Genomic DNA, 115,343 nt, shown 5'->3' on the forward strand with positions numbered 1-115,343 from the left:
CACGAAACCGCGCACTCCCGTCAGGGAAAAAAGCACGGTTTTGCGCGAATCAGCCGGAAATCTTGCGCAACAGGCCCGCCGTCGAGCCGTCAAGGCCGGACAGGTCACCGCTTTGCAGGCGCGGCTCTATGTCCCTGGCCAGCACCTTGCCGAGCTCGACGCCCCACTGGTCGAAGCTGTTGATGCCCCAGATCGCGCCGCTGACAAACACGCGGTGCTCCTGCAGCGCGACCAGCGCCCCCAGGCTGGCGGGCGTGAGCCGCTCCAGCAGCAAGAAGGTGCTGGGCCGGTTGCCGGGAAAATGTTTGTGGCCACCCACATCGTCCTTTCCCTGCATCAAGGCCTGCGCCTGGGCCAGCACATTGGCCAGCAAAGTGGCGTGATGGCCGGGCAGGCTATGGCCGGCCTGTTTGACGGCGACGAATTCCACCGGCACCACCGAGCTGCCCTGGTGCAGCATCTGGAAATAAGCGTGCTGGCCGTTGGTGCCGGGCTCGCCCCACAGCACGGGCGAGGTGGCAAAAGGCAAGGCCTGGCCGTCGGCATCGACACGCTTGCCGTTGCTTTCCATTTCAAGCTGCTGCAAATAGGCCGGCAGGCGCCGCAAGGCGCTGCTGTAGGGCGCGATGCTGCGGCTGCTGAAGCCGTAAAAATTGCGATACCAGACGTCGAGCAAGCCCAGGCGCACCGGCAGGTTGCGCGCCAGCGGCGCCGTGCGGAAGTGTTCGTCCATGGCATGCGCGCCGGCCAGCAGCTCGCGAAAGCCGGCCGCGCCTATGGCGATGGCAATCGGCAAACCTATGGCCGACCAGAGCGAATAGCGCCCGCCCACCCAGTCCCAGAAGCCGAAGCTCGTCTTGATGCCGAAAGCATGGGCCGCCGCGACATTGGTCGTGAGGGCCGCGAAATGCCGGCCAACATCCGTGCCGCCCTGCGACTCAAACCAGCGCCTGGCCGAATGCGCATTGGTCATGGTCTCGGTGGTGGTGAAGGTCTTGGACGCCACCAGGAACAGCGTGTTTTGCGGCTTGAGCCCCTGCAGCACGCCGGCCAGCTCGCCGCCGTCGACGTTGGAGACAAAGTGCAACCGCTTGCCGGGGATGGCGAATTCAGCCAGCGCCAGCACCGCCATCTGCGGGCCGAGGTCGGAGCCGCCTATGCCGATGTTGACGATGTCGGTGATGGCCGCGTCGGCGCGCAGTTGCTCGGCATAGGCCAGCATGGCGTCCAGGGTTTCATGCACCCGCGCGAGGTCGCCGTCCATGCCGGCGGCGGCCGGGCTCCGCAATAAAAAATGCTTGACGGCGCGCTGCTCGGTGCCATTGATCAGCTCGCCGGCAAACATGGCATCGCGGTGCTGCTCGAGCCGGCATTGCGCGGCCAGATCCAGAAGCAGAGTCTCGCTGGTCGTGTCGATCAGGTTTTTGGAGAGATCGGCAAAAACATGCGGCGCTTCCTGGCTGAAATGCGCAAAGCGCCCCGCGTCGGCCGCGAAGGCCCGGCGCAGGTCAAAGGATTTTCCCTGGGTGTCGAAGCAGCCCTGCAGCGCGGCCCAGGCCGGCGTGCGGTCGCAGCGGGGTCTTGGCTGCACGGCCATGCCTCAGGCCGCCAGCATCAGCTGTTCGAGCTTCACGGCGTCGACCGCGAAGGCGCGTATGCCCTCGGCCAGCTTTTCGGTGGCCATGGCGTCTTCATTGAGCGCGTAGCGAAAACCCGCTTCGTCGTAGTTGACGGCGGGCAGGTCCAGCGCGGCGGCCGCCTTGGCGTCCAGCGCGCAGGGCAGCGGCGCGTCGGAAGCCGCCAATTGGCCCAGCAGCTCGGGGCTGATGGTCAGCAGGTCGCAGCCGGCCAGCGCGGTGATCTGGCCCACGTTGCGAAAACTCGCGCCCATCACCTCGGTGGCGATGCCGAAGTGTTTGTAATGGTTGTAGATCTCGCGCACCGACTTGACGCCGGGGTCATTGGCGCCGGCCATCGCAGCCTCGTCCCAGGCCGCGCCGGCGGATTTTTTGTACCAGTCGTAGATGCGGCCGACGAAGGGCGAGATCAGCTGCACCTTGGCCTGGCCGCAGGCCACCGCCTGGGCGAATGAGAACAGCAGGGTGAGGTTGGTGTGGATGCCGCGCTGTTCGAGCTTTTCGGCCGCCTGTATACCCTCCCAGGTGGCGGCGACCTTGATCAGCACGCGGTCTATGTGTACGCCCTCGGCCTGGTAGAGCTCGACGATGCGCTCGCCTCGCGTGTAGGTGGCATTGGCGTCAAAGCTCAGGCGCGCATCGACTTCGGTCGAGACGCGGCCCGGAATGATGGAGAGGATTTCGCAGCCGAAGCGCACCAGCAGGCGGTCCATGGTTTCGTCGAGCGCGCGCCCCTTGAAGCGGGCCACGGTGTCCTTGAGCAAGGGCTGGTAGTCGGCCTTTTGCACCGCCTTGAGGATCAGCGAGGGGTTGGTGGTGGCGTCCTGCGGCTTGAACTGCCCCAGTTGCTTGAAATCACCGGTGTCGGCAACCACGGTGGTGAACTGTTTGAGGGCGTCAAGTTGGGTCATGGCAGGGATGCTGGGCAAAAACGCGAAAGTGGTCCGGATGAAACACCGCGGGAGCACCTGGAGGCGTGCATCGCGCGGGTTCAGGGTCGAGTTACCATTATGCCCATAGAATATGAAACTTAATTACCAAGACACTTTTTTACCATGAGTTTTGACCTCATCCTTTTCGGCGGCACCGGCGACCTGGTGTGGCGCAAGATCATGCCGGCCCTGTTCCAGGCCTTTCGCCATGGCTCACTGCCGGCCGGCGGGCGCATTGTGGGTGTGGCGCGCGACGATCTGTCCGACGACCAGTACCGGGCGCTGATCAAGTCCCGCTTTGACAACGTCGAGCTGGCCAAGCGCCCCAGCGAGGAGGAGTTCTCGCGCTTTGCCGCGCTGCTGGGCTACCTGCGCATGGATTTGTCCAACCCGGCGGATTACGCGGGGCTGGCCGCCAGGCTGCAGCAGCGGCCGGCCGATGTGGTGGTGATGTATGTGGCGACGGCGCCCAGCCTGTTCACCACGGTGTGCGAGCAGATCGCCGCCGCCGGCCTGAACGGCCCGCAGACCCGCGTGGTGCTGGAAAAACCGCTGGGCCATGACCTGGCCTCGAACCGCGCCATCAACAAGACGGTACGCGGCGTGCTCAGCGAGCAACAGATCTTTCGCATTGACCACTACCTGGGCAAGCCCTCGGTGCAAAACCTGTTCGCGCTGCGCTTCGGCAATTCGCTGTTCGAGCCGCTGTGGCGCCGCGAGACCATCGCCAACATCCAGATCACGATCGCCGAGGACCTGGGCGTGGAAAAACGCGGGGCCTTCTACGACAGCACGGGCGCGCTGCGCGACATGGTGCAAAACCACGCGCTGCAGCTGCTGTGCGCCATCGGCATGGAGCCACCCATCAACTCGCACGCCGACGCCATCCGCGACGAAAAGCTCAAGGTGCTGCGCTCGCTCAAGCCCTGGACGCCGGAAACACTGGGCCAGCACGTGGTGCGCGGCCAGTACGCGGCCGGCAACATCGACGGCGAGGCCGTGCCGGGCTACCGCGACGAAAAAGGCGTGCCCCCCGACAGCCGGACCGAAACCTTTGTCGCCCTGCGCACCGAGATCGCCAACTGGCGCTGGGCCGGCGTGCCCTTTTACATCCGCACCGGCAAGCGCCTGGCCGGCCGCGATGCGCACATCGAGGTCAACTTCCGGCCGGCACCGCACGCGATTTTCAAGGCCTCCACCTCCGGCTCCAACGTGGCCAACCGGCTGGTCATCAACCTGCAGCCCAAGGACGGCCTGGAGCTGCACCTGCTGGCCCAGGGTGCCGACCAGCGCCGCGGCACGCCCTCGCTGGCGCCTGTGCAGTTGGACCTGGATTTCGACAAACGTTTCGGCTCCGAACGCGTGGGCGCCTATGAGCGGCTGTTGCTGGATGTGATCGACGGGCGGCTCAACCTTTTTGTGCGCAGCGACGAACAGGAAGAAGCCTGGCGCTGGGTGGAGCCCATCCTGGACAGCTGGAGCAACGATTCCGGCGTGCCAAGGCCCTATGCCGCCGGCAGCTGGGGGCCTAGCGCGGCGAGCGCGATGATCGCCAGAGACGGATATTGCTGGTCTGAGGAGTGCTGAGCATGCTCGACCGAATCAAGGCGTCTCTTTCCTCCTTAGCCCCCGCCGAACAACGCGTGGGCCGCCTTGTGCTGTCCGACCCGCGGGCCTTTGCCAACCTGCCGATCACCGAGCTGGCCGGCCGCTCGCATGTGAGCAAGCCCACCGTGGTGCGCTTTTGCCGCAGCATGGGTTATGACGGCCTGTCGGACTTCAAGCTCAAGCTGGCTGGCAGTGTGAGTGAGGGCGTACCCTTCATCCACCGCAGCGTGGACGCGGACGACAAAACCGCCGACGTGATGGTCAAGGTGATAGACAACACCGTGGCGGCGTTTTTGAAATACCGCAACGATGCGAGTTCGGTGGCCGTGGAAAGAGCGGCGGACGCGTTGCTGGCGACCTATAACACCGGCAAACGCATCGAGTTTTTCGGCGTGGGCAACTCGGGCATCGTGGCGCAGGACGCGCAGCACAAGTTCTTTCGCCTGGGCATCACCAGCATCGCCTACAGCGACGGCCACATGCAGGTCATGAGCGCCTCGCTGCTGGGCCCGGGCGACTGCGTGGTGGTGATTTCCAACTCGGGACGCACACGCGACCTGATGGACGCCTGCGACATCGCGCGCAAAAACGGCGCCACCACCATCGTCATCACCGTCACCGGCTCACCGCTGGCCGCAGCCGGCAACATCCACCTGGCGGCCGACCACCCCGAGGGTTATGACCGCTACAGCCCCATGGTGTCGCGCCTCATGCACCTGATGATCGTCGACATCCTGGCGACCTGCGTGGCACTGCGCATAGGCAGCAAGCTGCAACCGCTGCTCAAGGAAATGAAGAACAACCTGCGCAACAAGCGCTACGCCTGAGCTCAGGCCAGCGGCAGCGAACGCTCCACAATGCCCGCGAACAGCGCCGAACCCAGCGGCAGCACGCTGTCGTTGAAGTCATAGCAGCTGTTGTGCAGGAAGCGGCTGCCCACGCCGCCGGTGGTGCCGCCTTTGCCGTCGGGCAGTTGCTCGCCCTGGCCCAGGCGCAGGTAGGCACCCGGCTTGACGCGCAGCATGAAGGAAAAATCTTCCGAGCCCATGCTGGGTTCAAGGTTGCTCACCACGTTTTCCGCACCCACAAGCTGGTCCGCCACCGCGGTGGCCAGCGCGTATTCGGCCGGCGAATTGATGGTGGCCGGGTAGATGCGTTCATACTTCACCGTGGCGGTAGCGCCGAAGCCCTGGGCCACGGCCGCGCACAGCTCCTTGAGGCGGCGCTCGACCAGGTTCTGCACCTCGGGCTTGAAGGTGCGCACCGTGCCCACCAGCATGGCCGTTTCGGGCACCACGCTCATGGCGCCCAGGTCGCCCGCCTGCACGGCGCAAATACTGATCACGGCGTTGTCCATGGCCTTGACGTTGCGCGACACAATGCTTTGCACCGCGGTGATGATGTGAGCGGCCACCAGCACCGGATCCACCGTCAGGTAAGCGTGTGCACCGTGGCCGCCTTTGCCGGTCACCTCGATGGTGATGCGGTCGGCCGCGGCCATCATGGGACCGGGGTTGATGCCTATGGTGCCGGGCCGCATCGCGGGCCAGTTGTGCATGGCGTAGATCGCCTGCACCGGAAAACGCTCGAACAGGCCGTCCTTGATCATCGCGTCGGCCCCGCCGCGCCCCTCTTCCGCGGGCTGGAACACCAGCACGGCGTCGCCGGCGAAGTTGCGCGTCTCAGCCAGGTAGCGGGCGGCACCCACCAGCATGGTGGTGTGGCCGTCGTGGCCGCAGCCGTGCATCAGGCCGGCCTTGGAAGACTTCCAGCCGAATTCGTTGTGCTCGGTCATGGGTAGCGCATCCATGTCGGCGCGCAGGCCCACCATAGGCCTTGCACCCGCCTTGGCGGGCTGTTGGCCCTTGATGACGGCCACTACGCCGGTTTTGCCGATACCGGTGTGCACCTCGTCCACCCCGCACAGCTTGAGCGCATGCACGACGCGGCTGGAGGTATAGACCTCTTCGAAACCAAGTTCGGGATGGGCGTGAAGGTCACGCCGGAATGCCGTCAGTTCGGGGTGGTACTGCACGATCTGCGCGAAGGCACGGCCGCTGGCGCGCAGTTGGGGCGGCCGGTCAGAACTATCAGCGTTATCGGGGCTGTCTGCCGCGGTGGATGGGAGGGAGGAGGCAGCTGGAAGGCTTGGAAGGGTGGCCGGAGCGCGCATGTCAGTGAGGTTCCGAGTTCAGCAGTTTGAATACTAGTCTTGAAGGGATGGCGGTGCAAACACAGGGCTTTGGGAAATCCTGGCCGATGCGGCGGTCATACCGGGGGCGGCTGTGGCGTTCAAGGACTTGCTCATCAATCTGACAGGGCCGTACCATGCCGAGGCTTTTTGCCGTGTGTTGTCGCTGTCCGTCATGATGGCAATGCCGACCAGTGCGCCCGGTGCTTCGCCGAAGGCTTTCTCATAATCGGCGCGGATGTCGCGCTCATAGTCAAGCCATCGGCCCAGCCGCGCGGGCCCGGACTCAAGCACCAGCTTGCGGATGCGGTCGGTGCGGGGATTGATGAGCACGCTTTCCGGCGCGCTATGGGTGCCCCACACATACATGAGGGTCGCATAGGGCATAGGCTCACCCGTCAGGGCCAATGCCAGTTCGGACAGCATGGCATTTTTGGCGGAAAACTTGGAACGGTCGCCCTCGAAGGCCAGCAGCACACGCACCGGAGAGTCATCGCTGTCGCGCTGCGTCATGTCGGCGCCGGAAATCATCGTGGGCACCTTCCAGGAGAAGCCCAGTTTGCCCAGCTCCGAAGGCTCGACCCGCAGATGTTGCCGCAGCATGCTGGCGGCGCTGTCGGACTCACTGAGGACGGCATCGCGTCCGTCCAGGCGAACCGCCCGGTAACGCGTGGATTTTTTACCCGGGAATGCGCAGTGCTGCCATTTCACCGTCTCGGGGTTTGAAAGAGGACTTGCATTGGAATTCAAGGGCGACGCCGAAGTCCAGTGCACATCCTGGCTGGCTGCGGGCGCGCTTGTTTCGACTCCCGCACAGGCGGTCAACAGCAACAGGCAACTGATGACCACAAGGGTGCGCAGCACGCCCAAGGAGCAAAAAAACGATGTGGTCATGAAAAAGATAGCGGGTATTCGGGGAGGTTGCCAGGCTTGCAGGCTTGATGTACCCGGAAAAACAGGGAACCAGATAACTCAACGCGGCGGGCGCGGAAAAGTTTCAAAAAACCGCACGGCTTTTGCCATAAAAAAAGCCGCCTCGGGTTTCCCCGAAGCGGCTTTTGGATTCTCATAAGAAACTGGCTTAAGCCAGCTTCAAATTAGAACGTGTGGCGAATGCCAGCTGCGTACGTGGTGGTACGGGTGATGTTGCTGGTAGGAGCCAGCGTCATGGTGCTGTTAGCCACGTTGTCGTAGTTCTTCGTGCTGACGGCACCCGTGTACAGGGTGGTGCGCTTGCTCAAAGAGTACAGAGCCTGGATACCCCAGCCAGTGCTGGAACCCAGATCGTCACCCTTGGAACGTGCATAGCCAGCGCTCAGGGTCGTTGCGCCCAGAGGCACTGCAACGCTCAGGCTGTACTCTTTTTGAGCTGCCAGTTCGTGGGAAACGCCGGTACGGAAGGTCGTCAGGACGTCCTTGAACTTGGCGCGGTTGGCACCGAAGCCGACTTTGGCAACGCCGAAGTCATAAGAAACGTTCAGCAGCGTGTTGACCAGGGCTGGCTTGGTCGTGGCGGTGCGAGCAGCGCCTTCGGACTGGTAGCCGCCGGAGATCAGCAGAGGACCGTTTGCGTACTTCAGGTTGGCAGAGATCGAGTTGCTTGCGCTGACAGCGGTCGTCTTGTCTTCGCCGAAAGCGTACATGAACGAGCCGGTGAAGCCGCCGAAATTAGGCGAAACGTACTTGACGCTGTTGTTGAAGCGGGTGTTGAAACCAACCCAGGTCACGTGAGCGCCGGAACCTTTGCCCGAGCTCAGGACGCCTGCGCTGGTAACACTACCGTGCGTCAACAGTGCGACATTGCCATTCAGCGTGCCGATTTGGCCAACGGTAGTCGTGCTGAAGCCGTTGTTGGTGTTCGAAGGATCGAACGGGCTCTGGGCCATCATGGCGTGGTCACCAGCGACGTCGTCGTAGGAGCTGGAGTTGCGACCGATGGTCACGGTACCGAAGCCGCTGGAGATACCCACGTTGGCGCGACGGCCGAACAGCAGGCCGCCTTGGCCGGAAGAACCATCGTCAAGGTTGATACCGCTTTCGAGGTTACCGATGACAGCCATGCCGCCGCCGATGTCTTCGCTGAAGCGAATGCCCCAACGCGAACCGTTCAGGCCGCCGGAGTCAATTTTGGCTTGGCTCAGGCCGGAGACTGCAGTACCAGCAGCGTTGAGCTGATTGGTCTTGTAGCTGCCGATGTTGGCGTCGAGCAGACCATAGATGGTCACGGTCGACTGAGCTTGTGCTGCACCAGCCATCGCGCCGAGTGCGGCCAAAGCGATAAGGGTCTTTTTCATTGAGAGTTTCTCCAAGGTTAAACATAGGGCTCCGGCACGGGGACCATTTCTGACTTGCGTCTTCATGGCTCCACCAGAGACCCGGGCCAACCCCCTTTCGGGAAGTTGGCTCTATTGCACCAGACTGGGCTTCAATTCGCAAAGGAATGCCCGAAAAAACAGGCAAGCCGTTGTGCTCAAACCACAAACAAAGGGCTGACAGTGGAAAAGAAACAACGCCCGAGCAAACCGGGGATTCCGGCTCGCCAAAACCCGCTTTTTGGCTGGTTTCGGCCAACCCAACAAAAAAAGCCGCTTCAAGGAAGCGGCTTTCCACGCAACCCCGCGCCAGGGCGGGGTTGAGCTTAAGACTCAGGCCAAGCCTGGATCAGAACGTGTGGCGGATGCCGACGCCGTAGGTGGTGGTCTTGCGATCAGCCACGCCGGTGTTGGTTTCCTTGCCGGTCTGCACGCCAGCGTACAGGTTCGAACGCTTGGACAGTGCATACAGGCCAGCCAGACCGTAGCCGGTGCGCTTCAGGTCAGGAGCGCCAGCCAGGCGGGTGCTCTTGGAGCGGGCATAGCCGCCGGACAGCGTGAAGGTGCTGGAGACAGGGAAGTCCAGGCCGATCTGGTATTCCTTGGTCTTGTCCGTTGCCAGGGCGGTCACGGGGCTGACGCCGTTCTTCACGTTGCCGTAAGCGCCGAGCAGCTTGACCACGCCGAAGTCATAGGAGCCGTTCAGCTGCGTGTACTTGACGGCGGTGGCAGCGGCAGTGGCCTTTTCGCTCTGGTAAGCCAGCGAAGCGCCGATGGGGCCGTTCGCGTAAGCAACGTTAAAGCTGATGATTTTGCCGGCGCCGACAGCGGCGGTCTTGTTTTCACCGAAGCTGTACATACCGGCAGCGGAGAAACCGCTGATGTCCGGGGTCTGGTAGTAGATCGAGTTGCCGGGACGGTCCGAGTAGTTGTTGCTGGCCCACACGCTGGTGGAAGGCGCAAACAGCAGCGAGTCAAAGCCGGCAGCGCCAGAACCCTTGACCATATCGTAAGGGGTCCACATCTTGCCGAGCTTCAGTTCACCGAAACCACCGGAAACGCCAACCCATGCCTGACGGCCGAAGACCGCGGTGGAAACTGCGTTGGTGTAGGGGTTGGTGTAGTTGTTGGCGGCGCCGGTGCTGGGGTCAAAGCCGGCTTCCAGCAGGAAGTTGGCTTTCAGGCCGCCACCGAGGTCTTCAGAGCCCTTCAGGCCGAAACGGCTGGTCTGCAGACCACCGCCGCTGCCGGAGAAAGGATGCGGGACGTTCACGCCGGACTGGCTGAGGTTGTTGTCCTTCACGGTACCGATCCATGCATCCACCAGACCGTAGATGGTCACGGTGGACTGGGCGGATGCCACGCCGGAAACGGCCAGCACTGCCAGGGCGACTAGGCTTTTCTTCATCATTAAAAATCTCCAAAAAGGTGGGGAACACATGAACACATAAAAATTGCGAACATTTAAAGGGCTTTCTGACTACCCCAGGTCGATTTGAATCGATCTGTCACAAATCACACAAAGCCCTTGCCGCTCTATTAGCAACTTTCACGCCCGATTGTTGGTGTCTCGCGACACATCGCTCGTTGCGCCTTTCAGCAGGGCATCACTTTGGCTCGATATGCCTTTTGATGCCGCGCGAACACACCAAAATGGCGCTTTTTTCGCGGCATGCATCGTTTTGGTGAAAAACTCGGTAGCAACCAGCAACCTGCGTTCGGTTGCGTTCGGTTTTCCGGTCTTCCATAGCAATCCCGAGGACACTGCGGCAAGCGGTTCTCGCCGAACCGCCGCGGTGATTCGCCGGAATGTGGCTCACTTACCACGGGCCGGCCAAAATAGAGCCCACCCCCTAAGCCGCATTCAGGCATCCGCCGACAGGGCGCCTAACCAGCCCCCGGCTGGACGCGGAAGCCGCCGCCACAGAGGGAATGAACCTGAAATGACGGAGTTGCCCGGCATTTTTTCGGGCTTTGCCGGGCCGGCAAAAACCCCGGGTTTTCCCCTGTCGCGAAAGTGATACCCCCCGTAGTGGCACTCTTTACGGTTCACCCCATCGCCATTAATCTTTCCCTCACAAAGACGGCCTGCAGGGTAAGGACGGGCGTCAAAGTTTTCCCGCCATTCACCGCTTTTTTATCAATTACAAACTCCTGGAGACTCCATGAAAAAACTGACCCTCGTTGCAACTGCGATCATGGGACTTTTGTCCACCTCGGCCGCCATGGCGCAAAGCACCGTGACCGTCTACGGCATTCTTGACGCAGGCTATAACCACGTCAGCGGCCTGCGCCAAGGCTCCGTGAGCACGATCGCCAGCGGCATCATGGAAGGTTCGCGTTTCGGCCTTCGCGGCTCGGAAGACATAGGCAGCGGCTACAAAGCCATCTTCACCCTCGAAAACCGCCTGGAACTGGACACCGGTTCCGTGACCAACCGCCCGAACTCCGGCACCCAGATGCCTGACCGCGTCGCCACCTCGGTGGCCGCCGGTGTCGCGGGCCTTCCGATTCCTGTCGCAACCCGGGATACGATCATCGCCGGCGTGAACAACACGCTCGCGACCGGCGCATTCGGCGTGAACCTGGCCGGCAACCTGTTTGACCGCCAGGCCTATGTCGGCCTGGTGACCCCCGTCGGTGCCTTCACATTCGGCCGCCAGTACACGCCCGGCTACCTGGTCGCCGCGCAGTTTGATGCTTCGCAGACCCAGTCCAGCCTGGCCGCCGGCCAGGTCGCCAGCCTGCCCGCCGCATTTGACATCCGCCTGAGCAACACGCTGCAATACGCGATCCAGACCGGCGGCGTCACCGCATTGCTGATGTACGGCGCGGGTGAAGTTGCCGGCAGCAACTCCGCAAGCAGGTTCTGGGGTGGCATGGTCACTTACAAGGGCGACGGTTTCTCGGTGGGCTATGGCCACAACGGCAAGAACAACGAGCTGGGCCAGAAATCCCTGACCAACGACCTCATCGGCGCCACGGTCGACGTCGGCCCCGGCACGCTGTACGGCCAGTACGCCACCATCAAGGACGACAACCCAAGCGGCATCTCCTCGATCGCCTCCTCGGTCACCACCCTGTCGGGTAGCGCGGTTGTCGGCGCGGCGTTCCAGAACGCCTACAACGCCGCCTTCCGCCAGGATGCCCGTCTGATGCACATCGGCTACCGCCTCACCACCGGCCCACACACCTGGGTGGTGGCCTTCAACCGCCTGGATGACAAGCGCACGGTCAATGCCGATACCGATTCCTACGGTTTCACCTACACCTACGCACTGTCCAAGCGCACCAACCTGAATGCCGTGCTCACCCGCTTCAACAACAAGGGCCAGGGCCAGGTTGCACCCGGCGGCAACGGTTTCCTCGGCGGCGTGACCTCGTCTGCCGGCGTGGGCTCCACCAACATCGCCCTGGGCATCCGCCACACGTTCTAAACCGAACCCCGCTGCCCGATTCAAACCGGGCCGGTTACGCAAAAAAGCCTCCTCACGGGGGCTTTTTTCATGGGCGTTCCCATGGCGCGTGCCCGGCGCTAACATGGCACCATGACCACCGCACTCGACACCGCGCTGAATGCCGCTGACGGCGCATTGCGCACCCTTTTCGCCGCCCCCCGCGCCAGCCGCGCCTGCCCCACCGTGCCCGGTGAAAAAACCGAGCTGGCGCTGCAGGACAAAGCCTTGTCGGGCGCGCTGATGCGGGTCAACCATGTGGGAGAGGTCTGCGCGCAGGCCCTGTATGCGGCGCAGGCGCTGGGCACGCGCGATCCGGCGCTGCGCGAGCACTTTTTGCAGGCCAGCCGCGAGGAAGGTGACCACCTGGCCTGGACCAAGGCTCGCTTGGACGAACTGGGCGCGCGTCCCTCCCTGCTCAACCCCCTCTGGTATGCCGGCGCCTTCGGCCTCGGGCTGGTCGCCAGCCGGCTGGGCGACCGCCTGAGCCTGGGTTTTGTCGTCGAGACCGAACGCCAGGTCGAAGCCCACCTGGCCGGCCACCTGGAACGCCTGCCGCAAGGCGACCATGAGTCTCGCGCCATCGTGGCGCAGATGAAGGACGACGAGGCCCTGCATGCGCTTGAGGCCGAACAGGCCGGCGCCCTGCAGCTGCCCGAGCCGGTCAAGGCGCTGATGCGCTCGGCCGCGCGCGTCATGACCACGACGGCGCACTACCTCTGAAACGGCAGCGCCCCGTCCGGCTTGCTTAAACCTCCAGCACTTCGAAGCTGGTGGTGATCTCCGCGGTTTTCGCCAGCATGATGGTGGCCGAGCAGTATTTGTCGTGGCTCATGGCCACGGCGCGCTCCACGGCGCTGGCGGACAGGCCTTTACCCGTCACCACGAAGTGCATGTGGATCTTGGTGAACACCTTGGGGTCCACCGGCGCCCTGTCAGCGCTGAGCTTGACCGAGCAGCCGCGCACGTCCTGGCGGCCGCGCTTGAGGATCAGCACCACGTCATAGGCCGTGCAGCCGCCGGTGCCGGCCAGCACCGTTTCCATGGGCCGGGGCGCCAGGTTGGCGCCGCCGTTTTCGGGCTTGTCCGCGTCGGGCGCGCCGTCCATCACCAGGGTGTGGCCGCTGCCGGTTTCGGCGAGAAAGCTCATGTTGGAGCGAGACCCCGTGATAGTGCTGTTGCCCGTCCAGCTCACCGTGCATTCCATAAACCCCGCTCCTTATGCATAAAATTTATAACTGAAACCGTGAAAAATGTGGAGTTTGTGCCACAAGAGATTGTGCAGCGCAACATTGCTCCGCTATACTGAAATCATCGCACCAATACCGATGCCCCGGGCATCACAAGGTATTTTGTGCACTGGTTGTCTCCTCCACCTCCTCTAAGGGTGGATTTACAGGCCCAGACCGCAAGGTCTGGGCCTTTTTTCTTGCCGGCACGGCTTCTTGCGGCGCTTCTTCGCTGGTTTCTCGCCCCACTATGATGTCAGGCTGCGAGAAAAACATGCCCACCCCGACCAAACCCGCCTCATCCCGCTCCAAAACCGCCCCGTCTGCCAAGCCCGGCAAGCCGCTCAGCCCCGCCGACTACCTGAAAAAGATTCTCACGGCGCGCGTCTACGACGTGGCCGTGGAGTCCAGCCTCGAGCCCGCCAGGAACCTGGGCCTGCGCCTGAAAAACACCGTGCTGCTCAAGCGCGAGGACCAGCAGCCGGTGTTCAGCTTCAAGCTGCGCGGCGCCTACAACAAGATGGCCCACCTGAGCCCGGCGCAGCTCAAGAAAGGCGTGATCTGCGCCTCGGCCGGCAACCACGCGCAGGGCGTGGCCCTCAGCGCGCAAAAGCTGGGCACGCGCGCGGTCATTGTCATGCCCACCACCACGCCGCAGCTCAAGGTCGACGCGGTCAGGGCCTGGGGCGGCGAGGTCGTGCTGCACGGCGACAGCTATTCGGACGCCTACGGCCACGCCGTGGTGCTGGAGAAAAAGCAGGGCCTGACCTTTGTCCATCCTTTCGACGACCCCGACGTCATCGCCGGCCAGGGCACGATCGCGATGGAAATCCTCATGCAGCTGCAAAGCCTGGGCTCCAGCCGGCTGGATGCCGTGTTCGTGGCCATAGGCGGCGGCGGGCTGATCTCCGGCGTGGCCAATTACATCAAGGCCGTGCGCCCCGAGATCAAGGTCATAGGCGTGCAGACCAACGACTCCGATGCCATGCGGCAGTCCGTCGACGCGAAAAAACGCGTCACCCTCAGCGATGTCGGCCTGTTCGCCGACGGCACGGCCGTCAAGCTGGTGGGCGAAGAAACCTTCCGCATCAGCCGCGAGCTGGTCGATGAATTCATCACCGTCGACACCGACGCGGTCTGCGCCGCCATCAAGGACGTGTTTGTCGACACGCGCAGCATCGTCGAGCCCTCGGGGGCGATGGCCGTGGCCGCCGTCAAGCAGTACGTGGCCACCCACAAGACCAAGGGCGAGACCTACGCGGCGATCCTGTGCGGCGCCAACATGAACTTCGACCGCCTGCGCTTTGTCGCCGAGCGCGCCGAGGTCGGCGAAGAGCGCGAAGCCCTGTTCGCCGTGACGATTCCCGAAGAGCGCGGCAGCTTCCGGCGCTTTTGCGAAGTCATCGGCGAGTTGCCCGGCGGCCCGCGCAGCGTGACCGAGTTCAACTACCGCATCAGCGACGACGCCAAGGCCCATGTCTTCGTGGGCCTGACCACCTCGGCCAAGGGCGAGAGCGCCAGGATCGCCGCCAATTTCTCGCGCCACGGCTTCAAAACCCTGGACCTCACGCACGACGATCTCGCCAAGGAGCACATACGCCACATGGTGGGCGGGCACAGCGCCCTCTCCAAGGACGAACGCCTGCTGCGCTTCATCTTTCCCGAGCGCCCCGGCGCGCTGATGAAGTTTCTCTCCAGCATGCGGCCGGGCTGGAACATCAGCCTGTTCCACTACCGCAACCAGGGCGCCGACTACGGCCGCATCCTGGTGGGCCTGCAAGTGCCCAAGGCCGACAACAAGGCCTTCAAGGAATTCCTCGACACCCTGGGCTACCCCCATGTCGAGGAAACCGCCAACCCGGTTTACCGGCTCTTCCTGCAAAGCTAGAGCACGCCGCCATGAACCTGCAGGGCGCACCCTCGGCAAGGCCCGCATCGGCCAACACCTCGGTGTGCCCGCGCTGCGGCGCCGGCCTGCGCTGCGGCATGGTGGCCGGAGACGCCGAATGCTGGTGCGTCAAGCTGCCCCATGTCATGCCGGTTCCCGGCGAACGCGCCCCGTCACCCGAAGGCAGCGCGCCATCCTGCTACTGCCCCGCCTGCCTCAAGCTGATCACCGATGAACGCACCCGACTCTCCAATCCTGCCCCTGCCCGCGATTGAGCCCGTCACCGACGCCTCGCTCGAGGCCAGGCTGCGGCACAAGATCGACCACAAGACCAAGCCGCTGGGCGCCCTTGGCCGGCTTGAAGACCTGGCGCTGCAGTTGGGGCTGATCCAGCAAAGTGAAAACATCACACTGCGCGAACCGCAAATGGTGGTGTTCGCGGCCGACCACGGCATCGCCGCCGAAGGCGTTTCGGCCTACCCGCAGGCCGTCACCGTGCAGATGGTCGGCAACATGCTGGCCGGCGGCGCCGCCATCAATGTCTTCGCCCGCCAGCATGGTTTTGCCCTGCGGGTGGTGGACGCCGGCGTCGCGGCCGAACTCGCACCGCACCCGCAGCTGCTGCCGCGCAAGATCGCGCACGGCACGCGCAACAGCCGCCAGGAACCCGCCATGACGGCCGCGCAGGTGCGCGCCGCCCTGCAGGCCGGCATGGACATCGTGGGCCAGCTGCCCGGCAATGTCGTCGCCTTCGGTGAGATGGGCATTGCCAACACCTCTGCCGCTGCCCTGCTGTTCGCACGCCTGGCGGGCGTCGGCATTGAAGACGCCACGGGCCGCGGCACCGGGCTTGACGACGCCCAGCTCGCGCACAAACGCCAGGTACTGGCGGATGTCCTGGCCTGCCACGCCGGCGCCACCGATCCTCTGGCCGCGCTGGCCGCCCTGGGCGGCTTTGAAATCGCCATGATGGCCGGCGCCATGCTGAAGGCCGCGAGCGAGCGCCGCGTGGTGCTGGTTGACGGTTTTATCGCCGGCGCCGCCGCGCTGGCGGCCCGAACCCTGGCGCCCGCCGCGCAGGACTACATGGTGTTTTGCCACCGCGGGGACGAACACGGCCACCGGCTGCTGCTGGCCCACCTGAAGGCCAGCCCGCTGCTGGACCTGGGCCTGCGCCTGGGCGAAGGCACGGGCGCGCTGCTGGCCTGGCCGCTGCTGCAGTCGGCGGGCAACTTCCTGGGCGAGATGGCCAGCTTTGAGTCCGCCGGCGTGAGCGGCAAGGAAGGCGCGTAAACCGCCATGGGCGCCGTATGACCGCCATTGCCCAGTTCGTGCGCGAGTACTTGCTCGCCGTGCAGTTCTTCACCCGCATCCCCATCACCGGGCGGCTGGCCGAATGGGTGGGCTACAGCCCTGAGATGCTGCGCGCCAGCGCGGGGCACTTCCCGGGCATAGGCATACTCGCCGGCGCCGTGGCCGCGGCCGTGTACGCCCTGGTGCAGGCCCTGTTGCCCGACACCACCTTCACGCCGCTGGTGGCCGCCGTGCTGTCCACCGCCGCCACCGTGCTGCTGACCGGGGGCTTTCATGAGGACGGCCTGGCCGACACGGCCGACGGCCTGGGTGGCGGCCACGACCGGGAGCACGCGCTGCAGATCATGAAAGACTCGCGCGTGGGCGCTTTCGGCGCCATGGCGCTGGTGCTGGCCGTGTTCGCCAAGGTGTCCCTGCTGGCCATACTCGGCTCGGTCGAAGGCGCGCCCACCGGCTGGGAGGAAGCGCCCTTTGCCGGCTGGTACATCTGCGCCGCGCTGTGGACGGGCCACGTCGTCTCGCGCGGCCTGCCGCTGCTGCTGATTTACCTGCTGCCGCATGTGGGCGATACCGCCGCCTCCAAATCCAAGCCGCTGGCCGACCAGATTGCGCCGGGCGCCTTGCTGATCGGCTTTGCCTGGTGTTTCGTCGCGCTGGCCCTGGCCGCCCTGGCATTGGACGCCCTGAACCTCATCGTCGCCTGCAGCTTTGCCCTCCTGGCCTTGCTGTGGATGGGGCGGATGTTCAAGCACCGGCTGCAGGGTTTTACCGGCGACTGCCTGGGCGCGACCCAGCAGGTCTGCGAGATCGCTTTTTATTTCGGCCTGGCCATCAGCCTATGACCCTGACTGGCGCTGCTGCCACAGCACGTCCAGCACGTGCTGCGTCGCGCGTTCCACCGGGCCGGCCCGGTGCGCAATGCCCAGCGACCGCCACAGCGCGGGGCGCAAGGGCAGCATGCGCACGCGCGGGTCCAGCGGCGTGGTGGAAGATGCCTCGTGCGGCAGCAGCGTGGCGCCGTAGCCGGCAGCCACCAGGCTCTTGATCGCGTCGTTGTAGTTGAGCTGGATGCGCGCCTTGGGGTGCTCCCCCGCCAGCGCGAACCACTCAGCGCCCAGCCGCGACAGGCTGGTGCCCATATCGTTGAGGATCAGCGGCTGGGCCGCCAGCCACTTCGGCGTGGCGCGCTGGGGTGCCGCCCAGGACGACGGCACGAAGGCCATCACCGGATCCCGCCGCCAGGGCTCTACCTTCACCCCTTGCACCGTCGCCTGCGGCAACGCCACCAGGCCCACGTCTAGCGATCCGTTCGCCAGCCGCGCCATGGTGTCCTGCGAAGTAAGCACGGCCACCTGCACGTCGATACCGGGATGGTTCCGTCCCAGCACCTCCAGGGCCTGCGGCAGCAAGTGGGCAATCGCCCCCGTGGAGGCGCCCAGCCGCACCCGGCCCGCCAGCCCCTGCACCTGCCGCTGCACCACCTCCATGGCCTCGTCCGCATCGGCCAGCAGGCGCCGCGCCCGCTCGACCAGCGCCTCGCCCACACCTGAGGGACGCACTTCGCCGCGCTTGCGCACCAGCAGGGGCGCGCCGCACAGCGCTTCCAGGTCGGCGATGTGCAGGCTCACCGTGGGCGCGGCCAGGTGCAGCACCCGCGCGGCTTCGGCGAACGAGCCCAGTTCTGCGATGGTGACCAGCGTGCGCAGCCGGTCCAGGTTGAGTTCGCGCATGATGTTCAGTAAATCTGATGTTGGTGTTTATGAAATTCAACTTTTCAAATTCTACGGGGTCGCGGAAGATTCGCGTTCTTTCTTTGGCTTGAGCCATCCACCCCACCAGGAGCAACACATGGGCGCACCCCTTGTTTTCATCGACGGCGACCAAGGCACCACCGGCCTGCAGATCCATGAACGCCTGCAGGGCCGAAACGACCTGAGCCTGCTCACGCTGCCCGAGCAGGACCGCAAGAACCCCGCGCGCCGTGCGCAGGCCATCAATGCCTGCGACATCGCGCTGCTGTGCCTGCCCGACGGGCCCGCGCGCGAAGCGGCGGCCTCCATCGTGAACCCGGCCGTGCGTGTGATCGATGCCAGCTCCGCGCACCGCACCGATCCGCAGTGGGTCTATGGGTTCCCGGAAATGAGCACGGAGCAGTCCCGGCTCATCGCCGGCGCGCGGCGCGTCAGCAACCCCGGCTGCTACCCCACGGGCGCCATCGCCCTGCTGCTGCCGCTGGTGAAGGCCGGCCTGGTGCCCGCCGACCATCCGCTGGCGATCCACGCGGTGTCGGGCTACTCCGGCGGCGGCCGCGCGCGGGTGGACGCGCGTGAAGGCACGGGTGCGTCGCATGCGGCCATGTTCCAGGTCTACGGCCTGGAGCTGGCCCACAAGCACGTCCCCGAGATCCAGGAGCACGCAGGCCTGGCACAGCGGCCTTTCTTCCTGCCGGCCTACGGCTCGTTTCGCCAGGGCATCGTGCTCACCATCCCCTTGCTGCTGCGGCAGTTGTCGGCGGGCGTTACCGCCGACCAGCTGCAAGCCTGCCTGCGGCAGCACTACGAAGGCGCCGTGCACGTGGAGGTGATGGCGCAAAAAGATGCTGAAGCCACGCAGCACCTGGACCCGCAGGCGCTCAACGGCACCAACCAGCTACGGCTGGCCGTTTTCGCCAACCCGCAGCATGGCCAGGTACTGCTGGCCGCCGTGTTCGACAACCTGGGCAAAGGCGCCTCGGGTGCGGCCGTGCAAAACCTTGACCTGATGCTGCAGCACGCGGCTTAGCGCTTGAACAGCACGGCCGGTTCTGCGAGGGATGGCAGTCCACGGCTGGCCTCGCAGCGGCGCGGGGGGCTTGCCGTGCCAGTGCCGCTCTAGAATAGGCCATGGGGCATGGCGGGCCCCATCGCACGGCACGCACTGCCTCACGCCCCAGCCATAGCAGCAGCCCCTTTCCATGACCACCGCATCACTTCCCTCCATGACCAAGGCAGCCAGCAAGCCATGAAGCTCTGGCTGGCCCGCCACGCAACGCCGCTGGTTGACGCCGGCATCTGCTACGGCAGGCGGGACGTGGCGGCCGACACCGCGGCGACCGCCGAATGCGCGCAGGCGCTGGCACAGTTGCTTCCAGCCGGCATCCGCGTCGTCCATTCCCCTTTGCAGCGCTGCGCGCAACTGGCGCAAGCCTTGTCTGGACTGCGGCCCGACCTGGCCTGCACCAGCGACCCGCGGCTGCAGGAGATGGACTTCGGCGCCTGGGAAGGCCGCGCCTGGAATGACATTGCCCCCGCCGAACTGCAGGCCTGGACCGACGGCTTTGCCAACTACGCCGCGGGCGGCAGCGGCGAAAGCACCAGCCAGTTCATGGCGCGTGTCGCCTCCGCCTTTGACGAATTGCAGGGCCGGCCCGACACGCTATGGATCACCCACGCCGGTGTCATACGCGCTGCGGAACTGATTGCGCGTGGTGTGCGTCAGATCAAGCAAGCCAGCGATTGGCCAGTAGAAGCACCGGCCTACGGCCAATGGTGCACACTCGAACTAACACCCCCTTCCTAAAACCCAGACAAGGCACAAAAAATGGCAGCAACCCTGGATGGTCAGCTCGTGGTGGCGATCTCGTCACGCGCGCTGTTTGATTTTGAGGAAGAAAACCAGGTCTTTGAAAGCGGCATGGCGGCCGCGCCGCCCCCCGGCGTCAAAAAAGACGCGGCCTATATGAAGCTGCAGCTCGAGCGCCTGGACGTGCCGGCCAAGCCCGGCGTGGCCTTCTCGCTGGTCAAGAAGCTGCTGGCCTTCAACGACGCGCCCGAAAGCGCCGGGGAGGCCGCCAGCCCGGCGGCGCCCGCGCAGCGTGTGGAAGTCGTGATCCTCTCGCGCAACGACCCGGTATCCGGCATGCGCGTGTTCCGCTCGGCCCAGCACTACGGCCTCAAGATTGAGCGCGGTACCTTCAACCGCGGCGAGGCGCCCTGGCGCTACCTCAAGCCGCTGCACGCCAACCTGTTTTTGTCGGCCCACCTGAGCGACGTGCGCGACGCGCTGGCCGCGGGCGTGCCGGCCGCGCAGGTCTACCCGCATTCGGTGCGCGCCAGCGATGCCCATCCCAACGAAGTGCGCATTGCCTTCGACGGCGACGCGGTGCTGTTCTCGGACGAAGCCGAGCGCGTGTTCCAGGCCCAGGGCCTGTCCGCCTTCCAGCAGCACGAGCGCGACAAGGCTTCCCAGCCGCTGCTGGCTGGCCCCTTCAAGCCCCTGCTCGAAGCGCTGCATCGGCTGCAGCAGGCCGGCACCTCGCGCATGCGCATACGCACCGCGCTGGTCACCGCGCGCAGCGCCCCGGCGCACGAGCGCGCCATCCGCACGCTGATGGAATGGAACATCGAGGTCGACGAGGCCATGTTCCTGGGCGGCCTGGCCAAGGGCGAATTCCTTCGCGAATTCGAGCCCGACTTCTTCTTTGACGACCAGACCGGCCACGTGAATTCCGCCGCCCAGCATGTGCCCTCGGGCCATGTGGCCAGCGGTGTGTCCAACCAGATTTCCTGAGCCGCGAAAGAGCCTTCATGAATCCATCCAGCCTTTTTGCCAAATTCAACAATTTCTGGCGTTTTGCAGGCCGCATAGGTGCACTCGCCGCGCCCTATTTCCGGTCCGAAGAAAAATGGAAGGCTCGCCTGCTGCTGGTGGCCATCGTGCTGCTCAATTTGGGCACGGTCTATATGGCAGTGCAGTTCAATGACTGGTACCGCGTGTTTTACGACGCACTTGAAAAGCGCGACCAGCTTGTCTTCTGGCAGCAGATGGGCCGGTTCACCTATCTCGCTTTCGGAGCGATCATCATCGCCGTCTACAAGTTCTACCTGACCCAGTTGCTGCAAATGCGCTGGCGCGCCTGGATGACACGCGACTACCTGCGCCGCTGGCTGTCTCACCATGCCTTCTACAAGATGGAACTGGCGCGCTATTCCGCGGCCACCGACATCAACGCCAGTCCCGACAACCCGGACCAGCGTATCCAGGAAGACGTGCACTCGTTCACCACCTCCACGATCACACTGAGCATGGGCCTGCTCAATGCGGTCGTGACGCTGGTCAGTTTTGTCGGCCTCCTCTGGGTTCAGTCGGGCCCGCTGGCCTTCAGCCTGGGCGGTAGCAGCTACTCCATCCCGGGTTACATGGTCTGGGCCGCAGTGGCCTACTGCCTGGTCGGCAGCGTGCTGGCGCATTACGTCGGGCGGCCACTGATCAAACTCAACTTCATGCAGCAGCGCTACGAGGCCAACCTTCGCCACCACCTGGTGCGGGTGCGCGAGTACAGCGAATCCATCGCGCTCGACCACGGCGAGGCGGTGGAGCGCGGCCAGCTCGACGGGCGCTTCACGACAGTCCTTGCGAACTACCTGAACCTGATACGCGCCAACAAAAAACTCATCTGGTTCCAGAGCTTCTTCGGCCAGGCGGCTCTGATCTTTCCCTTCCTGGTCGCGGCACCCCGCTTCTTCAGCGGCGCGATCCAGCTCGGCCAGCTGATTCAGATTTCCTCGACATTCGGCAAGGTTCAGGACTCGCTCAGCTGGTTTGTGGACAACTACGACAACCTCGCCAGCTGGCGTGCGACAACAGATCGCCTGACCAGTTTCGAAGACAGCATGATCGCGCAGACACAGGACAATGAGGCGCTGGTCACCACCCCATCCACCGAGCTTGAGTCCACAGGCCTCAAACTGGCGCTGCCCACAGGCGCCGTGCTGCTGGCGCAGACCTCGTTGAAGGCGCACACCGGCGACCACATCCTTCTGAAAGGCCCCTCGGGCAGCGGCAAGTCCACCTTGTTCCGCGCCTTCGCCGGCATCTGGCCTTTTGCCAGCGGCAACATCGCCAAACCCGGCAACGCCATGTTCATCCCGCAGCGCCCCTATTTCCCCAATGGCTCGCTGCGCGATGCGCTGGCTTATCCGGAACCCGCCACAGCCTACAGCGATGACGCCCTCAGGCAGGCGCTTGAGGAGGCCCTGCTGCCCGACCTGGCGGCGCGGCTTGACCAGGAAGACGCCTGGAGCCAGAAGCTTTCCGGCGGCGAGCAGCAGCGCCTGGCGATCGCGCGCGTGCTGCTGAAAAAGCCCAAATGGATCTTCGCCGATGAAGCCACCAGCGCACTCGACGAAGCCGCCGAAAAGACGCTGTATGAACGTTTGCTCGCGCTCGTCAAATCGTCGGGCGGCGCCATCATCTCCATTGCCCACCGGCCCAACGTGGCGGCCTTCCACGACAGGCAGTGGACGCTGGAGAAACAGCCGCCGGGTTCAAATGCCCTGTACACCCTGACGGCCAGCCAGCTCCCCCGAGGAAGCGCCGCGCATGCCTGAGGAAATGTCCAGGCCGCCCGCGCCGGAGCCCGCCGACCTCTCCGCCTGGGCGCCCATCAAGCGCCCGGTGTTCCGCATGCTGTGGAGCACCTGGCTGGTCGCCAACATCTGCATGTGGATGAACGACGTTGCGGCCGCCTGGATGATGACCTCCATGACCACCTCGCCGATCTGGGTGGCGCTGGTGCAGTCGGCCTCCACCTTGCCGGTGTTCCTGCTGGGCCTGCCCAGCGGCGCGCTGGCCGACATCCTGGACAGGCGGCGCTACTTCATCATGACGCAGTTCTGGGTGGCCGTGGTGGCCACGCTGCTGTCCATCACCGTGATCTCGGGCGTGATGACACCGCCGCTGCTGCTGGCGCTGACTTTTGCCAACGGCGTGGGCCTGGCGATGCGCTGGCCGGTGTTCGCCGCCATCGTGCCCGAACTCGTGCCGCGCGGGCAGCTGCCCGCCGCGCTGGCGCTCAACGGCGTGTCCATGAACGCCTCGCGCATCGTCGGCCCGCTGGTGGCCGGCGCGCTGATCGCCGGCGCCGGCACCGAATACGTTTTTGTGCTCAACGCCGTGCTGTCGGTGATCTCGGGTTTTGTCATCATGCGCTGGCGGCGCGACCACGCGCCCAGCCCGCTGGGGCGCGAGCGCCTGGTCAGCGCGATGCGCGTGGGCCTGCAGTTCGTCGGCCAGTCGGCGCGCCTGCGTTCGGTGCTGCTGCGCATCGCCATTTTCTTTTTCCATTCCACCGCCCTGCTGGCGCTGCTGCCGCTGGTGGCGCGCGGCCTGCACGGCGGCGACGCCGGCACCTTCACCTTGCTGCTGGCCTCCATGGGCGCGGGTGCCATCGTGGCCGCGCTCAACCTGCCGCGGCTGCGCCAGATGATGCCGCGCGACGTGCTGGTGATGCGCGCCACGCTGCTGCAGTCGGCCTCCATGGCCGCCATGGCGTTTGCGCCCAATGCCTGGGTGGCGGTACCGGCCATGGTACTCAACGGCATGGCCTGGATCACTTGCGCGAATTCGCTCAGCGTGTCGGCCCAGCTCGCCCTGCCTGACTGGGTGCGCGCTCGCGGCATGTCCATGTACCAGATGGCCATCATGGGTGCCAGCGCCGCCGGCGCCGCGCTGTGGGGCCATGTGTCCACCCTGAGCAGCGTCTCCACCGGCCTGCTGATCGCCGCCGCCAGCGGCACGGTGGTGATGCTGGTGGCGCAGCGCCTGGTGTCCGACCTCAGCATCGAGGAGGACATGACGCCCTCGCGCCAGTTCAAGGCGCCCGTGGCCGAGGAGCCGCCCGGCGTGGGCAATGTGGTGGTGACGATTGAATACCTGATAGACCCGGCGCGCGCCGACGACTTCCGCGCGCTGATGCAGGAAAGCCGGCGCAGCCGTTTGCGCCAGGGTGCGCTCGAATGGGAACTGCTGCGCGACGTGAACAAGCCCGGGCGTTTTGTCGAGCAGATCGTCGACGAATCATGGACCGAGCACCTGCGCCGCTTCGACCGCGTTACCGCCAGCGACGTGGTGCTGCGGGAGCGCAAGCTGGCTTTTCATATCGGCGAGGAGCCGCCCCTCGTAACGCGCTGCGTCATAGACAGCCTGTGAGGATTTGACTCCTTTCCCCAAGAGGGAAGGAGCAAAAGGTTCAGACTCCCGCAGCGTAGCGCTCGAACCCTCTGGCTCGTAGCTCGCAAGCCGGGCAAGTCCCACAGCCATAACCCCAGGCATGCCGGTGCACCCGGTCGCCCAGGTAGCAGGTGTGGGTGTGCTCCACGATCAGCTTCACCAGCGCCTCGCCGCCTTGCGGCTGGCCTGACTTTTCTCCGATGTCGTGCGCCAGCCGCCAGGTGTCGGCCTTGTCTATCCACATCAGCGGGGTTTCGATCAGGAAGCGCTTGTCCATGCCCAGCGACAGCGCCAGCTGCATGGCCTTGATGGTGTCGTCGCGGCAATCGGGGTAGCCCGAAAAATCGGTTTCGCAGACGCCGGTGACCAGCACCTGCAGGTCGCGCCGGTAGGCCAGCGCCGCCGCCAGCGTAAGGAACAGCAGGTTGCGCCCCGGCACAAAGGTGTTGGGCAGGCCCGAGCTTTCCATCTTGAAGGCCACGTCGCGGGTCAGCGAGGTGTCGCTGACCTGGCCCAGCACCGCCAGGTCCAGCAAATGGTCTTCGCCAAGCTTGTGGGCCCACTGCGGAAACTGCGCCTTGATTTCACGCAGCACATTCAGGCGCGCCTCCAGCTCCACCTTGTGGCGCTGGCCGTAGTCAAAGGCCACGGTTTCGACACGTTCGTATTTGGACAGCGCCAGGGCCAGGCAGGTGGTGGAATCCTGCCCGCCGGAAAACAGCACGAGTGCGGATGTATGCATGCTGGTTACCTCCTTGCCGCGCTTAGATCAGTTTTCGCTTCGCCAGGCTTTGCATCAGCGCCGAGATGCCGAAGGTCCAGGGCGCGGCCTTGTCGGAGGTGGTCACGCGGTTGACCAGGCAGCCCAGCTGCGGCGTGGCCACCGTCACCACGTCGCCCACCACATGGGTAAAACCCTGGCCGGGGCCGTGGCGGTCCTGCGTGGGCGCGAACATGGTGCCCAAAAAGAGCATGAAGCCGTCGGGGTACTGGTGGTTGGCGCCTATGGCCTGGGCCACCAGGTCCAGCGGGTCGCGGCTGATCTTGCTCAGCGAGCTGCCGCCTTTCATCTCAAAGCCCTCGGTGCCGGTGACCGTCATGTTCAGGTCGCTGCGGCGCACGTGGTCAATGTTGAATTTGTCGTCGAACAGGCGGATGAAAGGGCCTATGGCGCAGGAGGCGTTGTTGTCCTTGGCCTTGCCCAGCAGCAAGGCGCTGCGGCCCTCGAAGTCGCGCAGGTTGACGTCGTTGCCCAGCGCCGCGCCCACTGTCTCGCCGCGCGAATTGACGGCCAGCACGATCTCGGGTTCGGGGTTGTTCCAGTGGCTGTGCGGGTGTATGCCCACTTCGGCGCCCGTGCCCACCGCGCTCAGCGGCTGGCTCTTGGTGAAGATTTCGGCGTCGGGGCCTATGCCTACTTCCAGGTACTGCGACCACACGCCCTGGGCGATCAGCACCTCCTTGAGCTTGTCGGCTTCGGGCGAGCCCGGCTTGATGCTGCTGAGGTTGTCGCCGATCACGCCGACCACGGCCTTGCGCACCGCCTCGGCCTTGCTGGCGTCGCCGCGCGCCTGCTCCTCGATCACACGTTCCAGCATCGACGCCACAAAGGTCACGCCGGCCGCCTTGAGCGCCTGCAGGTCGCAGGGCGCCAGCAACCAGGGCAGCGCGGGCTTGCGCGCATCGGCCGCCGAATTGGCCAGGACCTCGGCCGTGCCTGCCAGGCGCGGGAGCGAGGGCGCTGCCGTGCGTACGGCCTTGGCCACGCCGGGCAGTTCCAGCAACTGGCTGGCCGTGGCGGCCACGCTGGACAGGTCGAACACGGACTCGGGGGTGACCAGTGCGAGCACCGGCCCCGTGCCCTCCACCCATACGCGCCCCACCAGCAAGGCGTCGGCGGCATCAACAGGCAAGGCGGAAGCAAGGCTCAGGGAGTTTTTCATGGTGGTAATGAGAAGGAATGCGCCCAAAAACCGGGCTGAAGCCGCCAATACTACAGGGACTGCAAAGAGATGGGCAGCCGCCGGCGCCGCTACACTGAAATGCCCGTGCCCCGCAGGCCGCCCACTCCCTCCTCTACCCGACAGCCATGCCCCTCACCCCTGAACAGATCACGCAAGCCGCCATGGAACTGGCCGCCCGGCGCAACAGCGGCAAGCCCGGCGCCCGCCTGCCCGAAAGCTGCCGCCCGCTGGAACCCGAAGACGCCTGGCAGGTGCAGCTTGCCGTCACCCGCAGCCTGGGCCAGGCCGTGGGCGGCTGGAAGGCCTCGCCGCCCAGCCCCGGCAAGCTGGTGGTGGCGCCGATTTACCAGCCCGCCATCAGCCGCGCCGCGCTGTGCAGCGTGGTTTTTCCGGCGGACCGAGACCTGGGCAGCGTGAAGGTCGAACCCGAGCTGGCCTTTGTGCTGGCGAAAGATCTGCCCGCACGTGAGCAGCGTTACACCGAGGCCGACATCGACGCGGCTGTGGGCAGCGTGCATGCCGCGCTCGAGATCTGCGCGAGCCGCTATGCCGATTCGGCAGGCTTGCCCTTTCCTGAAATGCTGGCCGACGGCTTGGTCAACAACGGCCTGTGGCTAGGGCCTGAGCTGGTGGCACCCGAGGCCGCGGCCTTTGAACTGGGCTGGCAGGCCGGCGATGAGCCTCGGCAAACCGCCCAGGCCCAACACCCCAACGGCGACCCGCGCGCGCCGCTTTACTGGCTGGCGAATTTTCTGCGCGAACGCGGCCTGGGCTTGCAGGCCGGCCAGGCCGTCATCACCGGTTCCTATGCCGGTGTGCTCACGGTGCCGGTCGGCCAGCCCCTGAAGTTCGACTACGCGGGCCTGGCCCGTTTTGAGCTGGAATTCCGCAGGGGCTAAGCGCTTTCCCCAAGGTGCTGGGTATATAGGGCAGGAAATGGCCGGCCTGGACGCTGCGCCTTGCTAAGCTGGCGGTTTACTCTTTTCCAGCGGAGACCGCCCATGCAAGCCCAACATCACCAGCAATTCCTCCAACTCCACCAGGCCGGCAGCTTGCTGCTGTTGCCCAATGCCTGGGATGCCGCCAGCGCGAAGATTTTTGAGGCATCCGGCGCCAGCGCCGTCGCGACCAGCAGCGCCTCGCTGGCCTGGGCCAGCGGTTATGCCGACGGCGGCGCGCTGCCGCCTGAAGAATTGCTGCACGCCGTCGGCAACATCACACGCGTGCTGAAAGTGCCGCTGACCGTGGACATGGAAGACGGCTACAGCGCCGACCCGGCTGAAGTGGGCCGGCTGGCCGCCGAACTTGCGGGCAAAGGTGCCGTGGGCATCAACATCGAGGACGGCAGCGATGCACCCGCGCTGCTGGCGGGCAAGATAGGCGCCATACGCGCCGCACTCAAAGGCAAACCGCTGTTCATCAACGCGCGCACCGACGTCTACCTGCGCCGGCTCAAGGTCGAAGGCAGCCCGGCCCAGGCCAGTATTGAGCGCCTCAAGCTTTACCAGGCTGCCGGCGCCGACGGCGCTTTTGTGCCCGGCCTCACGGCCCTGCCCGAAGCGCAGGAGATCAGCGCGGCCGTCAATATGCCGCTGAATGTGATGGCCATGCCCGGCCTGCCTACGATTGCCGCGCTGCAGGCGGCCGGCGTGCGGCGCCTCAGCGTGGGCCCGAGCCCCTTCCAGGTGGCGTATGAACATGCCAAAACCAGCGTCGAGGCCTTGCTTAAACAAGACCTGTCGCCGCTGCTGGGCCCCAAGCTCGACTATTCGGCGATGAACGCCCTGCTGGCGACCGACCGCTGATTCCAGGCGCCATCCCCGCCGCCATCGCCTGAATCCCCCGGGGTTCAGGCGATTTTTCATTGAGGGGGCTTTTTTTTGAGGGCCAGGCGTCACAAACGGCAAGGCAGGATCGTCAATACGGTGTGACACCCAACTTTTAAGTTTTTTAAAGGAAACCACCATGACTGCCACCACCGCTACCACCGCCAACACCGCCCCCGTCCGTATCGACCTCGCCATTCCCGAGGTTTTCCCCGCCCTGCTCAAGGCCAGTGAAACCATAGGCAGCCTGGGCCTGGACAAAAAGCTGCACCACCTGATCCACCTGCGCGCCTCGCAGATCAACGGCTGCGCCTTCTGCGTGAAGATGCACCTGCGCGAAGCCCGTGAAGACGGCGAAACCCAGGACAGGCTGGACCGCCTCGTCGTCTGGGCCCATGTGAGCGACTTCAGCGAAGCCGAAAAAGCCGCGCTGGCCTGGACCGAAGCGCTGACCGAGCTCGACCACAAGACCGACTACGCCAGCCTGCGCGGCCGCCTGCGCGCCTTCTTCAGCGACAGGGAAATCGGCGCGCTGACCGCTACCATTGGCATGATCAACCTCTGGAACCGCATCCAGGTTTCGGCTCACTAAGGTTCATCATGGCTTCTCACATCGACCCGACCGCCGTGTTTGAAGAAAGGCGCAGGCATTTGTTCGGCCTGGCCTACCGCATCCTCGGTTCGCGGGCCGATGCCGAAGACGCCGTGCAAGACGTGTTCATCAAATGGCTGGCGGCCGACCATGCCAGCATCGCAACGCCGGCCGCCTGGCTCACCACCCTCTGCACGCGGCACTGCATAGACATGCTGCGCGACGCCCAGCGCAGCCGGGTCGACTATGTCGGCACCTGGCTGCCCGAACCGATCCAGACCCGCACCGACGAAACGCCGGAAACGCATGCGCTGCTGGCTTCATCCCTGAGCATGGCTTTTTTGCTGCTGCTGGAGCGGCTCACGCCCAAGGAGCGCGCCGCCTACCTGCTCTACGAGATTTTTGACACGCCCTACCCGCAGATCGCGGAGATGCTGGACATGGAAGAGGCCGCCTGCCGCAAGCTGGTCTCGCGCGCCAGCGTCAACATCGCCCAGGGCAAGGTGCGGCACGTGACGCCGCCCCAGGTGCAGGACGGCCTGCTCAACGCCTTTCGCGAGGCCATCACCGCGGGCAGCACCGAGGCGCTCGCCAGCCTGCTCTCGGACGACATCGCCGTCTGCGCCGACAGCGGCGGCAAGGTCAGCTCCATCGAAGGCGTTTTTCAGGGCAAGGGCAGTGTGCTCACGCTCATCAGCACCCAGCTGGCGCGCTACTGGGCCGCCTACGAATGGCTGCCCTGCGAGATCAACGGCGGCCACGCCATCCTGCTGCGCGCGAACAACGGCGAGATCGCCGCGGCCATCACCTTCGCCTACAACGAGGAAGGCAAGGCCACCAACATCTACATCATGCGCAACCCCGACAAGCTCGACGGCCTGGCCTTCGGGCCCGAGGCCGTGGCCTAGGGTGCCCACGGCCGGGCGCGTCAAACCAGCCCCAGGTCCCTGGGCTTGATGCCGGAAAAGATCTGCTCGGCCTGCGCCGGACCCAGCCCGTACAGGCGCGCCATCAGCCCTCCCAGCACCGCCCGGTAGTCGTTCAGCACCTGGAAGTCGCGGTTCTGAAACAGCGAAGGCGCATCGACCTTGAGCTGTTCGCCGGCGATCTTGCCGCCGCGCAGGCCGCCGCCCAGAACCCAGTACACCGTGCCATGGCCGTGGTCGGTGCCGCGGTTGCCGTTCTGGCGGAAGGTGCGGCCGAACTCGCTGAGCACCACCACCGTCGTGTCTTTCCACATCGCACCCATTTCACTGGCATAGGCCGCCAGGCCGCGGCCGAGTTCGTCAAAACGCCCGGCCAGGTAACCGGTGCCCGCGCCCTGGTTTACATGCGTGTCCCAGCCGCCCACGTCGACAAAGCCGATGCTGTAGCGCTCTTTCATCAGCCGCGCGATGCGCCGGGACTCCAGCTCAAACCCCTTGGCGGAGATCGCGTTGCGGTTGGCCGCCTCCATTTCAACGGACATCTCGCGCATCACCTCGTCGCGCACCGTGAATCCTTCGTTCACCGCCGACGCCAGCGCGGTGTTCTGGTACATGGCGGAAATGATCTGGCTTTGGCGCACATCGAGTGAGGGCCTGGCGATGGCCTTGAGCGCCGTGTTGGGCACGCGCGCCGTGCCCTGGAACACCAGCGGCAACTGGTCGGTAAAAGCCATGGGTTCGGCGCCGCGCAAGGTGGCGGCCAGCCGGTTCAGGAAACCCGAGCGGTAGTTCCTGCTCTGGTCCAGCGGCTGGCCCAGCTCTATGCTGTCCTGTGTTTCAAAGTGGCTGCGCGAGGTGTCGGGCGTGCCGGCAAACGGGATGAACGCCGCCTCGCCTTTCTGGAACATCGGGTAAATGCTCTCACGCAAGGCCGGATGCAGGCCCCAGTCGCCGTCAAGGGGCAACGCGGTGTTCTGCTCGGCCGACGGCTTGGGGATCGCGATGTCACGCCGCGCCTCGTAATAAAAGCTGCTGCTTACCGGCACCAGCAGGCTGGCCGCGTCATAGCCGCCGCGCAAAAACACCAGCAGAAAGCGCGGCTGGCCGCTGCCCGCGGCAAACAGGCGGCCGCCCGCCAGCGACATGGCGCCGGCGCCCGCGGCTTTGACAAGATCGCGTCTGTTCATGGGGCAATTCCTTTCAGCGGTTCATCATCTCGGGAGACGACAGCAAAAAAGTGTTCCATTCCTGCGGCGAAGCGGCCTGCTCCAGCGCCTTGCGTGTGGCCGGGCTCAGGGTTTTGGCCACCGACTGGTAATACAACGCATTGGCAAGCTGCGGAAAGGCCGCGCGCTCCACCGGCTGCGGCCCCTCGGTCTTGAAGAGCCCGGCGTTGCCCGAGCCGATCGCCTTGGCAATCTCAAAGCGCGTGGCCATCTGGCCCGGGCTGGCCCAGGCCGATTCAGCCAGGGAGTAGCCGTCGGGGGTCTGGCGGCCATACAGCGGCTCGCCCATGCGATTGAGCCAGTTCATGATGGGCCCGGCATTGAGGATGGGCTTGTCGTCATAGGCCATGCGCACGGCGGAAATCACGTAATGCATGGGGTCTTTGAACTTGCGGCCGGCGCCCTGCGCGAACTCGCTGGAGCCCAGCAGCGTTTTGAGCGTGGCGGCGATGTCCCCGTCGCTGCGCTGGAAGGTCTGGCTCATGCGATCCACGAGGGCCGGCGGCGGCGCATCCGCCAGCCAGTACTGCGCCAGCTTGCGGCTGATGTAGCGGGCCGTGGCCGGGTTGCGGGCGAGACGGTCTATGGCTTCATCCACCTCTGGCAGGCCTTTGGCGGTGATGGGCTTTCCCAGCAGTTGCTTGGCGCCAAAATCATGCCGCGCCGGGTTGAACTCGAACAGCCCGCGGCGCACATAAAACGCCTGCAGTTCGGGTTTCAGTGTTGGGTTGTTTGCCTGCAGGTTGATGCCCACACCCGTCAGCACACGGGCCAGCTCCTGCACGTCGTGCTGGCTGTACCCCCCGTCCACACCCAGTGTGTGCAGCTCCATCAGCTCGCGCGCGAAGTTTTCGTTGATGCGGCCGGCGGCGTTCTGCTCATTGTCCAGGTAGCGCAGCATCACCGGGTGGTACACCACCGCGCGCAGCAGTTCGCTGAACTTGCCCAGCGCCCTGGGCCGCACCGCCGTCTCCTCGTAGTCGCCCAGCATGGGACGGATGTTGCTCTTGTAAAGGTGAACGCTGAAGTGGTTCATCCAGAACCAGGTCATCTGCTCCTGCACCTGGTTGCTGGAATACAAGGCCCGCAGCACATGCCGCGTGGCGGCCTCACGCCCCAGGCGGTTCATCTCGACCTGGAAGCCCTGCTGGGCCGCTTTTTTTTCCTCATCATTGGCCAGCGCATTGGCCTCCTTGTTGCGCTGCTCCAGCTCCTGCACCAGCGCGACCACGGGCCGCTGGCTGATCGTCATGGCGCCGATCTGCGCCGCCACCGCCTCGGGCAGCTTCGCCGCGCCGGGATGAAGCTGCTCAGCCAGGTAGGCGTCAAACCCTTTGGGGGCGATCTGCTCCACCGACGAAGGAGAGGCCCCCCAGGTCACGCGGTTGACCCACAGGTAGCCGTCAGCCGCGGCAACTTGCCGGCCTCTGTCCGATGTACCCGCGCCGGGCGCCGCGCAACCGGCCAGCGTCAGGGCCAGAGCCAGGCAGGCCAGGCTGCGGGGGGAAAATCGGTAGAGGGGGTGCTGGGTCATAGGTCACGGGTCTTGTCATAGCGGCCAACAACGGCAGCCCATCCCTGCACAACGCCTCAGCAGGCCGCGGCGACTACGCCGGCTCCGGCCCGGCGCTGTAACAACACGTGCCGCGGCTGCGCCCCAGGCAGCCCACCCGCTGGCATCAAAAAGGCCGCCTATTTTTTGCCGCGCAGCGCGTCAAGGCCCCATGCGCCGCCGCCCGCGGCGGCCATGAACAGGAAGACAAAGCAGAACAGCACGGCCGACTCGCCGCCGTTGAGCATGGGCGAGAGCACAAAACCCTTGGATGCATGGCCGATGAAATAGGCAAAGGCCAGCAGGCCCGACAAGACAAAGGCCACGGGCCGCGTGAACAGGCCGACCAACAGCAGCGCGCCGCCAAAGAGTTCCAGGATGCCGGCAAAGCCGATCAGCGACAGCACCTGCAGCCCGTCGAAATAGGCCACGTGGGGAAAGCCCAGCAGCTTGGCCGTGCCATGCTGAATAAGCAAATAAGCCGAAACAATGCGAAGCACCGACAGCGCGCGCGACGTGAGTTGTGGGTTGTTGTTGGCAAACGCCATGGGAATCCTCCGTTAAAAGGATGTGTGACGGGGGCGCGGTGAAAAAGTTCAGCGGGCGAGTCAGAAAGTTCCCAGCCGCCTCAGCGTGCGGCGGGCACCGCGCTTTTTTCGGCCAGCAGCTGCACCAGGTGCTGGCGTATCACCGAAGTGATGTGCTCGCGCTTGCCCTGCTCCAGCATGCCGATCAGCCGCGTCGGGGGCCGGCCCGGCAGCGGCAGCACACGCAGCAGCGCGTCATTGGCCCAGTCGGCGTTCTTGACATGCGGCACGATGGTGACGCCCACGTTCTGGCGCACCAGCTCGATGATGGCCGACAGCGAGCTGAGTTCCAGGAAATCCTGCGGGGCCAGGCCCAGCTTGCGCAAGGTCTGCTCTATGCGTATGCCGCTAGGCGTGCGCCTGTCAAAGCGCAAAAAGGGTTGCTCGCGCAGCAGTTTTTTGAAGTCGCTGCCCGGCGGTGCCACCTGCGAACTCGCGACCACCGTCAGCGGCTCGGTGTACAGCGGCGTCCAGCGCATGCCCTTGCGCTCCAGCGGCGAGTCGTCGACAAAGATGGCGGCGTCGAGCTCGCCGCTTTGCACGCTGCGCGCCAGGCCGCTGGACTCCTGCATGACCAGGCGCACATTGAGGCGCGGATACAGCGGTTTCATGCGCACCACGGTGTTGGACAGCAGCCCCATGGCCGTGACGATGGAGCCCACCGTCACCGTGCCGGCGATCTCGCCCTCGCCCTCCAGGCCCTCGCGCATCTGGTCGTAGTAGCCGATGATTTTTTCGGCATGCGCGACCAGCGCGCGGCCGGCGTCCGAGAGCACCACGCCGCGCCCGGAACGCTCGAACAGCACGGTCTTGAGCTCGGTCTCCAGCGCGCGCATCTGCACCCCGACCGCCGCCTGCGTCAGCGCGACCCGGTCGGCCGCCGCGGCGAAAGAGCCGCCGTGCGCCACGACCAGAAAGGTCCTCAGGAAACGTATGGTGCTCACGCGGAATGGGCTTCAATACAAAAGAATAACTTTAGCATCTCAAAACATAATATAGATATATTTTTTAAACTGGATGGAGAACAATCCGCCTTAACAGGCTTGTGTGACGGACCGATGTCTTACCCACCCACGCTTGCTGCGCGGCCCCGAACCGGCCGCTTTCGAGTCCTATTTGTGGGTGATGATGCGTATGCCTGAAGTGCTCCCAGCGAATGCCGCAACGGCTTCAACCCTGTCCTTCGGTGAAAAACGGGCGGCGGCGATCTACGACCTGGGCCACAGCACGATTTTTGCGTCGCGCACCGACCCGCGCTTTTCCTATTGCACCTATGCGCCGCCACATCTGCACGAGGCCAAGCAGCCCATGCAGCTGGTGGTGGTGGTGCACGGCACGGGCCGCGCCTTCACCGAGTACCGCGACGCCTTTGCCGCTTTTGCCAAGTGGAACGACTGCATCGTGCTGTGCCCGCTGTTCCCGGCCGGCCCGCAGGGCGACGGCAACCGCGACGGCTTCAAGCACCTGCGCGAGGCCGACATCCGCTACGACCAGATCCTGCTGAGCATGGTCGACGAGGTGGCGGTGAAGTTCGGCTGTGATTTCTCGAAATTCGCGCTCTTCGGTTATTCCGGCGGCGGCCAGTTCGTCAACCGCTTCGGCCTGCTGCACCCCGAACGCCTCTGGGCCCTGTCCATAGGCGCGCCGGGTTCCGTCACGCTGATCGACCCTGACCAGGACTGGTGGGTCGGCGTGCGCGACTTTGAAAAACGCTTCGGCAAAGCCCTGAACCTGGCCGCGCTCAAGGCATTGCCGGTGCACATGGTGGTCGGCAAGGCCGACATGGAGACCTGGGAGATCACCCACCGCGAAGGCGGCAAATTCTTCATGGCCGGCGCCAACGCCGCGGGGCGTACACGCCCCGAACGGCTGGAGACTTTGCGCCAGTCCTTCGCGAAGGCCGGTGTGAACGTCACCCTGGACCTGGTCGACAACGTTCCCCACAATGGCCTTGCCTGCGTAGACACGGTGCAGGACTTCTTCGCAGGCGTGCTCAGCAACATGCGCAGCAAGGCGCCCAAGGCCTGACCATGCTACGTTTTGCGCTGGCCCGCCTGGTGATGGCGATACCGACCCTGCTGATCGTGGCGGTCGCGGTCTTTGTGCTGATACGGCTGATTCCCGGCGACCCGGCCCAGTTGCTGCTGGGCGACCTCGCCGACCCCATACGCCTGGCAGACCTGCGCGCCCAGCTCGGCCTGGACAAAAGCTGGCCGGTGCAGTTCGGCATCTGGGGCCGCCATGTGCTGGGCGGCGACCTGGGCGTGTCCATCACCACCGGCGAGCCGGTGCTGCAGCTGGTGCTGAGCCGCTTTGTGGTCAGTGCGCAAATCGTGCTGGTGGCGGTGTTCTTCGCCACCCTGGTCGCGGTGCCGGCCGGCATGATCGCCGCCTGGAAACAAAACCGCCTGCCCGACCTGGTGCTGGTCGGCGCGGCGACGCTGCTGGTGTCCATCCCCACCTTCTGGCTGGGCCTGTTGCTGCTGCTGTTTTTCGGCCTCAAGCTCGAATGGCTGCCGGTGGTCGGTTATGTCTCGGTCATGAACGACTGGAAGTCCGGCCTGCTTTACCTCTTGATGCCCATCCTCACGCTGTTCCTGCATGAAATCGGCGTGCTGATCCGCATGGCGAGAGCCAGCACGCTGGAAGTGCTGCGGCTGGACTACATCACCCATGCGCGCGCCAAGGGCCTGTCCGAGCGCGCCGTACTGGTGCACCACGCCTTTCGCAACTCCTTCGGCCCGACCTGGACGCTGATAGGCCTGGTGCTGGGCAACCTGCTGGGCGGCGTGGCCGTGGTCGAGACCGTCTTCACGATTCCCGGCCTGGGCCGCCTGCTGGTCGACGCGATCTTCGCGCGCGACTACCCGGTGATCCAGGGCTGCCTGCTGCTGGTGGCCGTGATCTATGTGGTCACCAACCTGGTGATTGACCTCTGCTATCCGATCTTCGACCCCAGGGTGCTCGCGGAATGAAAAAGTTTCTCACCCCGCAGGCCCTGATCGGTTTGCTCATCATCGGGCTGATCCTCGCGGCGGCCGTGCTGGCCTTCTTCTGGACGCCGCATGAGCCGCTCAAGATCAATTTCATGGCGCGCCTGAAGCCGCCCAGCGGCACTTACTGGCTGGGCACCGACGAGTTCGGCCGCGACGAGCTCTCGCGCCTGATGGCAGGCGCCTCCAACAGCATGTGGATCAGCTTTCTCACGGTGCTGTTTTCCATCACCGTGGGCACGGCCATCGGCGTTCTGACCGGCTTTGTGCGCGGCTGGACCGACCGCATCATCATGGCCTTCATCAACGCCCTGCTGGCCTTCCCCGGCCTGCTGCTGGCGCTGGCGCTGCTGGCGGTGTTCGGCGCCAACAAGTACGGCATCATCCTGGCGCTGGGCCTGGCCTACACGCCCTCCGTCACGCGCATCGTGCGCGGCACGGTGATGTCGCTGCGCGAAAAAGAGTTCATCGAATCCTCGCGCGTGCTCGGCAACTCGGAGCTCTACACCATGTTCCGCCACGTGCTGCCCAACTGCGTGGCGCCGCTCACGGTGCTGGCCACCTCGATGTTCGGCTGGGTCATCCTCGCGGAAAGCGCGCTGTCCTTCCTGGGCCTGGGCGTGCCGCCGCCAGCGCCGACCTGGGGCAATATGCTGGCCGCGGCCCGGCCCTTCATGGCGCAGGCGACTTACCTTTCCATCTTCCCGGGCCTGTGCATCGCGCTCACGCTGCTGGGCATCAATTTCCTGGGCGACGCGGTGCGCGACCTGCTGGACCCGCGCATGAGGGGCATCGAATGACGCAGCTGGTGGATGTCTCCGGCCTGAGCTTGTCCGTGGGCAAGGGCGGCCGCGAAATCGTGCGCAATGTGTCGTTCACCGTCGCGCCCGGCGAAATCGTCGGCATCGTCGGTGAATCAGGCAGCGGCAAAACCCAGGCGGCGCGCGCCATCATGGGCCTGACGCCACCACCCCTGGTGCGCAGTGCGGGCCGCATTCTTTTTGAAGGCGAAGACATGGCAGCTGTGGGCGACGCGCGTTTGCGCAAGCTGCGCGGCGCGCGCATAGGCATGGTGTTCCAGGAACCCATGACCTCGCTCAACCCCTCGATGACGATTGGCCGCCAGCTCGACGAAGGCCTGGCCCTGCACCGGCCCGAGCTGTCGCCGGCCGCGCGACGCGAAAAAGCCCTGGCCATGCTCGCGCGCGTCGGCATCAGCGACCCGCAGGCCGCACTCAGCGCCTGGCCGCATGAATTTTCGGGCGGCATGCGCCAGCGCATGATGCTGGCCTCGGTCATGCTGCTGGAGCCCGCGCTGCTGATCGCCGACGAACCGACCACGGCCCTGGACGCGCTGGTGCAGCGCGACGTGCTGGAGCTCATGGTCGGGCTCACGCGCGAACACAACACCGCCGTGCTGCTGATCAGCCACGACCTGCCCATGGTGGCGCGCTACACCCAGCGCATGATCGTCATGCAGCAGGGTGAAGTCGTTGAAGCCGGCGACACGGCCGCCATGCTGGCCGGCCCGCAACAGGACTACACGCGCAAGCTGCTCGAAGCCATTCCGCGCCGGCAGGCCGCGCGCACGATTGCCGATGAACAGCCCGTCATCGAGGTACGCAGTCTTGTCATCGACTATCCCGGCAAGCGCAGCTTGTTCGCCAGGTCGGCCGCCAAGCGGGTGCTGCACGGCATAGACCTGGTGGTGCGCCCGCGCGAGATCGTCGCGGTGGTGGGCGGCTCGGGCTCGGGCAAGACCACCTTGGGCCGCGCCATTGCCGGCCTCATCAAGCCCACCGAGGGCGACATCCGTTTCCGCGGCCATGCCATCACCCGCCGCGACGCGGGCTGGCTGGACTACCGGCTCAATTGCCAGATGGTGTTCCAGGACCCGTACTCGTCCCTCAACCCGCGCATGAACATAGGCCAGCTGGTCGGCGAAGGCCTGCGCCTGGTGCCCGGCCTGTCTTCAGCCGAGAAGCAGGCACGCGTCGCCAAGATGCTCGATGAAGTCGGGCTGCAGCCGCAGCATGCGGCGCGCTATGCGCATGAACTCTCGGGCGGCCAGCGCCAGCGCGTGGCGATTGCCCGAGCGCTGATACGCGAGCCGGCTTTTGTGATCGCCGACGAGCCGGTGTCGGCCCTGGACGTCACGGTGCGCGCCCAGGTGCTGGCGCTGCTGGCCGAGCTGCAGGAGCGCCACGGCTTTGCCTGCCTGTTTATCAGCCACGACCTGGGCGTGGTCGAGCAGGTGGCCGACCGCGTGGTCGTGATGCAGGCCGGCCGCATCATCGAGCAAGGCAGCCGCGACGAGGTCTTCGACCATCCGCAGCATGCCTACACCCGCAAGCTGCTTTCCGCGATTCCCGCGCTGACACCCACCGGCCAGGGCGGCATGCAGCTCAGGTGGCGTTTTGATGACGCCGATGCGACTGCCCCCCTGCACCCCCATCCCCTTCCGGCCTGATTTTTAAGGAGCTTTTGATGCTTTCCCTGCGATTGAATTTTCTGGGCGCCGCCGTGCTGGCGGCCTGCGCCGCGGCCCAGGCCCAGGCGCCCGCGCAAATCGTGGTCGCGCAGCCGGCCGATATACGCTCGACCAACCCCGGCGTGAACCGCGACAACACCACCGACGGCGTGGTGCTCAACATCGTTGAAGGCCTGGTCGCCCACCACGAGAACGGCACCATAGGCCCGCTGCTGGCGCGCTCCATCGTCACCAGCCCCGACGGCCTGACCTATATCTTCAAGCTGCGCACCAACGTGAAGTTTCACAATGGCGAGCCCATGAGCTCGGCCGACGTGCTGTGGAGCTGGAAGCGCTACATGGATCCGAAAACCGACTGGCGCTGCCTCAGCGAGTTCGACGGCCGCTCCGGTGTCAAAGTCACCTCGGTCACGGCGCCCGACGCGCAGACCGTGGTCATGCAGCTGGACAAACCCTCGGCCGTCTTCCTGGACAACCTGGCGCGCACCGACTGCGGCATGACGGCCGTGCTGAACAAAAAATCCGTCAAGGAAGACGGCAGCTGGGACAAACCCATAGGCACCGGCCCCTTCAAATTCGAGGAATGGAAGCGCGGCGAATACGTGACCCTGAGCGCCTTTGCCGACTACCAGTCGCCGCCCGGAACCAAACCCGACGGCTACCTGGGCCTGAAGAAGCCGCTGGTCGAGCAGGTCAAGTTCCTGACCGTGCCCGATATGTCGACCTCCAAGGCCGGCCTGCAGTCCGGCGCCATAGACGCCGGCCAGATCACCTCTTCCGACGTGCAGGAACTCAAGGCGAATAAAAACCTCACGGTGGTCGGCGCCGTCGATGCCGGCAAGAACACGCTGCTGATGCAGACCAACGACCCGCTGCTCAAGGACGAACGCATACGCCAGGCGATTGCGCTGTCGCTGGACATGAACCAGCTGGTCGCGGCCTCGTCCGAAGGCCTGGCCAAGGTCAACAACTCGGCCATCCAGGGAACTTCGGCCTTCTACAGCGCGGCCCAGAAAAAAGGCTACCGCTACGACCCGGCCAGGGCCAAACAGCTGCTGAAGGAGGCCGGCTACAAGGGCCAGCCCATCGTGATCCAGGCCAACAAGCGCGCCCATGTGCCCAGCTTCTCGGTGGCGGTGATGAGCCAGGCCATGATGCAGGCCGTGGGCATCAATGCGCAGATCGAGGTGCTCGAATGGGCGACCCAGCTGGACCGCTACAACAGCGGCAACTACCAGCTGAGCTCCTTCACCTATTCCTCGCGCCTGGACCCGGCCCTGAGCTATGAGCAGTTCTCGGGCAACAAGGCCAAGCAGCCGCGCAAGGTCTGGGACGACCCGGCCGCGCAAAAACTCATAGACCAGAGCTTTGCCGAAGCCAACCCGAAAAAGCGCCAGGTTTTGTTCGACCAGCTGCACACCATGATGCTCGCCAAGACGCCGCTGGTCATCCTCTACAACGTGACCGACTCCTGGGCCGTGCGCAAGCGCGTGTCCGGCTTCACGGTGTGGGAAGGCAAGCCGCTGCTCTGGAACACCAAGCTGGCCGCCAAGTAAGCGTTCCAGTATTCCCCATTTCTCCATCGCCTTGATGCGCGGGCAGCGCACAAGGCAGGGACAGGCACGCCTTGCGGCGGCCGTCATTCCCCTGTCAGGTCCTTTTTTCGGCAGCACAACATGGCAAACATCGAACAATTTCCCTTTATCTCGGTTTCCGGCAGCCCGCGCGAACGCGGCCTGCAATACGGCCGCCAGGCCGCCAGCCGGGTGCGCGGCAGCGCCCGCCTCTACGGCCAGACCCTGGTCAACCTGGGCTATAGCGAGCAGGCACGCACGCGGCTGATCGACTTCTTCGCCAAGGAGATCGGCGATTTCGCGCCGCACTACATCGACGAGATGCGCGGCATCGCCGAGGGCGCGGGCGTGGACTTCCAGGACATCGTGATGATCAATGCCCGCACCGAGGTGCTGGCCAAGGCGCGCGCCGAGAAAGTCCAGCAGGCCGACAAGGAGCCCGGCGACGGCTGCACCGGCGCGCTGATACTGCCCGAGCGTTCGGCCAACGGCAACCTGCTGCACGGCCAGAACTGGGACTGGCGCGCCGAATGCGTCGAAACCGCCGTCGTGCTGCGCGTGCGCAACGACAACGGCCCCGACTTCCTGACCTTTGTCGAGGCCGGCGGGCTGGCCCGCAGCGGCTTTAACAGCGCGGGTGTGTCCATCACCGCCAACTACCTGGAATCGGACCGCGACTTCAAGCAGCTGGGCGTGCCGCTGTCGCTGATACGCCGCAAGGTACTGGAGCAGGAGATTTTTTCGCTGGCCATGAAGGCCGTGGCGGCCACGCCCAAGTCCTGCTCCAACAACCTCATGCTGGGCATGGCGCAGGGTTTCGGCATCGACTTCGAATGCACGACCAACGAATCGTTTCCGATTTACCCCGGCGCCGACAACCTGATCGTGCACGCCAACCACTGGATGAGCCCGGTCGCGCTCAGCAAACTCGTGGACTTGGGCATTTCCCAGTCGCCCGACAGCCATTACCGTGACTGGCGCGTGCGCAAGCTGCTGAACACCAAGGACAAGCTGAGCCGCCAGGATTTGAAGAACGCCTTTTTTGACGACTTCGGCCTGCCCTATTCCGTCTGCCGTCCGCCGCGCCTGGGCAGCCATGACAACCTCTCGGCCTCGGTGGCCATGGTCATCATGGAGCCGGCCGCCGGCGAGATGGAAGTCGCGCCCCTGCCGGCGCTGAACCGGGTGTTCACCTGCTACAGCCTGACGCAGGAGCCGCGGCTTTCGGCTATCTGACTGTTAAAGGACCGCGGCCAGCTGGTCCAGGTCCAGCGAAGGGACGAACTTGGGATTGATATAGCGCTTGCGGATCTCGGCCTCGGAGAACTCCACCATGTCCGCGCTTTTGGCGCTGTCGCCGCCGCCGGCGATCCAGGCACTTTCCCAGATATGGGCCAGGTTGCGTATGCCCAGGGCCATGACCTTGGCGGTGTTGCCGCCGAACTGCTCCCACAGCCCGTCTATCACCGCGCGCGAGGCGCCTTCGCCGAGCTCGATGTAGGCATCGCAGATTTCCGTGGGCGGGATCAGCCGGGCGACGTCGTCCATGAGCTTGACGGTGGCGACCGCGGCCTTGCGGCCTTCGTCAATTTTGGCCAGCGCGGCGGCCGGCTTGGCCAGCAGCTTGTCGATGGCCTCGAACAGCTCTTCGGCCTTGGCGTCAATCATCTTGGTTTCGTAGATGGAATGCACGCCCTTGGCCGGCCAGTCTTTCTTGGGCTTGCCGGTGCTGGTGACGCCTTCGGTGGCCTGGTCCTGGTAGCCGTCGGCCAGGAAGGAGCCGTGCAGCGGCTGGCAGGCGTCGCCCACATAGTGCGCCAGCAGCCCCGCCGCGGCCACATAACTCGCATAGTCCTTCTTTTCGACGTAGCCGACCATGGCCTCGTAGAACTGCCAGACCCGAAAAGGCAGGCAGCCGCGCGACTTGGAGGCCGTGGAGCCCACGCTGTCGTAAAAACCCTGCCAGTATTCCACCGCTACCCTGTCCGTGTCCTGCATGCACAGCTCGCGCAGGCTGGGCCCGTCGTTGGGGCCGGGCACGTCGATGTCGGCATAGTGCGTGGGGTGTTCCGGCCCGCTGTTAAAGCCGGTGTCGCGCCCTCCCTTGACCTTGCCGGGCTGCTTTTTCCAGATCACGTCGGGCACGTCGGCCAGGGCGATAAAACCCGTCGTGTCCTTGAGCGCCTCGTTGATCTTGCCGGGCGCGATGTCGGCGCGGTCAAAGCTGATGCGCAGCGCATTGGCCGCTAGCAGCTTGGCGAGTTTTTTGTCCTTGACCTGGCCGACCGCGACATTGCCTATGCTGTAGTGGCCGGTCGCGCCCCAATAGGGCTGGGCCGCCGTGTTGTGGGCCGAGACCAGTTCCACGTCCAGCAGCTTGCAGACGTTGCTGAGGTTGGTCGCCAGCGCGAAGTTGTAGGCGCCGCCGGCTACGCTGAAGGTCTGCGCGCCCCATTCCACCGCGAGCGGGCGGTAGCTGGGCTTGCCGCTCGGCTCCTTGCTGTCTTTACTCTCTTCGACCTTGAGGTGCCAGACCGTGCCGGAGTCGCCGGGCTGGGTCTGGTGGGCCGGGTCCTGCGGCGCGATCAGCAGATCGGCCACGTAGTCATAGCCACCCACCGATTTGTAGCGGTAAAACAGCGCCTTGATGCGCCCCTCCAGGTGGCCGGAGGCCGCGCCGAAGGCCGACACCGGGTGGTCTATCAGCTGCAGCCCCAGGTTCTGCTCGTTAAGGTCGGCCAGCGCGCCGACCTCGCCTATGCCGTAGACGCTGCTGGTCCAGTCCCGGGCGTCGTCGACCTCGACCAGGCCGACGTCCAGGTTCAGATAGGTCTGCTTGCCGGCAAAAGAGGGATAGACCTCCGTAAAGGGTAGACGCGTGAGCTGGCGCTCTGAGGCATGGCCGATTTCGACCTCCTCGCCGCGCAGCCGCGCATGGACGGGCTCGCCGGGTTCGCCGCAGACATGGCGGTTGGTCAGCGCATAAATCGTGTGGCCGTCGCTGACCAGGCAGCCGGCGCTGGCACTGCGCAGCAGGCCCTGGTTGCGGATCAGCAGCGGAAAGCCACCGCCTATGGCCGCCTCGGGCCAGATCCAGGAGGGCAGCGGCTTGCGGGCCGGGGCCTGCGGCTCGACCTTGACGACACAGACCGGCACCACGCGGCCGTCGGGCAGATAAAGCATCTTGGGCACCATGTCCTGCGGGTGCAGCTTGCTGCTGGCAAAGGATTTTTCCTCCACCCATTCATCGACCATCACCAGCATGCAGGGCCAGGAATAGGGCCGCACCTCGGAATTGGCGAAAGTGCGTTCCACCTTTTTTTTGCCTGTGGATTTTTTGACCGGGTTTTTTGCGTCGGGCCAGGGATCGCTGCGCCGTATCAGGTACAAACCCACCGCCGTGCCCACCACGTTGCGCTTGTTGAGCATGTGCACGTGGAACTGGTTGCGCGCGTCCAGCAGGTCGCGCACGGAAAGGCTGCTGTAGCTGTTCTGGCTGCTCAGGATGTCCATGGAATTCCTCCGTGTGGTGAGGCTCAGGCCAGCAGGCATTGTGCGCAGCCGGATTGACCTGATCAATCCTCCAATAGGAGGAGAAAAACAGCTTCACCGGGCTTTGTGACGCGGCGATGTCCGGGCCGCCCTGACGGGGAAATGCAAGCAACAAAACAAGCAATGCAAAAAAAGCATGGCTAAAACAATGTCTTTCTGGCGACATTGCGAGATCATTCAAGTTACAGCAAGCCAAAGCCGTGCGTGCGAATTTGAGGGCAAAACCCGTGGCGCATGGGCCTCTTGCGGCGTCCCAAACCATGTGGACCCCATGTGTATCGCCGCTACCCGCTTCGATGCACAAACCAGGCGAAAGTCAACCCCCGCCGCCGGCAGTCACGGCGCCGGGGAAACCACAACAGGGTGAATGACATGGAAGCCATCAATGCAAGCCATGCAATGTCAATTTATCTGCCTCTCGCGCTGTATGTCGTTGTCGCCGTCATCGGCTGGCGGCTGATGAAATGGCAGCGCAAATGCAAGGCCCAGAGAGCCGTTTACTGGCAAGCCTGCTATATCAAGCTGGACAGCCTCGCCAGGTCCCACCGCCTGCGGGCCGCCGAGTTCGAGATCCAGGCCGAGAAAATCCGCCTGCGCTGGAAGCGGGAGCAACGGGCCCTGCACAAAAAAAGGTTTGACGAGATGTTCCTCAAACGGTAAGCCCGGGCTCAAGCCCATGCCGGCCATCGCGGCCGGCCGCGCCCTGGGCCTCAGTTGCGGCCAAACATCTTCTTGCCCAGGTAGCCGAGGGCGGCAATGCCCAGCAGAACGCCCCATTTGGTGTACCAGGCGGCCCACCAGGGCGGCATGCCCTCGCCAAGCGGGGATGGCGGCAGGTCCTCGGCGGCCCAGAAGTCCAGGGCCGGCCACCAGCACAGCCACAGCAGCGACAGCAGGACGGGCCAGACCGCCCGCGGAGCCAGCCGGGGAAAATCATCCCTCATCTTCCATGAAAGCCCCGTGAGCACGACCAGCACGGCCAGGCGCGCCAGCACAGAACCTCCCGCAGCCATGTCCAGGCCCAGGTAGGCTGAAAATTTCCAGGCGACAAAAGCGGCCAGCGCCACCACGGCCACAAAAAGAAGCCAGCTGTCCTCGCTGTCGACCTTGCCCATGACTACCCCCTTTTTGATGGCTGGTTTTTGTTGGCCGAAGGCCGCGAAGCGCGCGCCTTGCGGGGCGGCTGCTTTGCAGGCGGGCGTGTCCAGGCGGCCAGCGCGGCCGCCACCTCGTCGATCACGCGGCCCCAGTCTTCCCCTTCGGCCTGCCTGAACAGCCGCAGGCTGGGGTACCAGGGTGAGTCCGTCCGCTCAAGCAGCCAGCGCCAGTCCGTGTCTATGGCGGGCAGCAGCACCCAGCAGGGTTTGCCCAGGGCGCCAGCGAGGTGGGCGATGGCGGTGTCCACGCAAATGACGAGGTCCAGCTGGTTCACGATGGCGGCCGTGTCCGCGAAGTCCTCCATCTGAGTCCCCAGGGCCAGCAGCGGCTGGCCGGCCGGCGGCGCCTCGGCTTCTTCCTCACCCTGGCCTTTTTGCAGGCTCACAAAGGCCACGCCAGGCACTGCCCAGAGCGGCGCCAGGCTGGCCAGCCCGGGCAGCGAGCGGTTGCCGTCGTTGCCGTGCCCCGGGCTGCCCCGCCAGACCAGGCCGACCTTGCGCCCCGCGGCGGGCAGGCGCTCACGCCAGCGCGCCACGCGCGCCGGCAATGCGCGCACATAGGGCAGGGCCGCCTCGCCTAGGGTTTCTGCCGTCACCGAAAAATGCAGCGGCAGGCTCAGCACAAAACACCAGCAGTCATGCGCGGCCAGGGCATCCTCGTCGGTGACCACCGAATCCACCCCTTCCACGGTTTCCAGCAGCGGAACCAGCGGCGCGCGGCACAACAGGGTCAGGCGGGCGACGCCACGCGCCTTGAGCAGGGGGGCATAACGCACAAACTGGATGTAGTCGCCAAAACCCTGCTCGGGCCAGAGCAGCAAGGACTTGCCCGCCAGCGATTCGCCCTGCCACTGCGGCCAGGGCAGCGAAGGCAGGGGAACCGCGATGGTCTTGCGCTCAGGTGAATAACGCGACTCGTACAGGGGCCAGGCTTCGGCGTAGCGCCCCTGCGTCAGCAGCAGCAGGCACAGGCTGAGGCGGGCCTCCACGTAATCGGGCATGAGTTCCAGCGCACGCCTGTGCGCCGCCTCGGCCTCCCCCAGCCGCTGGTTGGCCTTCAGCATGATGCCCAGGTTGTTCTGAATCTCCGCGCGCTCAGGCTGGAGCGCCAGCGCCCGCCGGTAAGTTGCTTCCGCCTCGGCCAGGCGGCCGTCGCGCTTGAGCAATATGCCGAGGTTGTTGTGCGCCTCGGCATGGTCGGGCTTGAGCGCCAGCGCGCGGCGGTACGCCGCTTCCGCCTCGACGGGGCGCTCGCTTTCCTTGAGCAGGTTGCCCAGGTTGTGGTGGGCGTCGGCGTAATCCGGCCGGAGGTCCGTGGCGCGCCGGTAAGCGGCCTCCGCCTCGCCCGGACGCTGGCCGGCCCGCAGCAGCATGCCCAGGTTGTTCCAGGCCTCGGCGTGCTCCGGCCTGAGCGCAAGGGCTTGCCGGTAAGACGCCTCCGCCTCCGGCAGGCGCCGGGCCAGCTGCAGCAGGTTGCCCAGGTTGTTATGGGCGTCCACATAACCGGGCCGCAGCGACAGTGCGCGGCGATAGGACGCCTCCGCGTCGGCCAGGCGCCCCTCGCTCTTGAGCAGCACCCCCAGGTTGTTGTGCGCCTCGGCGTAGTCCGGGCACAGCGCCAGCGCGCGCCGGTAGGCCGCTTCGGCCTCGGCGCTGCGCCGCTGGTGCTGGTGCCGGTTGCCCAGCTCATTGAGGACCCTGGCATCGGCGGGTGCGGAACTTGGCGCGCCGCGCTGCGCCGCCATTGCTTCACGCGGGTGCCGGCTGCTTTTCAGCAGCGCGCCGAGGTTGTTCAGCGCCTCGGCATAACCGGGCCTGAGTTCCAGCGCGCGGCGGAAGGCCGCCTCCGCCTCGTCAAGCCGCCCGCGTTTTTTCAGCAGGTTGCCGATGTTGTTGAGCGCTTGCGGATAGTCCGGCCTGATCTCCAGCGCGCGCCGGTAGGCCGCTTCGGCCTCCTCCGGCCGGCCGCGCTCCTTCAGGAAAATGCCGAAGTTGTTATGGCTTGCCGCATCGGCCGGGTCCAGCGCCAGCGCGCGGCGAAACGCCGCCTCCGCCTCGCCCGGGCGCCGCTTGCCCTTCAGCACATTGCCCAGGTTGGCGAAAAAAGCGGCTCTTTCCTCCAGCGCCAACGCCTGGCGGATCCGCTCCTCCGCCTCGGCAAGCTCTCTTTTCTGCAGGTGCGCCACACCCAGCATATGCAAGGCATCCACATGGCCGCCGTCCGCCTGCAGCACCCGCAGGTAGCCGGCTTTGGCATCGTCGAGCCGCCCTTGGGTGTGGGCGGCAAGGGCGGACTGGAAAACGTCGACATGAAAAGGCAAGGCTTGCGCGCGCGTCATAAGTCCTCAGGTCCGGGTCTCAAAAAATCGATGCCCTGAACCGGCGGGCCTGGTTCAGCGGCCATCGGCGGACAAACCCGTCAGCAGGGTGAAGCCCTGGGCCGTCAGTTGCTTTTGCGGGTCCGGCAGGCGGCCGCCCTTGCCCAGTTCCGCCTCCGTGCGCTTGCGAAGCACAAACTCGATCGCCGATTCGCCGACCGGCGTCAGGGTCTGGTCGAAACGCGGCAAGCCGTAGCGAAAGCTGGCGTCCAGCAGCTCCACCTTGAGCGGCTGGGCGGCCCCGCCCAGGGTGCGCAAAAGATCCATGACATTGAGGGAGCGCCCGCTCCAGGACTTGTCCTTCCACAAGGTAAAGGTCCATTTGTGGTCGCTGTTGAAGGTGGACGGGAAACAGCCCTGTTCATACAGGTCCTCGTCCGGCACCACGCACACCAGGTGCCCGCCCGGCTTCAACACACGGAACCAGTGGCGCAGCGCCTCTTGCGGGTCCTGCATGTGTTCCAGGCAATGGGAAGAATGCACAAAGCCGAAACTGGCATCGGGCACCCCGTGCAGGTACTGCGCGTCGCCGTCGGGCAGGTCCCACTGCCTGACCTGCTCCATGCGCGGGAACAGCTCGGCGTACAGGGACACAGGGTCGGGGCCGCAACCGATGTCTATGCCATTGCCCACAAAATAACGGGTGGCGAACCTGGCGTCACCCAGGCGCCGCATCAAGGCCTTGCTCGCCTCCCTCACACAGCCTCCTTCAGCCTGCCGCGCTCAAATCGGCGCCCAGGGCCCGCACCACCGGCGACCACTCGCCCGGGGTCTTCTGGCTGAAGATTTTCAGGCCCGGGTACCAGGGGCTGTCCTCGCGCGGCGCCATCCAGCGCCAGCAGGCATCGAAGCGCGACAGCATCCAGGTCGGGCGGCCCAGGCTGGCCGCCAGGTGAACACAGGCCGTGTCCACGCTGACCACGCCGTCCAGGCAGCTCATCAAGGCGGCCGTGTCGCCGAAATCGGCGAGGTGGTGGCTCCAGTCCACGATGCTGCCCTGCCAGGCTGAGGTGGCGATGTCGGCTGCGGCCGGCCCCAGCTGCAGGCTGTGCCATTGCACGCCGCGCACCGACAGCAGGGGCTCAAGCTCGGCCAGGCACATATTGCGGCGCTGCGCCATGGTTTGCGCGCCGGAGCCGCTCCAGACCAGGCCCAGCTGCCGCATCGCGCGGCCCCGGACAACGCCCTTGGCGGAGCGCGGCATGGCCGCATAACAAAAGCGCCTCATGCGTTCATGCCAGAGCGCGACGCTCTGCGGGCTGGCCGACAGCGGGGCCGGCGGCGGCAGCTGCGCCAGCGTGCAGCCCAGGTGCAGCGGCAGGCTCAGCAAGGGCACATGCACATCGTGGCCCTGCACGCGGCCCGGCAGGGCGTCTTCCGCCGGCATCAGCGTGATGCGATCAAGCGCGGCCATGCCGGCCAGCACCGGGTGCAAGGCGCGGCGGCACACCAGCAGCAAGCCCGCTTGCGGGTGCGCGGCCCGCAGCCGCGGCAGAAAACGCGCGAACTGCATGGCGTCGCCCAGGCCCTGCTCGGCCCAGACCAGCAAAATGCGCTCGCCCAATGCATCACCCGTCCAGGCCGGGCCGTAGTCGCGCCAGCTGCCCTGGGCCTGCGACACTTTCCAGCGCCATTCGTGCGCGGGCCAGCCGGCTTCAAAATCGCCTTCGGCCAGCAAGCCCAGCGCGCGGTTGAACTGCGCCTCGGCATAGCCCGGCTCCACCTCGCAGGCCGCCTCCACCAAAGGTTTGGCGGCGGGCCAGCGCGACTGCTCCAGTGCCACCGCCCCCAGCGCGGTGTAGGCCCGCGCCTGCGCCGCGCGATCGCCGGTGGCCAGGGCGATGTCGAGTTCGGGCTGCCACAGCATGCGCGCCTCGGCAAAGCGGTATTGCGCACGCAGCAAGGCCGCCAGCTGGCGCAGCACGGCTTCCTTGTCCGTAGGCCCCAGCGCCAGCGCCTTGCGGTAAGCCGCTTCTGTCCGACCGGCCAGCTCGGGCCGCCGCGGCTGGTCCAGCGCGGAACCCAGGTTGAACCAGTCGTCCGCGCCGCCTTCACCGCCGGACGCCTGCACCAGTGCCAGCACTTTTTCAAACGCCGCCTGGGCCTCTGCCAGCCGGCCGGCCTGGAAGGCCAGCGCCCCCATCAGCCGCCAGGCCTGCACCGACTCGGGCTGCGCCGCCAGCACCTGCCGCAGCAGGCGCTCGCAATCGTCCCAGCGCTTGTCGGCATAAGCACGGTTGGCCGCGCGCAGCGGCGTGTCCGGCACCGGGGAAACAAGCTGCCGCGCTTCACCCATCTCACACCACCGTGGTCGTCAGCAAGGTATTGATCAGCAGGTTGATGCTGTGCCCGCCGTGCTGGTACTGGTAGACGTCATAGGTCTGCCCGCCTATGCTCACGTCATTGGCCGAGGCGTTGCCGGCGGCGGACGCGACCACGTTGTAGGTGGCGCCGTCCACGTCGGTCAGGTTGCCCGTGCCGGGCGACAGGGTGCTCAGCGTCTTGCCCAGGGCTTGCAAGTTCAGGATGTCACCGGCGGCGCCGGTGATGCGCAGCGTATCGGCCACCGCATTGCCGCTGGTGAACTCCAGCACATCCTGCAGGCTCAGGTTCAGTGTCTGGTTGCCCGAGGCGGCCATGCTGACGATCTCAAAGCCGGTGACGAAGTTGCCCACACTGGCCGTGGTGCTGAAGTTGAACGCCGTCGTGGTGGCCAGCGCCAGCGTGTCCACCCCCGCGCCGCCTATGTATTGCGCGCCGTTGACGAAGAAGTTGGCCTGCGTGCTGCCCGTGTTCAGGGTGTCGTCACCGGAGCCGAGGTCGATCACACTGTTGAAATTGGCGCCCGTGCCTATCGTGACCGTATCGGCCATGTCGCCGGTGCTCAGCTGAGTGCCACCCAGGTAGGCGCCGCTGGCGGTGCCGGTCGTCAGTGTGTCGGCCACACCGGCGGTGGCGGTGTAGACGTCGTCATCCGTGATGTTACCGGTGGCCGTCGAGGTACCGGTGGTGAACCCGCTGTCCGTGGCAATTTGGCCGATCACGGTTTCCAGGCCCTCGGCCGCCGAGTCATTGGTCAAGGCCACGGTGACCACCTTCTGGGTCTCCCCCACGCCCCAGCTCAAGGTTTGGCCCGTGATGGCGGTGTAGTCGGAGCCCGCCGTGGCCGTGCCGCCGTTGGTGCGGAAGTAGCTGGTGCTGGCAATCGTCAAGTCGCCGGCGCGGACAATGCTGAAGCCCACCACACCCGCGGACTCGAAAGCGGGGAGTTGCGTTATGGTGTAGGTATTGCTACCGCTGGGGGCCGTGTCGTTGTCCAGCAAGGTGGCAGTGGCCTGGCTCGTGCCGGTGGTGAAGCCGCTGTCGGTGGCTATCTGGCCGATCACGGTTTCCGAGGATTCCGCGCTCGCATCATCGCTCAGGCTGACAAAAACCACCTTCAGGGTTTCGCCGGCCCCCCAGTTCAAGGTCTGGCCCGCGATGGCGGTGTAGTCGGAGCCCGCCGTGGCCGTGCCGCCGTTGGTGCGGAAGTAGCTGGTGGATGCCCCGCTGGTATCACCGGCGCGCGTGATGGTGTAAGCCGCCACGCCCGCGCCTTCTTCAAGGCTGGCACTGGCCGCGGCAACGCTGTAGCTGGTGGACACAACCGTCTCGCTGTCCGTCAGCGTGGCGGTGGCGCTGCTCGTCGTAATGGCGCCGCCCGAGGCGTTGCGCAGGCCCACGATCAGTGTCTCATTGCCTTCCACCGAGGCATCGGCCAGCAGCTGGACGCTGATGCTCTTGGAGGTTTCACCGGCCACAAAACTCACGGTCGTCGGGCTGATGCTGGTGTAGTCGGCGCCGGCCGTCGCAGTACCCCCCGTGACGTAATACTCGATGCTCTGCGCGCCGCTGGTGTCGCCGCCGCGTGTGATCGTGAACAACGCCTGCCCGCCGTCCTCCGCGACGGGGGAATTCGCGGCCGCGATGGCAAACGTGGTGCGCGTCTGGTCACTGGCGTTGATGGTCGAGCTGTCCGACCGAATCACAATATCGCCGCTGCTGGCGTTGGAAATGACGCCGACAACGGTCTGGGCGACTTCCGGTATGGCGTCATCGAACACCTGCACCAAAACAACCTTGCCCGCCTCACCGGGAGCGAAGGTCAGCGTCTGGTGCACGGCGGCGTAGTCCACCCCCGCCATGGCAGACCCACTGAACGCGTCAAACTCAATCGTGGCCGTCTGGTCCAAAAACCCCCTTCGCGTCACGAGAAAGTCCTCCCGGTGAGTAATTTCGTTGACGGGACTGCTCACGGTAATGACCCAATCCGTCTTGTCGTCATCCCGGATGGTTCCGGCCGCCGCCGCGGAGACGCCCGTGGTGATGGCGCCCATGCTGGCATTGCTGATGGCCGCAAGCACGGTTTCATCACTCTCGGCCACCGCGTCATTCACAACAGCCACCTTGACCGTCTTGCTCATCTCGCCGACGGCGAAACTCAGGGTGGTCGGGCCAACAGGGGTGTAGTCGCTGCCGGCGTTCGCGCTGCCGCCCACGGTGGCGAATTCGATCGTCGCGGCGGCGCCGCTGCCAGAGCGGCTCACCGTGAAGTTCATGAAGCCCGCACCTTCAGAGGTGCTCGCGCTCGCAGGGCCGCTGATGGCCCAGAACGACTGGTCATCGTCACTGATGGTGACGCTGGCGATGTCGGTAGAGATCGTGCCGGCGCTGGCATTGCTGATGGCCGCGATCACCGTCTCATTGCGCTCGGCAACGGCGTCGTCGCTGACCGTGACGGTGACCATCTTGGTGAATTCACCCGCGGCGAAGCTCAGGGTCTGGCTGGTGGCGGTGTAATCAACACCCGCCGTGGCTGTGCCGCCGAACGTGGCGAACTGGATGGTTTCGGCCGTGTTGATGCCCCCCGTGCGGCTGACGGTGTAAGTCAATGCGCCCGCGCCTTCGCCAATGGTGCCGCCGCTGGCAACGCTCCAGAACGACTGGTCGTCGTCCTGGATGGTGGCGCTGGCCGAGCCGGTGGAGATCGTGCCGGCGCTGGCGTTGCTGAGGGCGGCGATCACCGTCTCATTGCTTTCGGCGACGGCGTCGTTATTGACCGCGATGGTGACCGTCTTGCTGGTTTCACCCGCGGCGAAGCTCAGGGTCTGGCTTGCGGCGGTGTAGTCGGTGCCCGCCGTGGCCGTACCGCCGCCCGTTGCGAATTGAATCGTCGCCGCCGCATTGACGGCACCCGTGCGCGTGACGGTGTAGGTCAGCGATTGCGCGGCTTCGCTGGCGCTGCCGCCGGCCACGCGCCAGGATGACTGGTCGTCGTCCAGGATGTCGGCGCTTGTCGGAATCGTGCCCCAGGCGATCTGGCCCACGCTGTTGTTGCTGATGACCGCGGACACACTTTCATCACCCTCAGCCAGGCCGTCGTCGAGCACCGTGACGGCAATCGTCTTGCTGGCCTCACCCGCCGCAAAGCTCAAGGTCTGGTTGACCGCGGTGTAGTCGACCCCGTCAGTGGCCGTGCCACCTCCGGTGGTAAACACGATCGTGGCGGCCATATTGAGCGCGCCCGTGCGCGTGACGGTGTAGTAGATCAGCGCTCCACCGGCCTCGGTGGCGTTGCCGGCGCTGGCCAGGCTCCAGAAGGACTGGTCGTCGTCTTTGATCAGGGCGCTGGCCGACCCCGTGCTGATCGTGCCCGCGCTGGCATTGCCGATGGCCGCGATCACGTTCTCGTCTTGCTCGGCCAGGCTGTTGCCAAGGACCGCCACGGCAACCGTCTTGCTGATTTCACCCGCCGCGAAGCTCAGGGTCTGGTTGACCGCCGTGTAGTCACTGCCTGCCGCGGCCGAGCCACCCGCGGTGGCGAACTGGATGGTGGCCTGCGCGGTCGCGCCAGTCCGTGAAACGACATAGGTCAAGAAGCCCGCGCTTTCACCGACGTCACCCGCGCTGGCGACGCTCCAAAACGACAAGTCGTTGTCCAGGATGGCGGCGCTGGCTGAGCCCGTTCCGGTGCCGATCGTGCCCACGCCCACGCCGATCGTGCCCGAGCTGGCGTTCTTGATGGTTACACCCACGGTTTCGCTGCTACCCTCGGCCAGCGCGTCGTCCAGAACGGCCACGGAGATGGTCTTGCGGGTCTCGCCCTCGGAGAAGCTCAGGGTCTGGTTGACCGCCGTATAGTCAATGCCCGCCGTGGCCGTGCCGCCCGAGGTCGTGAATTCGATGGTCGCCGCGCCGGTGGCGCCAGAGCGGTTGACCGTGTAAAACAGGGCTCCTCCGCTTTCGTCGGTGTTGCCCACGCTGGCCACGCTCCAGATCGACTGGTCATTGTCCAGGATGGTGCTGCTGGCCGTGGAGGTGGTGATCGAGCCCGTGCTGGCATTGCTCAGGGCCGCCACCACGGTTTCGTTATCTTCCGCCGCCGCGTCATCATTGAGGATCACCGTGACTGTCTTCACGGTTTCCCCCACAGCGAAGCTCAGGGTCTGGTGAAGCGCCGTGTAGTCACTGCCCACCGTGGCCGTGCCACCCGCCGTGGAAATCTCAATCGTGGCAGCCACATTGCTCGCCCCTGTCCTCTGGACGGTATAGGTCAAAGAGCCCGCGCCTTCGCTCACGTTGCCTGAGCCTGTGACGCTCCACACCGATTGGTCGTTGTCTTGGATGATGGCGTTGATCGTGGCGGTCGCTATGGTGCCCGCACTTGCGTTGCTGATGGTGGCGTTCACGGTTTCGTTGCCTTCGGCGATGGCGTCGTCCGTGACGGCGACCGTGATGGTCTTGCTCATCTCACCTGCGGCAAAGCTCAGGGTCTGGTTGACCGTGGTGTAGTCGACGCCCGCCGTGGCCGTGCTGTCAGCGGTCGCAAACTGGATGGTCGCCGCGCCTGCGGCACCCGTCCTGGTGACGGTGTAGGTCAGGCTGCCCGCGCCTTCGCTGATGCTGCCCGCACTTGCCACGCTCCAGACCGACTGGTCATTGTCCAGGATGGTGCCACTGATCGTGGCCGCATTGCTGCTGACTATGGCGGTGTTGATCAAGCCCGTGCTGGCATTGCTCAGGGCCACCAGCACGGTTTCGTTATCTTCCGCCGCCGCGTCATCATTGAGAGCGACCGTGACTGTCTTCACGGTTTCCCCCACAGCGAAGCTCAGGGTCTGGTGAAGCGCGGTGTAGTCACTGCCCGCCGTGGCCGTGCCACCCGCCGTGGAAATCTCAATCGTGGCGGCCACATTGCTCGCCCCTGACCTCTGGACGGTATAGGTCAAAAAGCCCGCGCCTTCGCTTGCGTTGCCTGCGCTGCTGACACCCCACACCGATTGCTCGTCGTCTTCGATGGTGCCGCTGGTCGTAGCGGTCGCTATGGTGCCCGCACTTGCGTTGCTGATGGTGACGAACACGCTTTCGTTGCCTTCGACGATGGCGTCGTCCGTGACGGCGACCGTGATGGTCTTGCTCGTCTCACCTGCGGCAAAGCTCAGGGTTTGGTCGACCATGGTGTAGTCCACGCCCGCCGTGGCCCGGCCGCCAGCGGTCACGAACTGGATGGTCGCCGCACCTGTGGCACCCGTCCTGGTGACGGTGTAGATCAGGCTGCCCGCGCCTTCGCTGATGCTGCCCGCACTTGCCACGCTCCAAACCGACTGATCTTCGTCCAGAACGGTGGCGCTGGCGCTCGCCGTGGCAATGGTGCCGCTGCTCGCGTTGCTGATGGCGACGTTCACCGTTTCATTGCCTTCGGCGATGGCGTCGTCCGTGACGGCGACCGTGATGGTCTTGCTCGTCTCACCTGCGGCAAAGCTCAGGGTCTGGTTGACCATGGCGTAGTCGCTGCCCGCCGTGGCCGTGCCGCCAGCGGTCGCGAACTGGATGGTCGCCGCACCCGTGGCCCCCGTCCTGGTGACGGTGTAGGTCAGGCTGCCCGCGCCTTCGCTGATATCGCCCGCACTTGCCACGCTCCAGATCGACTGGTCGTCGTCCAGAACGGTGGTGCTGGCGGTCGTCGTGGCAATGGTGCCGCTGCTCGCGTTGCTGATGGCGACGTTCACCGTTTCATTGCCTTCGGCGATGGCGTCGTCCGTGACGGCGACCGTGACGGTTTTGCTCGTCTCACCTGCAGCAAAGCTCAGGGTCTGGTTGACCGTGGCGTAGTCGCTGCCCGCCGTGGCCGTGCCGCCAGCGGTCGCGAACTGGATGGTTGCCGCGCCTGTGGCACCCGTCCTGGTGACGGTGTAGGTCAGGTTGCCTGCGCCTTCGCTGATGTTGCCCGCACCCGCCACGCTCCAAACCGACTGGTCGTCGTCCAGAACGGTGGCGCTGGCGGTCGCCGTGGCAATGGTGCCGCTGCTCGCATTGCTGATGGCCACGCTCACCGTTTCATTGCCTTCGGCGATGGCGTCGTCCGTGACGGCGACCGTGATGGTCTTGCTTGTCTCACCTGCGGCAAAGCTCAGTGTCTGGTTGACCGTGGCGTAGTCGCTGCCCGCCGTGGCCGTGCCGCCAGCGGTCGCAAACTGGATGGTCGCCGCGCCTGTGGCACCCGTCCTGGTGACGGTGTAGGTCAGGCTGCCCGCGCCTTCGCTGATGTTGCCCGCACTTGCCACGCTCCAGGTCGCCTGGTCATCGTCCAGAATGGTGGCCGTGATGGCGGCCGAGCCGGAAGCGATGACGGCGCCCGCCGAGGGACTGCTGAGTTGGAGGTTGAAACTCTCGTTACCCTCCGTCAGCGCATCATTGTTGATGGTGACCGTGACGGTTTTGGCGGTCTCGCCGGCGGCGAAAGTGAGGGTCTGGTTGAGGCTGTTGTAGTCGTTCGTGCCGCCGCTGCCCGGCGTGGCCGTACCGCCGCTGCTTTGCACCACCACGGTGACCGCACTGGTGGTCAGGCCGCTGCGCGTCAGGCTGAAGGTGGCAGTGCCCGCGCTTTCGCTGAAGGCCAGGCCGTTGGCCGCGTTGTCAATGCTGATGACGGCGACTTCGTTGTCCTGGATGGTGGCGGTGACGCTGGCGTTGGCCGCGTCGATCAGGCTACCCGCCGAGGCGTTGCTTAACTGCAGGTTGAAGGTTTCATTGCCTTCGACCAGCACATCTTCGGTGATCGTGACAGTGACGGTCTTGCTGGTCTCGCCGGCCGCGAAGCTCAGGGTCTGATTGACCGCGGTGTAGTCGGTGCCCGGCGTGGCCGTCCCGCCGCCGGAGGCCACCACCACCGTCGCCGCCCCGGTGGTCAGGCCGCTGCGATTGACGGTGAAGCTGTAAGTGCCCACGCCTTCGGAAAAGCTCACACCCGTGGCCGTGCCGGCAATACTGAACAGGCCGACCTCGTTGTCGACGAGGGTGGCCGTGGCGCTGGCCGTTCCCAGGGTTCCGCCGACCGGAGTGCTGAGCACCAGGCTCAGGGTTTCATTGCCTTCAACATTGGCATCGTCAACCGTGGTGACGGTGACGGTCTTGGTGGTCTGGCCGGCCGCAAAACTCAGGGTGCCGCTGGCGCTGGTGTAGTCGCCGGGGGCTGTGGCCGTGCCGTTTTGTGTGGTGTAGACCACGGTGCCGGCGCCGCTGGTGTCGCCCGAGCGGGTAACGGTAAACACCGCATTGCCGCCTTCGGCGACCTGGTCGCTGGCGATGCTGGCGCTGTAACTGGTGGTGGTGCTGACCGGCAGGGTGATCACGGTGGCCGGGCTGGTGCCGCCGGAGACGGCCTGCGTCACGCTGACGCTGGCGGTACCGGCCACAAAGCTGGCTGTGCCGCTGGCGGGCGTGGCGGTGGCCAGGTTCAGGCTGTAGTCGCCGTTGGCGTCGGCCGTGGTGGTGTAGGTGAAGCTGTTGCTGGTGGCGGCGTTGTTGTCGGGGTCGATGGCGACGGTGACCGTGGCATTGGCCAAGGCCTTGCCGCTGATGACGGACTGGCCGCTGAGGTTGGGGGCGGTGCTGACGTTGATGGTGGTGACAGCACTTGCAATCCCGGGCGTGGTGGTGCCCGCGTCATAGCCACTCACCGCGGTGATGGCACCATTGGGATCAGCGGTGATCGCGCCTTTGGCATTGAAGGTAGTGACTGAGCCGTCGGCGAACACCAGCTTGTCGGCGGTCACCGCCGAGCCCGCCGTGACCGTGACAGTTTCCGTATTCCCTTCCACCGTGCGGATAAACCGGATCTGGGAATTGCCGCTGATCAGGGTCTTGGTGTAGTCGGCCCAATTGCCGCGCAGGTAGATGAAGTCGGCATTGCCGCCCGTCAGGGTGGCATCGACCGTGGCCCCGGTACTGACGTAAATCTTGTCTATCCCGCTGCTGCCATTGACGATGAAGCTGATGCCGGGCCGGCTCAGCGCGAAGGTCTCGCCCGCCGCGTCCACCGCGAAGGCCTTGACGGTGGCATTCAGGCTGGAGCCGGCTGCTGCTGCACCCACTGGGGCCGTGGAATTCTCCCCTGAGGGCGTTGGAATCGCAGTGCTGTTCTTGACCGCGTTGTACAGCGAGTTGGCATTGACCGTGCCGTTGGCAAACACGAGGTTGTCAAACTGCACGGCGGTACCGCCCGCAACCTTCACCGTCTCGTTCTTGCCGTTCACGGTGCGCTGCAAGGTCAACTCCGTGCCACTGGTGCTGGCCGTGTAATCGGCCAGGTTGCCCGTGAGGTAAACCTTATCGGCGCCGGCCCCCAGGAGAGTCAGGTCGTAGATTAAACCTGGACGCACATAGAGGGAGTCCACACGCGTCGATCCCGTGAACCGGATTTCCTGGCCTTCCAGGCTCAAGCTCCCGTAACTCAGTTCAAAGTCGAGGAAGTTCAGATTGTCGGCGGTCGGTGTCAGGAAGAAATATTTACTGGTTATGGCCATGGTGATGCCTCTGGATGAAAGTCATTGCTTGGGTTTCTCTGGCTGCCGGGGTCTTAGCCCTGGATAACGGGATCGGCCGTCCAGCTAAGCCCGCTCCGCATACCTGGGAGGTCGGCATAGATCGTGTTGGAGGCATTGCCTTCGATGGTCATCATGACGATGTTGGCCGCGCTGCCGGCCTGGCCTGTCTGCGTTCCGAAATACACCAGGTTTTGGCCAACACCGGTCACACCGCTTGTCGACTGGCCATCGGCCACGCTGGTGTAGTTGATGTCGTAAACCGCGGTGGCGGTATTGAACTGGCTGTCGATATAAATCAGGTCATCGCCGCCAAAGTTGTTGACGCCTATATTGGTGTCATGGGTCAGCACGCCATCGAAGCCTATGCCGGCACCGCCGTGGAGGTCCTCATAGTTTTTAAGCACAAGTGCGTACTGGCCGCTGCTGAGTGAACCTGTCAGGAGCGTCATGGAGCCGGTGTTGTTGCCAATGCCTTCCACGTCGAGGTACTGGTAGCTGTTGGCCAGTGCGCCAGCGGCATCCATCTTCTGCGACAGCACGGCCGGGGTGATGCTGTTGACGGCGACGCCAGGGGTGACGGTGCTGAAGTCCATGGCCGTCGTGCTGCTGACCGCGATGCTGCCCTGCCCGCTGGTCAAGCCATGGAAGGCACCGGCGTCTACGGTGATGTAATAGTTGTTGGACAGGTCCAGGTCATAGGTCGGATTCAGGGTGATCTTGTTGCCCGAAATCGTGACCTGGCTGGCATCCTTGACGTCAATGTCAAAGGTGTGAACGGTGCTTTCACCGCGGTGGCCGGTGCCGCCGGTGTTCACGATATGGATGAACTTGGTGCCTACCGCAATACCCGCGAGGTCCACGTTCTCGCTGGCTGTCAGCACGATATTGGAGCGCACGTCGAAGTTGCCGACCGCCGTGCTCTCGAATGCACTGGTGATGGCGGGTGCCTCAGCCACATCGGTCAGGTTCACGACAATGGCCTGGGTGGTCGCATTGCCGGCCGCGTCGGTGACCTGCACATTGATGTTGTAGACGCGGTTGGCACCGGCATCGTCGGGTGCCTCGAAGTCCTTGGGGGCGTTAAAGGTCAGCACACCGCCGCTGGTCAGCGAGAACTTGCTGGCGTCCGCGCCGGTCAGCGTGGTGCTCCAGGTGACGGCGCTGGCGTCCGTGGCGGCCAGGGTAGCCACGGCCGTTCCGTTCTCGGCCGCGTTGAAGGTGGTGGTGTTGACCGTGGGCGCCGTGGTATCGACCATATAGAGGGCGTTGTCGGCGACCAGCGTGTGGGTCAGCGTGGCATTGTTGCCGGCGGCGTCCCGGATGGTTCCGCTGTTAAGCGCCAGGCTGTTGGCCGCCACTGCGATACCGTTGGCATCCGTCTGCGCGGCCAGTATGGTGTAGGTGAAAGTCAGTGCCGTGCTGCCGCTACCGCTCGCATAGTTGGCTTGCACCGTGGTGCCGCCTATGTTGAGCGCCAGCTGCGGCGTGCCGGTCACGGTTACCGCCTCATTGAAGGTGACCGTGGCCGTCACGACGTCGCCCGCATTGAGCGTGTTGTTCTGGGCACCCGTGGCGCTGGTCAGCGCCACGCTGGCTACCGTGGGCACCGCAGTGTCGACCATATAGAGGGCGTTGTCGGCGACCAGCGTGTGGGTCAGCGTGGCATTGTTGCCGGCGGCGTCCCGGATGGTTCCGCTGTTAAGCGCCAGGCTGTTGGCCGCCACTGCGATACCGTTGGCATCCGTCTGCGCGGCCAGTATGGTGTAGGTGAAAGTCAGCGCCGTGCTGCCGCTACCGCTCGCATAGTTGGCCTGCACCGTGGTGCCGCCTATGTTGAGTGCCAGCTGCGGTGTGCCGGTCACGGTTACCGCCTCATTGAAGGTGACCGTGGCCGTCACGGTGTCGCCCGCATTGAGCGTGTTGTTCTGGGCACCCGTGGCGCTGGTCAGCGCCACGCTGGCTACCGTGGGCACCGTGGTGTCGACCATATAGAGGGCGTTGTCGGCGACCAGCGTGTGGGTCAGCGTGGCATTGTTGCCGGCGGCGTCCCGGATGGTTCCGCTGTTAAGCGCCAGGCTGTTGGCCGCCACTGCGATGCCGTTGGCATCCGTCTGCGCGGCCAGGATGGTGTAGGTGAAGGTCAGCGCCGTAGTGCCTGAACCCGCCGCATAGTTGGCCTGCACCGTGGTGCCGCCTATGTTGAGCGCCAGTTGCGGTGTGCCGGTCACGGTTACCGCCTCATTGAAGGTGACCGTGGCCGTCACGGTATCACCGGCGTTCAGGGTGTTGTTCTGGGCGCCCGTGGCGCTGGTCAGCGCCACGCTGGCTACTGTGGGCACCGCGGTGTCGACCATAAAGAGGGCGTTGTCGGCGACCAGCGTGTGGGTCAGCGTGGCGTTGTTGCCTGCCGCGTCACTGATGGTTCCGCTGTTAAGCGCCAGGCTGTTGGCCGCGATGGCGATACCGTTGGCGTCGGTCTGCGCGGCCAGGATGGTGTAGGTGAAGGTCAATGCCGTGGTGCCTGAGCCTGCCGCATAGTTGGCTTGCACCGTGGTGCCGCCTATGTTGAGCGCCAGCTGCGGCGTGCCGGTCACGGTTACCGCCTCATTGAAGGTGACCGTGGCCGTCACGACGTCGCCCGCATTGAGCGTGTTGTTCTGGGCACCCGTGGCGCTGGTCAGCGCCACGCTGGCTACTGTGGGCACCGCGGTGTCGACCATAAAGAGGGCGTTGTCGGCGACCAACGCATGCGTAAGGGTGGCGTTGTTGCCTGCCGCATCACTGATGGTTCCGCTGTTAAGCGCCAGGCTGTTGGCCGCGATGGCGATACCATTGGCGTCGGTCTGCGCGGCCAGGATGGTGTAGGTGAAGGTCAATGCCGTGCTGCCTGAGCCTGCCGCATAGTTGGCTTGCACCGTGGTGCCGCCTATGTTGAGCGCCAGCTGCGGCGTGCCGGTCACGGTTACCGCCTCATTGAAGGTGACCGTGGCCGTCACGGTGTCGCCCGCATTGAGCGTGTTGTTCTGGGCGCCCGTGGCGCTGGTCAGCGCCACGCTGGCCACCGTGGGCACCGCGGTGTCGACCATATAGAGGGCGTTGTCGGCGACCAGCGTGTGGGTCAGCGTGGCATTGTTGCCGGCGGCGTCCCGGATGGTTCCGCTGTTAAGCGCCAGGCTGTTGGCCGCCACTGCGATACCGTTGGCATCCGTCTGCGCGGCCAGGATGGTGTAGGTGAAGGTCAATGCCGTGCTGCCTGAGCCTGCCGCATAGTTGGCTTGCACCGTGGTGCCGCCTATGTTGAGCGCCAGCTGCGGCGTGCCGGTCACGGTTACCGCCTCATTGAAGGTGACCGTGGCCGTCACGGTATCACCGGCGTTCAAGGTGTTGTTCTGGGCGCCCGTGGCGCTGGTCAGCGCCACGCTGGCCACCGTGGGCACCGCGGTGTCGACCATATAGAGGGCGTTGTCGGCGACCAGCGTGTGGGTCAGCGTGGCATTGTTGCCGGCGGCGTCCCGGATGGTTCCGCTGTTAAGCGCCAGGCTGTTGGCCGCCACTGCGATACCGTTGGCATCCGTCTGCGCGGCCAGGATGGTGTAGGTGAAAGTCAGCGCCGTGCTGCCGCTACCGCTCGCATAGTTGGCTTGCACCGTGGTGCCGCCTATGTTGAGCGCCAGCTGCGGCGTGCCGGTCACGGTTACCGCCTCATTGAAGGTGACCGTGGCCGTCACGACGTCGCCCGCATTGAGCGTGTTGTTCTGGGCGCCCGTGGCGCTGGTCAGCGCCACGCTGGCCACCGTGGGCACCGTGGTGTCAACCATAAGGCCGGCGTTGTCAGTGACGGCGGCATGTGTCAGCACGGCATCGTTGCCGGTCGCATCCTTGATGGTGCCGCTGTTGAGCCCCAGGCTGTTGACCGCCACGGCAACGCCGTTGGCGTCGGTCTGCCCTGCCTGGATGATGTAGCTGAAGGTCAGCGCCGTGCTGCCTGAGCCTGCCGCATAGTTGGCTTGCACCGTGGTGCCGCCTATGTTAAGCGCCAGCTGTGGCGTGCCGGTCACCGTCACCGCTTCGCTGAAGGTGACCGTGGCCGTCACGGTGTCGCCGGCATTCAGGGTGCTGTTCTGCGCGCCGGAGGCGGTCAGCACCACGCTGGCCACCGAGGGCACCGTGGTGTCCACAGTAATGTTGCGCGAGGCCGTCGCGCTCACGTTGCCGGCCGCATCGGTTGCCGTCGCGTTGAGCGTCTCGGGTCCATCGCCCATGGCGGTGATGTCCGCGCCCACCAGGGTGTAGGTCCAGTTGCCCGAGCCATCCGCTGTCACCGTGCGCACATTGCCGCCCAGGGTGAGCGCCACGCTCGCGTTGGCTTCGGCCGTGCCGGTGATGGCACTGGCGGTTTCCGCACCGTCTATCGTGTCGTTACCTGCCACGATATTGATTACCGGCAATGCAGGGGCCGTGGTATCGACCATATAGATGGCGTTGTCGGCGACCAGCGCGTGCGTGAGGGTGGCGTCGTTGCCGGCCGCATCACTGATGGTGCCGCTGTTAAGCGCCAGGCTGTTGACCGCCACGCTGATACCGTTGGTGTCGGTCTGCCCTGCCTGGATGGTGTAGGTGAAGGTCAGCGCCGTGGTGCCTGAGCCCGCCGCATAGCTGGCCTGCACCGTGGTGCCGCCAATGTTAAGCGCCAGCTGTGGCGTGCCGGTCACGGTCACCGCCTCGCTGAAGTTGACGGTAGCCGTCACGACGTCGCCGGCGTTCAAGGTGTTGTTCTGGGCGCCGGAGGCGCCGGTCAGCGCCACGCTGGCGACCGCGGGCATCGTGGCATCGACCATAAAGCTGGCGTTGTCGGCGACGGCGGTGTGTGTGAGCGTGGCGTTGTTGCCGGCCGCATCACGGATGGTGCCGCTGTTCAGCGCCAGGCTGTTGGCCGCCACGCTGATGCCGTTGGCGTCGGTCTGCGCGGCCAGGATGGTGTAGGTGAAGGTCAGCGCCGCTGTGCCCGAGCCTGCCGCATAGTTGGCCTGCACCGTGGTGCCGCCTATGTTGAGCGCCAGCTGCGGCGTTCCGGTCACGGTCACGGCCTCGCTGAAGTTGACGGTAGCCGTCACGATGTCACCGGCGTTCAAGGTGTTGTTCTGCGCGCCGGAGGCGGTCAACACCACGCCGGCCACCGCGGGCACTGTGGTGTCCACATGAATGTCGCGTGTCGCCGCCGTGCTCACATTGCCGGCTGCGTCGGTCTGGGTGACCAGGAGGGTCTCTGCGCCCTCGCCCATGCCGGTGATGTCGGCGGCCGTCAGCGTATAGCTCCAGGTCGTGCCGGTCACGGTGGCCGCGCGCGTGTTGCCGCCCAGGCTCAGCGCCACCGTAGCACCGGATTCATTGGAGCCGGTGATGATGGCCGCCTGCTCGCTGGCGTTGATGATGTCGTCCGTGGCAACCGCATTGATGGAGGCCGCGGCCGGCGCAGTGGCGTCAATGGTCACGCCCAGGCCGCCGGAGGCCGTGCTGACATTGCCGGCCGCGTCGGTGGCTTTGGCGGTGATGGTGTGCCCGCTCTCGCTGAGCGTGCTGCTGGTGATGGAGTAGGTGCCGCCCGCCGTGGCAATAGCGGTGCCCAGTACCGTGCTGCCGTCGGTGTCATACAGCGTCACCGTGGCACCGGCCTCGGCGGTGCCGGTGAAGGTCGGCGTGGTGCTGCTGGTTTTGTCGTCGCTGCTGGAACTGCCGCTGTCGTCGCCTGTCGCCATATCCGGCGTGCTGGGCGCGGCCGGCGCCGTGGTGTCGACCATGTAGCTGGCGTTGTCGGCGACCAGCGCGTGTGTGAGGATGGCATTGTTGCCGGCCACATCCCGGATGCTGCCGCCGTTCAGCGCCAGGCCGTTGGCCGCCAGGGCGATTCCGTTGGCGTCCGTCTGCCCTGCCTGGATGGTGTAGCTGAAGGTCAGCGCCGTGGTGCCCGAGCCTGCCGCATAGTTGGCCTGCACCGTGGTGCCGCCAATGTTGAGGGCCAGCTGCGGCGTACCGATCACCGTCACCGCCTCGCTGAAGGTGATGGTGGCCGTCACGGTGTCACCCGCGTTCAGGGTGCTGTTCTGGATCAAGGTGGCGCTGGTCAGCGCCACGCTGGCCACCGTGGGCACCGTGGTGTCCAGCACATAGGCCTGGGAAAACACAGTCCCATGGTTGCCCGCGAGGTCGCTGACGCGCACTTTCAGGGTGTCGCTGGCGGCGAGTGTGGCGGCCAAAGTCCAGGCATTGCCTCCCACCGGGGCGCTGGCCGTGGCCCAGGTTGCGCCGTTGTCCAGGGAAACTTCCACGAGTTCACCGGCCACCATGTTGGCGCTCAGCGTGCCGGAGATGTTCTGCGCGGCTGTGGCGGTGACGAAGTCGCTGTTGGAGCTGCCGATGTCGTTCGAGAAGCTGGCCGAAGCGATGGTGGCCGTGGGGGCCGCTGTGTCATAGGCCTGGGCAGCCGCGGACTTGACGATGGTGGTCGTCAAGGTGGACTGGTAGGTAATGCCTCCCGTCCCTGAATTGACGCTCACGCCTATGTCCGCGCCCTGGGCATTGCTGGTGGGGGTCACTTCCAGGGTGTACTGGGTTGCGCTGGTCGCGGTGAAGGTGCCCTTGGTGCCATTGGTCACCGTGATGTCGGCCGCGTCGAATCCGCTGACGGCCTCGCTGAAAGTGAAGGTGTAGGTGACCGGCCCTGCGGCGATGCCTGAAACCGCGGCAATGCTGTCGGTGATGGTCAGCGTGGGCGTCAGGGCCAGGGTCGCGTTCGCGGCGTTGGGGCCGGCCTCGAAACTGGCCGCGCCTTCGTTAAGCAGGGTGAGCAGGGTGGAAGCCTTGAGCGTGGAATTGCTGACGTTCAAGGCGTTCAGCAGGGCGGTGAAGGTGGCGCTCATGCTGCCGTTGGCCTGGTCCAGGCCGGAAAGCTTGGCCAGCACCCGCGCGTAGACTTCGGCGGCGCTGAGGCCGTTGGCCTCGTTGTAGTCGGCGCTCAGCACGGTGGTGACGGGGCCCAGGATGTCGCTCACGCCGACATCGGTACCGACGGAGGCATTGGTCGCGGCCACGGTTGCGGCGGAGGCGGTGGCGGCATTGGTGGTGATACCCATTTTTTGCACGGCCACTTCGGTAACGGGCGTGACGGAGATACTTTGGCTGCCACCCGTGGCGACAAAGGCGGCACGCAACACGGTGCTGCCCAGGTTTGCCGCCCCATTGCTGGCTTCGTCGCGGAAGTCGGCGGCGCTGCCGTTGGCATCGGCGATGGTGATCAGCAAAGCCTGGCCGGCGTAGGTACTGGCCAGATTGACGGTGACCTTGCCGGTGGCGTCGGTAACGCCCGAGGCCACCAGGTTGCCTTGTGCGTCGTAGATTTTGTAGTTGAGGGACGCCGTCACCGGGCCGGCCACCGCGCCAATACTGACGGCAAAGGTGCTTGGGGCAGCCACTGCGGCAGCGGCGGCAGCGGCGGTGCCGCCGCCGCCACCAACGGCCGCCAGGCCCAGCCCCGCGCCGGCGACGGGAAGCCAGGACAGGCCGCTGCCTGAAGCGGCGGTCGTGGAGCCGCCGGCCGTTTCGGCTGCAGGCTGCGCAGGCGCAGCAGGCTCGCTGGTGTTGGCGGCGGCAACTTCATATGCGCTATCAAGCGCAGACTCGGCGCTGGGCTCACCCTCGGATTCGCCCAGGTGCTTCTTGCGCAAGAGCTTGTCGGCAGCCTGGCGGGCCTGGCTGGAGGCCGCCTCCTGTTCCATCTGGATCGCGGCGGCGGCCATGGGCGGCTTGGCGGCTATCGCGGGCTTGGAGGCAATGGGTGCTTTGTCGGCGGCAGCCTGGACAGGAATCGGCTGCGCTGCGGCGACGACCACCGGTAATTCTGCATGCGCCGGAACTGCACGGATGACGTTGGAGGTATCGGCTTGGTGGGGCAGCTGGTTCATTGCAAATCTCCTGGATTAAAAAGAAAAGAAAATCGGAAAACTCAACGCTCGGAAAAGGCTTCGGAAAAAGTTTTGGTGATGGGCTTGGTGAGGTAACGGAAAATGGAGTGGCTCACACCGCGGATGTCTATGCTGGCCGTCATACCGGGCTGGATCTCGATCGGCTTGTGTCCGGCGGCGTGACGCTGCTGCACCGGGTCAAGCTGCACCTGCACGCGGTAATAGATGTTTTCACCCGCGCGCGTGTCTTCCGTGAGGGCGTCGGCGCTGACGTACTTCACGGTGCCCGACAGCACGCCGTAGATGGAATAATCGTAGGCGTCGAGCTTGACGGCCGCGGGCTGGCCCACACGGATGCTGGCGATGTCGGCGGGTTTGAATTTGCCTTCGACCACAAGGTCGCTGCCGGCGGGCGTGAGCTCCATGACCACATCACCGGCCTTGACGCGGGAGCCCAGGGTGGTGAAGCGGATGTTGCGCACGGTGGCGTCGGCGGGCGCGCGGATTTCGGTACGCTCAAAGGTCGTGATCCGGTCGGCCAGCACCTGCTCCTGCGTGGCCAGGTCTTCCTCGGCCTTGGTCATCTCGGCCTGCGCGTCCTGGAAATATTTGTTGCGCCGGTTGGTGATCTGGCCTTCGAGCTCAGCGACCTGCTTTTGCAGGCGGATGATTTCGACGCGGGAGATGTCGCCGCTCTTGAGAAGCGGCTCGCTGATGGAAAGCTCATCGCGTGTGGACGCCAGCATGGACTGCAGCGCGGCGGCCTCCTGGTTGACGGCACGCTGGCGGCGTTGAAACAGCTCCGTCTGGTTGCTGACGAAAGCCGGGAACTGCTGAACCTCGGGAGGAAACACCAATGGCCGGCCCAGGACTTCGGCATGCAGGCGTACCAGCGCGGCCTTGAGCGCGGCGACCTTGGCACGGCTGTCGCTGAGCGAAGCCTGTCCCTGCTCGCGTTCAAGCATGACAAGAACTTCGCCTTTCTTGACACGGCTGCCTTCACGCACCAGGAATTTTTCAATGACACCGTCGTTGGCGGCCTGTACCAGCTGGGTGCGCGAACTGGCAATCACCTGGCCGGTGCTGCGCGCGATCTGCTCGACGTCGAACCACAGGCTCCACCCTACAAAACACCCGATGATGAGGATGAGCAAGGCGATGATGCGTTGTGCCGAGCGCAAGGCCGGCGGTGTGGAGGACAGGGATTTCTTCATGCGACGGCCTCCAGGGGGGCGCCGGGACGCGCGGCGGATGCCGGGCGGGACCGGGCGGCAAGCTGCTGCAGCACTTGCGCCTTGGGTCCGTCCAGCACGACACCGGTGGGCGACAGGATGACCAGCCGGTCCACCAGCTGCAGCAAAGCGGGTTTGTGCGTGACCAGGATCAGCGTCTGGTCGACCTGCACGCTGGCGCGCAACGCGGCGATGGTGCGATTTTCGAGAGGCTCGTCCATGGACGCCGTGGGTTCGTCGAGCAGCCACACGTCGGGCGCGGCCAGCACCATCCGCGTCAGGGCGATCAGCTGCTTTTGGCCGCCCGATACGCCAGTGCCGCCCTCGGCGATGGGCATGTCCAGGCCCTTGGGGTGCGCGGCAATAACCTGCCTCAGGCCGGTGAGCTCACAGGCGGCGAGCAGGTTCTGCTCGGTTTTTCCGACGACGCCGGTCGTGAGGTTGTCGCGCAAGGTGCCGGCGAACAGGCGCACGTCCTGGGGAAGATAGCCCAGGCGGTCGCTCAGGTGGGCGCGCGAGATGTGTTGCATGTCGATGCCGTCCAGCGAAACACGGCCTTTGGAGGGCATGTACATCCCGGACAGCAGCTTGAGCAGGGTGCTTTTTCCGCTGCCGACCGGGCCAAGCAGGCCGACTTTTTCGCCGGCGGTGATGTGCAGGTTTTCCACCTGCAGTACCGTGGCGTGGCCGCGGTAACCGAACTCGAGTTTCTGCACCGCCACCTCGCCGCGCAGGCGGTCGATGACCAGCGGGCGCTCGACGGCATGGTTGTCCTGCTCAAGCGTGAAGATATGCGAGAGGCTGCGCATCGCCGATTTGGCGTTGGCCCACTGGACCATGAGGCCGGGCAGCATGCCGGCCGGCGTGAGGACGCGGCCGGAGATGATGGAGCAGGCGATGATGCCGCCAGCCGTGAGCGAGGTGGAGGTGGAGGCGACGTAAGCGCCTGTGGCAACCAGCAGCACGTAGCTGATCTGCTGCAGGAAACCGGCGTAATAGCTGGCCGATTCGCCCAGGTGCCGCAGGCGCATGTCTTCGTCGACGTTGGTGCGGGTCAGGCCGTTCCAGCGCGCCAGGAATTGCCAGCCGGCGCCGCTGGCCTTGATGGATTCGGCGCCCTCCACCGCCTCGACCAGCAGGCCCAGCTTGCGGTTGGCGGCGGCCTGGCCGGAGAGCGCGTGGCGCTCCATGCCGCTGCGAAAGAGGAAACCGACCCCCAGCGCAACGATGAAGAACGCGACCGGAACCGCCGCGACCAAGGGTCCTCCCAAGAGGTAGATGACCGCCAGGAAGATCAGCGCGAACGGCGTGTCGACCAGCAGGTAGAGCGTGACCGACGAGGCGAAGGAACGGATCATTTCGTAGCTGCGCAACTGGGCCGACAAGGTGCCGACGCTGGCGGGGAACTGGTCCATGCGCACACGCAGCAGGCGCTCGAAGATGTTGTGCGAGAGGTCAAGGTCCATGGACCGGATCGAATGCTCGGTGATGGCGGCGCGCGCGAACTTGGCGATCAGCTCGAGCAGGATGCCGACGGCGATACCGGCCGTCAGTGCGTAGAGGGTGGACAGGCCTTGCGTGGGGATCACGCGGTCGTAGACCTGCATGCTGTAGAGGGAGGTCAGCAAGCCGAACAGGTTGATCACGATCGAAGCAATGGCCGCATGGACAAAGTAGCGCCGGTTGTCGCGCAGCGCGCCGCGGAACAGCTCGCCCGCCGTCCGGTAGAAGCTGAGGCTTTCGGCCTGGGTTGCGTGGATCTCGGTATAAAGCGCGCCCTGGGGCAGCACGGTGACGTGCCTGCGGCCGGAGGCGTCTTCCAGCAGCCAGCCTCCGGCCGGTGTGTGCTGGTGCAGGATGAAGGCGCCGGCCTCGGGGTGAATGGCCGCGGCGGGCAGCTTGGCCGCCGCGTGGCCTTCAACCCAGGATTGCGAGCGCACGCCCATGAAGCGGAATGCGTGGTCGACACAGTCCCGCAGGCCATCCCGGGTGACACTCTTTTCCGGTAAGGCCGCCAGCCGGCCTTCGAGTTCGGCCATCATGTGGGACTGCATGGGCCGCAAGTCCTTGACGATGTCGGGCAGGCGGCGGGCCAGCCACAGCACGCTGAGCGTGACGGAGGACGGCGCGTTCTGGGCGGGGGGATTGTTCACGGAAGCTCGCTTTCTGGAGACCACATGGGTATGCCAAGGAGCAGGCCCAGGCGGTAATAGGCGCCGACACTGCCGGCGCGGGCCTCGGCCTCGGCCTGCTCGGCCTGGGAGATCTCGCGCACGGAATTGAGCAGGTCAATCCAGCTGCGGCGGCCGCTGACAAAAAGGCGCCGGTTGGAGGCCAGCACCTCGGCGGCGCCTTCGCTGCTGCGCTGCAATTCGGGCAGGCGCCGCAGTGCGGACTCCAGGTCGCGCCATTCGGACTCGACACGCTCGCCGACATCGCGGCGGCCGGCCTCCGCCGTGCGTTGGGTCGCCGACAGGTGCCGCTCAGCGGCTTCGATCTGGGAGGCCAGCGACAGGCCCGAACCCGGTGCGTACTGCATGGACACATAGACCCGGTTGCCGGCCGCGGCGGAACCCAGGAATTCGCCGACCTGGCGCTCCAGCCGCAAGGAGACGGTGGGCCACATGGCGGCACGCGTGCGGTCGATTTCGACGGCGGCCAGCCGTGCGTCGATTTCGGCAAGGCGCAGGTGGGGGTTGTCCTCCATCGCGCGCTCGAGCAGGCGCGCGAGCATGGGAGGACGCGGCGGGGAGGCGGGCAGCTCGAGCTCGCCGGGCTGCAGGGGCCGGCCAATCGCACTGCCCAGCTGTGCCAGGGCGGAGTGCTCGAGCGCGCGGAAGGCCTCGAGGTCGGCCTGGGCCTGCGCGAGCCGTGTCCGCACCATATTGACGTCAGCCGTGGCGGACACCTCCGCCTGGCTGCGCCGTTCGATCATGCGCAGCAATTCGCGCAACGTCGCGACGTTGCGCTCCTGGGCGATGCGGCGGCCGGCGTTCAGCAGGTAGGACTGGGCGGTGGTGGCCACGCGCGTCGCCAACGTGATCTGCGTGTCTGAAATGGCCTCGCGGGCGCGCAACTCGCGCAGTTCGGACAGGCGCAGGTCGGCGGTCAGCCTGCCGCCTGTCCAGAGCGGCTGGGTCAGGCGAAAAACGGTGGCGCTGCGCCCGTGCAGCGAATCGGTCTGCACGCCGGGAGCGGGCCAGAACTGCATGCGCGCGGCTTCGATCATGCTTTGCGCGGACTGCTGGTCGAACCGCGCGCTGGCGATGGTGGGGTGGGTCTCGACGGCCATCTGCAGCAGCTGCCGCAGGCCCAGGCTCGTACTGGCTTGGGGACCAGGGGCCGCCTGGCCGGCCTGGGCGTGCAGCGCACTGCAGGTCACGCATTGCGCTGTCAGGGCAAGCCGCACGCCGGCAAACTCACCCGAGGCGGATGCCGAGGCCCCGTTTTCGCTTTGTGCCTGTGCAGCGCCGCAGGGGCCTAAAAACAGCAGCGCGAGAACGATCAATGCTTTCATGGGGACGCGGTGCCGCTGGTTAACGGCTTGGCACGGGACGCGCACGGCGTGAACCCTGCCCGGCGCGGCCGTGTTGGCGAGGGACGTTGAAGGCCTTGGCGGGCGCGGCACGCACCAGTTCACGAGCCGCAATCTCTTTGCTTCCGTGCGCGGTTGCAAGACAGGAATGAATGAGTCTGGCCATGAAAAAACGTGTAGTGTTGAAGACCGCTGGAGCGAAGGAAAGAGCTGGTTTCAGCTTATCGATATCTGTTACGCGGTTTTTTAGAGATAGTCTTTCTGCGGACAATGTTTGTCGGGTTCCACTTTTCATTTGAAACAGAAGCCCGCGGGCGAGGTAGGGCCGGGGCAGCGCATCCTGGCGCGCAACGGTCATTGCCGGCCCCCTGACTGGCGGGCCGTCGACCGGCTACCTGATACATCAACAGGGCCGGGCGGCCCGGCTAGCGCTCGCGCAAGCCTTCCTGCGCGGCCTGCACCAACGGGCTGAGGAAGAATGAGATCACCCGGCGCTGCCCGGTCTTGATCTCGACATGGGCCACCATGCCAAAGCCCAGCGGCACGTCGGCGCCGTCGACGGCGATGCGGGTGCGCGCCAGCTGCACGCGCACGGCATAGAGCAGGCCGCGCTTCTCGTCGGCAATGGCATCGCGCGAGACGTCAAGCACCACGCCGGGTATGGCGCCGTAGGTGGTGTAGGGAAAGGTTTCGAGCTTGACGGCGACTTCCTGGCCGGCGCGCACAAAACCGATGTCCTTGTTTTCCAGCATGGCCTCCACTTCGAGCGGATGTTCCCCGGGCACGATGACCATCAACTGCTGTGCCGGTGTGACGACGCCACCCACGGTATGCAACGCCAGTTGCTGCACGCTGCCGGCCACCGGCGCAACCAGCCGGGTCAGGCTGCCGCGCCCCTGGGCCTTGCTCAGTTCCTGCTCCAGCGCGGCCGCACGCTGCTGGCCTTCCTTGAGGCTGTCGAGGGTTGCGCGGCGGATCTCCGCCTTGAAAGCCTCGCTTTGGCGGCGGCTCTCGGCGACGGAGGCCTGCAGCTGCTGAACGCGCTCGCGCTGCACCGACAACTCGCCTGACTGCTCAAGATAGGCCTGCTGGCGCTCCAGAAAAGTGTGCTGTGCCACATAGCCGTCCCCGGCCAGCTTGTCCAGGTCGGAGGCACGCTGCCGCATCATGGGCAAAGTGGCTTGCAGTTTGGCCACCTGTTCCCGGCTGGCGCGCAGCTCGGCCTGGCGGGTGGTGATTTCCGCCTCGCTGCGCGCGAGCTTGGCAAGGTACTCGCCGTACTGCCCGTCGAGCATGCGCGCCGCTTCGCGGTGCTGCTCAGCCGAGACCTGGGACAGCTGCGGCAGAACCGGGGCCTTTGCGCGGGCCATTGCATCCAGCAGGGCGCCCGCGCGCGCGGCCTGCAGCAGGGCGGCTTCAAGTTCGGCGCGTGAGCGCTCGATGTCGGCAGCCTCGGTGGTGGCGTCGAGTTCCACCAGCAGGTCGCCGGCCTTGACGGCTTGCCCGTCTCTCACATGGATGGCCTTGACCACCGCCGCGCCCAGCGGCTGCACCACCTTGGTATAGCCGCTGGGAACAATTTTGCCGCTGGCAACCGCGACGATATCGATCTTTCCAAACACGCTCCAGGTGACGGCGATGAGGGCGAACACGATAAGCAGCCACATGAAGACGCGGGGCGCGGCAGGCACGGGCGTCTCCTGCACCGCGAGCACGGCGGGCAAAAATTGTGCCTCGGCGGCCTTGTAGCCGCGCGTGTCGGTGTGCCGGCGGCTGTCCCAGGCCAGGGTGAAGACGGCCTTGTAGCGCTCCAGCAGTTCGCGCATCGCGCCCAGGCGTTGTTTGAAGCTGTCCATCGTCATGCTCCCTGCATCGCATACAGGTGCGCGTACTGCCCGCCCGGCAGGCCCAGCAGTTCCTCGTGTGTGCCCTGCTCGACAATCTGGCCCTTGTCGACAACCACGATGCGGTTCGCATCCCTGACCGTGGAGAGCCGGTGCGCGATGATGAGGACCGTGCGCCCGGCGCAGATGGACTTCATGTTGTCCTTGAGGATGCGCTCGGACTCGTAGTCCAGCGCGCTCGTGGCCTCATCGAATATCAGGATGCGCGGATTGCCGATCAGCGCGCGCGCGATGGCGATGCGCTGGCGCTGGCCGCCCGACAGGGTGGCGCCGTGTTCACCCACCAGGGTGTCATAGGCCTCGGGAAGTTCGATGATGAATTCATGGGCGCCGGCCAGCTTGGCGGCGGCGATGACCGCCTCCAGCGGCATTGCGGTATTGACCAGCGCGATGTTGTCGCGGATGCTGCGGTTGAACAGCATGTTCTCCTGCAGCACCACGCCGAGCTGGCGCCGCACCGTGGTGGCGTCGGTGGTGGCAAGGTCGACGCCGTCTATCAGCACGCGTCCCTGGTCGGGGATGTACATGCGCTGCACCAGCTTGGTCAGCGTGCTCTTGCCGGAGCCGGACCGGCCCACGATGCCGATGACCTCACCCGCGGCGACCTCAAAACTGATGCCGCGCAAGACCTGCGGTGCGTCGGGCCGGTAGCGGAAGTTCACCGCGTCAAACTCGATGCGGCCCTCGATCTGGGGCATGGCGCTCTTGTTGCCGGCGATCTCGGGCCGGGTGTTCAGGATGTCGCCCAGGCGCTGCATGGAAATGCCGACCTGCTGGAACTCCGTCCACAGCTGCGCCAGGCGGATCACGGGGGCCGCGACGTAGCCGGCGAGCATATTGAAGGCGATCAGCTGCCCCACGGACAACTTGCCTTCGACCACCAATTGAGCGCCCAGCCAGATGGTGGCCACGGTGACCAGCTTGCTGACCAGCGAGACGCCGTTGTTGGCCAGGGTGCCCAGCGTGGTGGTGCGAAAGCCGGCGGCGACATAGGCGGCAAGCTGGTTGTCCCACTTCTGCGCCCATTGCGGTTGCACCGCCATCGACTTGACGGTGTCTATGCCGCCTATGGTTTCGACCAGGAAAGCCTGGTTTTCGGCGCCGCGGTTGAATTTTTCGTTGAGCCGCGCGCGCAGGACCGGCGTGAACAGCACCGAGAGCAGCGCATAGCAGGGCAGCGACACCACCACGATCAGCGTCAGCCAGACGCTGTAATAAAGCATCACCGCGAGGAAGACCACGGAAAACAGCAGGTCAAGCACCACGGTGATGGCGTTGCCGGTCAGGAAGGAACGTATGGTCTCCAGTTCGCGGATGCGGGCCACCGAATCGCCCACGCGCCGCGCCGTGAAGTAGGCCATGGGAAGGCCCAGCAGGTGGCGAAACAGCCGCGCGCCCAGTTCCACGTCGATACGGCTGGAGGTGTGGGCAAAGACGTAGCTGCGCAGGCCGGTGAGCACCACGTCGAACACCGAGATGACCAGCAGGCCTATGCAGACGACGTGCAGCGTGGTGAGGCCGTTGTGCACCAGCACCTTGTCCATCACGACCTGGAAGAACAGCGGCGTGACCAGCATGAAGAACTGGAGCACGAGGGATACCAGCAATACCTCGACCAGGGGCCGGCGGTACTTGACGACTGCGGGGATGAACCAGCTGAAGTCGAACCTGGCCATGTCGCCCGCCAGCGACGCGCGCGAGGTGATCTGGATCAGCTCACCCGACCAGCGCTCATGAAACGCCGCCAGCTCCAGCACCTGCGGGCCCGATACACCCGGCTCCTGGACCAGGGCCTTGTCCTGGTCAACCCGCGCGAGGATAAAAAACCCGCCGTCCGTGCCGAGGGCAATGGCCGGCAGCGCCGCCAGCGCCAGCCGCGCGCGCGACGGCCGTCTGCGCGCGGCCACCAGTCCCAGGCTTTTGGCGGCATTGAGGATGTCGATGACATCCATGGCCTGGCCGTCACGGCTGAATTCGTGCCGCAGCTTTTCAGGGTCCGCGGCAACCGCGTGGAACTGCGAGAGCATCACAAGGCAGGCGAGCCCGCTGTCCGGCACCGCGTCGGGCGCCGGCTGTGCTGCCGAGGATTGGGCGCGCGAATTGCCCCGCGGCAAGACCGGCACCACTGTATTCATGACCATCCGCTACTCCCTCCCCCTTACGCCGCCTCTTCCATGCAGGTCCGCGGCGGCAAACGCCCCGGTGTACCCGCATGCAGCACTTCTGCCTTACGAGCGTGCCGTGTGTTGTCTACGGCAAGCCGATAAGGCGCTTTTATGCGGCACCACTTTGGCAGTACACGACATGGGGATCGAGCATAGGTTTGCGGACGGGGCGCAGCGAAGGACTTTGTCTTTGTGCAGACAATGTGTGGGCGATTTATCTGGACACCGCCCCGGCCGGCGTCAAGGCAGCGCGGCGTCCTGCATCAGCACGATGAGTTCTTCCAGCGTGGGCTTGGTGATATTCATGCGGGCTTGCCGGTGTTTGCGGGAAAAGCGCAGCCAGGTTTCCAGCGAGCGCAATTCCAGCATGCCGTAGTTCACGCGCAACCAGCCGGCCGCAACGAGGTGATGCACGGCCTCCGAGAAAACACTGCGCGACACCCCGCAGACGGACGCGATGACGGTTTGTTTGACGGGAATCTCCACGGACGTGCCTTCGAGCCCGTGCGTGGGCGGCCGCGATGAGTTGTAGTAGAGCGCCTCGGCGAACAGCGCCAGGCCCATGACCACCCGCAGCGGCGGGCTGCCCTGCTTCATGAGCACGATCATTTCCGAATGCTGCCGGCTGCGCCAGGCCATCAGCAGGGCGATGTAGCGGGAAAATTCCGGCTCATCCTGGAATGCCGCCAGCGCGTCGGTGGCCGGCACACACACCGCGCGGACGGGGGCCAGGCACACATAGTCCAGGCATGAGGGATAACGATTGAGCAAGGGCTCTTCGCCAAACCAGGTGCGCGGGCCGTAGATGTTGACCTGGATGCAGCCGCCCTCTTGCAGGGGCACGCTGGCGCCCACCAGGCCGGAGACGATGTAGGTCCAGGCGGCCACCTGGCCGCCCTTGGGCCAGATGACGTCGCCGGCATCGAAGGCCGTCATCTTCACGCGGGACAGCATTTGCAGCGCCGAGCGCTCGCCGATTCCCAAACCCGTCAGCAACTGATAAATGTATGCGCCAGACATCCCTATCCCCTTAACATCGGAAAGCACTGGCAAGCACTTCCGTTTTTTTTGATTTCACACGGAACGCGGATCAGGACAAAGCCTTGACCGGCATGAAAGGCATGGGCGTCGTGTCGACCCACACACCTGGCCGGTACGGGGAGTTGCGGTCTTTTTGCGGCAGTGCCGTCGGCCGGCCGGGCATGAAGCGCAGCAGATCATTCAACGCGGCTGCATCAGGCAGCACCGGCAAGGAAAGCACGGAATCCCGCCGCCCCGTGAGCACAATGGTCTCGGCGCCGCATCCGTCGACCAGGGACTTCAGTTGCCTCCAGTCCAGGCGTGCCGCGTTGATGAGCGTCACGTCGGGGCAGGACCGGCCGTTGGAGCCATCGGCCCGCCACTCGGCCCAATGCACGGCTTTGCCTTTGTCGCGCCCCATCTGCGCCCTGAATGACTGCAGCACCGCGTCATCCTCCGCCAGGAACTGGCTGAGTTCGATAAAGTACATCATGATGGTTGTCCCCTTGAATGGCTGAGCAGGTTCATGTCCTGCCATCGATGGGCATCGATGGCGGTCGCCGGGAAGCGATGAACCAAGCATAGGCCGCTCAAGAGCAATTGGGCGCAACATTGTCCGCACGAAGGCAATCTCGGTGCTTTTTTGAAAATTGGCATGCGGCCCAAGGCATCGCCGGTGCCGCGGAGCAGACACGCGACGGCGCGATCCAGGGGCTGGTGTCGCGGAACTGGCCGTCGACATGCCGGGTCGAGGCTCTGGCGAATGTGCGGCCATCACGACGATACGCGGCAGCTTGCGGGCCGGCTCGATGCCGCCATCATGCGGCCGCCGGAAAGCGCTGCATGCCGTAGGGCGCAGCCTCGAAGGGCAGCGCCCCGCCGGTGAGCTGCGCCGCCAGCAAGCGCGCCGTGGCCGGGGCCGTGGTCACGCCCAGGCCTTCATGGCCCACGGCCAGCCACAGGCCAGGCTGGCGCGGATGGCGGCCGATGATGGGCAGGCCATCCGGCGTGGCGGCGCGAAATCCCGTCCAGGTGCGCACGGTGTTGAGGCCAGCCAGCGCCGGCAGGTAGTCCAGCGCGCGGCGCAGCATGCGCGCGAGCATGGGCGCCTCCACCGCCGGGTCGGTGGTGTCGAACTGGCGCGAGGAGCCTATCAGCAGCTGGCCGGTCGGGCGCGGCTGCACATTGAAGGCCACCGACGCGCCGTCGCTGTGATGCGCGCTGCTGATGTAGCCGAGCTCGACCAGCTGGTGGTGCACCGTGCCGGGGTAGCGGTCGGTGATCGCGAGGTGGCCCTTCTTGGGACGTATCGGCAAGTCGGGACAAAGGCGGCTGGCCTCTATGCCCGCGGCCAGCAGCACGGCGCCGGCGCTGCGCCAGCTGCCGTCCGCCAGGCGCACGCGCGATCCCTCGATGGCGGCCACCTCAGCCTGCTCAAAAGCGATGGCGCGCGGCGCCTGCGCAAGCAGCCAGCGCGCAACATTGGGCGCATACACCACGCTGTCGCCGCTGACCTTGAGCGCCCCCGCCAGGCCCGGGCGCAGCACCGGCTCCGCCGCGGCCAGCGCTGCGGCACCCAGCAGTTCGCAGGCGACGCCATGGGCCTGCAGGCAGCGCCGCTTGTCTTCGGCGACCGCCATTTCGGCGTCATTGGCGGCCAGCCACAGCGTGCCGCAGGCGGCGAAGGCGCAATCGGCATTCATGCGCGGCGCCCAGTCATGCCAGATCTTCAGCGATTCATGGCTGAGCGTCAGCTCCGCCGGGTTGTCGTCCATCACCACCAGGTGGCCCATGCCGGCCTGCGTGGCGCCGCCCAGGCCGGCGTCCAGCACCAGCACGTCGAGCCCCGCGCGCGCGAGTTCATGCGCGCAGGCCGCGCCCACGATGCCGGCGCCTATCACGATCACGTCGGCATTCACAGGCGTATGCCCCAGGCGAAGGGATCGCCCTCCTCGATCAGCAAGGTCGCCTCGGCGCTCATGTGGGCGCGCCCGCGCAAGGTCGGGATGACCTGGCCTTCCTCCACGGCATAGCTGGCCTCGAAGCGGCTGCCGATGATGCTCGCCTGGTGCCAGACCTCGCCGGGCGCAAGCTTGCCGTCGGCGGCCAGGCAGGCGATCTTGGCGCTGGTGCCGGTGCCGCAAGGCGAGCGGTCGTAGGCCTTGCCGGGGCACAGCACGAAGTTGCGGCTGTCCGCGCCACCGTCGTCGTCCGCGAAGAGCTCGATATGGTCTATCTCCGCGCCGCCGGCGCCGGTGATGCCCTGGGCGGCCAGTGCCTCACGCAGCGACACGCTATACGCGGTCAGGGCCTCCAGCTTGTCGCTGGCCACGCGCTGGCCGTGCTCGCTCGCCAGGAAAAACCAGTTGCCGCCCCAGGCCACGTCGCCGCGTACCGTGCCGTAACCCGGCACCTCGACGGCCACCTGGTGCAGGTGCCGCCAGGCGGGCACATTGCGCACGCTCACCGAACCGTCGCCGTGCAGCGTGGCCGTGACGGTGCCGACCGGGGTCTCGATGCGGTGTTCGCCGGGCCTGACCAAACCCATATAGGCCAGCGAGGCCACCAGCCCTATGGTGCCGTGCCCGCACATGCCCAGGTAGCCGGTGTTGTTGAAAAAGATCACGCCCGCGGCGCTGGCCGGGTCCACCGGCTTGCACAGCAAGGCGCCCACCACCACGTCGCTGCCGCGCGGCTCCAGCACGGCGGCGGCCCGCCAGTCGTCGTGCTCCCGCGCCAGCAGCGCGCGGCGCTCGGCCATGCTGCCATGGCCCAGATCGGGAAAACCATCAATCACCAGGCGCGTCGGTTCGCCGCCGGTGTGGGAGTCGATTATTTTGATTCGCTTCATGGTGCAAGTCTGAGGGTGGGTTCGGTGGTGAGCTTACTTCTTCAGCCGGGCAAAGCACCGGCACCGCAAGCCGTGGCGGACGCCTGGCGCCGGGTGGATGACGGCCCGGCAAGACCCCGGGCGCGGGAAGGAATCAAGGATGATTCCTAAAACAAAGGAATTAAATTTTGTTGCATTTAAATATATTAAAGAGATATTTAAATTGACTTTACAGGGTATCAAGCAGCTTGCCAAGCCGCCTTTTTTGCGCTTGGAAGGTGAATTTGCGGAATCGCCGGAATGTCCGGCGGTGGGGGCGGACCTGGGCGCGGCCGCGCCCTGGCCTCAGAGCCCCGCGATGCTCGGCTCCGCGGGAGCGTCCACCCTGTCGATCCTGCGCCGGACCGGTTTGGAGAAAACGCAGGCGCCCAGGATATGCAGAAGGTCTTCCTGCACAAAGGACGTGCCCAGGTACATCGGGCTGACGCCGCAGAGATGGCGATGGAAGTGCTCGATGAGCGCGCGCCGGCAAGTGACGGGTATGACGGTGACGGCGCGAGACGCCGCCAGCTGCGCCAGGAAGGCCTTCATCGCCGGGCTGCGGTCGCCGCGCATATGCTGCTCGCGCAGGCGCACAAACACCACACAATGCCGGAAGGTCTCGAACATCCATGGCGCGCCCGTCAGCGGCGTGGCGTCTATGCGCGTGATCAGCCTCGAGGCGGACAACATTTGCAGGCGGCTTTGGAAATCCTCGACGGCGAGTTCGTGGAACTCCACCAGCAGCACGCGAACCCCCATGCCTTTGCGCAAGGTATTGAATTCAAAAGAGTCTCTGGCACTCATAAGCATCCCCTGCTTCCCGAGGCCTGGTGCGGATTTACTAAGAGGATCTGGGCGGCACCACCCGGTCAGCGTCGCCGCAGTGTCTGCGAGAACGCCGGGATGTACAGGGGACTTTGTCTGTGCACGGGCAATGCTTGCCGGAAAAAACAACTATTTATGTGCGCACTGCGGGCTTTCGGGGGCCGGGTGTCCGCAAGAATTTCCGCTGATCAACAACAAATGTCCGCAGAAACACATTGTCGGCTTTCCCATGCCGGCACGATTTTTACAATGGCCACGACGCTCCGGCGTTCCTTGTTCTCATCCCAGACAAGGCTGCTGTCAAGCAGTTCAAGCCCCCTGCAGTGACCTCTACTGCAGGGGCTTTTTTTTGGGCGCCTGAATGAACCAGCGGCCGAACAGCGGCCCGGCTAGGCCCTGTCCTTCCAGCGCTGCATTTCCCACGAGGGCAGGCCGCGCAAGTCGCCGACCCGGGCGCTCTGAAATTCCGCGAGCGCCGGTTTCGCGCCCAGCCTGTCATAGGCCAGCTTGACCACGGGTGCGGTCTTGACGAACACACTTTTGACCTGCGCCCAGTTGAGCGGCTCGGGAATGATCCTGGCGCCGGCAATCATTTTGGAGGTCGCGAGCAGGGACAGCGCGTCGCCTTCGGTCGACCAGGCCCAGCCGCGGCGAAACACCACCTCGTCGCGCACCACCTTGGCGCCCTCCGCCGGTGACAGGCCCCAATAGGACTTGACCAGCTGCGACACCACGCCGGGGTCCGACTCGCTGAGCACGGCCACGGCTTCCTGCTGCGCCAGCAGAAAGGCCAGCACCAGGTTGGGGTGCTTTTCCACCAGGCTGTTGTGCACGATGCGAAAAGACCGGTGCAGGTAGTAGCCGTCCGGATAAAAAGGCGAGTTCTTCACCGAGGGCAGCAGGATGCCCGCGCCCTTGCCTTCCGGCCCGTCGTAATGGCCCTCCGTGTAGCCGTAGGAATTCATGATGGCCACCGTGCCGGTCGCCTGCGCCTTCAGGAAGGCCGGGTAGACGGCCAGCGTGGCATCCATGCCGGCCGGCACCTGCGCCGCCTCGGGCAGGGTCGGCAGGTGCACCATGCGTATGCCGTGGGCGGCCGGGTCCGGGTTGCCCAGCTCATAACGCAGGATTTGCGTGAACGCGTTGTACGGGTCCGCGCCCATCAGCGTGCCCACCGTCTTGCCCTTGAGGTCCTGCACGTTGCGGATAGTCGAATCCTTGCGCGTGCACAGCAAAAAGCGCAGCCGCCCTTCCGCCACCGACACCAGGCTGAAAGGATGCTGCGCCACGATGGCGCGTATCGTCGGCGTGTTGCCCCACATCGCCATGTCGAGCTGGCCCGCGGCCAGGGCCTCCACCTGCGGCGCGGCCGCGGGGTAAGTCCGGTAGTCCATGGTCAGGTCGTAGCCGAACTCCGCCGCGTGCTTCTCAATCAGCCGCTTGCTGATCATGTGTTGCGTGACCGGCGAATTGCCCGCCGCCCACGGAACCCAGCCGTAGGACATGGTGAAGGGCCTGCTGGCCTGCGCGCGCGCCATACCGGCAAGCCCGAGCGAGGCGGCCAGGCCCGCGCCCCGGCGCAGCCAGCGCCTGCGTGTCAACATCGGTACGCTGTTCATGACAACCTCTCTTTCCGCCTGGTGAAGACCCGCCGTGAAGCCTAGGCCACCGCCGCCGGCTCGCTCGTCCGGACGTGTTTCGCATCGGCTTCGTGCACGATCCGCTCCACCAGTTCATACACCTCATGCAGCTCGCCGCGCGGGCCCAGCGGCACCGTGGCCGCCAGCCGGAAGCGGAAGTAACGCGCCGCCGCCAGCGCCACCGAGCGGCTGGCCGCGACGTTCAGCCCCAGCGCGTTCGCCTGCCGCGCCAGCGCGCGCGCATTGTCCAGCGGCGCGCCCACCGCGGTGAACGTCAGGTGGTCCCAGGTGCCGAAATTGCCCACCGTGGCGCCGCCGAAATCCAGGCCGAAGCACGGCGGCTTCACGGATGTGTTCAGCCCCTGGGCCAGCGCCTGCATCGCGTCCACCGCGCGCAGCGCCGCCTCGCAGGCATAACCCGCGGGGTTGGAGACATTCAGCGGCGTGTTCCACAGCGCCACCGCCGTGCAGCTTTCATACCGGTCCATCATGCCCTTGCCCTGCGCCACCTCCACCGCGAATATCTGCAAATAATGCTCGGCATGCGGCGACCAGCTCACCGCCGTCGCGTGCTGCTCGTCCAGCGCGGCGCACAGCACCGCCAGCTCGCGCTGCTCCACGCCGGCCTGCGGCGTCAGGCGGTTGGCAATGAAATGTTTCACCAGCGGCCGCGGCACATAACGCGAGAAACCCTGCAGCGCGATGCGCGCCATCGCCAGCGACTCCTGCAGGCGCCGCACTTCCGAAATATCGCTGTCCTGCGGAATGTCGCTGTCGAACTCAAACTCGCGGATGTGCTTGGCCGAACGCACCAGGTTCTTCAAAGGCGTCGCCAGCCGGTTGGCCATCCAGAACAGCATGGGCAGCAGCATCAGCAGCCCGGCCACGCCCACCCCCAGCAGCATCCAGCGCATGCGCCGCACCTGCGCCAGCAACAGGTTCTGGTCCGACACCAGCGCCACATAAGCCTTGTGGCTGAACACCCCCTCCATCGGCATCACCACCGCCGCGAAGCGCTGGCCCCCCGCGCCCTCGACCGAGTGGATGGGCATCTCCTGCGCCGCCCCCTGTTCCACCAGCTTGTGCAGCGAGCCGTACAGCGGATCGCTCAGGGAAGAAAGGCTGAGCGGCGTGCCTGAACCCAGCAGGCGGCGCAGCCTGTCCGCCTGCGACCATCCCCAGACACGGCCCTGCGCGTCGAACAAAATCAGCTCGGCATGGCTTTCCTCGCCGCGCGCATGCAAGAAATCCGACAGGCCGCCCACCGTGAACATCGCCGCCGCGACCCCGCCCCGCGCGCCGCTGAGCGGGCGCGACAGCGCCATACCGAACTCCTCCGGCACCTTCAGCACAAAGGGATCGGTCGCCTGGAAAGTGCCCAGGTTCAGGTCGCTCGCGCCCTGGTACCACGGGCGTTCGCGCGGGTCGTAGCGCTCGCCCCAGGGCCGCCGCTGGCTCGCGATCGCCGTCATCTGCTGGTCGTAAAACACCCATTCTTCGACACGCTTTTGCCGCTCGTCCACCCGGATGATCTGCTGCGCGTAACGCGCCTCCGGCAGCGACTTGGCCCAGGCCCGGTCGCGCGCGCTGCGCAGCACCATGTTTTGCACGAAGCTGCCGTCCGGGTAGCCGAACACCAGCGAGCCGATCTGCGGATAGCGCTGCTGCATGGACATCTGCATGCGCAGCACCGAAATGTCGTTGTCGCCCTCCAGCCCCGCATGCGGGTCGTTGGCGGTCGCCTCCAGCCAGGCACGCGCCGGCTCCTGGAAGCGCAGCAGCTGCTCCTGCGTGCGCCGGCCCAGCTGTTCGAGCTCGCGCTGCGCGCCGTCAAAAACGATGCGGCTGGCCGCCAGCTCCGCCAGCGCCATCAGCGCGACGACCAGCACCGTCACCAGCGCGGCATAGGTCCAGAACAGGTGGGCGCGAATCGACCTGGCGTGAAAGCTCGGTATCTTGATCACCGATGTCCCCCTGCGGTGCTTGTTTGCTTTGCAAGATACGCCTCGCTAATGGCTTTGACAAGGTGATTGATACTGGCTTTGGGGGTCGCGGCCCGGCTTGAACAGTTTGTGACGTTTGTCAGGTAGGTGAGGGGCTGGGGCGCCTCCTGCAAATAGAGGAGTCTCGTTCTTGTGAAGTGGCCCGTATGCCGCGTATATCGGCCTAAATGAGGTCCGCGCTTTGGGACACCTCATCATTGAATGAATCCAAACAGCGCTCCATCTGGAAGAGGCGCGCTAACTTAATGTCACAAATCCCCTAGGCCCCCTGCGTGCCAGGTCGGCGAGGCCCAACGTAGTCGCCGCTTCGACTCACAAATATCGGCCAATTTCCAACCAGGGAATCGCCAAAATTTCCATGCAGAACAAAGCTCGCAGACTGATACGGAAAGTACCACCCTTGATCATCTTCTCGGATCGGGGAGTCGAGCAGGACATACGGCACCCCCTCTGGCTCGGCAGATAGCCGTTCAAGGAAAGCGGTCGCCAAACGGCTAGCGGTCAAGAAGTCGATCTTCACGGTGTTCGTGTGTTGCATTGAGTTGAAGCTTGATTCACCCAGTCAGATTTCCGCTTGCTCGATTGTTTGCGTCGGAGTGCCGCAAAACGTATTCGTTCGCCTTTCTTGCAATTGCGAATGTAGATCCGATAACCATCGAAGTTGAAACAACAATTCCAGCATCGACAGAGCCGCCTAGTAACACCTCGCTTGAATCATCTCGATAAATGAATAGATGAAAGCCTCTGTCTGTCATGGCGTCTGGTGAAATCACATAATTCCAACAGTTCTGGACTGAAAGATTTGTTGCGTTAGATGGATATGTAAGCTCATATAGCTTGCTAAAAAGATCCTCTCGCTCTTTCCCAACAAGCCCGTCCGGTAGGGGGCATGGCTTCGACACATCAGCGACGCTAGCGTTAAGTCCACTGAGCAACTGTCTCGTCGCCACAGTCAGGGTATCCGTGTGCACATGCGACGGACTTAAGCGTTGCCTATCTAAATAGACACAGAACATCCCCTCTAAAAACCTATTGCTGCACCATTCGGGGACTATTTCAATTTGAATTGCTAGTTCACTTGGGTTGCCAAAAATCATCACCGTTTTCCTATCCTAATATCGCGATTCACTCCAGGTAGTTGCCGAATACTGTTTGGAATGTTGAATTTCGCCGAAGCCTGACTCAGCTTTTCCATCAAATTTTGACCCGTACTCAACGTGAAGGAGTGGGTGGGGCCTACGTGGGTCCCGCTAGGGTGGAAATTACTGTTCTAACCGGGTCAGATTTCGACGGAACTCAACAAACAATGATCAGGTTGTTGGTCGCGAGCTTCTTAGTCTGCTTCGCTACTAGGCAAATAGGTACCTGACGCAATCGCATCTGCCAAATTCTGAGTGGTCGAGTGATCAAGCGCATGCAGTACATCCCCCATGCAAATTCCGCGTATCGGCATGGCGGAGTTGTGCTTATGTAGCGCGGTTAGCAGAACACCAAAAAACATGCTGTACGCATCGTGATGATTCTCTTTCAGGAAAGCGCGGACTCCATCCGACAACACAATCCAGAGGTCTGTATCTCCGACCTGTGCTTCAGAGATTTTGATCAATTCCCCATTGCAATCGATTGTGATTTCTCGCACCCGCTCGGTGTGCAGAAAATCGTGCACATCAAAAAATATCTCTGTGATTTTCATAGTGTGTTGAATTTCGCTGAAGCCTGACCCTTACTGTCTAAACCGAGTCAGATCTCGATGGTCCCCACACTTTTCCAGCATGGCCACTGAAGGATCGCCCTTGGCTATCTTGGAGCATCCCAAAGCCATTCAAAACCCCGCTTCTCATCTCGGATGGCATAAACGCTTTCGCCTTGGAATGACAGCACAAACCGCATAGGCGAGAGCTCACTCAGGTGAACAAGAAATGTCTTAATATTTTCAGCAGATTCGTCGTACTTGCTGTTATTGATTCGAAAAATTAGCCCTTCGCTAACCGTGAATTTGCAATCGTGATTGCCCGCGGCGTCGATCATGCCCTTGTAGGTGTTGTAGCCCTTGAGGGCCGCTGCCGCACCGGCCAGCGCCTGCATGCGGCCGTCGCTGGTGTTGCTGGTGTTGCTGGCGGCGTCCACCATTTGCTGGCCGGCTTCCACGGCACTGAGGAGGGGGCTGCTCACGCTGAAGGTGAGGGCGGATTGTTTGAATTTGTCTTCACTCTCGTAGCGGCTGGTTTCGCGGGCCTCCAGGATGTCCACCTTCCTGGCCAGGATGGTGACGTCACCTGCGGGGGAAAGCGTCAGCTCAGATCATTTTCTCTTTAAGTTAAGCCGGTTCGTCCCAACAAACTTGCTATTTCAGCCTTCAACCTCACTTCGTCTAGCTCATAACTTTCACGATCGTCGTCAGCATTAAATAGATCTACCAAGCAGAAGATGCTAGACAACACTTCGCTCACCTGAGGCGAATCAAGAAGAATTTCTCCGTTATCACGCTCACGCTTCCACCGAGCCATAAACTCTTCAACAAAAATCTCAGGGCTGGTGCTTTTCTCCAGAAAACTATTGGCAAAAATTAGAAGACTCTCACTCATCTTAAAACTCCATTCTTCAGCAAATTATCAAACTGCGGCGTGCCTGGCACTAATTTGAACCCCGTAACGAATTCACCGGCCTTATTTAGAACCACCACATTGTTGGTGGCGGCATTGAAATAGACGACTGAATCGGGAACATACAGGTAAGTCCCATTCTTTTGAGTAACTGGGCTACTTAAATGAGCCTCAAGCGCGCTTCGGTATTGGCCTAATGTTTCCGGATTTTTCTGCGTCGTGAAAATCCCGAAATCTTCGGCGTGCTTGAATTTCTTGTCGAGTTGCTTTGTTGAGAATGCAGCTAACTCTCCAGCTGAGACCTTGGTTCCAGTCGTAAGAGCCTCAAGCTCCTTCTCCAGTTTACTTAGTCCTTTGACAGTAGCGGCGGCACCTACCGCCACGGACGTCCCCGCCAGAGCGTCGCCGACGAGAATTTCGCTGATGGCAATCCCAGCTTCATTGGCGCACAAAACCGGATTTCTAGCGCAAGCTTGAACAGTCATTTCTGCAGCGACAGCCATGGTCGGAACAGATTTGACCAAAACCGCCATGATGGAACTTCCGGTCAGCGCACCGCCCAGCAAAGTTAAAGCCCTGATCTGCGCATCTCCCTTTAGCGCCAGGATCGTGTTATCGCAGAGACTACTACTCGAATCGACACATATTTGCTGGCGTACCTGAGCCATTTGTTTGGCGGCCTGTGCGTCAGTTACCGGCGATGTATTGTTCGTCACCGCGTGCCCGTACTGAACGTTACTCGCACGGTCTTCAAATAGTTTGGTTATTCCGCCGACGCCCGCGACCGACACCTCTCCAACCGTAGCCGCTTCTTTGTTAAGACTATCAACGCATGAGGCATCTCCGCGCAGGACGCAGATCTGCATTGCAGCGAGATTTATATCAGAGAGTAATTTATATTTCTCAAAAATAGTTTTCAGATCGGTGTCGCTGCACTTATCTCCTTTGGCCTTGCACTCACTGAACTCTTTAATCATTGCTGTAGCTTGGTCATGCTTCAGGAAGTTATTCATCACCTCATTCGCCGCAGCGGCTGCCCCCGAAGTACCACCGGCAGCCGCACCTACTGCCGTTGAAGCAATCGCCGTCAGCGTCTGCGCCAACGGCCCGCTGATGCCGGCGTCAGCAAGGGCTTGCGCCACCAGTGGCGCAGTTAGCGTCCCTGCAGCCGCGCCAACAGCACCTCCGGCACCACCCGTTAGACCGCCGATGACCGTATGCAAAGCCACGCGCAGCACACCGCTGTTGCCCCAGTTGTCTTCGAGTTCTATGGCTTGCGCCTTCAGTGCATTCTTGCGGTCTTCATTGGGTTCGTTGTTGGCCTGGTCTCGTAACGCTGCAGCTTCGTTGAGTTTGGTCTGGGCGTAGTCCCCCACCGCCTTGCTCGCCTGCTTGCCAAACTCCGCAGTGATAGCGATCTGCGCATCAATATCGGCCTTGACCTTGTCCTTATCAAAGATCGGTTTAAGGCCCGTTTCAGCATCCCCGGTCCGGGCGCCCGTGTTACCCGCAATCCCGCTGATCCCCGCCGTAGTGGTGCTGCTAGCGTCGCCATTGACTTGGCCATAACCAGCGCTCCCGCCAGGGCTGGTTACGGTGTTGCTGGCTCGTTCGATTTGTGCGTCGGTCATGCCGCGGTCACGCATGTCGGCCAGCGCCGCCGCGCTGCTTTGATCGCCCAGCGCACCGCTGAAGTCCGCACCAAACTTATAGCCGCTACCGTTGTAGCGCGCCTGGTTCTGGATGTCAGTGGTGGTTAAAGTACCGCCGGTTTGAAAACTGTTCTTGCCTTCCTGCACGGCCTTGTCGGTGCTGGTGATCTGGCCGCCAACAAGCGCCGTGTTACCGCCCACCGTGACAGAGAATCCCGCATCGCCGGCGCGAATCGCGCTTTGCTCGCCAACGCTTTGGTAGTTGCTGTCGATACTGCCTTTGCCGAAACTTGCACTGACGCTGCTTGCGCCGTAACAGAACGGCGGAATGCAGAGGCTGACGCCCCCGCCGGAACTGCTCTGGGTCTCGGTGTAGGTTGAGGTGTCCTGCAAGCTTCGTACGTTGAGGTTTCCACCGACCTGGGCGGTCACCTGGCTTGCAGCGGCCACCGCCCCTACCAGGTTGGTGTCTCCCCCTGAAACGATATTCAACTTGTTTCCGGCCTGGACTTGGGTGTTGGTGTAGGTGACATCGTCCCCGCTGCCTTGCCCCTTGTTGCTCGACGCGCTGGCATTGAAGCTGATGCCGGTTTGGGCGCCGAAATTGATGCCTATTCCCAAACTGGCGCTGGAGCCGCTGCTGGTGCTGCGCTCGCTGGAGGTATTTTGTGCAGCGAGCAAATTGACCTGGTTGTCGGCAATCAAGGTGGTGTTTCCGCCTGCCACTACCTGGCTGCCTTGAACGGTCAGGTTGCTGGCTTGCCCTGCGCCCGTCGCGGTGATCGTTACGTCCCCACGCGCAACCACGTTAGAGCCGGCTGCCGTATTGCTCTGGCGTTCTGTGTTGCTCTGGCTCTCGCTGCTGCCAATGCTGATGTTGATCCCGATACTTGCCGCCTGCTCTGGGTTCGCTACCAGGTTGGACACCTGGTTGTAGGTGTTGTAAGCACTCAGGGCCGTCACCGCCGCACCCAAGGCCTGCGCGCGCGTGTCGTCTGTCTTGGTGACGGAATTTGCCATTTGCATGGTCTGGCCAGCGCCTTGCAATGCAGAGATCACGGGGTTGCTGACCGTAATACCCAATCCGCTTTGGCTGAACTTGCTTTCCGTTGAGCTCTGGCCTGCTTCTCTTGCTTCAACAATTTCAACGCTCTTGGCCGATATGGCGATATCACCCGCCGGCGCCAGCACATTGCTGCCCACCTGGCGGTATTGGTTATCAGCCACCAAGGTGACATTGCCGGCAATGCTGGCCACCGTGCTGGCTGTCGCCGTGGCACCGCGGTTTTTCTGATCGGTGGACTGTTCGCTGGCGCTGTAAGACAATCCTTCCTCGAAGAAGCCGGACTCCTTCTTCTCGAAGAACGACGTGCTGCTGCTGGTGTTCTTCGCGGCCTCAATGGCGATGTTGTTGCCGGCGGCCAGGGTGGTGCCTGCGTCACTGATGACGTTGGAGCCTTTGACGTTGATGTCTTTGCCGCTGACGATGGTGACCGTTTTACCGCCCAGGCTGGAGCCCACGGCCTTGTCCTGCTCGCTGCTGCGGCGCTCCGTGGTACTGCTGGAGCTGAAGAGGTCGCTTTCGGCGGTGGTCAACGCAAAGCCGAAGCTGTTGGTCTTCCGGCCTTCGGTGATATTGACGTTGTTGCCCGCACTGGCAGTCAGGTCGCCGCCGGCCTGCACGTTGGCGGCTTTGGCGTTGAGGTCCTTGCCGGCAATCAGGCTCAGGTTGCCGGTGGTTTGCAGCTGGCTGCCCACGTCGGCGGTCTGGCTGTCGCGCAGGAAGTGGTCTTCACCGCGCGACTGCAGGCTGCTGCTGGCGGTGGCGACGGTTCCCAGGTTGATGCTGTTGCCGGCGCTGATCACGGTGCTGCCGTTGGCGCCGCTGTTGGAGATGACGCCCGCGATGATATTGGCGTCGCGCCCGGCACTGGCCACCAGGGTGCCGCCCGGGTTGCTGACATAGAGGCCCGCCACACGGTCTATCCCCGTCAGGCTGAAGCTGTTGGAACTGGTGCCGCCGGTCTGGTTGCCGGCGCTGCTGGTGGTGGTGACCACATTCAGGTCGCGCCCGGCGCTGGCATTGAGGCTGGCGGCGGCGATGATTTTCCCGCCGATGTTGTTCAAATCATTGCGGGCGGCCACGGTGAGCGCATCACCGGTGATGCGCCCGCCCAGGTTCTGCACGTTCTCCGCAATCAGGTTGACGACGGTGCGGCCGGCCACGGTGCCGGTGTTGCCCATGTCGCCGGCCAGGTTGATGTTGACACTCTTGCCGGCCAGCAAGGCGCCTGTGGGCGCGAGGTCGCCGTCCTTGACCTGCACATAGACCTGGGGCACCAGGGCGCGGGTTTTGCTGCCATCGGCCAGCGTGACTTCCTGCTCGACCAGCCAGACGATGTCGCTGGTGAGCTGGGCCATCTGGATGGCGCTCAGAGCGATGCCGGGGCGCAACTGGTATTGCCGGGCATAGGCGATACCGGCGTCCATCAGGGCTTTGTACTGGGCTTCATCGCTGGTGTAGTTGCCCAGGAAGCGCTGGCCGGTCAGTTGGGCCACTTGTTCGTTGATGAGGCGCTGCTCATAAAAACCATCGCCCAGGCGCTTTTGCGTGACGGTGGGGTCCAGCGCGAGCTGGCCCAGCATGTAGTCGCTGCCCAGCCAGTTGCGGTAATTGGCAAAACGCGGGTCGGTTTCAATCAGGAAACCTCCGGCAGGATTGGGGTTGATGCGAAACAGGCTGGTGGTGGGGACGCTGAGGTTGACGGGCACGGTGCGCACGCCGGCCGCGCTGAGCGCGCCGGGCGCGCTGGGGCTGCCGCCGATGCTGGCGCCGGTGGCTGCGGCAACCCGTGTGCCGGTGCCGGCGGGTGCGCTGAAGCTGCGGCTTTGGAAGGCATTGAGCGTGACGGTTTGCGGCACGTCCTGTGTGTAGGGACCGTCGCGATAGGCGTTGTAGTTGTAGTCGCAGCCGTCAAAGCCGCCGCAGCCTTCGTTGTAGTTGCTCCAGAAATAGGCCGTGCCGTTGCGCTGGGCGTTCACGCTGACGGTGCGGCCCCGGTTGTCGACGGCCTGGCCGGTGATGTTAAGGGCGCCGCCCGCGATGATCTGGCTCTGGTCGTTGACGAGAGCGGTCGCCGCATGCAGCGTCATGGCGCCGGCGCTCAGTATCCGGCCTGGGGCGCTTTGGGTGACGACGGGCGTTTGCGGCGACGAGGTGTAGTCGCGAAATCCCTCGACGGCGACGGCGTTGGCAACGACGGTCATGCGCATCGCGTCAATCTGCGCCTGCAGCGCGATCCAGGGAGCGGGGTCCACATCAGACGAGGCCTGCGGCCGGGCAACCCCAAAAACATCCCACACCGGGCTGCTGGCGTCGTAGCCGAAAAACGCCGCGACGGGCGTTGACACCAGGCCGTCCCGGGCGCCCGTCAACAGGTAATGCGCTTGAACGTAGGCGTTGGGGCCGAGGAAGTACGGTGCGTACTTGGGGTCCGAATAAGGGGCGCCCTTCAGAAGCAGACGGCCCTTGCCGTCAACATTAAGGTGGCCGGTGTAGGGCGGTATGCCGTCTTCCGACGCCCAGCGTCCGGGACCGCCGTAAATTTGCTGCAGGCCCGTCGTGTCCCAATAGGCGTAGCCGCCGCCGACACCCGCCTTGTAAGTCTCGGCACTGACAACCCAACCCACGTCGTTTGGCGAGTAATTGCCTTGCGCCGTGATGTACTCCCTGACGCTGCCGCCGCTGGCACTGCCCGTCTGCACGGTGTAGGCGAAATTGGGATTGGTGTTGTTGATCTGCCCGGCGGTGATCGCCAGGCCGCCCAGGGACTCGATGGTGCCGCCGCTGTTGTTGACGGCCAAAGCCTGGCCGGTGGCACGGCCGCCGGCGTCCAGGCTGCCGCCTATATTGAGCGCGTCAGCCGCAGTGCCGCCGCTGAAGAGCAGCGCGCCTTCGCCGTTGTTCAAGGTCTGCGTGCCGATGTCAAGCCGCGCTCTGGCGGCGATGACGGCGTCAGCGCGCGTGCCGTTCACGGTCTCGGTGCTGTTGTTGACGGTGGTGGCGGCAATGGCGACATGGTCGCCGTAGATGCGGCCGGTGCCGATGTTGGTCAGCGTGGCGGCGTTCAAGCGGGTCTCGGTGCCATCGATCAGGCCGCGGTTGGTCAGCGTGTTGGCGGCGGTCACCGTGGTATTGACGCCGCTGATGACGCCGGTGGCGGCATTGTTCACGTTGGCGGCCGAAGCGGCCAGGCTGCGCCCGGCCTGCAGCTTGCCGCTGTTGCTGAGGTTGCCGGTGGTCGAAAGCGTGACGTCCCGGTTGGCGATGAGCTCACCGGTGTTGCTGAAGTCGCTGGTCAGCGTGAGAGACACATCCTGCTGCGACAGCAAACTCCCGTTGCCGCCCAGGCTGGCCGCGGTGGCCGCCAGCGAGAGGCCGGCAATGACGGTGCCGCCCGCATTGGTGACGGCCAGCGTCTTGGCAACGGCGGTGTCTTGCAAGGTGGCCGTGTCGCCCGCGCTGATCAGGCCGGCATCGTTATTGATGCTGCCGGAGCTGGTGACGGTGGCGTTATTGCTGCTGCGTATCGCGCCCGAATCGTTGGCGACTGTGGCGGCCGTGATGGCGATATTCTTGCCCTCCAGGCCCTGGCTGGCGCCGGAGGTGTTGCTGTTGACGACGCTGGCAGCGGCCAGGGTGACGGTCTCGCCGCTGCGGACCAGGCCGCCTGTGTTGCTGATGGCGCCAGGCCCTGCGGCCACAGAGACATTGCCCACGGCTTGCAGCTGGCCGCCGCTGTTGTTGAAGCCGGTGGTGGTCAAGCCCGCGGTGGACTCGCTGACGATCTGCCCGCCTGCGTTGCTGACGTTGGCCGCGCTGGCGGTCAACGCGCCCTTTGCGCCGATGGAGCCCGCTGTGTTGTTCAGGTCACCGGTCAACAGCGTGACGGCGCCCTGGGACGTGATGCCGCCCCCACCGCCGCTGTAGCCTGCGGCATTCGTGTTGGTCAGCGTCTGGCCATGAGTGTCCAGTGTCAACGCGCCGGTGGATTGGATCAAGCCGGCGGTGTTGGTCAGCGCGCCGCTGCTGAGGGTGGTGGCGCCGCTGACGGAGACGGTGCCGCCGGTGTTGTTGAAAGCCTGCAGGTGGGTGTCAACGGTGATGGCAGCGCCGGTAAGGCTGCTGCCGGTGTTGACCAGGCCCGTGTTGCTCAAGGTGACATTGCCGCCGGCGCTCAGGCGCCCGCCCTGCGCGGCGCCGCCGGCCACGGTGTTGCTGGTGGCGCCTGTGGTCGTGACGGCAAGGTCGCCGCCCACCGAGGCAACGGTGCCGGACGCATTGGACAGGCTGGCGGCGTTAACGGTGACCGCACCATTGCCCGCCATCGTGGCTTGTGTGTTTTGCAGCGCGCCTGCGGCAGTGACGGCCAGGGTGCCGTTGGCCACCACCATGGCGCCCGCTTCGTTGGTGAGGCCCGCGCCTGTGGCGATGCGGCTGTTGCCCTGGGCGCTGATGACAGCGCCGGCGCCGCTGTTGCTGATGGCGCCGCTTGTGGTGACCTGGGTATTGCCGGTGGCCTGGATCTGCCCGCTGTTGGTGAGCCAACCATTGGCCTGCAACACCAGGTCACCGCCGCTGGCGCCTATGACACCCGCATTGCGCACGCCCAGGCCGGTTTCCGTGCCTATCAGGTAAATCTTGCCGGCATACATGCCGCCCAGCTGGGCGACGTCGACGGCATAGCTGGGCGCGGGGCCCGTGCCGGCGATGGGCGTGGCGCTGGTGTGGTCCGCACTGATCTCGTTGGTGCCCGTAGCCACGCGCAGCTCCTTGGCCCAGACGCCGGCATTGAGCTGCACGGCGCGCGCCAGGATGGCGGTGTAGTCGGCCGTGCTGGTGTCCAGGCCGGCGCCGCCCACGCTGACGCTGCCGCCCTGCACCCGAAAGCCTTCGAGCGCGCCGCCGTTGAGCACCGGCGTGCCGGTGGTCAGCGTGACGCGGTTGGCGTTGAGGAAACCGCCGCCGTTGACGTTGATGCCGGCCGGGTTGGCGATGATGACTTCGGCGCGCTGGCCGGCGACCTCAACATAGCCGCGCAGCTGGCTGGGGTTGCCGGAGTTCACCTCATTGAGGATGACGCGCGCCGGGCCGGTGGCCAGCCAGGGGTTGGCGCCCACAAAACCGCCCAGCTGCGTTTGCACATTGGTGCGGCTGTTGTTGAGGACGGCGCCGTTTGGCTGGACGTCGAACTGCTGGTAGGTGTTGCGGCTGACGCCGGCGGCCGAAGGCGTCTGGATATTGACCTGCGGCAGGCCGTTGGCGGTTTGCAGCACCGTGGGGCGCTGGCTGGCGGGCGCGCCGGGGGCTGCAACGATCTGCGCGTGCAGGCCTGGCTGCCAACACAGGACCATGCCCAGCGCGGCCAGCATGGCAAAGCGCAGCGGGTGCAGGCTGACTTGCAGGCCCAGCTGCGTCGTTGCACCGGCGGTGTTGCCGCTGGCGGCCTTGCCTTGCGCACTGGCCGTTTCGGCCACCGCCATGCGTTGGCCGCGTTTGGCGTTGAAGACGATGCGGTGCAGGTGCTTGTTCATGGGCAGGTTTTCCGAAACGAGGCGTGAGAGGGCGAGCGCTTACAGCGGTGTGGGCTACAAGCCCGGTTATTTCTGCGCCGGCACGGCGGTCGAGGCGGGCGCCTCCGCCTGGCCCGTCACGGTGGCGGGCACGGGCAGCGCGGACGCGGGGCTTTCAGCGGCCGTGCCCGCCTGGGCTGCCGGCGATTGCGGCGCGGCGGCCACCGGGCGCAGTCCCAGGGCAGCGGTCAGCACGGCCCCACAACGGCCTGCGATATCGCCCGCAGCGAGTGCCACTTCCGAGAAGTCGTCACGCTCCCAATCTTCCAGAACCAGCTTCTTTGACGCTTCGCCCTTGCAGGTCTCCTTGAAGAAGACGGTGTCGCTTTCCTTCTGGTAGAGCGATGCGTCGACCTGGTAGCGCAAGGTGTACTCGCTGGACGCCATCGAAAAGTCAAGCTTCCATTCAGGCTGAGAAATACGCAGTTGCAAGTCCGCCGGTGCGGCAGGCTGCGCGTCGGAGGCCAAAGACATCTTGATGGCCGGCTCCTGGAGCAGACTGGCCATGAGCTGCTGGCTGACGGCAATGACAGGGCCTTCCTTGGCGATTTGTATCTTGGGCTTGGCCGCCTGGTCCGAGGCAACTTGCGTCATAGCCACTTGCAGGTTCTGGTTGAAGCTGGTGGCAATTTGCATGTTGGCTTGCATGTTTTTCTGCATTTGTTGCGCGTTCCCGGTCGATCCGCCCCCAGACGCCAATGCGCTGCTGACAATGAACCCGACCAGAAACGAGCCCACGGCCGCGCCTTTTGTCCGGATATCCAGCACGCCGCCGCCGGCAGAGAGGACGACCTGCTGGGTCTTGAGCTTTGCGGCAAGCGCGTCGCCCTTGAGGAGATCCGTCGAAGGACCGAAGAGGCCTGCTGTTGCGGGCTGGCTCAGTACGGCGATGGCCAGCAGCAGGCTGGCGGAACGAAGGCGAAAGTTCATGGAGAAGGTCCTTGCTGAAAAAGAAAAAGGGATTGAACGGTTGCTGGCGATCCGGAATTTGGCTAGAAGGAGGCGCTCAGGCTCACGCCCAAAGTGCTGCCGGCGGTGCGAAACAGTTCGGGCTTTTTGACGGGCGCGGCGACGAAGATGTCGTACTGCAGTTTCTTGAAGCTGCCGCGCAGGCCGACGACGGCGCCCGTCAGGCGCTTGCCGACCAGCAGCTCGCTGCCGGGGCCGCCGACTTCGCCGTGGTCCAGGCCGATGTAAAGCTCCTGGCCGGTCTCGCCCAGCAAGGCGCTGAGTTCATTGCGCAGCAGCCAGCCGCGCTCGGCGCTCAGCGAGGATTCGCCGTCAAAGCCGCGCACGGTGTAGCGCCCGGCGATGGAGAAGCGGTCTTGCGGCGTCAGCGGCGTGCGGTTGAGCTGCAGGCGCCAGGCGGCGTTGTAGCGCAGGCCTATGCCGGCCAGCTTGAAGGGCAGCTGCAGGTTGGCATCGGCGTTGATGAGCGCAAAGCGCGAAGTGCCCTCGCCAAAAGCTTCCTCGGGCGCGGGCAGCGAGCCGAAAGCGCCGGTGCCGCGCTTATAGGCGAGGTTGCCCTCGAGCGTGGCCTGGCCTATGAACTCCTTGTGGCCGATGCCGAATTCCCAGCCGCCGACCACGCGGCGCTGCACCTCGACCTCGGTGTCGTCGATGAAGTTGTTCGAGCGGCGCTGGAAGGCCTTCAGGCTGACGGTGCTCTTGCGGCTGGCGTCGCGATACACCAGGCGCGAGAGCTTGAGCTCGGCATTGCTGCTGGTGCCGCGGTAGACATAGTCCTGGGTGGCGCCGGCCACGCTCTGGAAGTAGCGGTTGTCGCTGACGGTGGCGCCCAGCGTCCAGTAGCCCAGGGGCAGCGAGTAATGCACGGTGCTGCCGCGTGTGCCGCGGCTGCCGGGCTCGCCGCCGCCCAGGTCGGTGTTGAGCGACACGTAAAACAAGTCGTTGAGCGTCCACCAGTTGTCGTAAGACAGCGTGATGCCGCCCTGGTATTTGCCGGTGGCTTTGGAGCCGCTGTCGTCTGCGAAGACAGAAACACGCAAAGGGAAACCCTGGCGGTAGCTGATGACCAGGTCGCTCTGGCCGGGTTTGGCGTCGTTGCCCTTGGCCTCTTCGATCTGGATGTCGGCCTCGGCCGTGGGCACGCGCTTGAAATTTTCCAGGGCCTGCTCGATATCGCGCAGGTTCAGCAACTCGCCCGGCTTGACGGGCATGGCCGTCCAGGCATTGCCGCGCGCGTCGCTGCCTTCGGAAAACCGGATGGCGCGTATGCGGCCGGGGACCAGCGTGAGCGTGAGCACGCCGGTGTTCAGGTCCTGCGGTTCGGCCAGGATGCGGGTGGTCACATAGCCGCGGGCGATCACGGCGTTCTGCAGGCGCTTCATCACGATGGCGATGCCCTGGGTGCCCAGGCAGCGGCCCAGCGGCGCATCGTTGGCATCCGGTCCAGCCGCCGCATCCAGCGCCCAGGCGAATTGCGAAGCCAGTTCAGCCGGCTCGCCCGAAACGCTTCGCAGTTTCAGCTCACGGATGGGCAGGCAGGGCGACTCGGCGGACGGCAGCCTGTCGGCTTCGGCCTGCGGCGCGGGGGGAAGGCGCACATCGGGCGCCCTCTCCTGCTGCTCGCGCAGCAAGCGCTCACGTTCCTGGGCACGGCGCTGTTCCTGGTCGGCGCTGCTGAGCGGCGCGGGCTGGGCCCAGGCATGGCCGGCCAGGACGGCCATGGCCAGGCCGGCGCAGAGTTTGCGCGCGCCGCTGTGTGGTTTGACAGATGGTTTGGTGCGCTGCGGCACCGCCTCGAGTGATCTACCCAAGTCATCGTGTGGCTTGGCCAATCACGCTCTCCCTGATTCCGTTTTTTTATTGCCGGGCCCTTTGCCGGACATGCAAGCAAGTGTAATTTTTTAGTAACAAGAAAGCTGTAACTTCGTCTTTTTCCGAGCGGTTGGTGTTGGTTTTATCGGGAAACCACACTTAATTAGTAAGAGGGCTCAGCAAAATACAGCGCAACCGGGTGGGTGAGCGGTTTTTTGTATGCCACTGTGTCCACGCACTCCTGCGATACCCGGCCATACGCACCGGCCCAGGCAGGACACACCCGGGATACCTCGCGGCCTTCCAATGCCTGCATGGGCAGCTGGATTCTTCCAATGCCGCGTTTCATCCCCTCACCACAAGGACCCGACCATGACCGCTCGCCGCCAATTCCTGGCCACCGCTGCCGCCGCCACAGCCGCCGCCTTTGCCATGCCTGATGCCTCGGCTTTTTTTTCGCTGGGCCGCGCGCCCACGGCCGCACCTGAGTTCGCGGGCATAGAGACCTGGCTCAATTCGGCGCCGCTGCGCATGGCCGACCTTCAGGGCAGGGTGGTGCTGGTCGATTTCTGGACCTATACCTGCATCAACTGCCTGAACCACCTGCCGGCCGTAAAGTCCTGGCATGAGAAGTACAAAAGCCAGGGCCTGGTGACGGTGGGTGTGCACACGCCGGAGTTCGCGTATGAAAAATCGACGAAGAACGTCAAGGCCGCGATGGAGCGCCTGGGCATACAGCATGCCGTGGCGCAGGACAACAGCTATGCCACCTGGCGCGCCTTCAGCAACAACTACTGGCCCGCCATTTACCTGGTCGACAAGAAGGGCATGATTGTCTACAGCCACTTCGGCGAGGGGCGTTACGCTGAGACCGAAAAAACCATACAAGCGCTCCTGGCTCAATAAGCCCGCCCTGCCCCGGGCCTGGCGCAAAATGCCGGGGTCACGCATTTCTCCAGGACAGCCATGCAGCAGCAGCCAGACCATATCCTCATAGTTGACGACGACCGCGAGATCCGGGAGCTGCTGGGCAGCTACCTCGAGAAAAACGGCCTGCGCGTGACCAAGGTGGAGTCGGGCCGGCACATGCGCGCCGCGCTGGAGAACGCGGCCGTGGACCTCATCGTGCTGGACCTGATGCTGCCCGGCGAGGACGGCCTCACGCTGTGCCGCGACCTGCGCGCCGGCAAGCACAAGACCATTCCCATATTGATGCTGACCGCGCGCAACGAGGAGGCCGACCGCATCCTGGGCCTGGAGATGGGCGCCGACGACTACCTGGCCAAGCCTTTCGCGGCGCGCGAGCTGCTGGCGCGCATACGCTCGGTGCTGCGCCGCACGCGCATGCTGCCGCCGAATCTGCAGGTGGAGGAAAGCTCACACCTGCTGAGCTTTGGCGACTGGCAGCTCGACACCACGGGCCGCCACCTGCTGGACGCCAGCGGCACGCTGGTGCCGCTCAGCGGCGCCGAGTACCGGCTGCTGCGCGTCTTCCTGGACCACCCGCAGCGCGTGCTGAATCGCGACCAGCTGCTCAACCTCACGCAGGGGCGCGACGCCGAATTGTTCGAGCGCTCCATCGACCTGCTGGTGAGCCGGCTGCGCCAGCGCCTGGGCGACGGGGCGCGCGAGCCGCGCTACATCAAGACGGTGCGCAGCGAGGGTTATGTGTTCAGCGCCGCGGTGCAGGGCCGGCCGGAGGCCGCATGACCGAGGCCCGCCGGCGCTGGCCGCACAGCCTGTTCGCGCGGCTGATGCTGATCCTGCTGCTGGGCATACTGGCGGCCCAGGCCATGTCCTACCTGCTGGTGATGTATGAGCGCGGCCTGGTGGGCCGCGACCTGATGCTGGACAACCTCGAAAAAGACATCACGAGTTCCGTCGCCATCCTGGACCGCGTGCCTGCGGCCGAGCGCCCCAACTGGCTGCCGCTGATAGACCGCAAGAACTACCGCTACCAGCTGGACGGCGGCATCACCGAGCAGGGCGGCGACAACGAGATCGTGGCACGCGTCAGCGCATCGATCGCCCACGCGGTGGACAAGCGCTACCAGGTCACGGTCAATGCGATTCCCGGCGACTCCAAGCGTGTGCACATCCACCTGCTTCTGAGCGACGGTTCGCCGGTGACCATCAACCTCTGGGCCGCGGCCACGCCGATCTCGCCCTGGCTGCCGGCGCTGCTGCTGCTGCAGCTGTCGCTGCTGGCCGTCTGCGCTTTTTTTGCGGTGCGCATCGCGACCCAGCCGCTGCGGCGCCTGGCCCATGCGGCCGACGCGCTGGGCCCCGACCTCAAGGGCACGGCGCTGCCCGAAGGCGGGCCGACCGAGGTGGCGCGCGCCTCCAGCGCCTTCAACGCCATGCAGCGGCGCATCGCCGGCTACCTGGCCGAGCGCACGCAAATCCTGGCCGCCATTTCGCACGACCTGCAGACGCCCATCACGCGCATGCGGCTGCGCACCGACCTGATGGACGACGAAGAACAGCGCGGCAAGCTGCAGCACGACCTTGATGAAATGGTGGCCCTGGTGCGCGAGGCGCTGGCCTATGCGCGCAGCCTGCACGGCGCCGACGAGGCGCCGCGCAGGGTGGACCTCGACGCCCTGCTGGACACCTTGCGCTGCGACTACGAGGACGCCGGCAAGCAAGTCACGGTGAGCGGGCGGGTCGGCAGCCCCGTGATGAGCCGGCCGCTGGCACTGCGCCGCATCCTGAGCAACCTCAGCGACAACGCGCTCAAGTTCGGCAAGGAGGTCGAGCTGGCCGTGCAGGTCAATGCCGGCCAGGCCATAGAGATCTCGGTGCTGGACCGCGGGCCCGGCATTCCCGAAGCCGAACTCGAGGCGGTGCTGCAGCCCTTTTACCGCGTGGAAAGCTCCAGGAACCGCGATACCGGCGGCACCGGCCTGGGCCTGGCCATCGCGCAGCAGCTGGCCGCATCCATAGGTGCCCGCCTGAGCCTGGCCAACCGCAGTGGCGGCGGGCTGGCGGCGAGGCTGGTGCTGCCCGCTTCTTCGCCCGCTGAACCCTGACATCAAAAAAGCCGACCTGCCCGATCACTCGGGCAGGCCGGCTTGGCCGTGCGCGGTCTGCAGGCTTAGAGCGGCTCTTAGACCAGGTTGATCTCCACATCGATATTGCCGCGCGTGGCCTTGGAGTAAGGGCACAGCTGGTGGGCCGCATCCACGATGGCGCGCGCCGTCGCGCTGTCCAGGCCCGGAAGGAGGACGTTCAGGCGTGCCTGCAGGAAGAAGGCCTCGCCGGCCGTACCCAGGTCCACCTCGGCATCGACGGCCACGCCGGCCGGCAGGCTGACTTTTTGCGCGGCGGCGGCACGGCCCATGGCGCCTATAAAGCAGGCCGACCAGCCGGCCGCGAACAACTGCTCGGGGTTGGTGCCCTGGCCGGCGCTGCCGGGTGGGGAGAGCTTGATGTCCAGGCGGCCGTCGGCGCTGCGGGATTCCCCGTTGCGCCCGCCGGTGGTGTGGGTCCTGCCGGTGTACAGGACTTTGTCGAGAAGGTTGATGGCTGTCATGGTGTTTCCTTATGGAGGGTTAAAAAAAGATGCGTCGGGAAGAGCGCCCCTGGCGTTCGCGAAGCACAGATGAATTACAAGGCGCCGGTTTGTCGGCGATATCTCGGCAACGCAATGTTCTGTACGCGCAAGGCTGCTGGACACACTGCGGTACAAATCTCCCGCCCGGTGTTCTGAAGTCCGCTGGCCCCCACCCCGCCCTCGCCCTGCGGGGGAGGGCGCAAGAGTGCAGGTGAATTGCTCCTTCCCCCGCTGGGGGATGGTGGGGATGGGGGCTGGCGGCGCTCAGCCCTGCCTGCGACCCGTGCGCCAGACCACCGCCGAGCAGGAACTGATGCATTCACAGTTAATCGGGTTGCGCAACTCATGCGCAAAGCCGCCCACCAAAAACGTCAAGGCCATCCAGAGTTTTTTCATGATGTTCAGCCAAAGGTGAAGGCATACACCTGCGCACCAGGGTCCAGGAACTCGATCTCGAACAAATGGTCGCCGGCCGAGGCCGGCAGCCTGACCAGCTGGTAGAGCCGGTGCGCGTCAATCACGCCGCTGCCGTCCGCCGCGATGTCGCTGCCGTGGCTTTGGGCCGGCGGCTTGCCGTCGACAAGCACACGAAAGCGTACCGGCGCCGCGCCGGCATCGCGGCCCAGCACCAGGTGCAGGTCGCGTGCGCGAAAGCGGTAAGCCAGTCGCGCGCCGGCCTGTAGCGCGACGGCGCGTTCGGCTTCCACCAGCCATTGCCCACCCAAGGTCCAGTGGTTCAGCGCCACGCTCGCGGCCGCTTCGTAGCGATGCGCGCGGTCGGCCCGCAGGCCGCCGGCGGGTACAAAGTTGACCGCGCGCTCATGGCCCACATAGGTTTCGCCCGACAGCACCCGCTCGCCGGGTGCGGCCTGCACGCCCTCGCCCCGCACGGCCACCAGGCCGGCGTCACGCACGCCCTGGCCGTTTTTTTCGGCCAGCAGTTTCTGGATCAGGCGTTCGGAGGCCTCGTACTGCCCTTCGCCAAACACCTGGTGGCGCACCCTGCCCTGGGCATCGACAAAATACAGCGCCGGCCAGGCCTGGTTGTCGAAGCCGCGCCAGATCGCATGCCGGCTGTCGATGGCCACGGGGTATTGGATGCCCAGGTCCTTGACGGCCCTGCGTACATTGCCCTCGTTTTTTTCAAACGCGAACTCCGGCGAGTGCACACCGAGCACGACCAGGCCGGCCTCCCGGTATTTGTCGGCCCAGGCGCGGATATAGGGCAGCGTGCGCAGGCAGTTGATGCACGAGTAAGTCCAGAAATCGACCAGCACCACCTTGCCGCGCAGGTCCGCGCCGGCCAGCGGCGCCGTGTTGATCCAGCCGGTGGCGCCGGCCAGCGGCGCAAAGGTGCTGTCCTGCCAGGCTGTGGGTATGGATGCAGGTACGGGCGCAGCTTCGGCTTTTGCGGCGGGGAGCGGGATGGCATCGGCCACCGTCATTTGCCCATCGCGCGGCACCTGCGCCTGAAAGACATTGATCAGCGTTTGTTCAATCCTTGAGGTGCTGCCCAGCGACAGCTGGCTCAAGAGCCCCGTGTCCAGCCCCGTGGCGATCAGCGCCACACCGGCCAGCACTGCCGCGCCCATGGTGCGCCTGGCCCACTGGCTCACACCCAGCGAACGGCGCAGCAGCGCATACACGCGCCCACCCACCAGCAGCGACAGCGCCAGTGAAGTCGCCGCGCCGCCCGCATAGGCCAACAGCAGCAAGGATGTGCCCGCGTTCGCGCCCTGGATGGCGGCGCCGGTAAGGATCAGGCCCAGCACCGGCCCCGCGCAGGGCGCCCACAGCAAACCGGTGGCCACGCCCAGCACCAGCGAAGACAGCAGCGAAGGGTTCCCGCCTTCGCCGCCTTCACCGGAAGAGGCGATGCGCGCGCCCAGCGCCACCAGCGGCCGGGCCAGCCGGTCGGCCAGTTGCGGAAACAGCAAGGTCAGCGCAAACACGGCCAGCAGTCCCAGCGCCGCGATGCGCCCGTATTCATTGGCCTGCACCGCCCAGCCGCCGCCCACGGCGGCCAGCGTGGCCACCGCGGTAAAGGCCAGGGCCATGCCCAGCAGCATGGGCAGGCCGTTGCGCAGAAAGGGCTTGCCGGCGCGCGCCAGCACAAAAGGCAGGACCGGAAGAATGCAGGGGCTGACGATGGTCAGCACACCGGCGGCAAAGGCAAGGATGAGAAAGCTCATGGTCGGGCGGGTTCAGGAGTGGGCACCCCGTGATTGAACCGCCCTTGCGTATCCGCGCTGTGTCGCCCGCACCGCCTCATGGCATGCGGCTGTATCCGCGGCCGGCGCGGATACACAGGCATACAAAACCGTGGCCGGTCCCGCCTGGCGCGCCTGCGGCGGCCGCCCCACGGCACACAAAACTTACCCTCAGTTGCTGTGGGCTACCCTGTGGATAAACCTTTGCACAGGCCCGCGGAGCCGCGCCGGCACTGGCGCGCCGCCGGATGCCCAAAATTTGACCATCCCGGCGCCCGGCGTGGCCCGGGCACCACCGGGGGCTTCAGGCCGCCATCGCCACCTCCAGCGCGCGCGACGCGGCGGCCGCCGCTGCCGCCACCAGCGCCGGGCGCGCCTGGCCGCGCTGGGCCGCCTTGTCGCGGTTGGCGCGCTGCACGGCCGCCACGTCGATGATGAGCGCGACATTGCCGTCGCCCAGGATGGTCGCGCCCGAAATGCCGGGCACCTTGCGGTAATTGGTCTCCAGGTTTTTCACCACGACCTGGTGCTGGCCCACGAGCTGGTCGACCAGCAGCGCAAAGCGCGTGCCCTCGGCCTGCACGATGACAGCGATGCCCTGGGTGGGCACACGCACCGCGCCGGCCACGTCGAAGAGTTTGTGCAGCTCCAGCAGCGCCAGGTATTCGCCGCGCACATGCATGACGTGCTCGTCGGCGGTGATGGAGTGCACGTCCTTGTCCAGCGGCTGCAGCGACTCGATGACGTAGTTCAGCGGCAGGATGTAGACCTCCTCGCCGACCTTGACCGACATGCCATTGAGGATGGCCAGCGTCAGCGGCAGCACGATGCGAATCGTCGTGCCCTTGCCCTGGACGGAGGCGATCTCCACATGGCCGCCCATTTCATGGATGTTGCGCTTGACCACGTCCATGCCGACGCCGCGGCCCGACACGTCGGTGACCGCTTCGGCCGTGGAAAAACCCGGCGCGAAGATCAGCTGCCAGACGTCCTCGTCCGGCATGGATTCGCTGACAGGCATGCCCTGCTGCAGCGCCTTGGCCAGGATTTTTTCGCGCACCAGGCCGCCGCCGTCGTCCTTGACCTCGATCACGATGCTGCCGCCCTGGTGCTGGGCCGACAGCGTCAGCCGGCCCACCGGGTCCTTGCCGGCATAGGCGCGGCGCTCCGGGCCTTCGATGCCGTGGTCCAGGCTGTTGCGCACCAGGTGGGTGATGGGGTCGATGATGCGCTCGATCAGGCTTTTGTCGAGTTCGGTTTCCTTGCCGACCGTGACCAGCTGCACCTGCTTGCCGAGCTTGGCCGAGAGGTCGCGGATCAGGCGCGGGAAGCGGCTGAACACATAGTCCATGGGCATCATGCGTATGGACATGACGGACTCCTGCAGGTCGCGCGCATTGCGCTCCAGGTGGCCCATGCCGCTGAGCAGGCGCTCATGCACCACCGGGTCCAGCAGGGAAGCGGTCTGCGTCAGCATGGACTGGGTGATCACCAGCTCGCCGACCAGGTTGATGATCTGGTCGACTTTTTCGACGTCCACGCGTATCGAGCTCGATTCCTTGTTCTGCACGGCGGCGGTGGCCGGCGCGTTTGCGGCGGCGGGCGCGGACTGGCTTGCAGGCTGCGGCGCGGCCGCTTCAACTTGCTGCGCCTCCACCGGCTGGGCTGGCGCGGCGGGCGCGCCCTCCTCGCGGATATCGATCTGCTCGGCCTCGATGATGAAACAGCAGACCGCGATCACGTCGTTGCCGTCGCAGCCGGTCTTGAGCCAGATCGTCAGGCTGCCTTCTTCCTGGGTCTGCGCCGTCACCTGGCCCAGGTTGGCCATCTCCTCGCTGAGCAGCTTGCAGTCGTTCTCCGACACCTTGGAAAAGCGCACCTTCAGGGTCCGCTCGGCCGCAGCCACGGGCTCTGCCTGCGGCTGGGCCACGGGTGCCGGCGCCGGCGGCGCGGCCACAGCGGGCGGCGCGGGCGGCGTTCCACCGGCTTCCAGCGCGAGCTGCTGCAGCACCGCGCAGATCTCGGCCACCATGCCGGCTTCGGGCTCGGTGCCGGCCCTGTAGGCGCTCAATTGTTTTTGCAACACGTCCTTGGTCTCCAGAAAGGCATCCATCATCTTGGTATTGAGTTTGAGCTCGCCGTGGCGCGCCCGGTCCAGCAGGTTTTCCAGCAGGTGGGTGGTGTCGGTCAGCGCGACAAAACCGAAGGTGGCCGCACCGCCCTTGATGGAATGCGCGGCGCGAAACACCGCGTTGAGGTGTTCGCCGTCGGGCGCCTCCAGGTCCAGGCCCAGGAACAGCTGTTCCATCTCGGCCAGCAACTCGTCGGCTTCTTCAAAAAATGTCTGGTAGAACTGGGTGATGTCCATAGGGGAAAGGTTTCTCTTGTTGGCTGCCGCGCCGGCCTCAGGCCCGCGCCGGGTTCATCAGGCTGCCCACCACGGCCAGCAGCGTGTCGGGCTCTATCGGTTTGCACAGCCAGCCGGTGGCGCCGGCCTGCCGCGCGTCGGCCTTGCTGGCCTCGTTGCTCAGGGTGCTGAGCACCAGGATGGGCAGGGCCGCGGAGGCCGGCCGCGCGCGCAGCCGGCGCGTGAGCTCGCAGCCGTCCATGGGGACCATGGTCCAGTCGGTCAGCACCAGGTCCACGGGGGTGTCCACAATCCGCTCCAGCGCGGCCTGGCCGTCGCCGGCCAGCAGCACCTGGTAGCCGCCCTCTTCGAGGACGGCGGAATTAAGGTGGCGCATCACGGCCGAGTCGTCGACCACCAGGATGGTTTTTTTGTGCATCAGGTCCGGCTTTCAGGTTGGGCGGGGCCGGGGTTCAGCGCCCGCGGCGCGCCGGCCGGCTTGATCCCGGCACCGGCGCTGTTGGCGGCCCGCGCGCCCTTGCCGGCCGCCAGGAAAGGCGCGCTGGCGGTCGCGGCATTGCCGTTTTCGATGTCGGCCTGCGCGCGCTTGTTGAGCACCAGGATGCTGATGCGCCGGTTGACCGCCGCGTAAGGATCGTCGTTGTTCAGGTGCACGCTGGACGAGACGCCCATGACGCGCAGGATCTTGCCGTCCTGCATGCCGCCGGCCACCAGCTCGCGCCGCGAGGCATTGGCCCGGTCGGCCGACAGCTCCCAGTTGCTGTAGGACTTGTCGCCCTGCGAGTACACGGTGGCGTCGGTGTGGCCGGACAGCGTGAGCTTGTTGGGCTGCTCGTTGAGCACCGGGCCTATCTCGCGCAGGATGCTGCGCATATAGCTCACCACCACGGCGCTGGAGCGGTCGAACATGGGCCGGTTGTTGCTGTCCACGATCTGGATGCGCAAGCCCTCGGGCGTGATGTCGATCAGCAGCTGGGGCCGGAACTGCCTGAGCACCGGGCTGGACTCGATCATGTTGTCCAGCCGCTCCTTGAGCGCTTCCAGGCGCTGGCCGTCGTCCGGGTCCTTGCCGCTGTCAGCGGCCGCCTGCCGGACTTCGCCGTCCGCATGGCTGGGGTCGGCGCCGCCGCCGGGAATCACGTTGGTGCTGGTGCTGCTTTTTTTGCCCCCGGCCAGGGCGACCCGCAGCGGCATCTTGAACTGGTCGGCGATGCCCTCGAGCTGCCTGGGCGAGGAGATGCTCAAAATCCACAGCACCAGGAAGAAGGCGAACATGGCCGTCATGAAATCGGCGAAGGCGATCTTCCAGGCGCCGCCATGGTGGGCGGCCGCTTTCACGGGGCGCCGTATGACGATGATTCTTCGCGCGGTCTCGCTCATGGCAATGTCGCCGGATTGCGTTGGCCGGCCGCCTCAGCGCGCCTTGACCTCGCGCACATGGCCGTCCAGCTCGGTGAAGGACGGCCGCTCGGTCGAGTACAAAATCTTGCGGCCGAACTCCACCGCGAGCTGCGGCGCATAGCCGTTGAGGCTGGCCATCAGCGTGACCTTGATGCACTGGTAGGCCTTGAGCGACTCCGCCACCTTGTGCTCGATGAGCGTGGCCAGCGGCGACACAAAACCGTAGGCCAGCAGGATGCCCAGGAAGGTGCCGACCATGGCATGCGCGATCAGCTGGCCCATCTCGGCCGGCGGCAGGTCGGCCGAGGCCAGCGCGTGCACCACGCCCAGCACGGCCGCCACGATGCCCAGGGCCGGCAGCGCGTCACCCACGCGCGCCAGGCTGTGGGCCGGGACCTCCGCCTCGTGTTTGTAGGTTTCGAGTTCGTGCTCCATGAGCTGCTCGATCTCGAAGGGGTCGGTGTTGCCGCTCACGATCAGGCGCAGGTAGTCGGTCAGGAACTCCAGCACCCGCGCGTCACCCAGGATCACGGTGTAGGGCGCGAACAGCGGGCTGTTGTGCGGGTCGTCGATCTCGGACTCCAGCGCCATCATGCCGTCCTTGCGGCCCTTGGACAGCAGCACGTAGAGCAGGGCCAGCAGCTCCATGTAGAGCGCCTTGTCGTGTTTTTTCGAGCTGGCCAGCAGCTTGGGCAATTCCTTGAGGGTGGCGCGTATGGTGCGGCCGTCGTTGCCCGCGACGAAGGCGCCCACGGCGGCCCCGCCGATGATGAGCAGCTCCAGCGGCTGGTACAGCACCCCGAAATGCCCGCCCATCATGGCGTAGCCGCCAAAGACGGAGGCGACGACGACAAGGTAGCCGATGATGACAAGCATGGGGTTCTCCTGCGGATCTGAAAAAGAAAAGCCGCCCCGCCCTCAGGCGGTGCGCGAACTGTTCATCACATTGGCGAGCCACTGCGACGAGGAGATCGCGGGCGTGCCGCCGGCGGCCGCGGGGCTGCCGCCTTCGGCCTCGTCGCGCTTGGCGCCCGAGGGGCGGGTCTTGCCGGCGCGCGAAGGCGGGCGGCACAGCACGCACACATAGTTGCTCTGCGAGTCATGGGCATGGGCGACAAACAGGCCCGTGCAGCGCGTGCAGGTGCTCAGCTGCAGCATGTCGCTGTCGAAAAAACGCACCAGCGTCCAGGCCCGCGTGAAGTCCAGCACCGGCTCGCCGCCCTGCTGCTGCACCTGCTCGATGTACAGGCGGTAGCTCTTGATGATGGCGTTGATGCGCGTGCAGCCGCCGTGGACCACCATGAAGCGGTAGATGTTGTAGAACATCGACGAGTGGATGTTGGACAGCCAGGTCATGAACCAGTCCGTGGAAAAGGGCAGCAGGCCCTTGGGCGGCGAGGTCCCCTTGAGCTCCTTGTAGAGCTTGATCAGCCGGTCCCGGCTCAGGCTGGTTTCGGCCTCCAGGAACTGCAGGCGGGCGCCCAGCTTGATCAGGTCCATGGCCAGGTGGATTTCCCTGGCCTCCACGATGACGCTTTTACCGGCCATGGCGGTTTCCGGGCAAAAAGCGGCTTGAAGCCGAAACGCGGGACATCACCGGACCGCCTCAAGCTGCTGGCCCGACAGCAGGATCGCGGCATGCGCCTGCTGCAGCGCCGGGTTCTTGCCTTCCAGGGTCAGCGCCGACAGCATGGGATGGTCGTCGAAGCGGAAACGGCACAGCAGCAGGCTGGAGCCCGCCAATTTCACAATCTGGGAAAGCGACAGGCTGCCCAGCAGGTCAGCCAGCTCCCGGCTCATGCCGAGCCGGTACATCGCCAGCGCAATGTCCTCCGTCACCAGCCGCTTGGCGAGCAGCAGGTAGGCCAAATTCAAGTCGCCAATGTCGTTGGCGGTACCAGTGTCAATCACGTTGCGTTCCTGTTCTTTCAAAATTTGCATGTAGAGCGGTGAACGAGTCATCCATCACAGTCAATTTCGTCACCTGTCACAGATTGATTGAGCGGCTTGTCGTACGACTTCCCCTCAATTGCAATTTTTAACACATTAAACTGACAATTACATGAACAAATCAAATTTATCAATTAAGTAACATTTAAGCGTCAAAACAAGAAAATTTAGTAACGAACCGAAGAATTTAATGAAAATATGGGTATTTCAGGCTGATAGAAAATCGATTGACTAGTGTTTAAGTACTCGTTTCTTCGTTTTCTAATTGATGGACCCATGTGAGCATTTCTGCAACAGCGAGGTACAAATTTGGCGGAATTCTGCTATCCAGATCTACATGCATTAACAATTTCACCAATTCCAGGGAGGCGTGAACGTAGAGGCCGCTGTCTTTTGCGCGCTGGACAATGGCTTCGGCGACCGCGCCATAGCCCTTGGCCACCACGGTTGGCGCCTCGCCGGCGGCGCCCAGGGACAGCGCCACGGCTTCGGCGCGGGGGCCCCGCGGGCTGCCGGTCCGGCCGGCTTCCCCCTCATCGGACGACCTGTCAGGCATCGCCATTTCCCCCTGAATCCGCCAAATCTGCGGAATCGGCCATCCCGGCCGCGCCGCCTAAGCGCAAGTCCGTGAGCGCCAGCCCCACGCCTTGCAGGCGCCGCGACAGCTGGTCGCCGGCCTGCTTGAGCACGGCCGCCGTGCCGTCCCGCGAGGCGTCCAGGCGCAGCTGCAGCGCCGCGCCGTTAAGCCCCAGGCGCACGTCCAGCGTTCCCAGCCGGGGCAACTGGAGCGTCATGCGCGTGACCCAGGCGGCGGTCGCGGTTTCCGCGCCGCCTTCGCCGGCCTGGCGCTCGCGGCCTGGCTCGGGCTCCTGGCGCTCCTGACATATCTCCCAGTCCATGGGAACGCCGGGCCAGCCCTCGCCGCTCCAGCGGAACACCGGCTGCGCCAGCATCTCGAGCTGCTGGCGCACCAGGCCCAGGGCGTCGGGATGTATCGCCGCCGCGGGATGGCCGGCGCGCGCGCTGTCCACGGAAGCAACGCTGGAAACGGGCAGGTCGGCCTCGGGCAGCGAAAAATCGTGCGGGCTGGGCGGCGCCGGCTCCGGCAAGCCGCTGGGTCCGTAGGTCACGGCCGGGCCGGTTTTGCCCAAGGACGCCGCCAAAAAAGAGGTGGCCGGCGGTGCGGCCGCTTCCGGTTTTTCCAGCGTGCCCCGAGTTTGCAGCACCGGCCCGGCATCGGGCGTAGCAGGTGAAACAGGCGGGACGGGCGGCAGCGCCGCCATCTCTTCCAGCAGCAACGCGAGAGAGACCAGCGTGGAACCGACGGCACCAAGCTGTGAGGGGGTGCTCACATTCGCCTGCTGCGCAGCGGCGGCCGGCAAAGCCAGGCCGGCTTGCGGCTCGCGTGCCAGCTGCGCCAGCGTACGCTGGCCGGCCGTGAATTGCTGCAGATGCGATTCGTAAAAAAGGCCGGATTCGGCCACCGTGCGCGCCAGCGCGGCCGCCAGCACCGGCACCGCGGAGGCCCGCATGTCGGGCTGCAGCGCCGCCTGGCCGCGCACGGCGGGCGTGCTGCCCACCGGGAGCTCCAGCAGCGCGCTGACCGTGCGCGCGGCGGCGCTCAGGGTGACGGCGGCTTCGGCCCTGGCAGGGGCCGGGCTTGCCGGGATGCCGCTGCGAGCGACAAGACCCACGCCCAGCTCGCGCTGCAATGCCTCGCGCGAAGGCAGGCGGATGTCGTTGTCCACCTTCTGCACATTCGCCACGGCGCCCGGGCCGGCGATTTCAGCCTGCGCCTTCAGCGGTACCAGGTCCACGCGCTGCCCCAGCCGCGTGGCCAGCAAGGTGTCCACCAGAGGCGTCACGCCGCTCATGGCAGGTAGGCGTCGTCCGGCTGGCCGTAGGCCCTGTGCAGGCTGCGCTGCCGGTCCAGGCTTTTCATGACGCCGACCAGCTTGGACAGCTGGGGCATGATCATATTGACGATTTCACTCGAGTTGGCGCTGATGCGGCCCAGCAGCACATATTTGCGCGCCGACTGCGCCTCGTCCAGCGTGCTCAGCGGCTCTATGTCCTTCAGGCGCTCCACCATGCTGCTGCACTGCCCTTCAAGCCGGGGCAGCTCGCCCCACTGCTTGGCGCGCGCCAGCACCAGCATGCGCTCGGTCAGCGGGGCGATCTGCTCGTAGCAGTGCATCACTTCACTTTGTGATCCCATGCCTCAAGCCCCCGTGGAAAAACGCGACACCGCGGGCGCGGCCGGCACCTGCGGCGGCCGCGGCCGCTGCGGATCGATCTCGCGCCAGGCCGAGCTCACGCTGTCCAGCAGCCGGTCGGCCTCGTCCAGCAGCGCCGGGTCGTTGCGCAGGTTGGCATACAGCAGGCGTTGCGTGACATAGGCGTAAAACGCCGACAGGTCCGCCACCAGCTGGGCGCCGGCCGCGCCCGCGGCATCCGCGTCCAGGCTGGCCTTCAGGCCGTTGTCGACGATGTTGATGGCCTTGGAAATGGCCTGGCCCTTGGCGCCGATGTCCTTGTTCGCCATATGGTGGCGCGCCATCGCGATGGCCGTCTTGGCGCCGTCGAACAGCATGGTGATCAGCTGGTGCGGCGAGGCGCTCATGGCCGCGCTCTCGGTGCCGACCTTGGCATAGGCGCTGGCGCCCGGGTGGTAGCTATAGGGTTGGGTGTGGGGCTGGGTGTGCATCGGGAGTAACGGCCGGCTGGCTTATTTGCTCGAATTGCTCGAGCTCATGTTGGCGAATTGCTGGGTCAGGTAGCTGGCGGTGGAGTTCATGCGCGAGACCAGCAGGTCCAGCTGGGTGAACTGCGCCTTGTAGCGCGCGATCGTCGCGTCCACCCGGCTCTGGGTCGCGGTGTACTGGCTGTCCAGCGACTTCAGCGTGGTCTCCACGCCGGTCGCGGCCGCGCTGATCATGCCGGTGCTGCTGGTGAAGCCGTCCAGCAGCGAGGACACCTGCTTGCCGATGCCGCCCGTCGTTCCGTTGCCGGCGAACAGCTCGGCCACCGCACCCTGCTTGTCCGCGAACGCGGCCTTGAGCTTGGACGCGTCGAAGGCCAGGGTGCCGTCCTTCTGGAAGCTCACGCCGACCCGCGACAGCACCTTGAGCTCGCCGGCCTGCGGCGTGTTGAGCGCCGCGCGTATGCGCGTCTGTATGGTGCGCAGCGTGGAGTCGCCGACCAGGGCCGCGCCGGTCTGTTTTTCGGTGTCGTATTTGGTCAGCTGCGCCGCCGTGGTCTGCAGGCTGTTGTAGGCCGTGACGAAGCCGGTGATGGCCGCCTCCACCGCCGAGGTGTCCCGGCTCACCGTCAGCGTGCTGGTGCCGGTTTTCGCCAGCGTCATGGTCACGCCGGGCGCGGCATCGACCACCGTGTTGGTCTTGGAGGTCACCGGGATGCCGTTGACCTTGAGCGCCGCATTGCCGGCCGCCGCCGTCTGCCGCAGGGCCTGCGCGCCCGAAGCGTCGTGGTTGAGCAAGCCCTGCAGGCTGGCGTCGCCGGCGACGGAAATGCGCATGCTCGAAGCTTCGCCGGTTTCCTTGGAGGTCAGCACCAGGCGGTAGGGCGAAGCGCCGCCGTCATTGACGATGCTGGCCGTCACGCCGATGTCGGTGCTTTTGTTGATCGCGTCGCGTAAGCCCTCCAGCGAGTTATTGCTGTCGTCGATCACGATGGACTTCGCGGCGCGCGCGGCGTCCGGCGTGAAGCTCGCGCCGCTGTAGGTGCCGCTGGCCTCACTGAACGTGCCGCCCGAGATGCTGCCGAAATCAATGGTGACGGTACCCTTGCCCACCGCGGCCTTGGTGCTGGAGACACCGGCCGCGGCCAGCGACTGCGCGCTGGCCAGCCGGCTCACGTCCACCGTGTAAATGCCGGGGGTGGCCGAGGCCTGGCCCGTGGCCGAGAGCACGTCGCTCGCGCTCGAAGTGGCCTTGATGCCCTGGAACAAATTGGCGTCGGACAGCTTGGCCGCCGCCGTCTGCAGGGTGCTGAGCGCGTTTTTGAGCGTGCCGTAGGCCGACAGCTTCGCGGTGTAGCTGATCTGCTGCTTTTGCAGCAGCACCAGCGGCTGGCTTTCCGCCTTGGTGAGGTCGGTGAGCAGGTCGTTCAGGTTCAGGTTGGACCCGACGCCCAGGCTTGAAATCGATGCCATGAAATATTCCTCAATCTTCTTGAATGAAAGTGCTGCTCACAAAACCCAGCGAAGCGGCCCTGGCCAGGCGCGTCGCCGCAGACAGTGCAGCAGCACGGCAAGGCGACGCAACAACGCCGGGAGGGTTTTTGAGCGGCACTAAACGGCCTGGTGGACCAGCAGGCCCTGTAGCTTGCCGAGCGCGCGCGAAATCCGCACCACCTCTTCCGAAGGCATCTGCCGGATCAGCTCGCCGCTTTCCACGTCGACCACCTTGACGACCATGGTGTCGGCCTCCTTGTCGAACTCGAACTGCACGCCGATGGAGGACATGCGCAAGGACTCGTTGATCTCGGCCAGTGCGCTGCGTTCGCGTTCGGGCTGCGCCTTGGGCGGGGGTTCGGCCGGCAGCTCGCGGGCCGCGCCGGCGCGGGCTGAAGGGGCGGGCGGCAGCGGCGCGGCATCGCGCCACGCGGCGGCCGTCGCGGTCGTGGCGGCATTGGCGGCGTTGGCGGAAATAGTCATGCGGGGCTCTCCTCGGAAAATCGCTAGGCACTCCCGCCTGGTGCCCCAAGCGGGAGTGCGTAGCGCAGGCGGCCGAAGCCGCCTGGCTTGCACACGGCGAGGGCGCGCCTTCCGAAAAAGGCGCGCCTTGCGCGATTAACGCAGCAGGGACAGAACGCCCTGGGTCGTCTGGTTGGCCTGGGCCAGCACGGAGGTACCGGCCTGTTGCAGGATGTTGGCGCGCGTCATGTTGGACACTTCGGTTGCGTAGTCCGCGTCTTCGATGCGCGAGCGCGAGGAAGACAGGTTGGTCACCGTGGTGCCCAGGTTGGAGATCACCGAGTCAAAACGGTTTTGCACCGCGCCCAGCGAGCCGCGCAGGTCGTCCACCACCTTCAGGGCGGCGTCGATCTTCTTGAGCGCGTTGCCGGTGGCGGCGCCGGCGAATTCGGCCGTGGGCGTTGCGCCGCTCAGGACGATGTCGGTGCCGTCAACCGTGTTGCTGCCGGCTGCGCCGGTGTCGGTCAGCGCGGCCTGGATGCCGGCCAGGCCGTAGTTCTTGCCCTGGATGGAGACGAAGGCGGTCACGGTGCCGGCGGCATCGGTGCCGACCTTGACGGGCTGGGTCGTCAGGGTCACGGCGGCCGCGACGCCGTTGGCGGGATCGGTGAAATCCACCGTGGCCGTGTTCAGCGTCACGGCGCCGGTGGCGGGTGCCACGGAAGCCGCGTAGAAGTCGTCACCGCTCTTGACCACCCAGTTCGCCGTGGGGGCGCCGGCGGCGGTCAGCACGTTGTGCAGGGACAGGTCGGCAGCGTTGACCGTGGAGCCGGTGGCTGCGGTCAGGGCCGTGGCGACGGCGCTCAGGTCGGTGGCAACGGGTGCGCCGGCGCCTGGATCGACCGTGAGGGCTGCCGCGCTGACGTTCAGCGCGTTGCTGGCGACCGAGAAGCCGGTCATCTTCAGGCTGGCGGAGTCGATCTGCTTGAGGTTGATGTCGATGGTTTCGCCGTCGTTCGCGCCGACCTGGATGCTCAGCTTGTTGTTGGCGGCCAGCACTTTCACGCCGTTGAAGTCGGTCTGTGCCGAGGTGCGGTCGATTTCTTCCAGGCGCTGGGTGATTTCAGCCTGGATCGAAGCCTTGTCGGCCACCGAGTTGGAACCGTTGGCCGACTGCACGGCCAGTTCGCGGATGCGCTGCAGGTTGCTGTTGATTTCGGTCAGCGCGCCTTCAGTCGTCTGCGCCAGCGAGATGCCGTCGTTGGCATTGCGCTGCGCGACAGCCAGGCCCTTGATGTTGGCCGTGAAGCGGTTGGCGATGGCCTGGCCGGCCGCGTCGTCCTTGGCGCTGTTGATGCGCAGGCCCGAGGACAGGCGCTGGATGGCCGTGTTCAGCGAAGACTGCGACTTGTTGAGGTTGTTCTGCGTGAGCAGGGAAAGCGAGTTGGTATTGATGACTTGGGCCATGAGGGACTCCTGATTACATAGGTTGTGGACTCCGGCTAACTTGCCGTCACGCTGGCCTTGCCTGCCATGACAGTCTGCAAGCCACCGTTGTCCAGCTTATCGGCCGGGCCGATTCAAACCTTTAGCGAGTGGCCGAAAATAATTCGCGCCCGCCCCTCATCACGCCGGCATGTTCATGATTTCCTGGTAGGCCGCGACCACGCGGTTGCGCACCTGCAGCCCCATCTGGAAACCGATGTTGGCCTTTTGCATGTCGACCATCACGTCGTTGAGCGCCACGCCGGGCTTGCCCAGCTCGAAGGCCTCGGCCTGGCTGTAGGCGTTCTGCTGGGTCTCGCTGATGCGGTCCAGCGATTTTTTGAGCTCGCCCGCGAAGCCGCCGCCAGCGGCCTCGCCGCCTTGCGCCGCTGAAGGGGCCGAAGCCTGGGCCAGCGCGCGCATTTGCTGCAGCACGGACTCGATCGAAGAAATAGCCATGGTGTTTCTTTCAGGCGCGTGCGCGCCCTTGGGTTGGATGACGGCATGAAGCGTAGCGGCGGGGCCGGTGCGCGCATCAGGCCAAAAGACGGCAAAAGCCCCGGCTATTCGGCGGATCGGGAAGCCCGAGCGGCTCTGACAATTCTTCACAAGGACCCGCCCGGCACCCCTCCCATGCGCGGATGCCGGTTGCCTC

General features: G+C 65.1%; 87 protein-coding genes. 28 read left to right on the forward strand and 59 right to left on the reverse strand.

Features of this window, described 5'->3' with window-relative positions; translation table 11 throughout:
- Positions 1 to 49: 49 nt before the first annotated feature.
- Positions 50 to 1,597 carry a glucose-6-phosphate isomerase gene (pgi, locus tag ACEN9P_RS06395; RefSeq protein ID WP_495621422.1) on the reverse strand — a complete coding sequence of 516 codons (1,548 nt, stop codon included), beginning with the start codon at positions 1,595 to 1,597 and terminating at the stop codon, positions 50 to 52.
- A 3-nt stretch (positions 1,598 to 1,600) separates the two neighbouring features.
- A complete protein-coding gene (tal, locus tag ACEN9P_RS06400) occupies positions 1,601 to 2,548 on the reverse strand; it encodes a transaldolase (RefSeq protein WP_495621423.1) in 948 nt (315 codons plus the stop codon).
- A gap of 144 nt (positions 2,549 to 2,692) precedes the next feature.
- Between tal and zwf the strand changes: the two genes are divergently transcribed.
- Positions 2,693 to 4,156: a glucose-6-phosphate dehydrogenase gene (zwf, locus tag ACEN9P_RS06405; protein ID WP_495621424.1), complete on the forward strand. Its 1,464-nt coding sequence runs from the start codon at positions 2,693 to 2,695 to the stop codon at positions 4,154 to 4,156.
- Between the two features lie 2 nt (positions 4,157 to 4,158).
- Complete coding sequence (locus ACEN9P_RS06410) at positions 4,159 to 5,004, forward strand: MurR/RpiR family transcriptional regulator (protein ID WP_074577870.1); 846 nt, start codon at positions 4,159 to 4,161, stop codon at positions 5,002 to 5,004.
- A gap of 2 nt (positions 5,005 to 5,006) precedes the next feature.
- On the opposite strand, the gene ACEN9P_RS06415 is transcribed toward ACEN9P_RS06410, so the two are convergent.
- Together ACEN9P_RS06415 and ACEN9P_RS06420 are read right to left on the reverse strand one after the other, a co-directional pair.
- Positions 5,007 to 6,350: a M20 aminoacylase family protein gene (locus ACEN9P_RS06415; RefSeq protein WP_477661012.1), complete on the reverse strand. Its 1,344-nt coding sequence runs from the start codon at positions 6,348 to 6,350 to the stop codon at positions 5,007 to 5,009.
- 33 nt (positions 6,351 to 6,383) lie between these two features.
- Positions 6,384 to 7,079, reverse strand: coding sequence for a DUF3047 domain-containing protein (locus tag ACEN9P_RS06420; RefSeq protein ID WP_495621425.1), 696 nt, complete (start codon positions 7,077 to 7,079; stop codon positions 6,384 to 6,386).
- 28 nt (positions 7,080 to 7,107) lie between these two features.
- Here ACEN9P_RS06420 and ACEN9P_RS06425 point away from each other — a divergent pair, with 28 nt between their 5' ends.
- A complete protein-coding gene (locus tag ACEN9P_RS06425; RefSeq protein ID WP_495621426.1) occupies positions 7,108 to 7,440 on the forward strand; it encodes a hypothetical protein in 333 nt (110 codons plus the stop codon).
- A gap of 25 nt (positions 7,441 to 7,465) precedes the next feature.
- Here the strand turns inward: ACEN9P_RS06425 and ACEN9P_RS06430 are convergent, their stop codons facing one another.
- Positions 7,466 to 8,662, reverse strand: a complete 1,197-nt coding sequence (locus ACEN9P_RS06430) for a porin (RefSeq protein ID WP_477714206.1) — start codon at positions 8,660 to 8,662, stop codon at positions 7,466 to 7,468.
- A gap of 367 nt (positions 8,663 to 9,029) precedes the next feature.
- Complete coding sequence (locus tag ACEN9P_RS06435) at positions 9,030 to 10,091, reverse strand: porin (RefSeq protein WP_477714205.1); 1,062 nt, start codon at positions 10,089 to 10,091, stop codon at positions 9,030 to 9,032.
- A gap of 754 nt (positions 10,092 to 10,845) precedes the next feature.
- Here ACEN9P_RS06435 and ACEN9P_RS06440 point away from each other — a divergent pair.
- Together ACEN9P_RS06440 and coq7 are read left to right on the forward strand one after the other, a co-directional pair.
- On the forward strand, positions 10,846 to 12,117 hold the full coding sequence (locus tag ACEN9P_RS06440; protein WP_477714203.1) for a porin: 1,272 nt from the start codon (positions 10,846 to 10,848) through the stop codon (positions 12,115 to 12,117).
- A gap of 111 nt (positions 12,118 to 12,228) precedes the next feature.
- Positions 12,229 to 12,858, forward strand: a complete 630-nt coding sequence (coq7, locus tag ACEN9P_RS06445) for a 2-polyprenyl-3-methyl-6-methoxy-1,4-benzoquinone monooxygenase (RefSeq protein ID WP_477661007.1) — start codon at positions 12,229 to 12,231, stop codon at positions 12,856 to 12,858.
- 25 nt (positions 12,859 to 12,883) lie between these two features.
- Here the strand turns inward: coq7 and ACEN9P_RS06450 are convergent, their stop codons facing one another.
- Positions 12,884 to 13,342 (reverse strand): OsmC family protein, encoded by a 459-nt coding sequence (locus tag ACEN9P_RS06450; protein ID WP_477661006.1) that lies wholly within the window; start codon positions 13,340 to 13,342, stop codon positions 12,884 to 12,886.
- Between the two features lie 296 nt (positions 13,343 to 13,638).
- Here ACEN9P_RS06450 and ilvA point away from each other — a divergent pair, with 296 nt between their 5' ends.
- From ilvA to ACEN9P_RS06470, 4 genes are read left to right on the forward strand one after another with little or no spacing between them, the layout of a single operon-like run.
- Positions 13,639 to 15,252 (forward strand): threonine ammonia-lyase, biosynthetic, encoded by a 1,614-nt coding sequence (gene ilvA / locus ACEN9P_RS06455; protein WP_495621427.1) that lies wholly within the window; start codon positions 13,639 to 13,641, stop codon positions 15,250 to 15,252.
- A gap of 11 nt (positions 15,253 to 15,263) precedes the next feature.
- Positions 15,264 to 15,527 (forward strand): cysteine-rich CWC family protein, encoded by a 264-nt coding sequence (locus tag ACEN9P_RS06460; protein WP_495621428.1) that lies wholly within the window; start codon positions 15,264 to 15,266, stop codon positions 15,525 to 15,527.
- Entirely contained in the window at positions 15,484 to 16,545 is a 1,062-nt protein-coding gene (cobT, locus tag ACEN9P_RS06465; protein ID WP_495621429.1) for a nicotinate-nucleotide--dimethylbenzimidazole phosphoribosyltransferase, read from the forward strand. The genes ACEN9P_RS06460 and cobT overlap by 44 nt, the downstream gene beginning before the upstream one ends.
- A 17-nt stretch (positions 16,546 to 16,562) precedes the next feature.
- Positions 16,563 to 17,408: an adenosylcobinamide-GDP ribazoletransferase gene (locus ACEN9P_RS06470; RefSeq protein ID WP_495621430.1), complete on the forward strand. Its 846-nt coding sequence runs from the start codon at positions 16,563 to 16,565 to the stop codon at positions 17,406 to 17,408.
- Here the strand turns inward: ACEN9P_RS06470 and ACEN9P_RS06475 are convergent.
- Entirely contained in the window at positions 17,403 to 18,296 is an 894-nt protein-coding gene (locus ACEN9P_RS06475) for a LysR family transcriptional regulator (RefSeq protein ID WP_495621431.1), read from the reverse strand. The genes ACEN9P_RS06470 and ACEN9P_RS06475 overlap by 6 nt on opposite strands.
- A gap of 118 nt (positions 18,297 to 18,414) precedes the next feature.
- On the opposite strand from ACEN9P_RS06475, the gene argC reads away from it, so the two are divergent.
- The 5 genes from argC (at position 18,415) to ACEN9P_RS06500 (ending at position 24,534) form a co-directional block, all read left to right on the forward strand.
- Complete coding sequence (gene argC / locus ACEN9P_RS06480) at positions 18,415 to 19,347, forward strand: N-acetyl-gamma-glutamyl-phosphate reductase (RefSeq protein ID WP_495621432.1); 933 nt, start codon at positions 18,415 to 18,417, stop codon at positions 19,345 to 19,347.
- A 219-nt stretch (positions 19,348 to 19,566) separates the two neighbouring features.
- On the forward strand, positions 19,567 to 20,124 hold the full coding sequence (locus tag ACEN9P_RS06485) for a histidine phosphatase family protein (RefSeq protein ID WP_477660999.1): 558 nt from the start codon (positions 19,567 to 19,569) through the stop codon (positions 20,122 to 20,124).
- A 21-nt stretch (positions 20,125 to 20,145) separates the two neighbouring features.
- Positions 20,146 to 21,114, forward strand: a complete 969-nt coding sequence (locus ACEN9P_RS06490) for a 5'-nucleotidase (protein WP_477660998.1) — start codon at positions 20,146 to 20,148, stop codon at positions 21,112 to 21,114.
- 17 nt (positions 21,115 to 21,131) lie between these two features.
- Positions 21,132 to 22,934, forward strand: coding sequence for an ABC transporter ATP-binding protein/permease (locus tag ACEN9P_RS06495; protein WP_495621433.1), 1,803 nt, complete (start codon positions 21,132 to 21,134; stop codon positions 22,932 to 22,934).
- The gene (locus ACEN9P_RS06500) at positions 22,927 to 24,534 is read left to right on the forward strand and encodes an MFS transporter (RefSeq protein ID WP_495621434.1); all 1,608 of its coding nucleotides are present in this window, start codon (positions 22,927 to 22,929) and stop codon (positions 24,532 to 24,534) included. Before ACEN9P_RS06495 ends, ACEN9P_RS06500 begins: the two co-directional genes overlap by 8 nt.
- A 40-nt stretch (positions 24,535 to 24,574) precedes the next feature.
- Here the strand turns inward: ACEN9P_RS06500 and queC are convergent, their stop codons facing one another.
- Positions 24,575 to 25,297, reverse strand: a complete 723-nt coding sequence (queC, locus tag ACEN9P_RS06505; RefSeq protein ID WP_495621435.1) for a 7-cyano-7-deazaguanine synthase QueC — start codon at positions 25,295 to 25,297, stop codon at positions 24,575 to 24,577.
- A 22-nt stretch (positions 25,298 to 25,319) separates the two neighbouring features.
- The gene (locus ACEN9P_RS06510; protein ID WP_495621436.1) at positions 25,320 to 26,498 is read right to left on the reverse strand and encodes a fumarylacetoacetate hydrolase family protein; all 1,179 of its coding nucleotides are present in this window, start codon (positions 26,496 to 26,498) and stop codon (positions 25,320 to 25,322) included.
- 146 nt (positions 26,499 to 26,644) lie between these two features.
- Between ACEN9P_RS06510 and ACEN9P_RS06515 the strand changes: the two genes are divergently transcribed.
- From ACEN9P_RS06515 to ACEN9P_RS06530, 4 genes are all read left to right on the forward strand, one after another.
- On the forward strand, positions 26,645 to 27,418 hold the full coding sequence (locus ACEN9P_RS06515) for a 2-keto-4-pentenoate hydratase (protein WP_495621437.1): 774 nt from the start codon (positions 26,645 to 26,647) through the stop codon (positions 27,416 to 27,418).
- 102 nt (positions 27,419 to 27,520) lie between these two features.
- A complete protein-coding gene (locus ACEN9P_RS06520; RefSeq protein ID WP_477660992.1) occupies positions 27,521 to 28,324 on the forward strand; it encodes an isocitrate lyase/PEP mutase family protein in 804 nt (267 codons plus the stop codon).
- Positions 28,325 to 28,484: 160 nt separating this feature from the next.
- Positions 28,485 to 28,937, forward strand: a complete 453-nt coding sequence (locus tag ACEN9P_RS06525; RefSeq protein WP_495621438.1) for a carboxymuconolactone decarboxylase family protein — start codon at positions 28,485 to 28,487, stop codon at positions 28,935 to 28,937.
- An 8-nt stretch (positions 28,938 to 28,945) separates the two neighbouring features.
- Positions 28,946 to 29,845: a sigma-70 family RNA polymerase sigma factor gene (locus tag ACEN9P_RS06530; RefSeq protein WP_477660990.1), complete on the forward strand. Its 900-nt coding sequence runs from the start codon at positions 28,946 to 28,948 to the stop codon at positions 29,843 to 29,845.
- Between the two features lie 20 nt (positions 29,846 to 29,865).
- Here ACEN9P_RS06530 and ACEN9P_RS06535 read toward each other — a convergent pair whose 3' ends face one another.
- The 4 genes from ACEN9P_RS06535 to ACEN9P_RS06550 form a co-directional block, all read right to left on the reverse strand.
- Positions 29,866 to 31,050 (reverse strand): DUF1501 domain-containing protein, encoded by a 1,185-nt coding sequence (locus ACEN9P_RS06535; RefSeq protein WP_495621439.1) that lies wholly within the window; start codon positions 31,048 to 31,050, stop codon positions 29,866 to 29,868.
- A gap of 13 nt (positions 31,051 to 31,063) precedes the next feature.
- Positions 31,064 to 32,623, reverse strand: coding sequence for a DUF1800 domain-containing protein (locus tag ACEN9P_RS06540; RefSeq protein ID WP_495621440.1), 1,560 nt, complete (start codon positions 32,621 to 32,623; stop codon positions 31,064 to 31,066).
- A gap of 158 nt (positions 32,624 to 32,781) precedes the next feature.
- Positions 32,782 to 33,189 (reverse strand): DoxX family protein, encoded by a 408-nt coding sequence (locus tag ACEN9P_RS06545; RefSeq protein WP_477660987.1) that lies wholly within the window; start codon positions 33,187 to 33,189, stop codon positions 32,782 to 32,784.
- 80 nt (positions 33,190 to 33,269) lie between these two features.
- A complete protein-coding gene (locus ACEN9P_RS06550; RefSeq protein ID WP_477660986.1) occupies positions 33,270 to 34,172 on the reverse strand; it encodes a LysR family transcriptional regulator in 903 nt (300 codons plus the stop codon).
- A 190-nt stretch (positions 34,173 to 34,362) separates the two neighbouring features.
- Between ACEN9P_RS06550 and ACEN9P_RS06555 the strand changes: the two genes are divergently transcribed.
- The 6 genes from ACEN9P_RS06555 to ACEN9P_RS06580 all read left to right on the forward strand — a co-directional run bounded on the left by ACEN9P_RS06555 (position 34,363) and on the right by ACEN9P_RS06580 (position 41,522).
- Positions 34,363 to 35,256, forward strand: coding sequence for an alpha/beta hydrolase (locus ACEN9P_RS06555; protein ID WP_477660985.1), 894 nt, complete (start codon positions 34,363 to 34,365; stop codon positions 35,254 to 35,256).
- Between the two features lie 2 nt (positions 35,257 to 35,258).
- Positions 35,259 to 36,203: an ABC transporter permease gene (locus ACEN9P_RS06560; protein ID WP_495621441.1), complete on the forward strand. Its 945-nt coding sequence runs from the start codon at positions 35,259 to 35,261 to the stop codon at positions 36,201 to 36,203.
- Entirely contained in the window at positions 36,200 to 37,021 is an 822-nt protein-coding gene (locus tag ACEN9P_RS06565) for an ABC transporter permease (RefSeq protein WP_477660983.1), read from the forward strand. Before ACEN9P_RS06560 ends, ACEN9P_RS06565 begins: the two co-directional genes overlap by 4 nt.
- Entirely contained in the window at positions 37,018 to 38,691 is a 1,674-nt protein-coding gene (locus ACEN9P_RS06570; RefSeq protein ID WP_495621442.1) for an ABC transporter ATP-binding protein, read from the forward strand. Before ACEN9P_RS06565 ends, ACEN9P_RS06570 begins: the two co-directional genes overlap by 4 nt.
- A gap of 17 nt (positions 38,692 to 38,708) precedes the next feature.
- Positions 38,709 to 40,268 carry an ABC transporter substrate-binding protein gene (locus ACEN9P_RS06575; protein WP_495621443.1) on the forward strand — a complete coding sequence of 520 codons (1,560 nt, stop codon included), beginning with the start codon at positions 38,709 to 38,711 and terminating at the stop codon, positions 40,266 to 40,268.
- Between the two features lie 120 nt (positions 40,269 to 40,388).
- On the forward strand, positions 40,389 to 41,522 hold the full coding sequence (locus ACEN9P_RS06580; RefSeq protein ID WP_495621444.1) for a C45 family autoproteolytic acyltransferase/hydrolase: 1,134 nt from the start codon (positions 40,389 to 40,391) through the stop codon (positions 41,520 to 41,522).
- A gap of 3 nt (positions 41,523 to 41,525) precedes the next feature.
- Here the strand turns inward: ACEN9P_RS06580 and ACEN9P_RS06585 are convergent, their stop codons facing one another.
- Entirely contained in the window at positions 41,526 to 43,799 is a 2,274-nt protein-coding gene (locus ACEN9P_RS06585) for a Nal1-like putative serine protease (protein WP_495621445.1), read from the reverse strand.
- A 411-nt stretch (positions 43,800 to 44,210) separates the two neighbouring features.
- Between ACEN9P_RS06585 and ACEN9P_RS06590 the strand changes: the two genes are divergently transcribed.
- Positions 44,211 to 44,498, forward strand: a complete 288-nt coding sequence (locus ACEN9P_RS06590) for a hypothetical protein (protein ID WP_477660978.1) — start codon at positions 44,211 to 44,213, stop codon at positions 44,496 to 44,498.
- A 50-nt stretch (positions 44,499 to 44,548) separates the two neighbouring features.
- On the opposite strand, the gene ACEN9P_RS06595 is transcribed toward ACEN9P_RS06590, so the two are convergent.
- The 27 genes from ACEN9P_RS06595 to ACEN9P_RS06725 all read right to left on the reverse strand — a co-directional run bounded on the left by ACEN9P_RS06595 (position 44,549) and on the right by ACEN9P_RS06725 (position 96,970).
- Positions 44,549 to 44,953 carry a hypothetical protein gene (locus ACEN9P_RS06595; RefSeq protein WP_495621446.1) on the reverse strand — a complete coding sequence of 135 codons (405 nt, stop codon included), beginning with the start codon at positions 44,951 to 44,953 and terminating at the stop codon, positions 44,549 to 44,551.
- Between the two features lie 2 nt (positions 44,954 to 44,955).
- On the reverse strand, positions 44,956 to 47,334 hold the full coding sequence (locus ACEN9P_RS06600; protein WP_495621447.1) for a tetratricopeptide repeat protein: 2,379 nt from the start codon (positions 47,332 to 47,334) through the stop codon (positions 44,956 to 44,958).
- A gap of 54 nt (positions 47,335 to 47,388) precedes the next feature.
- Positions 47,389 to 48,072 carry a methyltransferase domain-containing protein gene (locus tag ACEN9P_RS06605; protein ID WP_477660975.1) on the reverse strand — a complete coding sequence of 228 codons (684 nt, stop codon included), beginning with the start codon at positions 48,070 to 48,072 and terminating at the stop codon, positions 47,389 to 47,391.
- 10 nt (positions 48,073 to 48,082) lie between these two features.
- Positions 48,083 to 49,669, reverse strand: a complete 1,587-nt coding sequence (locus tag ACEN9P_RS06610; RefSeq protein ID WP_495621448.1) for a tetratricopeptide repeat protein — start codon at positions 49,667 to 49,669, stop codon at positions 48,083 to 48,085.
- 1 nt (position 49,670) lies between these two features.
- The gene (locus tag ACEN9P_RS06615; RefSeq protein ID WP_495621449.1) at positions 49,671 to 58,217 is read right to left on the reverse strand and encodes a beta strand repeat-containing protein; all 8,547 of its coding nucleotides are present in this window, start codon (positions 58,215 to 58,217) and stop codon (positions 49,671 to 49,673) included.
- A 53-nt stretch (positions 58,218 to 58,270) separates the two neighbouring features.
- Positions 58,271 to 66,196, reverse strand: a complete 7,926-nt coding sequence (locus tag ACEN9P_RS06620; RefSeq protein ID WP_495621450.1) for an Ig-like domain-containing protein — start codon at positions 66,194 to 66,196, stop codon at positions 58,271 to 58,273.
- Between the two features lie 41 nt (positions 66,197 to 66,237).
- On the reverse strand, positions 66,238 to 67,410 hold the full coding sequence (locus ACEN9P_RS06625) for a beta-barrel domain-containing protein (protein ID WP_495621451.1): 1,173 nt from the start codon (positions 67,408 to 67,410) through the stop codon (positions 66,238 to 66,240).
- Positions 67,407 to 69,581, reverse strand: coding sequence for an ATP-binding cassette domain-containing protein (locus tag ACEN9P_RS06630; RefSeq protein ID WP_495621452.1), 2,175 nt, complete (start codon positions 69,579 to 69,581; stop codon positions 67,407 to 67,409). The genes ACEN9P_RS06625 and ACEN9P_RS06630 overlap by 4 nt, the downstream gene beginning before the upstream one ends.
- A complete protein-coding gene (locus tag ACEN9P_RS06635) occupies positions 69,578 to 70,945 on the reverse strand; it encodes a TolC family protein (RefSeq protein WP_495621453.1) in 1,368 nt (455 codons plus the stop codon). Before ACEN9P_RS06635 ends, ACEN9P_RS06630 begins: the two co-directional genes overlap by 4 nt.
- 19 nt (positions 70,946 to 70,964) lie before the next feature.
- Positions 70,965 to 71,321, reverse strand: a complete 357-nt coding sequence (locus ACEN9P_RS06640; protein ID WP_495621454.1) for a hypothetical protein — start codon at positions 71,319 to 71,321, stop codon at positions 70,965 to 70,967.
- Positions 71,322 to 71,388: 67 nt separating this feature from the next.
- On the reverse strand, positions 71,389 to 72,819 hold the full coding sequence (locus ACEN9P_RS06645; protein ID WP_495621455.1) for an HlyD family type I secretion periplasmic adaptor subunit: 1,431 nt from the start codon (positions 72,817 to 72,819) through the stop codon (positions 71,389 to 71,391).
- A 2-nt stretch (positions 72,820 to 72,821) separates the two neighbouring features.
- Positions 72,822 to 75,008 carry a type I secretion system permease/ATPase gene (locus tag ACEN9P_RS06650; protein WP_477701126.1) on the reverse strand — a complete coding sequence of 729 codons (2,187 nt, stop codon included), beginning with the start codon at positions 75,006 to 75,008 and terminating at the stop codon, positions 72,822 to 72,824.
- Positions 75,009 to 75,272: 264 nt separating this feature from the next.
- The gene (locus ACEN9P_RS06655) at positions 75,273 to 76,052 is read right to left on the reverse strand and encodes a Crp/Fnr family transcriptional regulator (protein WP_477660966.1); all 780 of its coding nucleotides are present in this window, start codon (positions 76,050 to 76,052) and stop codon (positions 75,273 to 75,275) included.
- 70 nt (positions 76,053 to 76,122) lie between these two features.
- Positions 76,123 to 76,545 (reverse strand): hypothetical protein, encoded by a 423-nt coding sequence (locus ACEN9P_RS06660; RefSeq protein WP_477660965.1) that lies wholly within the window; start codon positions 76,543 to 76,545, stop codon positions 76,123 to 76,125.
- A gap of 325 nt (positions 76,546 to 76,870) precedes the next feature.
- On the reverse strand, positions 76,871 to 77,971 hold the full coding sequence (locus tag ACEN9P_RS06665; RefSeq protein WP_477660964.1) for an NAD(P)/FAD-dependent oxidoreductase: 1,101 nt from the start codon (positions 77,969 to 77,971) through the stop codon (positions 76,871 to 76,873).
- Positions 77,968 to 78,903 carry a 4-hydroxyproline epimerase gene (locus ACEN9P_RS06670; RefSeq protein WP_477660963.1) on the reverse strand — a complete coding sequence of 312 codons (936 nt, stop codon included), beginning with the start codon at positions 78,901 to 78,903 and terminating at the stop codon, positions 77,968 to 77,970. The genes ACEN9P_RS06665 and ACEN9P_RS06670 overlap by 4 nt, the downstream gene beginning before the upstream one ends.
- A 324-nt stretch (positions 78,904 to 79,227) precedes the next feature.
- Positions 79,228 to 79,728, reverse strand: coding sequence for a hypothetical protein (locus ACEN9P_RS06675; protein ID WP_477660962.1), 501 nt, complete (start codon positions 79,726 to 79,728; stop codon positions 79,228 to 79,230).
- 410 nt (positions 79,729 to 80,138) lie between these two features.
- Positions 80,139 to 81,368, reverse strand: a complete 1,230-nt coding sequence (locus tag ACEN9P_RS06680) for an ABC transporter substrate-binding protein (protein ID WP_495621456.1) — start codon at positions 81,366 to 81,368, stop codon at positions 80,139 to 80,141.
- 41 nt (positions 81,369 to 81,409) lie between these two features.
- Positions 81,410 to 83,353, reverse strand: coding sequence for a hypothetical protein (locus ACEN9P_RS06685; RefSeq protein WP_495621457.1), 1,944 nt, complete (start codon positions 83,351 to 83,353; stop codon positions 81,410 to 81,412).
- A gap of 298 nt (positions 83,354 to 83,651) precedes the next feature.
- The gene (locus ACEN9P_RS06690) at positions 83,652 to 83,930 is read right to left on the reverse strand and encodes a YrhB domain-containing protein (RefSeq protein WP_495621458.1); all 279 of its coding nucleotides are present in this window, start codon (positions 83,928 to 83,930) and stop codon (positions 83,652 to 83,654) included.
- A 16-nt stretch (positions 83,931 to 83,946) separates the two neighbouring features.
- Positions 83,947 to 84,489 carry an Imm42 family immunity protein gene (locus ACEN9P_RS06695; RefSeq protein WP_495621459.1) on the reverse strand — a complete coding sequence of 181 codons (543 nt, stop codon included), beginning with the start codon at positions 84,487 to 84,489 and terminating at the stop codon, positions 83,947 to 83,949.
- A gap of 236 nt (positions 84,490 to 84,725) precedes the next feature.
- Positions 84,726 to 85,085, reverse strand: coding sequence for a hypothetical protein (locus ACEN9P_RS06700; RefSeq protein WP_477714157.1), 360 nt, complete (start codon positions 85,083 to 85,085; stop codon positions 84,726 to 84,728).
- 104 nt (positions 85,086 to 85,189) lie between these two features.
- A complete protein-coding gene (locus ACEN9P_RS06705; protein WP_495621460.1) occupies positions 85,190 to 85,642 on the reverse strand; it encodes a hypothetical protein in 453 nt (150 codons plus the stop codon).
- A 62-nt stretch (positions 85,643 to 85,704) separates the two neighbouring features.
- Positions 85,705 to 85,977, reverse strand: a complete 273-nt coding sequence (locus tag ACEN9P_RS06710; protein WP_477714155.1) for a colicin immunity domain-containing protein — start codon at positions 85,975 to 85,977, stop codon at positions 85,705 to 85,707.
- Positions 85,974 to 94,241: a two-partner secretion domain-containing protein gene (locus ACEN9P_RS06715; protein ID WP_495621461.1), complete on the reverse strand. Its 8,268-nt coding sequence runs from the start codon at positions 94,239 to 94,241 to the stop codon at positions 85,974 to 85,976. The genes ACEN9P_RS06710 and ACEN9P_RS06715 overlap by 4 nt, the downstream gene beginning before the upstream one ends.
- Positions 94,242 to 94,307: 66 nt before the next feature.
- Positions 94,308 to 95,210, reverse strand: coding sequence for a hypothetical protein (locus tag ACEN9P_RS06720; protein WP_495621462.1), 903 nt, complete (start codon positions 95,208 to 95,210; stop codon positions 94,308 to 94,310).
- 62 nt (positions 95,211 to 95,272) lie between these two features.
- Positions 95,273 to 96,970, reverse strand: coding sequence for a ShlB/FhaC/HecB family hemolysin secretion/activation protein (locus ACEN9P_RS06725; protein ID WP_495622146.1), 1,698 nt, complete (start codon positions 96,968 to 96,970; stop codon positions 95,273 to 95,275).
- 463 nt (positions 96,971 to 97,433) lie between these two features.
- Between ACEN9P_RS06725 and ACEN9P_RS06730 the strand changes: the two genes are divergently transcribed.
- Genes ACEN9P_RS06730 through ACEN9P_RS06740 form a run of 3 tightly spaced genes read left to right on the forward strand, consistent with a single transcriptional unit; the run spans position 97,434 to position 100,093 of the window.
- Positions 97,434 to 97,967 carry a thioredoxin family protein gene (locus ACEN9P_RS06730; RefSeq protein ID WP_495621463.1) on the forward strand — a complete coding sequence of 178 codons (534 nt, stop codon included), beginning with the start codon at positions 97,434 to 97,436 and terminating at the stop codon, positions 97,965 to 97,967.
- A 60-nt stretch (positions 97,968 to 98,027) separates the two neighbouring features.
- On the forward strand, positions 98,028 to 98,771 hold the full coding sequence (locus ACEN9P_RS06735) for a response regulator (RefSeq protein WP_477714151.1): 744 nt from the start codon (positions 98,028 to 98,030) through the stop codon (positions 98,769 to 98,771).
- Positions 98,768 to 100,093, forward strand: coding sequence for an ATP-binding protein (locus tag ACEN9P_RS06740; RefSeq protein WP_495621464.1), 1,326 nt, complete (start codon positions 98,768 to 98,770; stop codon positions 100,091 to 100,093). Before ACEN9P_RS06735 ends, ACEN9P_RS06740 begins: the two co-directional genes overlap by 4 nt.
- Positions 100,094 to 100,170: 77 nt before the next feature.
- Here the strand turns inward: ACEN9P_RS06740 and ACEN9P_RS06745 are convergent, their stop codons facing one another.
- The 17 genes from ACEN9P_RS06745 to fliE all read right to left on the reverse strand — a co-directional run bounded on the left by ACEN9P_RS06745 (position 100,171) and on the right by fliE (position 115,147).
- Entirely contained in the window at positions 100,171 to 100,596 is a 426-nt protein-coding gene (locus tag ACEN9P_RS06745) for an organic hydroperoxide resistance protein (RefSeq protein WP_477714149.1), read from the reverse strand.
- 285 nt (positions 100,597 to 100,881) lie between these two features.
- Entirely contained in the window at positions 100,882 to 101,013 is a 132-nt protein-coding gene (locus ACEN9P_RS06750) for a hypothetical protein (RefSeq protein ID WP_495621465.1), read from the reverse strand.
- 5 nt (positions 101,014 to 101,018) lie between these two features.
- Positions 101,019 to 102,809, reverse strand: a complete 1,791-nt coding sequence (locus ACEN9P_RS06755; protein WP_495621466.1) for a cytochrome c biogenesis protein DipZ — start codon at positions 102,807 to 102,809, stop codon at positions 101,019 to 101,021.
- Positions 102,810 to 103,131: 322 nt separating this feature from the next.
- Positions 103,132 to 105,195, reverse strand: a complete 2,064-nt coding sequence (gene cheA, locus ACEN9P_RS06760; RefSeq protein ID WP_495621467.1) for a chemotaxis protein CheA — start codon at positions 105,193 to 105,195, stop codon at positions 103,132 to 103,134.
- A 37-nt stretch (positions 105,196 to 105,232) separates the two neighbouring features.
- Positions 105,233 to 105,613, reverse strand: a complete 381-nt coding sequence (locus ACEN9P_RS06765) for a response regulator (RefSeq protein ID WP_477660948.1) — start codon at positions 105,611 to 105,613, stop codon at positions 105,233 to 105,235.
- A complete protein-coding gene (gene motB, locus ACEN9P_RS06770; RefSeq protein WP_495621468.1) occupies positions 105,613 to 106,575 on the reverse strand; it encodes a flagellar motor protein MotB in 963 nt (320 codons plus the stop codon). Before motB ends, ACEN9P_RS06765 begins: the two co-directional genes overlap by 1 nt.
- Positions 106,576 to 106,608: 33 nt before the next feature.
- The gene (gene motA / locus ACEN9P_RS06775; protein WP_074577822.1) at positions 106,609 to 107,472 is read right to left on the reverse strand and encodes a flagellar motor stator protein MotA; all 864 of its coding nucleotides are present in this window, start codon (positions 107,470 to 107,472) and stop codon (positions 106,609 to 106,611) included.
- Positions 107,473 to 107,514: 42 nt separating this feature from the next.
- On the reverse strand, positions 107,515 to 108,144 hold the full coding sequence (gene flhC, locus ACEN9P_RS06780; protein ID WP_074577821.1) for a flagellar transcriptional regulator FlhC: 630 nt from the start codon (positions 108,142 to 108,144) through the stop codon (positions 107,515 to 107,517).
- Between the two features lie 45 nt (positions 108,145 to 108,189).
- Positions 108,190 to 108,507 (reverse strand): flagellar transcriptional regulator FlhD, encoded by a 318-nt coding sequence (gene flhD / locus ACEN9P_RS06785; RefSeq protein ID WP_036836995.1) that lies wholly within the window; start codon positions 108,505 to 108,507, stop codon positions 108,190 to 108,192.
- Between the two features lie 277 nt (positions 108,508 to 108,784).
- Positions 108,785 to 109,102 carry an EscU/YscU/HrcU family type III secretion system export apparatus switch protein gene (locus ACEN9P_RS06790; protein WP_495622147.1) on the reverse strand — a complete coding sequence of 106 codons (318 nt, stop codon included), beginning with the start codon at positions 109,100 to 109,102 and terminating at the stop codon, positions 108,785 to 108,787.
- Entirely contained in the window at positions 109,095 to 110,420 is a 1,326-nt protein-coding gene (gene fliK / locus ACEN9P_RS06795; protein ID WP_495621469.1) for a flagellar hook-length control protein FliK, read from the reverse strand. The genes ACEN9P_RS06790 and fliK overlap by 8 nt, the downstream gene beginning before the upstream one ends.
- Positions 110,417 to 110,764, reverse strand: coding sequence for a flagellar protein FliT (locus ACEN9P_RS06800; protein WP_477660945.1), 348 nt, complete (start codon positions 110,762 to 110,764; stop codon positions 110,417 to 110,419). Before ACEN9P_RS06800 ends, fliK begins: the two co-directional genes overlap by 4 nt.
- A 3-nt stretch (positions 110,765 to 110,767) precedes the next feature.
- Positions 110,768 to 111,253: a flagellar export chaperone FliS gene (gene fliS, locus ACEN9P_RS06805; protein WP_477660944.1), complete on the reverse strand. Its 486-nt coding sequence runs from the start codon at positions 111,251 to 111,253 to the stop codon at positions 110,768 to 110,770.
- 21 nt (positions 111,254 to 111,274) lie between these two features.
- Complete coding sequence (gene fliD / locus ACEN9P_RS06810) at positions 111,275 to 112,720, reverse strand: flagellar filament capping protein FliD (RefSeq protein WP_495621470.1); 1,446 nt, start codon at positions 112,718 to 112,720, stop codon at positions 111,275 to 111,277.
- 138 nt (positions 112,721 to 112,858) lie between these two features.
- On the reverse strand, positions 112,859 to 113,224 hold the full coding sequence (locus tag ACEN9P_RS06815; RefSeq protein WP_477660942.1) for a flagellar protein FlaG: 366 nt from the start codon (positions 113,222 to 113,224) through the stop codon (positions 112,859 to 112,861).
- Positions 113,225 to 113,359: 135 nt separating this feature from the next.
- Complete coding sequence (locus tag ACEN9P_RS06820; protein ID WP_477660941.1) at positions 113,360 to 114,670, reverse strand: FliC/FljB family flagellin; 1,311 nt, start codon at positions 114,668 to 114,670, stop codon at positions 113,360 to 113,362.
- A gap of 159 nt (positions 114,671 to 114,829) precedes the next feature.
- Complete coding sequence (gene fliE / locus ACEN9P_RS06825; protein ID WP_477660940.1) at positions 114,830 to 115,147, reverse strand: flagellar hook-basal body complex protein FliE; 318 nt, start codon at positions 115,145 to 115,147, stop codon at positions 114,830 to 114,832.
- Positions 115,148 to 115,343 lie beyond the last annotated feature (196 nt).

Source organism: Polaromonas sp. Polasp52 (assembly GCF_059491565.1).

What these genes read in the sequence shown, in the direction of transcription:
- pgi (WP_495621422.1), bottom strand. Translation starts at nt 1,597, where the DNA reads ATGGCCGTGCAGCCAAGACCCCGCTGCGACCGCACGCCGGCCTGGGCC.
- tal (WP_495621423.1), bottom strand. Translation starts at nt 2,548, where the DNA reads ATGACCCAACTTGACGCCCTCAAACAGTTCACCACCGTGGTTGCCGAC.
- zwf (WP_495621424.1), top strand. Translation starts at nt 2,693, where the DNA reads ATGAGTTTTGACCTCATCCTTTTCGGCGGCACCGGCGACCTGGTGTGG.
- ACEN9P_RS06410 (WP_074577870.1), top strand. Translation starts at nt 4,159, where the DNA reads ATGCTCGACCGAATCAAGGCGTCTCTTTCCTCCTTAGCCCCCGCCGAA.
- ACEN9P_RS06415 (WP_477661012.1), bottom strand. Translation starts at nt 6,350, where the DNA reads ATGCGCGCTCCGGCCACCCTTCCAAGCCTTCCAGCTGCCTCCTCCCTC.
- ACEN9P_RS06430 (WP_477714206.1), bottom strand. Translation starts at nt 8,662, where the DNA reads ATGAAAAAGACCCTTATCGCTTTGGCCGCACTCGGCGCGATGGCTGGT.
- ACEN9P_RS06435 (WP_477714205.1), bottom strand. Translation starts at nt 10,091, where the DNA reads ATGATGAAGAAAAGCCTAGTCGCCCTGGCAGTGCTGGCCGTTTCCGGC.
- ACEN9P_RS06440 (WP_477714203.1), top strand. Translation starts at nt 10,846, where the DNA reads ATGAAAAAACTGACCCTCGTTGCAACTGCGATCATGGGACTTTTGTCC.
- coq7 (WP_477661007.1), top strand. Translation starts at nt 12,229, where the DNA reads ATGACCACCGCACTCGACACCGCGCTGAATGCCGCTGACGGCGCATTG.
- ACEN9P_RS06450 (WP_477661006.1), bottom strand. Translation starts at nt 13,342, where the DNA reads ATGGAATGCACGGTGAGCTGGACGGGCAACAGCACTATCACGGGGTCT.
- ilvA (WP_495621427.1), top strand. Translation starts at nt 13,639, where the DNA reads ATGCCCACCCCGACCAAACCCGCCTCATCCCGCTCCAAAACCGCCCCG.
- ACEN9P_RS06460 (WP_495621428.1), top strand. Translation starts at nt 15,264, where the DNA reads ATGAACCTGCAGGGCGCACCCTCGGCAAGGCCCGCATCGGCCAACACC.
- cobT (WP_495621429.1), top strand. Translation starts at nt 15,484, where the DNA reads ATGAACGCACCCGACTCTCCAATCCTGCCCCTGCCCGCGATTGAGCCC.
- ACEN9P_RS06470 (WP_495621430.1), top strand. Translation starts at nt 16,563, where the DNA reads ATGACCGCCATTGCCCAGTTCGTGCGCGAGTACTTGCTCGCCGTGCAG.
- ACEN9P_RS06475 (WP_495621431.1), bottom strand. Translation starts at nt 18,296, where the DNA reads ATGCGCGAACTCAACCTGGACCGGCTGCGCACGCTGGTCACCATCGCA.
- argC (WP_495621432.1), top strand. Translation starts at nt 18,415, where the DNA reads ATGGGCGCACCCCTTGTTTTCATCGACGGCGACCAAGGCACCACCGGC.
- ACEN9P_RS06485 (WP_477660999.1), top strand. Translation starts at nt 19,567, where the DNA reads ATGAAGCTCTGGCTGGCCCGCCACGCAACGCCGCTGGTTGACGCCGGC.
- ACEN9P_RS06490 (WP_477660998.1), top strand. Translation starts at nt 20,146, where the DNA reads ATGGCAGCAACCCTGGATGGTCAGCTCGTGGTGGCGATCTCGTCACGC.
- ACEN9P_RS06495 (WP_495621433.1), top strand. Translation starts at nt 21,132, where the DNA reads ATGAATCCATCCAGCCTTTTTGCCAAATTCAACAATTTCTGGCGTTTT.
- ACEN9P_RS06500 (WP_495621434.1), top strand. Translation starts at nt 22,927, where the DNA reads ATGCCTGAGGAAATGTCCAGGCCGCCCGCGCCGGAGCCCGCCGACCTC.
- queC (WP_495621435.1), bottom strand. Translation starts at nt 25,297, where the DNA reads ATGCATACATCCGCACTCGTGCTGTTTTCCGGCGGGCAGGATTCCACC.
- ACEN9P_RS06510 (WP_495621436.1), bottom strand. Translation starts at nt 26,498, where the DNA reads ATGAAAAACTCCCTGAGCCTTGCTTCCGCCTTGCCTGTTGATGCCGCC.
- ACEN9P_RS06515 (WP_495621437.1), top strand. Translation starts at nt 26,645, where the DNA reads ATGCCCCTCACCCCTGAACAGATCACGCAAGCCGCCATGGAACTGGCC.
- ACEN9P_RS06520 (WP_477660992.1), top strand. Translation starts at nt 27,521, where the DNA reads ATGCAAGCCCAACATCACCAGCAATTCCTCCAACTCCACCAGGCCGGC.
- ACEN9P_RS06525 (WP_495621438.1), top strand. Translation starts at nt 28,485, where the DNA reads ATGACTGCCACCACCGCTACCACCGCCAACACCGCCCCCGTCCGTATC.
- ACEN9P_RS06530 (WP_477660990.1), top strand. Translation starts at nt 28,946, where the DNA reads ATGGCTTCTCACATCGACCCGACCGCCGTGTTTGAAGAAAGGCGCAGG.
- ACEN9P_RS06535 (WP_495621439.1), bottom strand. Translation starts at nt 31,050, where the DNA reads ATGAACAGACGCGATCTTGTCAAAGCCGCGGGCGCCGGCGCCATGTCG.
- ACEN9P_RS06540 (WP_495621440.1), bottom strand. Translation starts at nt 32,623, where the DNA reads ATGACCCAGCACCCCCTCTACCGATTTTCCCCCCGCAGCCTGGCCTGC.
- ACEN9P_RS06545 (WP_477660987.1), bottom strand. Translation starts at nt 33,189, where the DNA reads ATGGCGTTTGCCAACAACAACCCACAACTCACGTCGCGCGCGCTGTCG.
- ACEN9P_RS06555 (WP_477660985.1), top strand. Translation starts at nt 34,363, where the DNA reads ATGCCTGAAGTGCTCCCAGCGAATGCCGCAACGGCTTCAACCCTGTCC.
- ACEN9P_RS06560 (WP_495621441.1), top strand. Translation starts at nt 35,259, where the DNA reads ATGCTACGTTTTGCGCTGGCCCGCCTGGTGATGGCGATACCGACCCTG.
- ACEN9P_RS06565 (WP_477660983.1), top strand. Translation starts at nt 36,200, where the DNA reads ATGAAAAAGTTTCTCACCCCGCAGGCCCTGATCGGTTTGCTCATCATC.
- ACEN9P_RS06570 (WP_495621442.1), top strand. Translation starts at nt 37,018, where the DNA reads ATGACGCAGCTGGTGGATGTCTCCGGCCTGAGCTTGTCCGTGGGCAAG.
- ACEN9P_RS06575 (WP_495621443.1), top strand. Translation starts at nt 38,709, where the DNA reads ATGCTTTCCCTGCGATTGAATTTTCTGGGCGCCGCCGTGCTGGCGGCC.
- ACEN9P_RS06580 (WP_495621444.1), top strand. Translation starts at nt 40,389, where the DNA reads ATGGCAAACATCGAACAATTTCCCTTTATCTCGGTTTCCGGCAGCCCG.
- ACEN9P_RS06585 (WP_495621445.1), bottom strand. Translation starts at nt 43,799, where the DNA reads ATGGACATCCTGAGCAGCCAGAACAGCTACAGCAGCCTTTCCGTGCGC.
- ACEN9P_RS06590 (WP_477660978.1), top strand. Translation starts at nt 44,211, where the DNA reads ATGGAAGCCATCAATGCAAGCCATGCAATGTCAATTTATCTGCCTCTC.
- ACEN9P_RS06595 (WP_495621446.1), bottom strand. Translation starts at nt 44,953, where the DNA reads ATGGGCAAGGTCGACAGCGAGGACAGCTGGCTTCTTTTTGTGGCCGTG.
- ACEN9P_RS06600 (WP_495621447.1), bottom strand. Translation starts at nt 47,334, where the DNA reads ATGACGCGCGCGCAAGCCTTGCCTTTTCATGTCGACGTTTTCCAGTCC.
- ACEN9P_RS06610 (WP_495621448.1), bottom strand. Translation starts at nt 49,669, where the DNA reads ATGGGTGAAGCGCGGCAGCTTGTTTCCCCGGTGCCGGACACGCCGCTG.
- ACEN9P_RS06615 (WP_495621449.1), bottom strand. Translation starts at nt 58,217, where the DNA reads ATGGCCATAACCAGTAAATATTTCTTCCTGACACCGACCGCCGACAAT.
- ACEN9P_RS06620 (WP_495621450.1), bottom strand. Translation starts at nt 66,196, where the DNA reads ATGAACCAGCTGCCCCACCAAGCCGATACCTCCAACGTCATCCGTGCA.
- ACEN9P_RS06625 (WP_495621451.1), bottom strand. Translation starts at nt 67,410, where the DNA reads ATGAAGAAATCCCTGTCCTCCACACCGCCGGCCTTGCGCTCGGCACAA.
- ACEN9P_RS06635 (WP_495621453.1), bottom strand. Translation starts at nt 70,945, where the DNA reads ATGAAAGCATTGATCGTTCTCGCGCTGCTGTTTTTAGGCCCCTGCGGC.
- ACEN9P_RS06640 (WP_495621454.1), bottom strand. Translation starts at nt 71,321, where the DNA reads ATGACCGTTGCGCGCCAGGATGCGCTGCCCCGGCCCTACCTCGCCCGC.
- ACEN9P_RS06645 (WP_495621455.1), bottom strand. Translation starts at nt 72,819, where the DNA reads ATGGACAGCTTCAAACAACGCCTGGGCGCGATGCGCGAACTGCTGGAG.
- ACEN9P_RS06650 (WP_477701126.1), bottom strand. Translation starts at nt 75,008, where the DNA reads ATGGTCATGAATACAGTGGTGCCGGTCTTGCCGCGGGGCAATTCGCGC.
- ACEN9P_RS06655 (WP_477660966.1), bottom strand. Translation starts at nt 76,052, where the DNA reads ATGTCTGGCGCATACATTTATCAGTTGCTGACGGGTTTGGGAATCGGC.
- ACEN9P_RS06660 (WP_477660965.1), bottom strand. Translation starts at nt 76,545, where the DNA reads ATGATGTACTTTATCGAACTCAGCCAGTTCCTGGCGGAGGATGACGCG.
- ACEN9P_RS06670 (WP_477660963.1), bottom strand. Translation starts at nt 78,903, where the DNA reads ATGAAGCGAATCAAAATAATCGACTCCCACACCGGCGGCGAACCGACG.
- ACEN9P_RS06675 (WP_477660962.1), bottom strand. Translation starts at nt 79,728, where the DNA reads ATGAGTGCCAGAGACTCTTTTGAATTCAATACCTTGCGCAAAGGCATG.
- ACEN9P_RS06680 (WP_495621456.1), bottom strand. Translation starts at nt 81,368, where the DNA reads ATGAACAGCGTACCGATGTTGACACGCAGGCGCTGGCTGCGCCGGGGC.
- ACEN9P_RS06690 (WP_495621458.1), bottom strand. Translation starts at nt 83,930, where the DNA reads ATGCAACACACGAACACCGTGAAGATCGACTTCTTGACCGCTAGCCGT.
- ACEN9P_RS06695 (WP_495621459.1), bottom strand. Translation starts at nt 84,489, where the DNA reads ATGATTTTTGGCAACCCAAGTGAACTAGCAATTCAAATTGAAATAGTC.
- ACEN9P_RS06700 (WP_477714157.1), bottom strand. Translation starts at nt 85,085, where the DNA reads ATGAAAATCACAGAGATATTTTTTGATGTGCACGATTTTCTGCACACC.
- ACEN9P_RS06710 (WP_477714155.1), bottom strand. Translation starts at nt 85,977, where the DNA reads ATGAGTGAGAGTCTTCTAATTTTTGCCAATAGTTTTCTGGAGAAAAGC.
- ACEN9P_RS06715 (WP_495621461.1), bottom strand. Translation starts at nt 94,241, where the DNA reads ATGAACAAGCACCTGCACCGCATCGTCTTCAACGCCAAACGCGGCCAA.
- ACEN9P_RS06720 (WP_495621462.1), bottom strand. Translation starts at nt 95,210, where the DNA reads ATGAACTTTCGCCTTCGTTCCGCCAGCCTGCTGCTGGCCATCGCCGTA.
- ACEN9P_RS06725 (WP_495622146.1), bottom strand. Translation starts at nt 96,970, where the DNA reads ATGGCCGTCCTGGCCGGCCATGCCTGGGCCCAGCCCGCGCCGCTCAGC.
- ACEN9P_RS06730 (WP_495621463.1), top strand. Translation starts at nt 97,434, where the DNA reads ATGACCGCTCGCCGCCAATTCCTGGCCACCGCTGCCGCCGCCACAGCC.
- ACEN9P_RS06735 (WP_477714151.1), top strand. Translation starts at nt 98,028, where the DNA reads ATGCAGCAGCAGCCAGACCATATCCTCATAGTTGACGACGACCGCGAG.
- ACEN9P_RS06740 (WP_495621464.1), top strand. Translation starts at nt 98,768, where the DNA reads ATGACCGAGGCCCGCCGGCGCTGGCCGCACAGCCTGTTCGCGCGGCTG.
- ACEN9P_RS06745 (WP_477714149.1), bottom strand. Translation starts at nt 100,596, where the DNA reads ATGACAGCCATCAACCTTCTCGACAAAGTCCTGTACACCGGCAGGACC.
- ACEN9P_RS06750 (WP_495621465.1), bottom strand. Translation starts at nt 101,013, where the DNA reads ATGAAAAAACTCTGGATGGCCTTGACGTTTTTGGTGGGCGGCTTTGCG.
- ACEN9P_RS06755 (WP_495621466.1), bottom strand. Translation starts at nt 102,809, where the DNA reads ATGAGCTTTCTCATCCTTGCCTTTGCCGCCGGTGTGCTGACCATCGTC.
- cheA (WP_495621467.1), bottom strand. Translation starts at nt 105,195, where the DNA reads ATGGACATCACCCAGTTCTACCAGACATTTTTTGAAGAAGCCGACGAG.
- ACEN9P_RS06765 (WP_477660948.1), bottom strand. Translation starts at nt 105,613, where the DNA reads ATGCACAAAAAAACCATCCTGGTGGTCGACGACTCGGCCGTGATGCGC.
- motB (WP_495621468.1), bottom strand. Translation starts at nt 106,575, where the DNA reads ATGAGCGAGACCGCGCGAAGAATCATCGTCATACGGCGCCCCGTGAAA.
- motA (WP_074577822.1), bottom strand. Translation starts at nt 107,472, where the DNA reads ATGCTTGTCATCATCGGCTACCTTGTCGTCGTCGCCTCCGTCTTTGGC.
- flhC (WP_074577821.1), bottom strand. Translation starts at nt 108,144, where the DNA reads ATGGCCGGTAAAAGCGTCATCGTGGAGGCCAGGGAAATCCACCTGGCC.
- ACEN9P_RS06790 (WP_495622147.1), bottom strand. Translation starts at nt 109,102, where the DNA reads ATGCCTGACAGGTCGTCCGATGAGGGGGAAGCCGGCCGGACCGGCAGC.
- fliK (WP_495621469.1), bottom strand. Translation starts at nt 110,420, where the DNA reads ATGAGCGGCGTGACGCCTCTGGTGGACACCTTGCTGGCCACGCGGCTG.
- ACEN9P_RS06800 (WP_477660945.1), bottom strand. Translation starts at nt 110,764, where the DNA reads ATGGGATCACAAAGTGAAGTGATGCACTGCTACGAGCAGATCGCCCCG.
- fliS (WP_477660944.1), bottom strand. Translation starts at nt 111,253, where the DNA reads ATGCACACCCAGCCCCACACCCAACCCTATAGCTACCACCCGGGCGCC.
- fliD (WP_495621470.1), bottom strand. Translation starts at nt 112,720, where the DNA reads ATGGCATCGATTTCAAGCCTGGGCGTCGGGTCCAACCTGAACCTGAAC.
- ACEN9P_RS06815 (WP_477660942.1), bottom strand. Translation starts at nt 113,224, where the DNA reads ATGACTATTTCCGCCAACGCCGCCAATGCCGCCACGACCGCGACGGCC.
- ACEN9P_RS06820 (WP_477660941.1), bottom strand. Translation starts at nt 114,670, where the DNA reads ATGGCCCAAGTCATCAATACCAACTCGCTTTCCCTGCTCACGCAGAAC.
- fliE (WP_477660940.1), bottom strand. Translation starts at nt 115,147, where the DNA reads ATGGCTATTTCTTCGATCGAGTCCGTGCTGCAGCAAATGCGCGCGCTG.